Genomic DNA, 106,641 nt, shown 5'->3' with positions numbered 1-106,641 from the left:
CCTAATTCATAGCTTTCTTCTACCTTGATTTTTTGCTTTTTATCTCAAGGTTTATTTGTTATGCCCTTTTTTATTCATTCACTATATTACTTTCAAATTTAGTTGTTGACATATTACCAGATTGCTTTTTAAAACAAAGATTCTTTATGCCTTTATTTGATTATACGTAATTTTTTTGGAAAATGCTTCAAAAATATCAAAATTTAAAGAAAAAGAAAAAGTTTTAAAACAAAACTAGCCTTTTCACCAATGGTGAAAAGGCTAGTTTGATATCCTATTAATTGCAATGTTCCATGACGATTTGAGCTAATAATGCTGTTCCGTTTTTCAAAACATTTTCATTAATATTAAATTTCTCATGATGATGGGGGTAAGTAATTTCCTTACCTGTTTCCCTAGCTCCCAAGAAAATCAACGCTCCGGGTACTTTTTCTAAATAAATAGCAAAATCTTCCCCTCCCATTATCTTTGTCATAGGAACAATGCATTCTTCACCAAATAATTTGATAGCTGCTTCATGAGCTTTTTGAGAGCAAGCTTCACTATTAATGGTGGGTGGTGTTCCAAACTCATAGTGAAAATCTATTTTTGCCCTATAGGCCTTGGCTATATTGAAGGCTATTCTCTCGAGAATAATAGGCAATTGCTGTCTAATTTCTTTATTGAAGCATCGAGTAGTTCCCTCCATATAAGCTTCCTTGGCAATGACATTATATTTTTCCCCTGCATTTAGTTTCCCTATACTCACTACTACTGCTTCTAATGGATCAATCTCCCTGCTGACTAAGGATTGTAGATTAAGGAGTATGGAAGAGGCCACTAGGGCCGCATCAATTCCTTGATGGGGAGATGCTCCATGACCACCCTTTCCATGAACTTTTATTGAAAATTTATCCGCCGAAGCCATTCTAGGACCTGCTTCTAGAGAAATTCCTCCACTATCTAAATCGGCCCAAGAATGAAGCGCATAAATAAAATCTAGATCCTCTAGTTCTCCAGATTGTACTAATTGTTTTGCCCCCTCTATGATTTCCTCTGCAGGTTGAAAGATTAGTTTTATTCTCCCTTGTATTCTTCCCCTTACCTCTTTTAAAATTTTAGCCACTCCCAGTAGCATAGCCACATGGCTATCATGGCCACAGGCATGCATAACCCCAGTATTCTTAGAGCAATATTCTATTTCATTTTTTTCCACTATATTTAATGCATCCATATCTGCTCGCAGTCCTATTACTGGTCCCGGGTGATCTCCTTCTATTGTTGCGATCACTCCAGTCCCTGCCACTGAAACATAAGATATGTTCATTCTATCCAGCTCTTCTTTTATCTTTTGTGATGTTTTTTCTTCCTGCCAGCTGAGTTCAGGATAAGTGTGAAAATGACGTCTTAGATCAATGATATAATCCTCATACTTCTCTGCTAGCTCTTTAATTTCCATTAAAACAACTCCTTATCCTTTTTGTGTCACCAAGTCTTTAATTATCTTGCGATTAGGCATAGGTTCTAAAATAAGTTTATCATATTCATTCGCTACACATATACATGCCATCTTTACCCTGCCGTTCACCTTTAATGTGCATCTTCCACAAATTCCATGGTTGCATACACTGTGCTTATAATAACGAATGGAACTATCCATATTGAAAGAGATATAATCCAAAACATCCATGACGGTCCAATTTTCTTCTTGTGGTACTGGTACTTCAAATTCATCAAAATATCCTTCTTGATCTTTATTATAATCAAACCGATATATTTTAACTTTCATTTATCTTCACCCCCGAATATAGTAATAGGAAATGTTTAGCCTTTATACTGCAAGTCTTTGTCTAGGAAATATTCAATGACATTTTCTTTTTTCCCTGTTGGTAAGGGGATCTTTGTTACAATAGGCTTTCTCGTTTCCAATTCCATTTTTCCATTATTATTTTTAGAAATTATCCTATACATATAATGATCATGATTAATTTCTGGGTAATCGCTTCGAATATGGCATCCTCGACTTTCTTTTCTCATCAATGCCGCTTTAATCGCTGCTTCTGCACAGATGAGTAAGTTTTCTACTTGTAAATAATCTATCCATTCATAGTTATAGCTAGGAGACTTTTCTTTAAAATAAATATTCGGTAACCCCTCTTCTCTAATACGCTCTAGCTCTTTTAGGGCTTTTAACAATCCTGCTTCATTTCTTATCATACCAAAGCCTTCATCACATACTTTTTCAATGTCTTGATGAACATGAATGGAGCTAATCCCTTTCTCTGCTTTAAAAGGTCGAGTAATTCTTTCCAATACAGTATCTCTATAAGAAATATCAATACCCAAACCTTGGGTATCTTGAGCAAATTCAGCGGCACTGAGTCCAGCTCTATACCCTTGACAAAGCATCTCTGTTAGCCCATCTCGTACCCTATTGGCACCAAAGACACCGCTAGTTACCTCACCAGCAGCATATAACCCTAGAACATCGGTCTTCATCTTTTCATCCACAAGTATGCCACCCATACTATATTCATAGCCAAGGCCTACTTCTATTAACCCATCTTTCAACATTTTTTCCTTCACTATGGACATATCTTCCCCTTTATAATATCCATGTTTATGCCAAGCAGAAAAACGTTCAAAGAAATTTTCCAAAGATTGGATCAATATATCTTTGTCATTGTCCCTATAGTCTAAATATACACCATCATTTTTAGTCCCTCGCCCTTCTTGTATGGCCTTGCCCCAATAATACATACTGACAAGTTTACTTAATTTTTTCCCTCTGGATAATTTAATGATTTCCTCAGGGATATCTATTGCCTCTCCCTTTGCATCCCTTACATCATATTTTACATCCCTCATGTTAAATTCCATGACAAAGGGATATATGGAACCTTTCATTTCATTAGGGTACAATGCCGTTGCAAAGGCCAGCAAAAATTCCATATCTGCTAGCTTGACCCCTGCTCTATAGGCCATTCCTATTCCGTCCCCGGTCATATCCGTCACTGTATTTTTCAAGGTACATGGTTGAAAACCTCCCGTTCCCAAGACTACAGCTTTGGCTTCAAACTGAATAATTTCACCTGTATAAATATCTATTCCAATGGCGCCATTGGCTTGACCATCTTTAACCAATAATTCCACCACCATAACATCCTCTAAAACTTCAATTTCTGGATTTTCCTTTAATCCCTGTTTCAAGGCTTTGGTCCAAGAAATTCCAGCGGATATCCATGTAGAAGGGGGTGAAAACAGAAAGGATTGCCCCGCTTTTTCTCCCCACTGGAGTAATTCATGAACAATTTCAGGACTCTCTTCTACATATTGTTCCACCATATTTTGATCACTCATAAAGTAGGATTCTTTAACAATATTTTCAAATAAAATATCCTTAGTAAAGCTAGGATCGGCATTTTCTTTCCCGCATACATGGTACGCACTTTCTCCATCTACTGAAAAGCCACCGCCGGCCATAATAGCGTTACCACTATATCCTACCTTTCCTTTTGAAACTAATAACACCTTAGCACCAGATCTTTTTGCCCCAATAGCAGCTGTGACACCGGCGCCGGAACCTCCAACAACTAAAACATCGGTCTCTATTGTTCTATTTATTTCACCTATTTTCATTATTCAATTCATCCCTTCATCCATTTTAGGAGATTATTGGCTTGTATTTCTTTTCTCTATAATATTTTTATTTTTTAATCAGGAAAAGTATAAATATGTCCTCCACCACATATGGCCAACATATCCCCTGTAATATATGAGCTTCTTTGGGAAGCTAAGAAAAGAGCTCCCTCCGCAATATCTTCTGACTGACACATTCTTTTTAAGATATATCTAGAATTCATTCTTTCTCTAAATTCCTCTGGATTTTCTGCCTGTTCAAACCTTGCTTTGGTCATAGGTGTTTCTGTCAAAGCTGGCAATATCCCATTTACTCGAATATGAGGACCACATTCTATAGCTAGACACTTTGTAAACATAACCACAGCGGCTTTTGATGGGCAATAGGCGATTCTCTCGGGGATGGCTTTTACCCCAAGTTCAGAAGCAATATTAATAATCGCTGCCCCTTTTGACTTGTTAAGCTCTGGTACTGCCGCCTTACAAACATTATATACTGCGAAGACATTGACTTTGAATTGTCTTTCAAATTCCTCAGCATTGGTGTTCTCTATAGTTCCCACTCCAGTAATTCCAGCACAGTTTACCACAATATCTAATTGATCAAATCTTTTCATACACTCTTCAACTACGTTTTGTGCCTGGGAAAATAGAGTTAGATCCGCTTTCTTGTACTCATAGTTTTCATTTTTGATGGTAGAACTCTCTTCTAGTCCACAGCCAAATACCGACGCTCCTTGGCTTAAAAACTTTTTTGCTATCACTTCTCCTATCCCTGAACTAGATCCTGTTATCAAGGCTACCTTGCCATGCAATTCCATTGAAATCCCCCCGTTTTTAAAAGTATATATGAGTAAATTGTATAGTCAAACAGACTATACAATTTACTTTATTTAGCCTATAAACTTTGTTATATAGGTAATCACTGCATAGAGATTAAATAAAACAATAACTGCAGCTACTAAGGTTGTATACCATTTATTTTTATATTCTCCTGCATGTTTTTCACTACTTGTAAAATAGGTTAGTAATAGGATGATAACAAATCCCCCTATATTCAAAAACCCAAGGAAATTAATTAGCAATCCCATGGCATATTTTGCTGCAAACCCACCTAATATAGAAACTACAATTCCTACCCAAATAATTTTTTTAACTTTTGTGTTATTCAAACTATCCCCTTCAATATTGAAAAGAGTACTTATCCCTTGGGAAGCAAGACTTGACATGCCTCCAATGGTGGTGAAGAGGGCTCCGAAAAATCCTGCTGCAAAAATCCACTTTGCAGCTGAACCTACAATAGGCTCAAGGGCTATAGCTGCATCTAAAGAGTTGTTTACAGCTATGCCTGCAGGGTTTAACACAGCAGCTGCAGAGATATAAGCCCCCACACTAAAGATCGTAAAGAGAAGTGCAAAATAAACTTGGTCCCAAGCGATAAACTTTAAATTTTTAGGGCTTGTCCAGTTGTTATCCTTTACTCCATAGGAATACCATGCAGCAGATGTTCCAGGGGCTGATCCTCCAATGATTCCTGCTATAATACCTGCCTGGGCTAAAGGGGGAAGTTTAGGTACCATCCCTCCTACTATAGCGCTGGCTTCTGGTTTAATAATAATTAAATTAATTAAATACAAAATAGATGTAACCGTTACCATAATAGACGCAATTTTTAATGCACTGTTTTTCCCCTGGGTAAATACATACCCTGCTAAAAGTTCTATTAAAATAAAAGCAACAATAGATATTGGACCAGTAGATCCAATGGTAAATTGTACTAAATTTAACATGGCCGATCCTTGAGAAAAAATAACCATAAACCAAGTACATAAAACTACTCCCAACAATACTTTTGAAAAGGTAGGGTTTATTTTTTCCCCTAAGTATTCATACACATTTTTTCCTGATAAGCAGGCGACTTTTCCACCAATATAGGCAACCATTCCATTCATTACCCCACTTAATACCACTACCCATAAAAGCATATAACCATAGTTTGCACCTGCTGTTAAAACTGAAGATAATGTTCCTGGTCCCATTGCTGCAGACATCAGAATTGAGCCAGCCCCCACAAAAGACATAATATAAGACATTTTTTTAAAAACATTTGCCTTTGGCATATTAAATTCCCTTATCAATGGAGATGCATTATTTGCACTCATCCTATATTCCTCCCCGTTTTCATATAAATAACTATATACTTATTTTTATTTTATCTTCTGAATAAGAAGTGTACATTTTTCGTCCCCATCCAACATGTTGTTTGTATGAGTACATTGAATATCTGGATTATAACTGCTAAATTTTGCTTGATCCACATAGCAATAAAGTCTAGCTAGCTTTGGATCCATATCTTGTAACCATTGCTCTGCCAAAGGACAATAGGAAACATCCACTTTTAATTCCTTATCTTTTTCCACTGTCTCACTAATAAGATCCCATCCTAACTTTGGTAAATCTGGTATTTGAAAATAGTTTGTCAATGTACATTCCAGATTTTTTTCTTTTACTCCTTTTTGTACTCTTTCACCACAGGACTTACCAAAATCATGAATAGCTTCTAATATTAATTTTTCTGCCTCTTCCCTTCCAAATTTTTTCAAAAGAGTTTCTGCAAAAGATTGATATAACATTGCGGTCCTCTGAACTCCCAAAACTACTTGTTCTCTTGCCTCTTGTGTTGTAATATTTTGTGACATTTTTTCCCCTCCAATTTTGAACTCTTCATTTTTAATTATACATCGCTGATATCACACTCTTGTCTACATTGAACATTCCTTCTTGACTTATTTTACCTAGATTTTCTAAGGTCTTTTGTAAGCTGCTAGCCACTATTCCATTTCCTTCAGGTACCTTCACCCCCTCTTTTGCTAGAAGTGCACCTTGCCATGCCATACCAGCACTTGCACTTAATTTTAATGCACACCCTACCTTCCCACCATCACAAATCATTCCAGCTAATCCTGAAATAACGTTAATGATTGCTCTCTCTATATCTTCCATTCCCCCTTCCAAAAGATGAACAATTCCTGCCCCTGCACCAGCACCTGCAGATACCCCGCAACCACAGATGGGAGACAATCTTCCAATATATTCTTTGATATAGGTATTTACCATATGACTAATGGCCAGAGCTTGAACAACTTTTTCCTTCCCACTTTTTAAATGCTCTGCCACGATAGATATAGGGATGATGGAGATTATCCCATTATTGCCACTCCCTGAGCTACTCATTACCGGGAGTCTTACTCCTGCCATGCGGGCATCACATGCCGCAGAAGTATATAGGGTAATTTTGCTATTTAAATCCTTTCCCCAGAATCCTTTCTCTACAATCTTTTCCCATGACTTCCCTAGATTCATTCCTTTCTCCATTTTTAAGCCTGCCTCTGCCATGGTCATATTTAGGCTGATTCCTTCTAAAAGAAACTCTAAAGAAGAATAGGGGGCTTCCAAAATTTTACCTATTAATTCTTTTAATGGATATTTTGCTAAGGATTTGCTATTCTTCATATTTCTCTTTGTATTGCTTTTTCTATCTATAATGACTTGACTAGATCTTTCTAAAAACACTAAGTTGGTATGACGTTCTGCAATGATTGCCTTGCTATCCTCCCTATCCGTAGTGATTCCCACCTCTATATAGACACTGGGAGAATCATACAATATTTCCACCTCTATAGGGACTTCTCTTTGTAGGTTCATGGCCATCTCGATATCTTCATCGGTTAATGGAGATAAAATGGTAAGATCAAAAGCGGGCTCTTGAATACAAATACCTAGAGCTAAAGCGGTTTCTATTCCCGTATGATGGGTACCAGGTATCCCCACTGCTTTTGCATTTTTATATACATTTGAACTAAGACTTAGTTTTATTCTTTTTATTTTCCCCTCTAAAGAATGATGGGCATAGGCAGATGCTAAAGCAATAGCAACTGGTTCAGTACAACCTATAGCAGGAACCACTTCTTCTTTTAATAGATTGACGATTTCTTCCGTATTCATGCTATAATACCTCCTCCGAATATAGTGAAATTTTTAGGCATTCACTATAGAGATACTGCAATTCCCGTGCCAGTTTTTTAATTTTTCTCATCCTGCTTATTCAGGGGGTTTTGGAGTTCTTCATTTAAAACTAATGTTCTTGTTTTATCAAAAATGAGAAACCCATCTCAATATTGAGATAGTTTTCTATATAGTGTTGCTCTGCTTATTCCTAAATCCTTTGCAGCCTTTTCCTTTCCTTCATCTGACCATCCATAACGTTCTAAGTATTTCTCAATGGTTTCCCTTTCATATTCTTTTACCCTTTCCTTAAGAGATTTTGTTTGATTATAGGAAAAGGCCCTAAATCTATCCCGAATATCCCCTAATTGAATTAGCTCCCCTTCTGCAAAATTTATCCCATATTCTATAATGTTTTCTAATTCCCTCACATTACCCGGCCAAGAGTATTTCAATAGGAAATCCTTTGCTTCCTCAGTAAATCCCTTTATACTTTTCTTAAATCTTTTATTATAGAGTCTTAAAAAATATTCTGCCAAAACTAAAACATCTTCTGGTCTTTTGTCAAGGGAAGGTAAAGATAGTGGAATTACATTTAAACGATAATATAAATCTTCTCTAAACATTCTTTTTTCAATAAGCTCTTCCAAATTTTTATTTGTGGCAGCAATAATCCGGATGTCTAATTTTTGAGACTTTAGCCCCCCTATCTTGGTTACTCTTTTTTCTTGTAAAACTCTCAGTAATTTCGCTTGTAAAAATAAAGGCATATCTCCTATTTCATCTAGAAAGAAAGTCCCTTTGTTGGCCAATTCCATTTTTCCAATTTTTCCTTTTTTGTTAGCCCCAGTAAAGGCCCCAGGTTCATAGCCGAATAATTCACTTTCTAATAAAGACTCAGGTATTGCGCTGCAGTTAATACTGACAAAGGGGTATTCCGCCCTTGGGCTAGCATTATGGATAGCCCGTGCAAAAACTTCCTTACCTGTCCCGCTCTCTCCCACGATTAATACGGTGGAATCAAAATTTGCAACTTTTATTGCCCTGTTTTTTACTTGCATCAAGGCATCACTAACACCAATTAGAGTATTGAAAGTAAAGTCAGTATTTTTTTCCCTTAATCTAAAAGCTGATTTTTGAATATTATCTAAATCTGTAAAGGTACTGACAACTCCTGCAATATTGCCCTCCTTATAGATAATTTTTGCTGTCGTCAGAAAACCTTTTTTATATCCTTGTCTTTCATAATATTCTTCTTGATCAAAATAATCTGTTCTGTCCTCAATGGCTTTTAGAATAAGCGGATTATCCCAAATACTATTAATAGAGGTGTTTTTTATATCATGAATACAATGATTAAGATCTAATAAATCTATAGCTTTTTCATTGATATGAGTTATCCTTCCTTGAGCATCGATGCAGATAACCCCTTGATTTACATTTTGTATGACCGCATCTAATTCTCTATTTCGTGTTTCTATTTCTTCAAACAAAATGATTTCCCCTACCTTGCTTGCTAAAAGCTGGGACATCTTTCCTAAAAAATTTAAAAATTGTTCTTTTCTCTCCTGCAGATACCTTTTTTGCTCTTCATCAAAAGCACAGATCCCTATAACCCCCATTACTTCCCCATTCCATATAATTGGCGAACAGATTTCATAGGTTTCTATACAATGATTCCTCTCACTACAATCAAAGCAGGTTTGTTCTTCTCCTGGTTCTTCAATAACTATGGTTTTTTTATTCTGAAGAACTTTAATAAAGGCCGATCCTTCCGGGGTATAATCTTTTATTTTTTCCTGATAAGGTCCAGTCCCTGCTATTCGAACTAGATTAGAATCAATAATGGTAACGTTACAATTTGCTGTAGCAGCAATAGCCTCTGCTATTTTCTGAACAGACTTAGCCGCCCTTCGTAGCATAGAAAGTCACTCCCCCCCTATATTTATCAATGCTCCTATAATTAAATATGGATTTTCAACTGGTTACATAGTTCTACAAACTTCTCAAAATTCCTTCCTAAAGGTTAGCAATTCAATATTTCAACTAAAAAAGCATCCTATATTCTAAGGAGAGCCCTTAGAATATAGGATGCCTTTCTCTTATTTGGGTATTAAGATGGCTTATTCCGTTCATCTATCAAAGGTGTCTACTTATATCTTAAGCTTATTGTACATCATTCAAAGTCTTCATATAATCCACTAATTCCCGAATCACAGCCTCTTGTGCATTATCAATGGTAGTTATTAAATCAAACTTCCTGCAGCTTTTACAGAAATTTTTGTTGCGTTGCCTGGAATATAGGCTAAGGGTACATCTTCTATATGGACAATCTCAATGGCATCAGGATTAGCCCCTGCCTGGATAGCCTCCTCCACCGCCAATTTTTTGGCTAATTCTAGAGTTTGTTCTCTGCCTAACTCGTCTAGGGAGAATACCTTCTCAATCTGTCCACTGGCTTGGGCTATTGCCGCGCCTATAGCATTAGCTACTCCCCCATTTTCGTGTTTAATCACTTGAGCAGCTCCCTTTAATTGCCCAGGTAATAAAACACTTCCTCCTCCCACTAAAATGACGGGAACTGGTTCAGCGCTGGTTTTGATTTTATCTATTTCCACTTCTACCATTTCTACATAACTATTGTAGATCTTTTTCATTAGGTTTTTGTCTAGATGCTGTACTAATGCTTTATCCCCTACATCGGCTACTCCCACAGCCACAGCTACATCTGTTGCGGTAAGGACATCTCCTCCAAACACCAATGCCCTATGGCTGATTTCATAACCTACACTCTCAGGACCTATTTTATACTCCCCATTGTCTTGGTCTAGGTGGATGATGGTTCCTCCTCCCAATCCAACAGAGGTGATGTCAGGCATCCTAAAATTGGTACGCACCCCACCGATCTCTACTGCTAAACTAGATTCCCTAGGAAATCCTTTAAACAATATGCCTACATCTGTTGTAGTTCCTCCTACGTCAACAGTGATGGCATTTTGTCTTTCCCCTAAATAAGAAGCTCCCCGCAGACTATTGGTGGGACCGCAGGCAATGGTAAATATAGGATACTTCATAGTGTATTCAATGGACATTAAAGTCCCATCATTTTGACAGAAGAACACTTTAGCATCAATATTTTCCTCCTTTAGAGCGTTGACAAAGCCCTCTGCAGTGCTTTTGGCCACATTGATAACACAGGCATTTAATATGGTAGCATTTTCCCTTTCTAAAAGTCCAATACTTCCTATTTCATTGGATAAAGATACATGCACATCCTCTCCCAAAACTTCTTTCATGATTTCCTCTGACCTAATTTCATGTTCCTTAGAAACGGGAGAAAATACAGAGGTAATGGCTATAGAGTCCACTTTTCCCTTTAGTTGGTGGGCAATCCTATATAATTCTTTTTGATCCAATGCAACAATCTCATTGCCATCAAATTCATGACCACCCTCTACAAGATAGACATGTTCTCCCATCACTTGCTTTAAATCTTCCGGGATACCCGCCAAGGGTTTTATTGCTAGGGTTGCTGGTGCTCCTATTCTAATGATGGCTATTTTATTTAAACCCTTACGCTCTACAATGGCATTGGTACAATGGGTAGTGCCCAACATGGCATAGTCAATTTTCCCCTTATCTACATGGGTTTCTTTTAATAATCTATCAATAGCCTTATAAATTCCAGTGCTGACATCCTTCGTGGTAGGAGTTTTTAATGAATGAATGATCTTGGCATTTTGATCCAACAATACAGCATCAGTATTTGTGCCCCCTACATCAATTCCTATTCTATAGCTATTCACATTGCGCCCTCCTTTGCTTCTGCAGTTCTTCCACTGGGATATAATCTGTATCATATTTAAAATATCTTGGTCCAACTAGCTCAATACCTTTTTCGGTGCGCCACATAGGATCACAGGGAATACCTATAACCACACATCGGGCTCCATAACGTATCCCCTCAGTAGTGATAGGAATACCTGTTTCAGCATCCAATACAGTAATGAGGTCTGGAGTTACACATAATAATTCTCCTTGGGATTCTGCAATTAAATGCTCATTTTGGAATTTCAACTTACACTGCTTACCACTATACTCGTCTAAACCTTGGATGCTCGCTTCTCCCCGGGCAAACCCTCCTTGGGTCTTTCGTTCTATATCTACAACTTTCCCGCTAAATAGCTGATAGCCCCGTAACAACTCCAATAGTTCTGCAATAGGATTGATGTTGGTGGCTCTTCCCTTTGTAATAATTTCTCCTATTTTCTGTTCTAGGGAGAGAGAACCTCTTACGGCAGAAGTCTTTACCTGTAATCCATTCATGGGGTAAATAGCCAGCATAACCGATCCCCCCATGGTCACCGTAGCTGACCGAGCTATTTTTTCTGCCCACAATCCATCTATAGTTTCCAAGACAATGCTATTTCCCTTTTCATCGGATAATACCATGGGGGTAGATTGCACCCCATTGATATAAAAGGTAACCATTTGTAATTCGGGAAAAGCTCTCCCCATACCATCGACGTCCACTACTGGCAACCCACATTCTGCTGCAAGAGCTAATGGCAATAGAGAGTTAACTCCACCAGCTTCAATGGGCATGGTCGCTTTAATTTTTTTCCCCAATATTTTTTCTAGGGCTTTAAAGGAGGCCAAGGCCTCCTTCCCACTGGGAATCTTTTCTACCATGACCGTGGGTGCTCCCATCATTGCCGAAGGAACAATGATATCCTCATCATGGATTTCATCAATATCTAATAGCTGAATGGGGCCATATTCCTCTACAGCTTGTAGGGCCATAAGCTTTCCGATATAGGGGTCACCCCCTCCTCCTGTGCCTAATAGTGCAGCTCCAATGGCTATATTTTCTATTTCTTCCTTTCCTATCAAACGCATTATTTTTCCTCCTCTAGTATCGAATTCTTATGCCAAAATTTATTAATCCCTATTTGAATGACGAAGGCTACCACAAAAGAATCCAATCCCGATGCCCCTGTGATTGTAAAAATCCCCATTCCTGTGGGAGGTGCCGTCGTCAAAAATGCTACCGCTGAGGAAATTCCCCAGTTAATCAAACTGGGCCATCGAACTTCTTTAATCCTATCCATATTATCAAAGGTATAGTCTTTTTGATTCATAAAATAATCTGCTGCATATAGTCCTCCTACTGGAGGAATGAGTACACTTAAAAAGCTTAAAAAGGATATAAAATTATCATAAATTCCTGCAATAGCTAAGCCAGTACCGATAACTCCTGCTCCCAAAGTCAATACATATTTAGGAATCTTTTTAAACAAAATAGAAAAATTCAAAGATGCGGAATAAATATTGGTATTATTGGTAGTCCATTGGGCTAAAATGAGTACCACCATTGCCCCTGTTCCCCAACCAATTCCTATTAAAATAGAGATAATATCACTTTCACCAGTAGCTTTAGCCAGGATAGCAGAAATGCCTAATACCACTACAGTTCCTATGAAATATCCAAAGGTAGAAGATAAAATAGCATCCTTAGTGGTGCGGGCATACCGAGAATAGTCCGGTCCTATAATAACCCCAACCGCTAAAGAACCAATAACCATAGATATAGCAGACCCTAAAGGAATAGGTGTTCCTACCACAGGTGCATTCATTAATTGTGTGAATGTAAAATCCTTGAGAATGATATACAAAGAACCAAATAATAAGATAGCCAATAGAGGGACAGCAGCCACACTAAGTTTTTCTATAGCCTTGTAGCCAAACATAGCCGTTAAGGTCATAAGGACTCCCCCAAAAACAATCATTATGTCAGGGCTTACAGAAAGTCCCAAAACATTGTAAATTACCTGGGCTAAGGTATCTCCAAAGAGATCTAGCTGTACACCAAACCACCCGAATAAAGCAACGGATGTGACAATAGATACCCCCATGGCTCCTTTTTTCCCTAAAGAATAGGAGGACACTAAAGACATGGCTAATCCTGTTCGTGCCCCTACTATACAACAAATGCTACTGAGAATAGCCAAAATAAAGGATCCTATAAGGGTACTGATGATGGCTTGATTTAAGGACATCCCTCCTCCTAAGGCACCTCCTAGGGCTGTAGCTGATAAAGAGATAACTCCTCCTATCCATACCAAACCTAGAGTAAACCATCCCTGTCTTTCACCTTCAGGAACCGGTTGTCTTTCATAGTCCTTAATCATGGCCTTTTCTTCTATAAGTATTTTTTCTTCTATACAAACTTCTTCTTGAACACTTAATGGTTCCATCTCTTTCCCTCCATTCCGAATTTTCTGAATACTCCAAATATATTATTACTATAATAGATGAATCTACAACCCCTGTCAATAGGTTGATTAGCTATTTCTCCATGTAATCGATTGAAACTTTTCAGAATAGTTTAAATTATAACTCAACTCTGTTTTAATGCAGATTGTTTCTCCAAACACATCGGAAAAAATAAATCAATAAAACCCCATATCCTTAGTTATATTATTTCTAGGATATAGGGGTTCTCACAACTCTTAAAGCCTTATTTCATACTCTGTATTGGAGAAGAGGAGTAGTAATGCTTCTTGTACTAAGAAATCTTAGGTTGCATTTTTATTTTTACTTATAGATTTATCTGTTTTTATTGGGGTATTTAATATAATGATAAAAGAAGAAGAAAAACATGTTCTATCATTTCTTTCGTTCCTAAAATTTCTGTACACCAAATAAGTAAAGGGGGATTTGTCGTGAAAAATATTCTTATTCCTATTGATGGTTCAGATGGTTCTATGAGGGCTTTAGAGAAAGGGAAAGAAATTGCCCAGTCCTTTGATTCTAATGTTATCCTATTGCATGTTAGACCTGCATTATATGTATCTGATTATGAAATGAATATTTTGCACCAATATCAATTAGGTCAATATGAAAGTATCGCAAATACAATGATTCTAAGGGGACAGGAACTCACTAATCATGCCCAAGAAATACTAGATCGAGGGTTAGATGTTTTCTCAGAACTGGATGCAAACAAGGTTTCTACAGTAATTTTAGAGGGAAAACCTGCCTTTGCCATTATTGATTATTTAGAAAGCAAAAATGATGAAATAGATCTAGTCATTATGGGTTCTCAAGGCCTCACCGCTGGTAAAGTCCATCAACTCTTTATTGGTAGTGTCACCCATAAAGTATTAAATGGAGTGAAACAGCCTATATTGGTCATAAAATAATAAAGTAAACAAACCTTCTAGCCCAGTGCGGCATTTTTAACACCCCTCCTATGGGAGTATCGATATTTTTCCTGCTATAGGAAAGGGTGTTTTTTATGCTTGGTTTACTTTAGAGCTCTACTCCCCGGTCTTATTGCAGCTATACCTCTTTGACAAAGGGGACATTTCTCTGGTTCATAGGATTTAATCTCCTTGGAAAACACTCTATAGGTAGGTACTTTAAAATCTACTTTTCCCCCTGTACGATCAGCCAGTAATCCCACGGCTACCACCTGTCCACCACTTTTCTCTACCTGACGGATGACCTCCATGACAGAGCCCCCTGTAGTGACTACATCCTCCATCACCAGCACCCTAGCCCCTTGGGGAATTTCAAATCCCCTTCGCAAAACCATTTCTCCCTTTTCCCGCTCAGAAAAAATTGCATCCACTTCTAATTGTCTCGCCGCTTCATAGGCTAAAATGATTCCCCCGGTAGCCGGCCCAATAACTAAATCAATGTCAAGATACTCCATTTGCTTTAATAATTCACCAATCAATTGTGTGGTCGCTTTGGGGTCTTGCAATATTCTGGCACATTGAATATAGGTACGGGCATGTCGTCCCGAGGTCAATATAAAGTGCCCCTCCAATACTGCCTTTTTTTCTTTTAATAGGGCTAACTTTTCCTGTGACATTTTCATCCTTCCCTTCTATTTTAATTGTCCTATAATTTCTCTTAAGGATTGGTATCCGTTGGTTCTCATATAATCCTCAATTTCCTCTAGGATATTTAAAGGAGATAATGGATTGATAAAATTGGCTGTCCCAATGGCCACTGCTGATGCTCCTGCTAGCAAGAACTTAAGGGCATCCTCTCCCGACAGAATGCCCCCCATACCAATAAGGGGAATATCCACTTGTTGAGCCACTTGATACACCATGGCTAGGGCTATAGGTAAAATAGCAGGACCGGATAAACCACCTATTCTATTGCCTAACACCGCTCTTTGTCTATGAATATCAATATCCATGGCTACTACCGTGTTGATCAAAGATAAAGCATCTGCCTTTGCTTCTTGGGCTGCCAATGCAATTTCACCAATATTCGTCACATTAGGAGTTAGCTTGATGATCAAGGTTTTGTCCCAGTTTTCCCTTACGGTCTTGGTAATCTCATATACACTTTGGGGTTGAGTACCAAAATTCATTCCCCCTTGTTTTACGTTAGGACAGGAGACATTGACCTCTAATGCATCTATGTCATACTTTCCAAGCTTTTGGGCCAAAAGTGCATAATCCTCTATTTTATTGCCTGATATATTTATCATTACAGGAACTTTTAGCTTTTGTAGGTGAGGGATCTCCTCTCTTATAAATGCATTTATTCCTGGATTTTCTAACCCTACACTATTAATAATGCCCGCTGATGTTTCTACAATTCTAGGAGGAGGATTTCCTTCCCTTGGCTGTAGGGTAATTCCCTTGGTGGTCATGGCTCCTAGGCTATGGATGTCATAATATTGCCCATACTCTTTCCCAAAGCCGAAGGTACCCGAGGCCGTGATCAGTGGATTTTTTAATTCCAATTGACCAATTTTTACCCCTAAATCCAGATTATTCATCCCATATCACCTCCTCCCTCCAATACACTGGCCCCTCCTTGCATACTCTAGAATACAGGTTTTTTTGGTCTTTTTTCTTGGTTTTACAGCTGCACACTAGGCAGGCTCCAACGCCACATCCCATTCTTTCTTCCATGGACACCTGACAGGAAATATCCAGTTTCTCACAAATACTTGCTACCTCCTTCATCATTGACCTAGGTCCACAGCTATATACTATTTCTGGGGGTTTTTCCTTCCATTGTTCTGCCAATCCCGCTGTAACAAAACCCTTTTTCCCCAAATTTCCCTTTTCCACAGTGATAGAGATTTCTCCAGTATATTTTTTTATTTCCTCTATCTCTATAGGTTGTTCCCCGAACCCTAGATAGACCCTAGCTCTCCCGCCATAATATTTAATGATTTCCATCAAGGGGGCTATGCCCATTCCTCCTCCTACTACAGCTATATTTTTGTAGGTGGGATTAAGAAAAAAGCCCTGTCCTAGGGGACCTAGAGCATGGATTTTGTCTCCTTCTTCCATGCGGCAAAGACTTTGGGTGCCCTTCCCCTGTACCCTATAAATAATAGAAATTTCTTGTTTTTTCTTATCAATAGAAGATAAACTAAAGGGACGTCTTAAAAGAGCACCATATTCCTTTCCACAGAGTAGATGGATAAATTGGCCACTATGTGCCATTTGACTAATTTTTGAGGATTCCATCGCCATACAAAATATCTTATTTCCTATTTGCCTATGACTTTTCACCCTTAACCATTCTTCCATTATCTCACTTCCTTGATTTTTATATTGGTGAGTCCCAGTAAGTCAATAAACCTAATTTATACTAAATTTTTTGATGCTCCTCTTCTGTATAGACCTGATACTTGTTGTTTTCTTTCAGGGCCTGCAATAGTTCTTTTTTCATTTTTTCTGTAGCTGTGATGACAGACTGCTGAAATTCCTCCAAAGTAACCTCTTTTCCCTTGTGTTGCATATAAGCCCCCAATATTCCCCGGGAAGAATTTACTATTGCTCCTAATCCTCTATCATCAAAGGAATGAATAATGTCCTCTGCTCTACCACCTTGGGCTCCATAGCCTGGCACTAAAAAGAAGGTGTTGGGCATTTCCTCCCTCAGTTCTTTGGCCTCTTTAGGGTAAGTGGCCGCTACTACGGCTCCCACTGCACTATAGCCATATTTCCCTAAAGTATCTTGTCCCCATTTCTCCACCCTTTGGGCAAGATGTCTATAGATGGGTTTATGGTCAGCCACTAGATTCTGTATCTCCCCCGAAGAGGGATTAGAGGTTTTGACTAAAGCAAAGATTCCCTTCTCCTTACTTTTGCATAAGGACAGAAAAGGCTCTATAGAATCCCTTCCCATAAAGGGATTGACCGTAACAGCATGACATTCAAAGGGTCCCTTTAAATGGGCACTGGCATAAGCTTGGGCAGTAGAGAAAACATCTCCCCGTTTGATATCCCCAATGACCATTAACCCTTTTTCTTCTGCATAGCGGATGGTTTTTTGATAGGCTTTTAATCCTTCAATTCCCCATTGCTCATAGAACGCAATTTGCAATTTTACTGCAGGAACTCTTTGTCCTATGGCATCAATGACAGCCTTATTAAACTGCCAAAATATTTCCCCCATGGGCTCTTCTTCTTTGCTATATTGATCAATTATACATTGAGGAATGAGATAGGTTTGGGGATCTAGTCCCACCACTATGGGATTATTTTTCTCCATAATTTTTTCAATCAGTTTATCCATAAACATGATGTTATTCCCCCTTCTCTATCCACTCTAAATTTTTCACCACGATTCCATCTACTATGGTGTAAAGCACTTGTCCATATAAGGACTGCCCATGAAAGGGGGTGTTTCGGCCTTGGGAATAAAGTTGATTTTTATCTATTTTTTTCTCTGCCTGAGGATCAATAATGGTAATATCGGCCTCTTGACCCACTTGCAAAGTCCCTGCCGATAGATTTAAAATCCTGGCGGGATGTAAGCTCATTTTTTCCACCAGTTGGAGAGGGCTTAGAATATTTTTTCTTATGAGATGGGTGATGGCTAAAGGTAATGCCGTTTCCAATCCTACTATTCCAAAGGGAGCTAATTTGTACTCCTGTTTTTTCTCATCCCTATGGTGGGGGGCATGGTCCGTGGCAATAACATCAATGGTGCCATCTTGTAGCCCCTTCAGCACTGCCTCCACATCCTCTTGAGTTCTCAGGGGCGGATTGACCTTAGTGTCTGCATCATAGCCCTCCACGGCTCTATCGGTAAGACTAAAATGATGGGGGGTGGCCTCTGCTGTTATGGCTACTCCCTGCCTCTTTGCCCTTCTGATTAATTCTACCCCAGCTGCTGTGCTGACATGGGCAATATGCACCCTACAGCCGGTATATCTCGCTAGGGCAATATCCCGAGCTACCATAATTTCCTCTGCCGCCGATGGAATGCCCTGCATGCCTAGTATAGTAGACATCTCCCCCTCATTCATCAATCCCCCCTTGGAAAGACTTGGCTCTTCACAATGGGAAATGATGACAGCCTTCCACATCGAAGCATACTCTAAAGCTTTTTTCATTAGGCTACTGGATACTACAGGGTTACCGTCATCTGAAAAGGCCACAGCCCCTGCATCCATCATCTCTCCCATGGGGGCAAGTTCTTCTCCCTGCAAGCCCTTACTTATGGCTCCTATAGGCCTAACTTTGACAAATCCTTCCCTCTGGGCCTTTATTTGGATATATTCTACTAAGGAAGCTTGGTCGACTACGGGCTGGGTATTAGGCATACAAGCTATGGTGGTAAATCCCCCAGCTGCTGCACTTTTAGTCCCGCTTTTGATGGTTTCCTTATGCTCAAATCCAGGTTCTCTTAAATGAACATGCATATCGATAAGACCGGGCATAACCCATAGAGCTTGAGCCTCTATCCTAGGCACATCTTCTAGGGCAATATTCTCCTCTATGGCTTTTATTTTCCCCTCTTCAACTAAGATATCAAAAATACCATCTCTATTGGATTTGGGGTCTAGCACCCTTCCTCCTGTGATTAGTAATTTTTTCATTGCTTATCTCCTCCTCTAGTCATAAGATAAAGTAAGGCCATTCGGATAGCCACCCCATTGGTCACCTGTTCTTCAATTGTGGAATGAGGCCCCTCCATAATATCGCTGGTAATTTCTATCCCTCTGTTTACCGGCCCTGGGTGCATAAGTAGAACCTCTGGTTTTGCATAGCTTAGTACCCCTTCATCAATGCCAAAGTAATGCTGATATTCCCGTAGGGAGGGAAATAACCCACTTTCCTGCCTTTCTTTTTGCATTCTAAGAGCCATGACCACATCCGCATCCACCACTGCTTTTTTTATATCCTGAAATACTTCCACACCCATTTTTTCAATCTTTTTAGGGATTAAAGTGGAAGGCCCTGCCACTACTACTCTTGCTCCCATCTTGGTCAGCCCCCAAATATTGCTACGGGCTACTCTGCTGTGTAAGATATCCCCGGCAATAACGACTTTTAAGTCCTTAATTCTTCCCTTGTGTCTTTCAATGGTATATAGGTCTAATAAAGCCTGGGTAGGGTGTTCATTGATGCCATCTCCTGCATTGATAACCTTAGCCTCTATATGATCTGCCAGTAATTTAGGTGCTCCTGTCATGGGATGCCTCATGATGACAATATCCACCCCCATGGATTGAAGAGTCCTTACGGTATCAATCAGACTTTCCCCCTTATTGACACTACTGGTGGCTACCGAAACATTGGTAGTGGTTGCCCCTAAATATTTGGCTGCCAACTCAAAGGATACTCTTGTACGGGTGCTAGATTCATAAAAAAGAGTTAAAATATTTTTACCCATGAGATAGGTGATTTTTTTATTGGGACTTTCCATAACAGGTCTCATGAGATGGGCAGTAGTTAGTATTTCTTGTATTTCCTCAGCAGACAAATCCCTTAAACCTAAAAGATTTTTATAGTTCATCTTTCTTCCTCCTTAAAATTGAGTTAAATGGTATTTAAAGCACAGAAAAAAAGAGTAATAAGCCCTTTTGTACACCACATTAATGATGTCAAAATGGTTATTACTCTTTATCTTTTTTGTTTAAGGAAAAGGTCATATAATTTTTCAACACAAAAAATCTTGGTTGTGATTATCTTCATCTTTCTTCCTCCTTCTTAGCCTCTCTGGACTAAATTTAAAGGTGCTTTATTTATCAATCTTTGTTTCTCTGGATTTTGTATTTATTCCTCACAAATGATTACAGAATCCTCCCCATCTATTTCGGTTACATGTACCTCTATGATTTCTTTTTTAGACGTGGGTACATTTTTCCCTACATAATCCGCCCGGATAGGTAGCTCTCGATGACCCCGATCCACCAAAATCATAAGTTGTATGGCCTTTGGTCGTCCCAAATCCAATAAGGCATCTAGAGCTGCTCTTACCGTTCGACCAGTATAGAGTACATCATCTACTAAAACAATGGTTTTATCATTTATATCAAAGTCAATCTTTGTGCCATTTAATACTGGCAATTTGGCGATGGTACTTAGGTCATCCCGATACAGGGTAATGTCTAGTTCTCCAATGAGAGGCGCCTGTCCCTCAATACTTTCTATTTTCTCTGCCAGTCTATGGGCAAGAGGTACCCCTCTTCTGCGAATTCCTATCAAGGTCACCCCATCTATCCCTTTGTTGTTTTCTAAAATTTCATGAGAGGTACGGGTAATGGCCCTATTTAAGGCTTGTTGGTCCATAATGATAGCTTTTTTCTTCAAATTTCTCCCTCCTTCCTTTTTCTTAAAAGTAAAAAACTTCTTGCATCTGCAAGAAGTTAAACATTCTAAATAAAAGGATAGACGATATCATCCTATGTTTCTCCTTGCTGGCCTCTCTGGACACAATTTTAAAGGAAGTTATTTACTTTTTTATTAGTGTACCACAAGTCTGGAGTATTGTCTAATTATTTTTTGCACCTTATGAAATAGCGGCCTATTGTTCAAACATCGGCAATATTTCTTGCGTCAATACCTCCACCATTCCCAGATCAGACATTTTGGCATAGGGAATAACAGGTAATGCTAGGGTAGCAATGCGAAGTAAAGGATTAACTATTTCGGTTAAGCCCAGATCCCGTAAAGCCTTTTTCATTTGAGTAGCTTCTCCAGCCAGTTCTTCACAAGGTTTGGGGGATAATAGTCCAGCTATAGGCAAGGCCAAATGTTGCACTACTTGTCCCTCTACAGCACAACTGATCCCTCCTCCTAAGCTTATAAGATCCTTTGCCGCAGCATAACCGTTTCTTGCATGATCATAGACAATGGTCAAGTTATGACTATCATGGGATACCGTACTGGCCACAGCTCCTCTATGGGTACCAAAGTTCCGTACAATTCCATAGCCTTTGGTGTTTAGCTTTCCATGTCTATTGATGACCACTACAAATTTCAAAGTAGGATCCTGGGAGATATCCACATAGCCCTCTTTTACTGGCAAATCCTCTAGGACAAATTCAGTAGTAGCAGAATTTAATCCATCATATTGAATGATCCTAGTTTTTATATAACCCTCTTCTATAGGCGCTTTTATTTTAAAATCTTCCATAGAAAGATGATCTACAAATACCGTATTTTGTTTTTCCAAGGAGAATTCTTGCTCTCCTATCTCTACCTTTAACTGCCCCTGTTCTACGACGAGCTGACCCTGGGAGAATACTGCTGTAGGGCACAATTTTTCCAAGGAATCTACAATCATCATATCCGCTGCATAGCCCGGTGCTATAGCCCCTAAGTTTTTGATACCCACTTCTTGGGCAATGTTTAGGGTGGCACTGCGAATGGCATCTACAGGGTGCATGCCGCTTTCAATAGCCTTGCGTACTACCGCATTCATATGTCCCTCCTGTAAAATATCCTCAGGTTCTCTATCATCGGTGCAGAAAGTTAGATGGGTTAGATATCTAAAATCCTTAGCTCCTTTTACCAAAGCCTCTACATTTCTAGACATGGAACTTTCCCTAGCATCTACATACATACCATTACGAATTTTGTCCCGTACTTCTTGAGGTGTTCTACTTTCATGGTCGCTACTAGGTCCACCACAAAGATAGGCAGACAATTCTCTACCACTGACATAAGGGGCATGGCCTTGAATAAACAAATCTCGATCTTCGGTACATTTTAAGATGTCTACCATTCTTTGATCATTTCCTATAACCCCTAAATAATCCATAACCTCTGCCAAACCGATAACCCCTTCAAGATCCAATAAATCCTCTACTTCTTTAGAGGTAAACACTGCCCCCGCATTTTCCTTTCCAGGCACTGCCGGTACACAGGAGGGTACCAATAGATATTGACGTATGGGAAGATTCCGACTACTTTCCTGCATATATTTTACTCCCTCTATACCGCAGACATTGGCGATTTCATGAGGATCAGTAATTACTGTGGTGGTCCCATGGGGCAACACTGCCTTGGTGAAGTTTCTGGGCGTCATCATGGTGCTTTCAATGTGGATGTGGGCATCGATAAAACCTGGAAGAAGATACTGACCTTGGGCGTCATAATAGGCTTTTCCTTCCAAGGCCTTTTCTTGTCTTTCTAGTCCATCGGGGTCTCCCTGCACATGAACTATAAAGCCATCATAAATCCCCACATTGGCTTTATAGATTTCTCCAGTAAATACATTGACTACTTGGGCATTTTTTATCACCATATCACAGGAAATTTTCCCTAAAGCTGCCTCTATTAGGCCTTTCTTATCTTGAGATCGGATCTTCATTTTATTTCTCTCTCCTTTTTAAAAATATTTACAGTGTAATAAAGTATATCACCAAAGGAATACATAGCAAAAGAATTCCCCAGTGTAGTTCTTTCCATCTTCCTGCAACTATTTTCGTAAAAGCAAAGGAAATAATTCCGGCGCTGATTCCATTAGCAATACTTTCTGTATAGGCAGTAACAATAATGGTAACAAAGGCAGGAAATGAGTTGGTAAAATCTTCATAATCTAAATCCTTCATTCCTGATAACATCATTAATCCGATAATGATTAAGGCAGGCGCTGTAGCCACAGAAGGAATCATAATCACAAGGGGCGTAATAAACAAAGTCAATAGGAAACAAAGAGCTGTGGATACGCTAGTGAGTCCTGTTCTTCCCCCTTCTTCTACCCCTGCTGCCGATTCAATAAAGGTAGTAACGACGGTAGACCCCAACAAAGCTCCTACTACTGTAGCTATAGCATCCACTAAAAAGGGTTTTTCAATACCAGGAAGGTCTCCCTTTTCATCCAATAATCCCGCTTTAGCAGATACTCCTAAAACCGTACCTAAAGTAGAGAAAAAGTCTCCCACAAAGAAAGTAAAAATCAAAGGAATAAAGCTTAATTTTAAAACACTTAATATATTCAATTTAAAAGCAATAGGTGCAATAGAAGGAGGTAGAGACACCAAAGTCTTAGGTAAAGTAGTAATGCCCATAGGAATACCAATTAAGGTGGTACCGATCATTGCAATTAATAATCCACCCTTGACTTTATTGGCCATTAAAATAACGGTAAGGGCCAATCCAATAAGTCCCAACTGCGTGGTAGGATTAGCAAAATTTCCTATGGAGAGGCTTCCTTCAGTAATACTCATAAACTGAGCACTTTTAAAGCCAAGCATAGTAATATAAAAGCCTACTGCAGAACCAATGGCTATTTTTACATTTTTGGGAATGAATTTTACAATCATTTCTCGTAAACCCAAAAGGGTGAGTCCTAAAAAAATAATTCCTGATACAAAGACCATTCCTAGTCCTTCTTGCCAAGTCACCATGCCACCAGCCACTAAGGTATAGGCAAAAAATGCATTGCTTCCCATAGCTGGGGCCAAAGCAAAGGGCAAGTTGGCATACAATCCCATGATCAAAGTAAATACACCAGCCAGCAAAGCCGTGACCGTGGTTACCGCCCCACTATCCATCCCTGCATCAGCCATCATGTTGGATTGTACAATCAAAACATAGCCCATGGTCATAAAGGTAGTCACTCCTGCTGTCATCTCTGTACGAACATTGGTGTTATGCTTACTTAATTGAAATACCTTTTCCAAAAGGCTTCCTCTAGAACTCTTTTCTAATACTCCTTGCATTGTTCTCCTCCTTTAAAACTTTTTCTTTTTGTATTTGTATACATCATACCTTCCTTTTTAGAAAATGTCAACTATTTTATAATAATTTATATTATTGTTCGTGTTTTCAAAGCATTTTAACTGGTTTAGCAAAAATAAAGACCAGTTAATTAGATAAACACGAACATTATCTAAAACTGGTCTTTAGCATTTTTATCAATATTTAAAACTCTACCTTCTATAAGACAGAACTTCCAATATTTTGCTTCAGGTGCAGTAGAGCCCCCATCTGAAGTCTCAATGTTCAGCTTTTGCTGGACAAGTTCACTCCCATAAATCTTCCATGAGCCTTTTGATCTTCTTTTTTCTTCTTTGGGTTTCCTCTTGATCAATGTGAATATCTAATATATCCCCTTCTTTAGCCCCTTGGGGAATTAATTCCTTGGGCATATTCACAAGAACTTTATTTTCTAACTCTACCACTGCAAAGTTCCCTTCAAAACCATCTATGATTACTTTCATAGCACTCCCTCCTAAGGTATACATACAGAATGGGGTCTATAGCCTTGGTCCTTAGCCTGCTTTTTATCTTTAAAATAAACTCTATTTTCCTCTTGGGGAAGCTGGTTACACTCTTTACTATGAAAAACTTGAGAGTTTTTGTTTCCTATATACTCTCTTGAATCCTTGGCTGAACTTTGAGGATCCTCTTTAGAGAAATTGTTTATCTCAAAGGTAATGGTCTTACCATCTCCACTGGCTACAATGGTACCATGGGTATCTGTCCTATATGTCTTTATATTGTTTTTTTCTAGTTTTTCTATGATTTCTTTGTGGGGATGGCCGTAGCTATTGTCTGTAGCTAGAGAAATAATGGCGGTCTTGGGATTTACCCTTTCTAAAAAATCATCAGTGGTAGAACTAGCACTACCATGATGGCCTACCTTGAGAACCTCTGAGGCAAGAGAAATATCCCCCTTTAGGATTTCCTCCTCAGATTGTTTTTCGGCATCTCCAGTAAATAAAAAGGAGTTATTTTCATATTCTAATCTTATCACTACTGAATAGTCATTTAGATTGTCGTATTTTTCCCCATTAGGTGCTAAAACTGTCCACTTAGCTTCTCCTAGATCATAGCTATCTCCAACCACAGGACTGGTGATTTTTAGTCCCTTTTTCTCAATGGCTACCAATACATCTTCAAAGGTTTTGGTATTGTGGCTGACCTTAGGCATGATCACTTTTCCTATTTCAAAGCCATTAATAACATCATCCAATCCCCCTATATGATCCGAGTGGGGGTGGGTACCTATGACATAGTCTAGTTTAGTTACCCCATTTTTTTGTAAATAGTCGTAGACAGTCTTTCCATATTTATTTTCTCCGGCATCGATGAGCATATTCTGCCCATCCTTTTGAATGAGTAGAGCGTCCCCTTGCCCTACATCAATAAAATGTACTTTTAGATTTTTGTCTTCACTGGTGGTAGAAACATCTACACAGCCCCATAGTCCAAAACTTAAAATTATAATGATTATTATGGATAATAAACTTCTTCTTTTGCTAATATTCTTCTACCTTCTTTCTTTTTTTCATTTCTACCCTGGGGAAGATTCTAAAATTCTATAATTTGCCCAGCATTATTTTCTAAGGCCTTTTCATAAATTCTTCGGGAGGTGACTACGTCTAAAACTCCACTACCTACGGTTTTAAAGAAGGTGATTTCCTCATCATTGTCTCTAGACGGCACTTTTCCCATGATGATTTCTCCTAGTTCTCCTGTAATGCTCTCTTCTTTAAATTTATTTTTCTCCATAGGAATGATAAAATCCCCGCTCTCACTTAGTACTCCGTGTCTCGTATCGACATAGATTTTATCTGCATGAAGTAGAATATACTCATCAATTTCTTGCATATCCGGGGTGTAAGAACCTACTCCGTTGATATGAGCCCCTTTTTTGACTCCTTTGCCGTTAAAAACAGGTTTCTTTGCCGTGGTAACCGCTGTGATAATATCCGCATGCTCTATGGCTTCATCGGCATTGCTCACAGCCATGATCTTTACATTAAATTTCTTTGCATATTTTTCACCCATTCTCTGAACAAAATCCTCTGTCCTTTCTTTGCTGATATCAAAGACTCTAACTTCCTCTATATTTCTTACTGTTAAAACCGCTTCCAATTGGGATTCTGCCTGACCACCTGTGCCAAAGAGAGCAAAAACTTTAGCATCCTTTCTTGCCAGTATATCTGTGGCTGCCCCAGCCACTGCCCCTGTTCTTAATTGGGTTAAATAGGTTCCATCTAAAAGGGCGCCTACCTCTCCAGTCTCTGGATTGAGAAGAACCATAGTGGCCGGTACCGACGTTAATCCCTTTTCAATATTATTGGGATAAACCGATACAATTTTCACTCCTAAGGCCTTTGCACCACCTACATAGGCAGGCATATAAAGACTTTGACCTTTTTCCTCAGCAACATCAATGTTGGTTCTTAGGGGAACCGTACTTCCCCCTCTAGAGTAGAATTCCAAAGCATCTTTATCGGCCTGAATAGCCTCTTCCATGGTAAAGATCTTTTCAATATCCCCTCGACTTAATACTGCGATTTTCATCCTATCACTCTCCTCTACTATAGATTGTACCCCTATTTTATTCACTGCTATATCTTCATGACCTGTAGATAATAATTTGCAATGAATCATTATCCTTAGTTCCTATTATAATATATAACCGCTTTTTCTCAATGAGCATACCCTCATTGTTTAATGGATATTTCCACTCTATATTCCCCTAGGGCTTATTTTTTATCTTTTTCATAAATTTTTTCAAATTTAGTCTTTAACTTGGCTCTGTTGGTATATAATATTAGATAGAGAAATATTTTATCAAGAAAGCGGCGATCACCGCTCTAATGCAATAGGAAAGTTTGGTCCTCTAGGGGCAAGACCAAATTTCTACTGCAAAATAAATAGGTAGAATAAAATGATAAAACTTGAAGAAAGCTGGTGTTTTTATGGAAAACAACATAAAAAAATCCCCTCTAGATAAGATGTATACCCTCGGGGAGGAGATAGCCAACGGCATAACCCATGGATTAGGTGTACTCTTTGGTATTGCAGCACTATCTATTCTTTTGTTTTTTTCTATCAAGAAGGGAGATACCCTTTCCATTATTTCCTTTAGTATTTATGGTTCTTGCATTATTTTGATGTATTTGGCCTCTACTCTGTACCATAGCATTCCCCAACAAAAGGCCAAAAAGATTCTTAGGGTTTTTGACCATTCCTCTATTTATCTTTTTATTGCAGGTACCTACACTCCCATTGCTCTTTTAACCATGGAAGGCTATTTAAGAATCGCTATTCTCGCTGGCATATGGTCTATTGCCCTCTTTGGAGTGGTCTTTAAAATATCCACCTATAAAAAAATGGATAAGTTTAAAAAATTGTCCTTGAGTTTGTATCTGATCATGGGCTGGATAGCCGTGTTTACGGTAAAACCTATTATTAAAATGGCTTCTTTAGAATTTTTTCTATGGATTTTAATAGGAGGGTTACTGTATACTCTAGGTACCATTTTTTATAGTATGAAAAAATTACCCTATAGCCACGCTATTTGGCATGTATTTGTACTCGGTGCCAGTGTTGTTCAATTTTTAGGAATACTTTTCTATTTAGCTTAATGATTTTGTGAAGATAACCCCCTTACTTCGGTAATGGGGTTATTTTCTTTTTGTAACAACACCACTGATAGTAGCACCATAATAATCCCGACGATCTTCCAGCCTCCAATTTCTTGACCAAAGAGGAGATAGGATCCTAATACAGAAACCGGAACTTCCAAGGTAGCTATAATAGAAGCCTTAGAGGATTCTACTCCATAGGTTAGTCCTGTGGTAAATAGCAAATAACTCAAAGCCGTAGGCAATACCCCTAAGGCTATAATACATAGCCAGATGATAGGATCAAATTCCATCTTAAAGGGAACCAAGGGATTAGAAAAAGCAAGAGAAAATAAAGACCCAAAACCAAATGTATAAATAAGAATGGTTAACTGGCTATATTGGTTTAATAAACTTTTACTCAGAATATTCATTATGGCATAGAAAAATCCCGCCAATAGTCCTAGGGTTACCCCTGAAAGATTAAAACTTAGGGCCCTTAAGGAACCACCAGTTACGGTGAGAAAGACTCCTATGGTACAGATTATAAGAGCAATGATTTTTGGTGAGGTAATGATTTCCTTGAGAAAAATCCTAGACATGATCATGACAAACATAGGCGCAGTATATAGTAGAGATACTGCTGTAGATATAGAGGTTTTCTCCATAGAAAGAAAGGTAAATAGATTATAGACAGCATGACAGACCAAGCCCATAAACATAGTAAATACCAGTCCCCTTTTATCTATTTTTAATAATGTTCTATCCTTTATCCATGTATAGATAAACATAGCAAGAAACCCTATAAATAGTTTCCACACCACAAAATCTTGGGATACTAATCCCCTATCTAATAAATATTGGGCGTAGAAAAACATACTCCCCCATAAAAATCCAGACCCCGTGATCATCATATAGCCTTTTGTTTTCCTGGCTAATTTCATATTTTTATCTCCCCCATAAATATGTTTTATCCCCCAAAACCTATCCATTCTAAATATTTATATTCCACAGCACATAAGGGTTTTCCTGTTTTATCTTTCAAATATCTTAAAATATTAGAAAACATTTTCCAACAAAAAAAGACTTTCCATAATAGAAAGCCTTATACAATCCTATCTTTTTACCTTTTCATATGCCTTACTCTATCCTCTTTCCCATTTTTCACCGCTACTATTTGGGATAATATACTTAGGGCCACTTCCTCTGGAGTTTCCCCACCGATCTCCAAACCTATAGGGGCGTAGACTTTTTGTAGCTTCTCCTCTTCTATACCCGATTCTAGGATGTTTTTAAAGATATTGGCAACTTTTCTTTTGCTGCCTAGCATACCTACATATTGGCAGTCATATTGTATGACTCTTTTTAATATTTCCTCATCAGACTTATGCGTGCTGCTGACTACTACCACATAGGTGTTGGGTGTGATGAGTCTTTGATCTATGGCATCTAGAGTGTTTTCCCTGATGAGTTGTGCTGCATGGGGATATTTTGCATCGTCAAAAAATCCTTCCCGCTCATCCAATAAAATTACCGAAAAATGGGTTTGTACCGCCAAATTATATAGGCTGTAACCCACATGACCTGCACCAAAAATGACCAGTCTATCCTGGGGTAAATAAACTCTTAAAAAGACCGTTACCCGACTAATTACTTCTTGATTTTCATCATGATTTTTATAAGATAGGACTTCTTTTATGGTACTGGATTGGCCTTCTATACACTGTAGGGCCTCTTTAATTACGATATATTCTAGTTGGCCGCCCCCAATGGTTCCCTCAGTAGTTCCATCAGCCTTTATAATCATAGAGGTGCCTACTTCTCTGGGCGTAGTGCCTTCTACCTCCACTATAGTTGCCTCACAGATAACTTTTCCCGAAGCTATTTCTCTTTTTATGGTGTCAAAATAATAGTCTTGCATTTTTCATCCCCCTATAAGGCTACATAATTTGTACCATTTGTAGTCTCTATTTTTTCAAAGGGCATATCATAGATTTCTCTAAGATTTTTTCTATTGATTGATTCTACGGCTATGCCTTCTCCTATAATTTCTCCTTGTTTAAGCAAAATTGCCCTATCACAATATTTTCTAATTAGATTTGGATCATGTAAGGACATAATCATGGTTTTATTATATTTCCGGCTGACTTCCCTTATTTTATCCATAATATACCTTTGGTTTTTAAGGTCGAGATTGGATACAGGCTCATCCATGACGATAAAGTCTGTATTTTGTATAAGGGCTCTAGTGATTAGAACCATTTGGAGTTCTCCTCCACTGAGGGAATTTAAATTCTTTTCCCTTAAATGGGAGATTTGCACTTGTCTTAAATAGTCCTCTGCTATTTCTTCATGCTCCCTATTGGGCTTTTCAAATAGTTTCAAAAAAGGATTGAAGCCCATCATGAGAAAGTCCATGACAGAAATATCATAGGTAATGGTGATGCTTTGAGGGACATAGGCTATATTTTTTGATATCTCTTCTTCCCTATAGTCCTTTTTGGCCCTGCCCTCCAGGAAAATCATGCCCTGATCTTCCTTTAAAAGATTCAAAACCAATTTTAATAGGGTAGTTTTTCCCGAACCATTTAGACCCAATAGACCATAGATTTTTCCTTTTTCAAAATTCAAGTTTATATTCTTTAGTACTTGTTTCTTTCCATAGGAAAAATTTAAATTCTTGATTTCTATTCCCATAATCACATCTCCTAAAGGGTTTTTTTGACCATAATAAAATATCCTAAGGCAGGTGCTCCTACAAGGGCAGTGAGAATACCCACTGGTAATTCTGAGGTGGTTAAGCTCCTAGCTAGAGTATCCAATAGCATAAGGGAAGATGCCCCTATTAGTCCTGTATAAATGGTTAGCTTTTTATCATTTCTAAAAATCAGCCTAGAAATATGGGGGCAGATCAAAGCAATCCAGCCTATAGTGCCTGCTACGCTAACACATAGAGATACCATAAGAGCAGCCAATGTGAGAATGCCATTTCTAAATTTACCGATATTTATCCCCATAGTTTTGGCTAGATCGTCATCTATAGATAATATCCCTATTTTATAACTTAGTTTTTGAAAAACAAAGCCCAAGATAACTACCATGAAAAAACACAGGATAGCATTTGTCCAGTTGGCCTTATACAGTCCCCCCATAGTCCAAAATACAATGGAAGGTAACTGCTGATATGGATCAGCAATATACTTAATGAAAGATAAAAGAGCAGAGAAAAATGCCGATACAATTAATCCTGATAGGACCAAATACAGGATATTTTCATTTCGCGATACTTTTTTTAAGCTATACGTGATAAAAACAGCCATCAGCCCAAATATAAAACTGAGTACTTGGACTGAAGCTGGTATGTTTATAGCAATAACCATGGCCAGAGCTGCTCCGAAACTAGCTCCTGAGGATACCCCTAAGATATCAGGAGAGGCAATAGGATTTTTAAATATCTGCTGAAATATCAGACCTGCAACAGAGAGTCCCGCTCCTATAGCCATAGCCAAAATTATCCTAGGCAGCCTTACGCTAAATAATATCGTAAAGGCAGGATTGATAGGCTCTCCCGTTTTAAGAAAATAAAGCAGATTGGGAAAAAATTGTGTATAATCCTTTAGTTGTATGCCGAATCTTCCTGAGATCATGGCTAGAAAGAAGCTTAGGATAAATACTCCATATATTATTTTTTTATGGTTATTGCTGTTGCTCTCCTTCAATAATATTGCCTCCTAAATCTTCAAAGGATTTCCCATAAAATTTTTCATAAAACCCATTGGCTTCCTTCGTCAAATCAACATCTTCAAATGCTTCTGGATATAGAGTTTTTCCCATCCATAAAAAGCTCAAGACTGCTGAAGGTTTTGGTGTATCCCATGAATCAATCTTTGATGGGATTTCATACACTTGCCTTTCCTCTAGGGCTTTGATTGAACTTAAAGATTTATCTTGTAAAATACTCTCCCTATTGTCCGGACTATAATTTACCGTTACCATAACCTCTGGATTCCATTGGATCAATTGTTCGGCGGATATTTCGTTCCACCCCCCTACCAAATCCTTAGATAAATCCTCCCCGCCTGTTATGTCTATGATTTCATGTTGGAAAAAGTCCCCTGAATGGGTAGATAAAACACCTCTAGAACCCGCTAGGTATACTGTCTTTTTCTCATCAATATCCTTTACTCTATCCTTTACCATACTGATTTTTTCATTGATATAAGCGTTTAATTCTTCAGCCTCTTTTTCTTTGCCTATGGCTTCTCCTATGGTCATAATATCGCCTTGTAGAGACTCCAAAGTTTCGGGATTGATACTAATCACCTTTATCCCATTATCCTCTAATTGTTTTTTGGTATTATCAGATTCCTCCACAGGATATAAAATCACTAGATCAGGATCTAAACTAATGACTTGTTCTACATTGATTCCATTTTTTTTGCTTCCTACACCAAGGATTTCATTTTTAGGATCTATATTTTTTAACAGCTCACTTTTTGCACTTTTATCATCTACGCCTACTAAGTTATCCTTACCTCCTAAAGCTAATATAAAATCAGTAGCCGGTGTATAGGCAGTAATGATCTTCATTTCCCCTTGGCTTTCTTCTTGGGAGCCTTGGGGTGTTGATGAATTGTCTACATTGCTAGCACAACCTGCAAAGCTGAATAGTACTAGGACTAGAACTAAAAATAAAGCCATTTTATTCTTCATGTTTATCCCTCCATATTTTATTGATTCTCTTTGGTATTTCCTCTCTATTGTCTGAGGTGACCTCCATGATTATAACATCTTCCCTCTTTTTAATGCTTTCTAAAAAGGGATTGCTTTTCTTTTTGATCACACCTAAAACCTTTGTCTTCCCCTCTAATAGCTTGTAAACCTTTTGTTGGAACATGATAGCTTCCTTTTCAAAAAAGCCCAATTCATCCATGAGGACTAAATCACTTTGACAATATAGGGCATTGTTTAATATTTCCACCCCTCTTGTTTCAAAACCTTCAGTTATACCTTGGCATTGTTTATCCTTGGGGAAGAGCTTATTTATGCCCACTAGGGTATAGTCTTTTTGAGGAGACAATTGATCTTCAAGATAATAGCCCTTTAACCATCCATCCTCTAGGAATTCCTTTGTCTTAAATCCGGAAATTATCCTGAAACAATCCTTATTTTCTTTTATGTAGTTATTGATCAAGGTGCTCTTTCCTACGTGAATATCTCCTGTTAGAAATATGTTCTTAATGCACCATCACCTCCAAATCAAGCGCTATTCTTATATACATATAACGTTTACAATTCGATTATACCCCTTAATCTGTATTTTGTAAATACTGGACAGGCTTTGAATATTCTACAATTTCTTATTTATCCCTTATCTCCTGATAAAGTTGGTATAATTCTTCTTGATTTTTTTCTAATTTTTCAATAATTTTCGGGTCAAAATGACTGCCCTTGCCTTCTATCAATATTTTCATAGCCTGCTCAAAACTAAAGGCTTTTTTATAGGGTCTTTTCGACGTAAGGGCATCAAAGACATCTCCTATAGCCACTATACGGGCACTTAAAGGGATTTCTTTTCCCTTTCTTCCGTGGGGATACCCCGATCCATCCCATTTTTCATGGTGATTTTCCGCAATTTCTATACCCATGGCAAAGATGCTTTTCCCATTTTTATTGATATTTGATTCGGCAGTTTGCAATACCTGAGTTCCCAAGAGGGTATGCATTTTCATGAGCTCAAATTCTTCTTCTGTAAGCTTTCCAGACTTTAATAGGATATCATCTTTTATCCCTACTTTCCCTATGTCATGCAAGGGACTAAATCTTTCAATGTTTTCTATAAAATCTAAATCAATCTGTCCTAGATATTCTCCACTTTTGAATAATTGTTCTGCCACAAATCGAGAGTAATTTTTCATCCTATGAAGGTGATCGCCTGTTTCATTGTCCCTGGATTCGGCAAGCTTTGCCAGGGCCAATATGCTACTATAGACCAAATCATTCATGATTTTATTCTTTTCCAGGCTTAGAGCAATGCTATTGGCTAAAGTTTTTAAAAATTTGATATGGTCTTGGGTATATACGTTTTTCCCATGGGAGGAAAAAAAGATAAATCCTATGGGTCGCTCATTGATCATAAGAGGTAGGGTAATGGAAGCTTTTATGCCTGCTTTTAATAGTATTTCATTATAAGAGCTATTGGGCCTCTCCTTAACATAGTTTTCCAAGTCATTTATAATTCTTGCTTGACCGGTTTTTATAATTTTTCCAAGGGTGGTGTCCTCTATTTCTACCTTAAGTCCAAATAAATTTTCTGGGAGACCCCTTATGGTATGATTATCCGATACCCCATGGTAGGCCTTTACATATTTCCCCTCTTCTTCTATCAAGGCAATCCCTATATAGTGGTAGGGAATAAAATCAGAAAAGGAAGAGTAAATGTAATTTACTACTTCAGGAAAAGATTCATTACGATTGAGATTTTCAATAAGATTGATCAAATATTTTAATTTCAAAAATACTTCATTTATCCCAGAGGTAATAGGAATAAGATAATCCCCTTGTATTTCTATAACTTGGGGATCTAAACTAGCTATGGTTTCTACCTGGGCAATGCCTTGATAAAGTTCCTTCAGGGGAGAAAGTATTTGTCGATACATTTTGTAAAAAAGATGAATAAGCAGAGTAAGGGCTAAAATACCTATGATAAAACAAATCTTTAAAATATTTTTTTCTTTATTCCCCAAGGGGGGTATGTATGTAACCGCATAGAAGGCTATAAGGGATAGGAGAATTATCCCTATGAGCAGGATGATGGCCTTGGTTGTTTTTTCTATATTATGGGAAAAAGCCTGTCCTTCGCTTTTCATATACTATCTCTCCTTTTTATTTTGATGGAAGTATTCTCTCATAACTTTACAAACCAGTTTACAAACTCTATTTTATCATATCTTCCTTTATATTCCTGCTTTTTCTATTCCGCACGAGAATGGGGCTAGGCTGCTGTGGTGAAATACAAAAGTTTAGCCTCTTGCTCCCAAGGCCTGGTTTCCCGAGCCATAAAAAAAAGCCAATTCTTTTTAATTGGCCCACTTTGCTTTACGCGTTATTTTGTTTCTTCAATTGCTGATAAAGATATATGATGACTGTGATCAAGGCGGAAAGCATTTTAATGGATATATCTGTTATGGCATCCTTAAGTCCTCCCTTTACCATATGGGTTTTAAAAAAGTAATCTCCTGCATATTCAAAGACTTCCCAAACTGTACCCAAGGTAATGGAAATACAAAAAGCTATCATTGCGGTAAATAGAATAAAACGTCTCGAACTTATTCCTTCTTTTTTTGTTATTATATCCCCTGTAATAAATAGTGCTACAATGACTACATAACTACCAAAAATTCCATGGAGAAGTAAATCCCACCACCAAAATCTATGGTAAAATCCTAAAATCTCCCCCAGATATTGGGTTACAAAGATAAATATGACCGTGACCAATGGAAAGCTGGAGGGTAGTCTTATATCCTTTGCTTTGCAAATACCGGTGAGGATAAAAGGTACAGTAAGGATAATCAGAGCTAGTATATGTTTTCCTATAGAACTATCTTTTTTCATGATTATACTGTATAGAGCTGAAAAGATGATGATTATTCCAAAGAATAGAGCCACTCCCATACTTAGTTTGTTATTTTTGTTCTTCATCCCAAGATATTCCCTTCTCTTTCATTGTATTTATCCCTATTATTCTTCTTCTCTAAGGATTTCCTATACAATAATTTATGAAAAATCCTGAGGAACTTTATCCCTTTATAAAGGAAGCGGCTATAGCTTCCTAGTGAAATAGAGCCCCTATAGGCTCTATTCTCAACTTATTTTTAAACTTATCTTGGTCTTTCCCGTAAATTCTCGTTTATCCCCTGAGATTCCCTTCCTAAATTTTTAATGCCGTAATAAAACCATATCCCCGTTAATAGGGCCGAGAACATGTCTGCAAAGGGGGCTGCATGTAATAAACCGTGAATTCCCCAGAATCTAGAAAAGATAATGATGGCTGGGATAAGAAGAATAATTTGCCTTGTCAGGGTTAAAAACATTGCAGCTCTTGCCCTGCCTATGGCTTGGAAGAAGTTTGAAGAAACAATCTGAAAACCTACAACAGGTAAGAACAAAAACCATGATATTAGGGCATAACTTCCAAATTTTAATAATTCTGGTTCTCTGTTAAATAAAGCGATCATCTGTTCTGGAAATAATCTTGTAACGATATAACCTACAATGACAATGACGGTAGCCGCAATTATGGCCAGCTTTATAGCGGTTTTCACTCTTTCATATTTTTTTGCCCCAAAGTTAAAACTAATAATGGGCTGAACTCCTTGATTGATGCCAATAATAGGCATTAAAAGCAAAGTCTGGAGACTATTGATGATCCCCATACCTGACACCGCAATATCGCCCCCGTAGACGAGGAGGCTTTTATTTAATACCACGTTTAAAAGGCTATTGGCCAGCTGTAATAAAAAGTTGGGCATTCCCAGTGTAATGATTTTAGTGGTAAGTTGGGGCTTTAGTTTCATATATTTAGCCCTGAGCTTCTTTCGGCTGCGTTTCCCTAAAAAGTATGTTACTACCCAAGTAGCAGAAATTGCCTGGGATAGGATGGTGGCAAAAGCAGCTCCTTTCATTCCCATATTAAAAACATAGATAAATAAGGGATCCAGCAATGTATTGATTCCTGCACCTAAAAACATGGTCATCATAGCAATATTGGGATTGCCATCGGCCCGTATGAAATTGTTTAAGCCTATGCCCAGCACCTGAAAAACAGCGCCAAAGAAGATGACTCTCATATATTCCATAGAATAGGGTAAAACGGCTTCACTGGCACCAAATAGGGAGAGCAAAGGTCGTAGAAAGACCTGTCCTAAAATCATAAAGAGAAGTCCAGAGATTACCAGCAGCACAAAGGCATTGCCAAGAACATTTTCAGCCTCGTCTTCCTTTTTCTGCCCTAACCTTATAGAAAATAAGGTGGCCCCTCCTACCCCAAATAAAACACCTATGGCCAAAAGGATAATCATTATAGGGAAACCAATGGTTATACCTGCCAAGCCATTGGCACCTAGGTCACTACTATTGCCAATAAAAATTCTATCAACGATATTATATAAGGCGTTTACCATCATACCTACAATGGCAGGCACCGAAAACTTCACTAACAGTTTTGAAACTTTTTCCTCTCCTAAGGGATTTACATATTCCATATCCTTATACCTCCACTCCCTTCTCTCCTTCACTTGTTCCTTTTAATTGGGACTAAGCAAAGGATATTTTCATCTAAAAGCTATCAAAATTTAAAAATCCACTGATTTTATTATTCACCAATGGACTTTTTCTACTCTAGTCCCTAATGTTCCCTTGGAGAATTTTTTATATAGATTGCATTTTCTCCAAAATTCCATTATACATACAAAAGTCTGCTGCTAGTTTTTTCACGCCATGATTTTCAAAATCTATGGCCACTGTATTGTCTTGTATCCATTGAATTTTCCCCGGACCAAAGAGTTTATGCTGCACCTTATCTTGGACTTTAAAATAGGGATTGGCCTGGTTTTGGTGTATCTCATTTTTAATACAGGCTTGCACTTCTTCTACAAATTGGGAACAATTTCTATCCGTTGCCTTAGAAGGATAGAGGGATAATAGAGTGAGTTCTTTTTTTGCTCGGGTCATCCCTACATAAAAGAGTCTTCGCTCTTCTTCTAATAGGCCAATATCTCCCCTTTCCCATTGCTTTATACTAGCGTAGGTAGGGATTTGGTCTTCTACAAGATCTATCATATACACTCGATCAAATTCTAAGCCCTTTGCTCCATGAAGGGTAGATAATAGGATAGCTGACGAATTTTCTTTTTGTTTTGAGCATTGCTTCATCCAGTTTTCTATCTCTTCTATTCTACAGAGAAATTCTATGAGAGTAGAAGTATTTTCTGCAATGTTTTTTAGTCTGGTCAAGATAAATTCTCCTGTGGACACCATAGAGGGTCTGGTTTTTTTTCTCTGCTGTAGGAATTTTCCATAGTTTAGATGTTCTTCAATGTATTTTAAGGCCTTAATGGGTGTCAAGGTAGATAGAATAAAGAATTTTTCCTCTAATGCTGCCATTCTTTTCCTTTGAAAATCAGGTAATTCTTTACTATTTTTTAGAACATCAAAAACTGATTGATTGTTGGATTTTTTCTTTACCAAATCTACATTCTTCTTGCTAATGTATTGATTCATTTTATAGTAAATTCCCTCAAAACTTTTCCCATCTTCATGATCTAAAGCCAAATATAGGAAGTTTAAAATATCTCTGGTCAACCAGTGATGGAAGAAATATCTCTTTCCCTCTCTTAAATAAAAGGGGATATCATGGCTTAATAGCTGATCCACCAAGCCTACAGCAGAAAGATGATTTCTAAAGAGTATAGCTGTGCTGCATTGAGGGTCCTTGGATTTTAGTTCTTCTATAAGATAATCTATTTGTTCTTTGTACTCTCTGGATCTCTTAACAAGAATAGGACTGCCCATCTCTTTTTGGGTATGTAAATTTTTATGATATCTATTTTGATTGGTTTGTATAAATTGATTGGCTATCGCCACGATAGACTGGGTGGAACGAAAGTTTTCTTCCATGTAAAATACCTGACCCTGGGGATAGAGTTTTTTAAAATCCAATAATTCCTTGGGATCTGCCCCACGAAAGCCGTAAATGGATTGATCATCATCAGCGACAATAAATAGATTCTGTCGGGGATGGACCAACAATCTAAGGAGAGCGTATTGAATCGGGGAGGTATCTTGTCCTTCATCCACTTGAATATAGGTATACTTGAATCGATATTGCTGCAGTAGTTTTGTATTTTTCCTTAATATCCCATAGGCTAGGGTCAACATATCATCAAAATCTATATATCTTTTTTCCCTCTTCCACTTCTCATATTGTCCATATATTTCTGGAAAGCTTTTGATCTCAAAGTTCTCTTGTTTTATATCCTTAGGACTGATCATTCTATTTTTTACAAAGCTAATGGCATTGGCCAAGTCCTCTAGGGTTTCTTCTTTAATACCCTTTTTATTAATGTGAGAGTAAATTTGTTTGAGAAGTTCTAGCTTGTGGATAGGGGCATTCTTCCCCTCAATGAAATGATATTCTATGCCTTGGGTGCTTAGCTCTTTTTTTACCACTTGGTGGGCAAAGCTGTGGATGGTGGAAAAGTGAGGTGCTGATGTTGAATCTGTCCCGTTGATCTCAATAAATCTTTTTTTCATATCCCTGGCAGCCGCCCGACTAAAGGTTAGGGATAGGATTTCCTTTGGATTTATTCCTAAAACATTGATGAGGTAAGCCACCCGGCTAATCAGTACCGTGGTCTTGCCTGCCCCAGGTACCGCTAATACCAAAGCCGGTCCTTCCCTATGTAGTAGAGCCTTTTTTTGTTGATCGGTAAAATCTATATTTTTAGTTTCTTTTAACTTTTCGAAAAAATCCTTCATCATTCGGGTACTCCTTTAAAGCATGAATTTCTAAAGCCCTATTCTTTATGATATAACAAAGCCCTCTATATAATCAAATATAATCCTTCATAGACTAATAAGGAAATCCCCTAGAATACTCCAAGGGATATCCTCATTCTATCATAATCACTTAATTTGTTGTGTCCGCTCATTTATTTCCCTTACTTATTTGTTTTCCTCTAGAATGAGTTGAGTAAGGTTTTTCCTGGAAGATCCGCTTTTCATGCACCAGTGCCCTATAAACTTCACCCCTTGGTTTTCCCTAGGCAACTGTTGGAGCTTTTCCCAATAGGGATTGCCAGCCGTATCTAGAGTCTTTTTCTTTACTACTCCTATTTTTTCAAGAGAAGTGGAGGTTTTTCCACAAATATGCAGAAGAGCACCCTCTAAATTTTGCTCCGCCCCTTTTAGTATTCTATAGGTAGATGGGCCGCTCACTTCCTGATAAAATTTAGGACCTAGGATGTCCATAGTGCCCGTGGGGTCGGAGTAAGATAGGATATCTGCTCCCATTTTTATCCCTTGCTGCATATAGTGGATGATATTATTTTCTATTCTCTTTAGCAAGCTTTCTATGATTTCTGGATTCTTTCTATAGGTCCTATAAAACAATTTACTCTCCATGATCAAATTGCTTATGCTTATGGGCCCTAGAATATTTAAACAAACCTTCTCTCCCTGGGCACTTAACCTATTTACTCCCTCAAGAACTCTGGCTATTCTTCCCTGGGAAAAATCTATATCCCTCAAATGTTCTATGTCCCCTTGTGCATGAATGGGGTAGCTCTGCACCCTATTTCCTGCCTGGGCATCAAATTTAATCTCACATCCGAAGGCTTCTGCTTCTACGGTATTGCAAAAAGGGAGAGTACAAAAACCCCCTTTTATTAATTGAAGAGCTTTGGCTAGGGCAATCATTCCTTCACTATCCTCATTTGCCTCCCTATAGGTAAAGGATAAATCTTGAAATAGCTCTTGGGGGATTTTTTCTTCTTCATTTCCTATGCATTTAAAAATTTTCATATGATCATTCATATTCTCACCCTTTAAAATTTTAATTCCTTCACAAATACATCTTGGAAATCCTTGTTGGTAGATAATTCTAAGACCTTGATCTTTCTACTGATATCCTGTGCCTCCTCTAAAAACTCTTGGCTTAATAGAGATAGTCTGGCTCCTTCTAAGGAGGTATTTCCAACGAATACCATATTCCCCTTAAAGTCCTTGGGGATTAATCCGATGGCTTTTAGATTTTCTCCTTTCATATGAAATCCAAAGGAACCAGCAATGTATAAGGTGTCTATCTCATGGATAGTCCTTCCAATCTCTTTTAAGAGAAGTAAAACTCCTGCTGCGATGGCACCTTTTGCCAGTTGAATCTGTCTAATATCCTTCTGGGAAATATAAATTTCAGGGGTGATATAAAATCTTTTTTCTTTAAACCGATGTCCTATTCTGGCATCCATGTTTTTATTCCATCTTCCACTAGGCAATAATATATTTCTCTGTAAGAGAGATGCTGTGATATCCATTAGACCACTTCCACATATCCCTATGGGCTCCTGGTCACCTATGGTTTCAAAGGATAGATTGTAGTCTTCATCGATATAGAAGGATTCAATAGCCCCTCTTTGGGCTCTACAGCCCCATTCAATATTCATCCCCTCTAGTGCAGGCCCTGCTGCAGTGGAAGTGGCTACAATATTTTTATCAAATATAGCTGCTATTTCACCGTTGGTGCCAATATCTATAAATAGGCTATTGTCTTTTTGTGGAAATGCCAACGCCATAATTCCGGAAACGATATCTCCTCCTACATAGGAAGATGCACAAGGAATAAAAGTCAGTATCCCTTCTCTATTGCCCTCTATGCCTAATTCTTTTAATGGCCTATCTTGTAGGGATAAAAAGGCTGGTTTATAGGGTGCTCTGGCCAATGGCACAGGGTCTACTTGTAATAAAAGATGAAGCATGGTGGTGTTGGCCGATATACTCACATGATAGATATGATTATTTTCTTTGGTCAAGGTTCCAATGGCTTTATTGATTTCCCCGATTAAAACCTGGCTTAATACTCTTCCTCCCCCTTCTGTTTCCATACAATAGGTTATTCTGCTCAATACATCATGTCCATATTGAGTTTGAGGATTTAAGGAGGAACTTTTTCCTAAGATTTCTCCATTACGAAGATTTATTAAACAATAAGAAATACCCGTAGTGCCTATGTCAATAGCCAATCCCATAATGGGTTGATCTCTCTCAATGATATCTAAGACAACGTCTTGATAAACCACCCCATGATATTCACTTTTTCCTTCAATATAGGGAAGCTTTTCACATTGGGCTATACAAGATAGAGGATAGGGAAAATCCCGTCTATAGCTTTTTTTATCTCCAACTCCTATAAGCTCAATTTCCTTAATTGAACTATGGATGTCCACCCAAATACTATTCCCTTTATCAATACTCTTCAGTTCATTATCCCTTACAGGAATGCTGACTTCTACATCTCCTAATACCCCCGCTATACAGGATAGTCTTTGGTTTTTTTCCCTGTCTATAAAATTTAATTCCTCAGTAGTGGGTGGACTCAACTTTCCTGTCGCCACAACTTTGCATTTCCCACAAATACCTCTACCATTGCAGGGTGTTTCAAAGGGAATGATTTTTCTGATGCCTTCGATAAGTAGAGATCCCTGTTCTACTTGTACTTTTTTATTGCTCTCGACTATTTTTAATGTCCCCATACTTGTTGCTCCTTGGCAAATGCCGTCATACTTTTTAAATTCTCAATAGGGGTAGACATGTCTAAACCACAGGCTGGAGATAGAATATCCACGCCAGAGTTAAGGGCATTTTCAGTAAGCCTAAGGATTCTATCCTGGGGTCCATTTTGCAACAATTGGGTGCTGATATTGCCCATCAATTTTGTGTGGATTTTAGATTTTGCCAATCGCATATTAACTATGGAATCAAAGCTTAATGCCGCTACATCTAAGGTATCTAGACTCTCTAAAATGGTTGTTGCATTGCCGCAAATATGCAAAATCACTGGCGTGCCCCGTCTATTCATTTGGGAGATTAACTCTTTGTACATGGGTAATGCAAATTTTTCAAAATTGTTTTTCCCCAAGATTTCCCCCGTAGCCGTGGGATCTGAAACAGCGATGACATCTGCACCGGCTCTTTCCATCTCTATGGCATAGGCTATGATAAAGTCATTGACATAATGAATAAACTCATAGGCCAAATCCGATTGTTTTCTCAACATCTTCAATAGTCTAAGGGGATCCACTATGGATGTTGCTGTGCTTATAGGCCCAGTAATATTTCCGATCACAGGTACTTGATCATTTTTCAATCTCCTAATGGCTTCTAATACCACGGGCATTCGCCCATCCTTTTGGGGATTTATTTTGCTTTTCATAATCTCTCTTAGGGGTAAATCATTATATTCCATAATACGAGGTTCACAATACATATCCCCTTCATCAATAGACTTACTCAAAGGCTCTGCTTCACAAGTCATACAAAAGGGGACTCCATAATTTTCAAATCCTATTTCCTCCCGTATCTTTCTTGCCGTATTGACCATATCCATAACCTCTACATTATGGTTTACCAAAACTTGGTCTAGAATATCGGTAATCGCCGCATTCATCATTCCTCCTGGACAAATAACGGGTACCCTATCCACTTCTTCATTCTTGAATACTTTTAATAGTCTTTCTTTTTCATCCATGGGCTTTCCCTATTCCTCCCTAAATAATAGTTCTTCATCTATAGGATAACTACCATAAATTCTAGCTGCATCCATGATAGCCTCAATATTCTCCATGGGAGTATGCATGGGGATTTGACAACCTGTGCTTAGAATAAAACCTTTTGTAGAATCATAGGCTTTTTGAATACATTTTTTCCCTGCCCTTAGGATATCCTCCCTTGTCCCTTTGTGCACGACTTCTACTGGAGGGATGTTTCCAGTAATCACAACCCTATCCCCTATGCTTTCTTTTGCCTCTTCCAAATCCTCTATATTGTCAATGCTAAAATTTCCTATGCCCGTAGAGAGTACAGACTCCCATATACTCTTACTGGTCCCGCAGATATGAATAGATGGCCTACTTCCCGTTAGTTCTCTGATTTTATCTACATTTTTCTTTAAATAGGGCATAGAAAATTCATCAAATTGTTTAGGACTAATTAGGCTAGTGGAAGATACAGGGTCGGCGAAGCCTATTCCTAGACCCAATTCCGCTACTTTTTCAATATATCGATTATTTGACTCTGTAATGATTTCCATTAAGGTGTGAATGCTTTGAGGATATTTTATCATCCATCTCAGCAAATTTTCAGTGCCCACTAAGGAAGCTGCTACACTAAAGGGACCAGACATAGATGCCCCAACATCTGCTTCGTGACCTACAGTGTCCCTAATAATTCTTAGGGCTTTTAATAATAAGGGGAGTATTCCATCTGTTTCTGGATTTGCTGGTTTAAGATTTTCTATCTCCCCAGGAGTTTTCGCCGCGGGAGAAATCAGATAGGATATATTGTTTTTGGGATAACCGATTACAGAGCCCATAGCTCCTGCCACTCCCCTCAGGGTTGTAGATATGCCTATACTATCATGTCGCAATCTTTTAAACAGAGCAATCTCTAGGTCTGCCATTAATTCCGCCGAGTGATAGTACTCATAGGTAGTGGCCCCTATAAAAGGTGCCATAGTCACACCCATATCAGGTACACAAGGTATCCGATCTATTTCAAGTCCCTTAGAAAAAGCAGTCATTCTTTCTTTAGGAGTCATTTGATCTTTTTTCATTTTATCCCTCCTAAGCACTTGCTACAATTGATTTTATTCTTTTTACTGCTTCATTGGCATCTACTGTATATTCATCTGCCCCTATTTCATCGGCAAATTTTTGGGATATAGGTCCTCCACCGATCATTACTTTGTACTTGTTCCTTATATTCTTTTCCTTTAGCATGTCAATAACATTTTTCATGCCTATCATGGTAGTGGTCATCAAAGTGGACATACAAATAAAGTTTGCCTTTACTTCCTCTGCCTTGTCGACAAAATCATTTAAGGGCACGTCCCTACCCAGATCATAAACTTCAAATCCCGCCGCTTCCATCATAATTTTTACCAGATTTTTGCCGATATCATGGGTGTCTCCTTCTACAACACCAATGACAACTTTAACGGGATTATCTATCTTATCCGATGCCAAATGAGGCTTTAGGATATCCAACCCTATATTGAGCGTATCCGAGCAAGTAAGCACTTCCGGCAAAAAATATTCCTGTTCTTCAAAAAGTTGCCCCACCCTATCCATACCTTTTACTAAACCTTGGGCTATGGTTTTATATGCTGGAATATCCATTTCCAAGGATTGATAACATAATTCCTCTACCCCTTCATCATCCATGTCCACTATCCCATCACTTATCTTTTTAAAAAGTTGATCTTCCTTCATCCAGTTCTCCTCCTATTCTCAATAGCATTATAACCTAATCCGTTGTGCTAGTTAAATTCCGATTTTCTCATGTTCCAAGATCAAGAGTTTGTAATTTTGCCTTCAGCAGCATCAAAAACTCGCTACGCTCAAACACTTGATTTAAAACGCTTTCGGCTGCATTAACAAACTCTAAATCTCTGCACAAAGCAAACTCTCCATTTAGCTAGCACAACGAGTTAACCTAGTATAATTTTAACCTAGTACAATGGAAAACTCTAATAGGTTTCATCTATACTGTTTTTCTCTCTATTAAAATTTCAAATAGTCAGAAAAGCAATAAAACCAGCTACCCTATCTATGATTTCATAGGTAGAATAGCTGGTTTTATTGCTTTCCCATATTTTATAAGTTTTTCAAAGTCTTCACTGGTTATTGGTTTGCTAAACAAATACCCTTGAACATTGTCACAGCCCTGCTCTTTTATAAATTCTAATTGTTCCTCTGTCTCTACTCCCTCTGCAGTAGTAAGCAATCCAAGATTATGCCCCATGGAAATAATTGCCGATATAATGGCTTTATCGTTTCCTTCTTTTAAGATATCCTGTACAAAGGATTGATCTATTTTTAGGGAGCTAACGGGAAATTCTTTAAAATAACTTAAGGAGGAATACCCTGTGCCAAAGTCATCAATGGCAATTTTTACCCCCATATTCCTGAGCTCATGGAGCTTTTTTAATTGGTCTGCGGTATTTTGCATAGCTATTCCTTCAGTTATTTCTAATTGTAAGTATTTTGCCTTGAGTTTGGTCTCCTTTAACACTTCTTTTACTCGGTCTACAAAGTCTTCCCTCTCAAATTGTATGGGAGAGACATTTACAGAAATAACCATGGGCATAAGCCCCTCATCCTGCCACAATTTGTTCTGCCTACAGACTTCTCTTAATACCCACTCTCCTACACCTACAATCAACCCTGACTCTTCCAATAAGGGAATAAATGCTCCCGGTGAGATTACCCCTTTATGGGGACTGTTCCATCTTAGAAGTGCCTCGGCTCCGATAATCTGATTTTTTCTTACATCCACTAGAGGCTGATATACTATAAAGTATTCTTTGTTTTCTAAGGCGATATGTAGCATGATGGAGAGATTTACCCGTTCCTTTAGCCTTTCCCTCATATCCCTATGGTATATTTTATAGGTATTGCCTTCTGAATACTTTGCTGTAGATTTTGCTATGCTGGCATTTTCTATAAGGTTCTTTGCTTCCTGTCCATCTTCAGAGGAGAAGGCTATTCCAATGCTTACCGAAGCATAGATATGATGGCCTTCCTTTATAATGACCTTACTTAGGCTGTCCAGTATCTCTGTAGTTTTAGCCACAATACTTCTCCTATCCCTTCCGCTGGAGAAAAAGGCAATAAATTCATCCCCCAGCAGTCGAGATACCATATCCTGAGGACCTATATTCTTCCTCAATCTTTTGGCTATTTTAGCCAGTACATAGTCCCCGATATTATGTCCATAGGCCTCATTGATCTGTTTAAATTTATTTAAGGATATAATCATTACACTCAATGATTTTTGTTCCCTTTTATGCTTATATAATTCTTTATTAAGTCTATCCATGAAGGATTGTTTATTGGGTAATCCTGTAAGGGCATCATAATAGGTAAGCTCATTCATTCTATCCATCATCATATTGAAGCTTCTACCTGCCTTACCTATTTCGTCTTTATATTTTATATTGGCCCTTGCTTCTAAGTCTCCAGCCGTTGCCCGTTCAAATACCTCAGTTAATTCTACTATGGGCCCCGATTGCTTCTGTGCAAAAACAATTGCCAATACAGTTCCTACCAGTACCAATGCTAATCCTATGGCCCCTAAGGCAAGTCTAGTCTTTAAAATAGGTTGATATAAGGATTTTAAGGATATTTCAGTGACAATTCTCCAGCCCTCTGTATTAGGGATTTGTTGAAAGGCCACCATGCGCCTACCCTCATTGCTATTTATAACAAAGCTTCCCTCCTGTATAGACAAAATTTCTTCAGCTCTCTCCTGCATTTCTTGACTGACTTTTTCCGAGGACTGCCGAATATTCTCTTTCATGATATAGTTGGGATTGGTATGGGCGATAATCTCCCCTGCCTTGTCCACAATATATGTACTTTCATACTTTGTATCCACCTGCAATCTTTCCACAAAGGAATAAAAGGCATTTAGATCAATACTGCCGCCGAAAAGACCAACGATTTCGCCCTGTACATCCTTTATGGGAGCAGCCACTACGCAAATCTCTTTTCCCATACTTTGGGCGATAATAGGATTAGATAGAACTGATTGTCCCTTCATTACCTGGGAAAAGTATTCCCGGTCCAATATATTCCCTGCCTCTTTATATAAATTGGTTTGATAATTACCTTCTTCATCAGAAAAAAGGAGGGAGAGATATTTTTTATGATGTTTTTCCTGTTCCGTAATAAGAAATTCATGTATATCATTAACGTCCCTAGATTTTATCGTTGGATGGTTTGCATATATTTCGATTTCATTTATTCTTTCTTCCAACCAGTTTCCTATCATATTGGCATGGGACTTTAAAGAAATAGAACTATCCTGGGAAATCAAATCCTTTACGATATCTGTTGTCAGATATGAAGATGAAAACACATAGATAGCACTGAAAAGAAAAATACTTATTATGCCAATGAACATAAATCTTTTTCTAATGCTTTTAAACCCATCAAGCATTGAGTCACCCACCCCTATACATAGAAACATCTCTTTATATATTTCTGTTGCTTTTCTATTTAATAATTCTCTCTATTTGGACAAAATCCTTTGTTTTTTTCAATTATTTCTATAGATAAGCAATTGAAAACTTAATCATTGGAAAGTTTAGGCTATCTACTGCAAAGGCAGTCTCTTCGTATTTTTTATTCAGTTATGATGTTGCCTATCTATATGTAGCTCTTTTACAACTGCCCATTGGACATGATCTAGCTTTTTTGTTATGATGGGCTAGAAGCGAAATCTATTGAAGAAGGAGCGTTTATATGGAAAATAATAAGGTATTAGCCAAGGTGGGCACTCGAGAAATTACTCAAGAAAACTTGAATTTCTTTTTAAAAAGTCTTAATCCCCAGGTAGCAGCTCAGTTTTATTCAGAGGAAGGACAAAAGCAATTATTGGATGAAATGATCAATCAGGAATTGCTTTATCTTGATGCTCTAGATAAAGGATTGGAGAAACATGAGGCATACCAAGTAGAAGTAGAAAATTTAAAAGAAAATCTTTTAAAGCAATATGCTGTCAATCAATTATTAAAAGATATTCAAGTTTCTGATCAAGAAGTTGAGGGTTTCTATCAAGACAATAAAGATCAATTTGTTAGCCCTAAAAGCATAAAGGCTAGTCATATTCTTGTGGATGATAAAGATCATGCTGATCAAATCATAAAAGAGATAGAAGAAGGATTAAGCTTTGAAGAAGCTGCCCAAAAGTATTCTAATTGTCCTTCTAAGGAAAAGGGCGGAGATTTAGGTTTCTTTAGCAAGGGGCAAATGGTACCAGAATTTGAGGAAGCAGCTTTCAATATGGAACTAAATAAAGTAAGCCAGCCTATTAAAAGTGAATTTGGCTACCATATTATTAAAGTTAACGAAGAAAAAGAAGAAGGATCAAAATCCTTAGATGAAGTAAAATCCCAAATCCAAAATCAATTGACCTCTCAAAAACAACAGGCCGTTTATTTTGAAAAGGTAGAAGGATTAAAAGATAAATATAAAGTAGAAATGTAAGAAAAAAGGGGGTGTTGGCCCATGATCTGTGTCAACACCCCTTAAAATTTAACCAAAATGCATCTACTCCAATTCAATCCATTGCTCAAGAAGATGGTCAATATGTTGTTGAAGATCTTTTTTTTGATTGTAGATTTCACAAAGCTTATCATAATCCTCAGAATTTTCTTGGAGCTCACCCTCTATATTTTTTATCCTTTCTTCAAGCTTCTGGATTGTTTCTTCAAGATTTTTCTTTTTATTTTCCCTTTCCTTTTCCTCTGTTCTATTGTTGACCATTGCATTACTTTTTCTATTTTTATTGCCTTCTATCTTCTTTTTATGATTGACTTCCTTTGTATATGTTTCTAGTTTTTCCTCTTTTCTTTTTTCTACATAATCATCATAATTCCCCTTATATCCTATAAGTCTTCCATCCCTTAATTCCACTATTTGGCCAGCGATTTTATTGACAAAATATCTGTCATGGGAAACAAAGAGTAGGGTTCCCTCAAATTCCATAAGAGCCTGTTCTAAAACCTCTCTAGAATTAATATCCAGATGATTTGTGGGTTCATCTAATAGGAGTAAGTTTATATCCTGGTGCATTAACTGACAAAGTTTCAATCTACTTCTCTCTCCTCCGGAAAGATTGCCTACCTTTTTAAATACATCTTCATCATAGAATAAAAACCTTGCCAAGATACTTCTTCCTTGCCCCTCTAATACAGATACACCCTCTCTAAAGCTCTCCAGTACAGTATGTTCTTCATTTTTAAATGTGACATTTTGATCTAGATAGCCAATCTTTACATTGGCTCCTATCTTGATATTGCCTTCATCCTCCCTATACTGAGAAAAATCATTTGTAGGGTCTACTGAAATATTTTTTGAGCCCTCTGCATTCCTTATATATTTACCTAAAATCATCTTTAAAAGTGTAGATTTCCCACAGCCATTATTCCCGATTAATCCTATTCTATCTAGATATCTTAGATGCAAATCACTCTTTTGAATCAGCACCTTATTTTCAAAGGCTTTAGTGACCTCAGAAATAAGGATAACATCCTTACCACTTCTTTTGCTTTCATGGAAGGATAAGTCCATTTTATTTTTTTCTACTCTAGGTTTCTCTACTTTATCTATTCTCTCTATTCTTTTTTCCATATTTGCAATCTTCTTAAAAAACCTGGGATCTCCCGACCTAGTGCCCCAATCTCTAAATCTTTTTATGGCTTCTTCCATTGTCTTTATTTTTCTCATCTGTTGTTTATAGTCTTCCAATCTGTCTAAGATCCTTCTCTCCTTTTCATCCACATAATAGGAATAGTTCCCTAAATATAATTCACTCTTTCCCTCTTCAATTTCAATAATCTTAGTAACCACTCGGTCTAAAAAATATCTATCATGGGAAATGATGATTACCGTTCCCTTGTATTCATTAAGAAAATTTTCAAGCCACTCAATGGCTTCAAAATCTAAATGATTGGAAGGTTCATCTAATAAGATTATTTCTGGACTTTCCAACAAAATTTTCCCTAGCATTACTGTATTTTTTTCTCCTCCACTTAGCAGTGAAAGCTTTTTATTTAAAAATTCCTCATTGAAATGTAATCCTGCTGATATTCTACTAACTTTTTCTTCTATATCGTAGCCTCCCCTTGTTTCAAAATCCTGCTGAAGATGCCCATATCTATCCATTATCCTTTCTAGTTCTTCACTTTTAATGGTGGTCATTTCATATTCTAGTTTGTTCATCTCTCTTTTAAGATGGAATATTTCTTCAAAGGCCGTATGCAAAACATCTATGACGGTATACTCCTCTGGATATACAGGTATTTGTTCTAAGAATCCTAACACTGCGTCCTTTCTTATGGTCAAATTTCCACCATTATAATTCTCCTCACCTGCTATAATCTTAAATAGGGTTGTCTTTCCCGATCCATTTTGTCCAATTAGGCCTATTCTTTCTCCTGTTTTTACCTCAAAGGCAATATCTTCAAGGACTTTATTAGCACCATAGTATTTTTCTAAATTCTTTATGCCTATTTCAATCACATTAATTCCTCCTTATATTTTTCCATTTTACATTTCATCCTTCTTTTTAAGCGTAGATTTTAATAGGGAAACAAGTTAAAATCTTAATAAAAATTGCACCTTCCTTTTATTAAGAAACGAAGTTATTTCCCTAAAACAATAAAAAGCTCGAGCAATGGTTTTGCTCGAGCTTTTTAAAAGATAGATTTTCTTAGAAAATAGAAATTAAATTTTCTTTTGATTCTTAGATAGATTTAGATCCTAAGAATAAAAATGCAAAACTCGAGCAAATAAATCCACCCGAGTTTTTTATGCAAATAAAAAACCAGATAAGGAAGCCTCATCCGGTTACATTCTTCATTTATAGAGATGCTTAACAGATGGATTCATTAGCCTTGGTTAACATAATATTTAATTTTGGACACACTTCACCTGTAAACTGGTTATTTACATGGGTTATTCCAGATAATGCCATTGGAAGTCTATCCAAAATTCTGTTCACCAATTGCTCTTTTACCATCTTTACACCTCCTGTAATAAATTTTATAGTATTTACACTCTATATCTATCATATCTTATTTTTAAAACTGTTGCAATATGTTAAAATTCCTTTTCCCAGTTAGATAAAGACTCCAGAAATCTTCCAATTATCCAAAGCTTTATATGAATATTCATTAATTTGTAATATAATACAGATACTATGTTCTCGATTTCACATAGCAATTCTTTACTGTCTTTAACTTACCTATTACATCATGAAAGGATGATGATCTTGAATTGTTCACCATCTTCAAAGGGTTATTTTTTTGTTGCAATTTCTGGAGCTTTTTTTGGTCTCAGTGGCATATTTGTTGAATCCCTATCGGTTTATAATATCTCTACACCATTAATGGGATTTTTCCGTCCCTTCATTTCCTTTATTCTATTTTTACTATATCTTCTTTTTAAAAATAGAGAATACTTAAAGATAGATGGAAAAGGATTACTATTTATCGCTCTTTTAGGTTTTGTATCCCAGACCTTATTTAATCGTTTTTACTTTTCTACTATAGAAAAAACCACTATTACCACTGCTGTTGTCCTGCTCTATACAGCACCAATTTTTGTCATTGTGATGGCTAGGATTCTATATAAGGAATTGCTTACCCTGCCCAAAATCGTGGCCCTGATTGTTTCAGTATCGGGATGTTTTTTGACAGCAACGGGAGGATCTTTGGAGGTATTAAAGCTCAATAGCACAGGATTATTATTTGGATTAGGTGCTGGATTTGCCTTCGCCCTTCTGCCCATAATTAGTAAAAACCTTACTAAAAGATATCATTATTTAACTATTGCTTGTTATACCATGGGGTTCGGTGCGCTTTTTAGCCTTCTTTTCATTAATCCAAGGGAAATCTTACTAATAGACTATAATGCAAAAGTATTGGGGAATCTTATTGCTCTAGCGCTTTTCCCCAACGCCCTTGCCTATTTATTTTATACTATTGGCATGTCCTATGATATACAATCTTCCAAAGCCAGTATTATAAATACAGTAGAAGTTCCTGTGGCTGTATTCACATCCTATATATTTTTCCGGGAAGATATATTTGGAGTAAAATTATTAGGTATACTATTGGTTATTCTTTCAGTGGTTATGATTGAATATGGAGAACAATTTCTACTTTCCATGCAGAAAAGAGAAAAGTCCATTTTATAAAAAGGCAATAATATATGGAGAAAGATTCACAAATTTTTGTGGATCCGTCTCCATATGTGTATTCTCTTTCAGGGTATATTTATTTCATGTCTGAAAACAATATATATGCTCCTTGGAAGATTTCATTGAATTTTTCTTTATATTCTTCAGTTTGGGTGACTTTCATAACATCTTGCACCCATTTTGCATCTTCATTTCCTTTGTTAACCACCAAACTTGTTGGGTAGTTGACATGTTTTCCGTCTTCTGCAATATAGGAATATGCATCAATGCCCGCATTTCTCATAACACTGGTAAATGCAATGGAGCCATCTGCATCTTGAAAGGAGGAAGCTGTTGCAGTGGTTTCTACTTCTACCAATTGAATATTCTTTGGATTTTCTTCAATATCAAGAATTGTATAAAACTCACCTTTCTTTTCCCCTAGCTTAATAAAACCTAATTTTTGTAAAAATTCTAAGGATCTTTCCATATTACTTGGATCATTAGAAACAATAATGCTTGCATTATCAGGAATTTCTTCAATACTATCATGCTTAGCAGAATAAAAACCAAATAAAGAAGCATACATATAGGGTTCCACCATCACTAATTCAGAATTATTTTCATTATTGAACGTATTTAGCCATGGAAGATGATTTAATATAAGACTATCAATGTCTCCATCTTTTAGTGCAATCGCAGGTAGATTGTTGCCATCAAAAACCTTCACTTCTACATGATAGCCCATGGGTTCCATCAATGTAGCTATTTCTTGAACTGCCGGCTCATTTAAAGGCATACAACCGATGGTAAATTCTTTTTTGTTGGACGTTTCTGATTCTACCGGTGTTGAGCCTCCTGTATTGGAAGTACATCCTACAAATAGTACAGTGGTAAAAGCTACAACAAGTAGTAATATCACTATTTTATTTATTTTTCTCATTGTTAAATTCCTCCTAAAATGATATTCATAGGGCTGATAAATTGCTTTTATGAAAAAACACTTTGATTTCTGCTTTAATCTCTTTTTTCTACCCGTCCTCCTTTATAGGCATTATCATCATAATTATGGTTATATTTTATTTCTAGCTGGTTGGTAAACTCCTCTTGTAAAAGCTTTTCTGCAATTTGCTCTTTCTCTGCATTGCGTTCTAAGGGGTTCACTGTATTTTTCAATCCTTCGACTACCTCCAAATATAGCCGAAAGGGCATTCCAATAGCCATTTCGTCCTTCTTCCATCGGGCTAACATTCTTGTGCCCGAACACAAAAGGGACAGGTTAAGCTGGTTTTCTTCATAGGGTAAGGATGTACATTCTTGACATATGGCCGACATTCCTGAAAGTTTTATATTTGTGGCATGGCCATTTTTGTAAGAGTATCCTTGTACAATTCTCATTCCATTAAAGGGATTACAAACAATAATCACAACATCAGGCTCTGTATCAAAAGCTTCTAATGGCATCACGGCAACACCATAGGCCTTATGCTCGCAAAACACCATATTTTTAGATATATTCCTACATACACCTAAGTCTCGATAAGCTCCTTGGTAAAATCTTCTTCTTCCTGAAATAGCCTCTTGGATTGTTTCTTCTAGTCCTAAAGCCATAGCTCCACCCATGCATGCACTATGTCCCCTATGAATTTTCTGGGAAATCCCATCTCCAGCCCTTTTTACTACTGTACAATAAGACATGCGATTCTTATTTTCTGAGGCAGGAAATGCATCATAATCTTCTCTTGTAAGTAAAAATTTTATTCCTACAGGTTTTCTCTCTAATTGCAACAAAATATTCAACCACTTTGCACTCTCTTTAATGATCATCAATACACCTCCTTTTATAGAAACTTTTTATAAAACAAATCTCCTATAAATTGCGTGATATTCACCAATAAAAGTAAAATGAAAACTGACATATACAATACGGTATTATTAAAACTCTGAAATCCATAGGTAAGGGCCACGGCTCCTAACCCCCCGCCTCCAATAGCAGCCGCTATGGTTGTTGCAGAAATATAATTTACTGTTGCCAAGGTCATGATGGATATGATGGAAGGCACAGACTCCTTCATAATCACTCTAAAAATGATTTGAAGATTATTAGCACCAAAAGAACGTGCCGCTTCAATTAATTGCTTGTCCACCTCTAAAAAGCTATTTTCAAGTAGCCTAGCAATAAAGGCTGTAGCTGCTATGGATAAGGGAACCACAATGGCCTTTTCTCCAATAGTTGTTCCAATAATCATTCGTGTAATAGGTCCCATTGCCACAATGAGGATTAATATTGGAAAAGAACGTATAGTATTTACTAGAAAATTAAGTAGACTATAAATCCTTCCTTTGGGGTTTAATCCATTGGGCCCGTATAAGGTAAGAAATATAGCTAAAACAAAGCCAAAAGCAATTCCAATAATCATGGTACTCAAGACCATTCTTATGGTGATAAAAGTGGAGGGAATAATCAGTTTTTGTAAATAATATAGGATAGATTCTATAAGCTCTCCATTCATTATTGATCCACCTCCGCATCTTGGGGAAATAACTCCCGCCACATGATATCCTTATGTATCAAATATTTTTTTATATTTTCAGCATATTTTGAATCTACTTTAATAACAACAGAGTTAATGGAGTTTTCATCCAGACTCTCTATTTCACCACCAATAATGGAAAAATCTATCTCTAGTTCCCGGGCTAATTTCGTTAGGATTTGATCATTACCTCTTGAATAAAAGATTTCAATACTTCTTTCATTTTTAGACAAAACAATTTCTTTGTTGCCCAGTAGATTGATTAAAGCCTGAGGACGTTGAGTAAAAATTTTGTCCGTGGTTCCCATGGCCTCAATGGTTCCATTTTCTACGATAGCTACATGTTTACATATGCTTCTAAGTACGGACATTTCATGGGTTACTACAATGATTGTAATACCTAACTGTGCATTTATTTCCCGTAATAAATCCAAAATAGCCTTTGTACTTTTAGGGTCTAATGCAGAGGTTGCTTCATCACACAATAGTACTTGGGGATCCATTGTAAGTGCCCGAGCAATGGCAACTCTTTGCTTTTGCCCCCCTGATAACTCCCGTGCTTTACTATGAATTTTTTCAGGTATTCCAACTAACTCTAAAAGTTCCTTTATCTTTTTATCTATTGCTTTTTTCTCATATTTCCAACATTTCATAGGTAGTGCGATGTTTTCATATACACTTGCCCTACTTAGCAAAGAAAAGTTTTGAAAAATCATACCGGTGTTTTTTCTGAAAACTCTCATCTCTTCATGATTAAGAGAGCCTACATCTATGTCCCCTACTTTTATGGTCCCTAGATCAAAGGTTTCAATGCCATTAATACATCTTAATAAAGTGGATTTGCCTGCACCACTTCTTCCAGCAATACCAAAGATGGATCCATTTTCTATGGTAAGGTTTATTCCTTTTAACACCTCTATATTTTCATATGATTTTGTCAAAGCTTTTATCTCAATCATTTATATCCCCGCCTTGCATCATTTTACTCCCTTTAGTACAATACATCAGACTATATTTCGACAAAAAACACTGTGTATAATCTAACACAGGGATGAAAAGTAATCCAATTGTTTTTTTGAATTGATAAAATTTTCATATAATATTTTCTTATAACTCTTTATCTGCATCGGTTAGTTCACCTCTGGTTCACCGAGGATTCTCTATTCATTCATTAAAATCCTTATTAAAAATAAGGCATGGATAACCCATGCCCACTCAAGGTAAACCGAATCTAATTGGAACATCCTCCTCACAGGGCCAATCCGTGGATCAAAGTCTATGAGCTTCTTAAAACCTCAAGGAATTATACTGTCAGCTTGATGATATGTGATAAGGAAACAGAATTTGTGCATGCATAAATTTTTTGCACCTTTCATTCCACGGATAACAAAAACTCCCTAGAGAGCTCTCTAGGGAGTTTTTGCCTTCTTTATTGTTTTCAATAGCTTTTTTATCAAAATAATAATCCCCTTATAGAGGAGATATATACCAAATAACCATAAAAATCCCCATAAGCCTGCTACAACATCCCCAAATTCCATGTTGCCACTTCCAGTAATTTTTTGCTGAATTTCAATGGCAAATACAATGACAATAAGTACTGTAAATGTATAGGCAAAGGAAATGATAGAGATATTTAGACGAGCTAAGGCCTTAAAGGATAAATCAGTAAATAAAAATATAAGTATCCCTATAATACCAATAATCCAAAAATGCAATTGTTTATCTGTAAGATTCCATCCAAATTTCAGAATAATATCCGCTAATAGATCGTGGAATAAATCTACAATAGAGGATAGTGCTTTTAATGCTTCTACCATAATATGATCACCCTAAAACCCCTTATTTTTACCAAAGATAACAAGCACCCATGGCCTTAGGCCCTAAGTGGGCACCTATAACTGGCCCTAGAACCTCCAGCTCTACCTTTGCCTGGGGATGCCTTTCCTTTATCACGGCTTGTAGTTCTTTAGCTCCCTCTTCATTGAGTATATGGGGGATATAGACATATTTGACCTCTTGGGGAATATTGGCTATCAGCATATCCAAGGCTTTTTTCTTCCCTCTGGCCTTACCTACTGTCTGTAGTATTCCATCCTCCAGTTGAATAATGGGCTTGATATTTAGTAAAGATCCTACCACCGCTTGGGCTGTGGATAGTCTTCCCCCTCTTTTTAAATATTCTAAGGTATCCACAGTGAGATAAATACCCATTTTCCTTTTTTGTTCCTCTAAGTAGTGTAGAATTTCCTGTCTAGTTTTTCCTTCATTGGCCAGTTTTTGCGCCTGAATAACCATATGTTTTAATGAAGCTACAGAGGTTTGGGAGTCCACTACAGATATTTTTTCTGCATCGATCATCTCCGCTCCGATAATTGCACTATTGTATGTTCCACTTAATTTTGAGGAAATGGTGATAGCAATAACTTCCTTCCCCTGATCTATTGCCTCTTGAAAAACTGCGGCAAAGGCACCCGTGGGTGGTTGGGAAGTGGTGGGAAAGTCTTGGGATTCCTTTAATGCATTAAAAAACTTCTCAAACTCTCCTGGCAATCCTTCGTCATCTTCTTTTCCTTGGAAATTAACCATTAAGGATACTACTTTTATATTATAATTTTTAATTTCTTCCTTGGTTAGATAAGCAGTACTATCTGTTACAATCTGAATATTGCTCATAGAGCACCTCCTTAATCTATTAGTACTATACTATCAGGTACTATACTATCATGTAAATACTTATATCTGTTTTTTAGCTCATTTCCATTTTCACTTTAGTACCATTCATACCAGCTACCGCAGGAGATACCATGAGCCTTCTAGGGATACGTTGTTTTAATTCATCTACGTGGCTGATCAGGCCCACACTTAATTTTTCTGAATGAAGTCTTTCTAGGGAATCCATGACCACTTCCAATAGGGAACTATCTAAGGTTCCAAACCCTTCATCCAAGAAGAAAAATTCTAGAGGGGCCCTCCCCTTTAACTGTATATGGGAGGACAGGGCTAAGGCTAAGGATAGGGAAGTCAAGAAAGTTTCTCCTCCCGATAGGGTTCTCGTACTTCTTCTTACCCCACCATTAAAGTCATCCCTCATAATAAAGTTCCCTTGGTCATCTAGCTCTAAAGCATATCTTCCTCGTGTTATTCTTTTTAGTTCTCCAGAGGCTTCTTTGGCTATATATCTTAATTGCCGTAGGGAGATAAACTCTACAAATTTGTTGCCTTGAAATAGTCTATTGATTTCTTCAATTAATCCCTGTTTATGCTCTAAATCCTTTTGCTGTTTTTGTAGCTTTTGTAATTTCTTTAATTGTTCTGCCATAGTATCTGCTTGGGTTTTTCTTTCAACCAATAAAGCTTTACCTTCTTCTAGATTTTGATTGATCTGCTGTCTTTTTTCTAATAGATTTTCCCATTGCTCTTGGGTAATGGAGTTGCCCTCCATGTGCTTTTCTAGTCTTTCCATATTATCCTTAATTAAACCCAATTGATGCTGATGTTGCTCGATGATTTCTTGTAGTTTTTTTCGTTCTTCTATGGATTTAAAAGAGTTTATCACTTCTTCTACATCACTAAAATCATTGTCCACAAGGGCTTGCTGAAGATTCTCTTCTATGGATTCTTGAAACTCATGCAGTTGAGATAAGATATCTTGTAAACCTCTTTGATCCTTTTCCAATTCATTTTTATAGTTACTTTTTTCATTGTACTCCTGCTCTATTCTTGTAAAAAGTTTTTTCATTTGATCTATTTCTCTGGACACGTTGTCCATTTCCTTTTGGGGACTGTTTTTTCCACATACTTTTTCTATGTCCCTTTGCAAATCTTTGATGAGATTTTGTCTTTCAATTATGCTCTGTTGTATTCTGGTTAGCTGAGTATTTTCTGCATAAAGTTTTTCTTGCAGCTGTCTTTGCAAAATCTCCTGTTTTTCTTTGCTCTCCTGTAAGGTTTTTATTTCCCTTTGAAGTTTCTCATCTTGTTGTAGCTTTTTATGATATTCCTGCACCTTTATCTCTATGTTTTTTGTCTTGAATTTGTCCTTATATTGTTCATATTGTTTTTCTAGTCCATCTCGTTCTTCCTTGGCGGTCTGTGCTTCTCTTTCTTTTTCTTGGACTAATCTTTCTCTCCCGTAAATATCCTGAAGGATTTTTTGTTGTGTAAGAAGGATTTTTTCTTTTTGTTCTTTCAAGGTCTCTATACTTTTCTCTAGATTTTCCTTGTATTGCTCTAGTGTATTTATCTCTTGATTTTGGGGATAGTCGGCTTTTTGGGGGTGATGTAAAGAACCGCATACAGGACAGCTTTGGTTGTCTTCCAGGGATTTTGCCAATAAAGCCGCCATATTTTGATATTTTCTCTCTTCTATTTGGTGCTGTATACTGGTCTGCTGCCTCTCACTTTTTTGTATTTTTTCTTCTAATTCCTGTAAAGCTCCCTGTATTTTCTTCTCTTCTTTCCTTAAAGGATAAAGATATTTTTCCTGGCTGACTTGTATGTATTTTATTAAGTCTTCATGGTTTTTCAGTATTTTTTTATATTGTTTTTCTATATCATAGGCCTGGTAAAGTTTTTCTCCGTATTCTGGGGAATGACGCCCCTTTTCCCTTTGCTCCTGCCTTTCCACAACTTTTGTAGTTAACTGATCTAACTGCTCGATAAGATGTTCAATTTCATCTTCTCTCTGTTTTAAAATAAGGCTTAACTCTTCTTCCTGTTGGGTTAGTTTCTTCCATTCCCTCTCTAGGATGTTTTTCTTATGGCTTTGTTTTATAGCATTTTCCAGATTTATCTTTTTATTGACCAATAGAGGAAGATGATTTTCTTTTTTCTCTTTTTGTTGTTCCCATTTTTCTTTTAGGGTATCTAGAGATGTAACCAGTTGTTGATATTGCCTTTGGACTCTCTGTAGATCTTGCTCTCTATTTTTTATTTTATTTTGGGTTTCCTGATGGCTTTTTATATAGGGTTGTATGTTTTTGGCTCTTTGAGCCAATTCATATTGTTTTTTATAGTCCTCTATGGTGTCCTGGTTTTGATCTAATTTTTCTTTTTTTACCTGATAGCCTTTATATTCTTCTTGCAATTTCCATAGGGCATGGGAGGTTTCATACTTTTTTTCTATTTGCTTGGCTTGTTCTGCTAAATGGATTTTCTTCTCTTCCAGGTCCTTTATCTCCTGCTTTAGAGCCTGAAAAGCCCCTTGGGATATTCCATCAAAATGTTGTAACTGCCCTTGAATAACCATGAGCTCACTATCTACCTTATTTTTGTGGTCTCTTATCTTTTTTGTCAATCGGCCACCATATTCCTGTAAGGCAAATATTCTCTCCAGCATATCTCTTTTGTCTCTCCCACTTAGTTTCAAGAAATCACTAAAATTTCCCTGGGGCAGTACAACCGATCTGGTAAAATCATTACAAGTAAGGCCTAGTATTTCCCCTACTTTATTGTTTACTGCATTCACTTTTTCTCCTAATACAATAGGGTTATCTTGATCTGTGATATCACATAGTTTTACAATGTGGGTATTTACACTGCCATTTTTATCTTTTTTATAGCATCGCTGTACAAAGTAAGTTCTTTTATCTTTTTTGTTGCCGATCTGGAACTCATAGTAGATGTCCGCCTTGTCACTATGGCTGTTGACTACTCCTGACAAATCCCTTCCTGCCCGGGGAATCTCTCCATAAAGAGCTAGGGTGATGGCATCGAGGATAGTAGATTTTCCACTGCCTGTGGGACCAAATATCCCAAATAGTCCCACCTCGGTAAGCTCAGAAAAATCTATAGCCTGTTCCTCCATAAAACTATTTAGACCCTGAATCTTCAACTGCAATGGTTTCATCTTTCTCCCCCTCTTCCCCTATGATGTTGGAAAACATCTCCAAAACTTCCTCACTGACCTCTGTCTTTTTTTCATAAAGGTAAAAGCTCTTAAATAAATCCATAATGTTCAAATCAGTGATATCCTCTAATTCTTCTATCTCCCTTTCTTCTGTAGTAAGGAGGGGGCGTATTTCTACAATATCCCTTCGAATATCCTTCAAGGCCTTGAGCTCACTCCTCGTGAGAATTCTATCTGTCTTGATTTCTAAATACACCCAAATGTCTTTTTCCGCTTCTTTTTCACAACGTTCTAAGGCCTCTTCAATATTTGCACATTTCCAAACCTCGATGGGTTTATAGTTTTTTAAATAATAGGGTTGTACCAAAGGCTCTTGGCCTGGTTCTACATCCACTATATAAACACATTTACTATAGTTAATCTCACTTTTGCTATATTGTAGGGGGGAGCCACTGTAATAGGCGGAACTCACCGCCCCCCGTACCGGTTGAGGTCTATGTAGATGACCTAGGGCAGTGTATTGGGCAGGAGGAAGGGCAGAGCAGTCTACTGCAAAACTCCCCCCTAATTGTATTTGTCTTTCTGAATCGCACTCTTCTCCTCCTATCATATAGAGATGAGACATGGCTAAATTAATGGTATCTTTTCGATAATGCTGGGAAAGCTCCTCAAAGATCTGTTTTACTCTTTGAGAGTAAGATAGTCTCATTTCTTCTTCATCACTACTATAGGTTAAAATCTCATTAAGCCTTTTTTCGCTGGGATAAGGCAAAGTAATGGTGACAATTTCTTGGCCTTGAATAATGATCTTTACATACCCTTCCCCTGCCTCTGTAATGCTAAAATTTCCATAATCCCCCAGGGCAGCCACACTCTTGGGCGTACCTAAAAGAATAATGCCCTGCTCATAGGCCAGGGGGCTAGCAGCCGTTAAGCGGTCAGGACTATCGTGATTGCCTGCAATGACAATAATCGGGCGTTTCCCATAGTTGGATAGTTTTTTCATGCTTTGATAAAACAATTTCTCTGCTGCCGCAGGAGGGTTGGGCGTATCATAAATATCTCCTGCCAATAAAATCAATTCTATATTTTCCCTTTCCACAATCTCTATGAGTTCTTCTAAAAATAATTCCTGTTCCGGTAGACGGCTAAATCCCTCTAGGGTCTTCCCTAGATGCCAGTCCGAAGTGTGCAAAATTCTCATCGTGATACTGCCTCCTCTCCGTAGAATAAATAAAGGTAACATTCCTTCACTTTTTTTCCATGGATTTTTTCTAAGGCCTCTTTGTACAATTGTATTTGAGGGCTATAGTTTCTAATGATCTTCTCCTTAACCTGCTGATTAGGATAAAAATCTGTTTTATAATCAATAAGCACCAATTCATCCTCTTCTTGAAAATAACAATCTATTACCCCTTGGATCAATATTTCCTCCTGGCAAGTTTGTATTCCTTCTATATTTTCCAACACTTCTTTTGCGTCTTTTACTAGGTTGAAGGCTACTTCTCTCTCTACCCTCGAAGAGGCAAGCATTCTTCTTCCTAAAGAGGAATGGAAAAATCTGAGTAATTTATCTATATCCACCGCCTGAACTTCACTTTCTCTGATGAGTTCCCGAGACACCATGCTTTGTATTTGCAACTTTATTTGTTCTTTGCTTTCTACTGCATGTAGATCCAGATGTTGTAACACAAAGTGCATGGCAACACCCTTTTCCTGGCCTGTAAGAACCTTTGTCCCCTCCATAAAGGTTGGCCTAGCTGTCATCATGGGAATATTCACTCCCAAGGCTTCTGTCCTCTTACTTTCTCTACTGTTTTTTACATCGGTTACTGACAGTTTGGATGGAAGTTTACTTGCCATTTCATTTTGATAGCTCCAATCTAAACGTTGGAAAATATTTGATGGGTCAATATCCCCATCTCTTTCATCCAAGGAGAAGTTTTGCAATTGATTTAGCAATTGTTTTTTGTCCTGTTGTTTTTGTCGTTCTTCTGCCACAATATCTTGGGGATGGTAGCAATTGATCTCCCATTGGGAGGGGTCTTCAATATATTTTTCCTCTCCCCAGTGAATCCCTCCCATTTCTCTTAAGCTCTCTCCTTGGGCATGTCGCAAGACCACAGGGCCTATCCAATCCAGAAGATTTTTTGCTCTGGAAAAGCTCAAAGTGTCCATGGTCCTACCCCATTTAGCAATTCGATCAGGTAAATTCCTTAAAGAACCCACCATAATAAGTTTATCCTTGGGCCTAGTAAGAGCGACGTAGAGAATACGCATTTCCTCTGAAAGATTCTCCATTTTCATTCTGTTTTTCATGGCGATTTTGGCAATGCTTTCATGATAAATTCTACTTTCATAGTTGATATAATTAGGCCCCAATCCTAGATCTTTGTGAAATAAAATAGGCTTATTGGTGTCCTGAAGGTTAAAGTTTTTTCCCATGCCCGCTAAAATAACCACAGGAAATTCTAAGCCTTTACTCTTATGGATGCTCATCATACGCACTACATTGTCGTTTTCCCCTAGGATTTTGGCTGTACCCATATCTCCACTGGAAGACTTTAGTTGATCCACAAAGGAGATGAAATGAAAAAGTCCCTTCATAGAGGTTTTCTGAAATTGTTGAGCCCGATCCATAAGAACTCGGATATTGGCTTGTCTCTGCATCCCTCCAGGCATAGCACCTATATAGTAGTAATAGCCTGTATCGATAAGAATTTTCCATAGAAATTCCTCAATGGGAATATAACGGGCCTGTTCCTTCCACTGGGCAAGTTTATCCAATACCTTTATGAGTTTTTCCTGCAAGTTGTCCTGATTATTCTCTATATATTCCTCTATGGCTTCATAAAAGGTAACCTCTGTACTATTCCCACGGATTTTGATCAATTCATGGGCTGTAAAATTAAAAATAGGGGACCTGAGCACACTCAGTAATGGAATATCTTGTCTTTTATTATCAATAATTTTTAATAAGTTCATAAAAACATTTACTTCTAGGGTCTCAAAATAGCCCGAATGAACATCTGCATAAGCAGGTATTCCCTGGGCAATAAAGGTTTCCATAAAGATTTGTGCCCAATTTTTTGTTGTTCTCAACAGCACCACAATATCCCTATATTGGATCCTCCTATATCCCCCCTGTTTTGCATCATATATCTCTTTTTCTAAGAGTTTTTGAATACGTTTTGCTACCCAATGACCCTCTATTTCTATATGATTCATATTTTCTATATCTTCTTGGTCCTCTAAGTCCTCTGGCAACGCTCCCTCATTTCTTTCAATAAGGTTTAACTCTATTTGAGGCTCTTCTATATCCTCGAAATTGCTGCCAAGATATAGGGAAGCTCTATCATCATAATCAATCTCTCCTAGCTCTTTTGACATTAGATGTCTAAAGATAAAATTGACTCCCTCTATAATTTCTTTTCGACTCCTAAAATTTTTACTGAGATCAATTCTTCTATTTACCCCTTCCTCTGTATCTAGAAAGCTTTCATATTTCCCTATAAATATAGAAGGGTCTGCAAGACGGAAACGATAAATACTTTGTTTTACATCTCCTACCAAGAACACATTGTTCTCCCTCTTTATTTTGTTGACAATGGTTTCTTGGATAAGGTTACTATCCTGATATTCATCTACAAAGATATAGTTGAATTTTTCTCTATACTCTCTGGCTGCCTCTGGATTTTCTAAAATCTTTAAGGCATAGTGCTCTAAATCATTAAAATCTAGTATACCTTTTTCTTGTTTTTTGAGGGCATAGCCTTCTCCAAAGGAAAGGGTAAGCTGGCAAAGGGATTCTATGTGAGGGTGAAGTTCCATTAATTCATCCACAAATTCCTTTGGACTTTTCACCAATAACTTATCGGTAATACTTTTAATGATCTCTTTTCCTTCATTGCGGAGATTTTTACAAGTCTCCTTTAAATCCTCCTCTACATCCTTTACCCTACCCAATCTTTGATGTTTTACCGACAAAAGACCTCTGTATAAGCTGTCCAAATCTTCTTCTAACTTTTCCAACAAGTCTTCTACCAATAGGAGATCATTTTCTATCATGGGGCCATATCCTTCTGGTCCCCCTGGCCTTTGGGCAATATCTTTTGCTTCCAGAAATAGTTTTTGGGCACCGGATAATTCTATCTTTAGTTGTGCTAATAGGTTCTTATACCAGGGACTATGATAAAATCCCTCTTCTCCCTGGGAAAAATCTTGTATCTTTTCCCTTAACCATTCTTCTGGATAGGGTTTGCTTTGTATAAAGTTGTCCAGCCCCAGCACCAGTTCCTTTAGCCCTTGGTCATCTCTATTTCCCCCATACATCTCCACTAAAGCCAAAAAGTCAGGAGAAGCTTTTTCATATTCCGTCTCAAAAATCTCCTCTAATACTTCCATCTTCAATAATTTTGTCTCTACCTCATCTCCTATACGAAATATAGGGTCAATATCGATGAGATGAAAATTCTTTCTAACGATCTCTATGCAAAAGGAGTGCAGGGTACTAATGGAGGCTCTATCTAATAACTGGATTTGCCTTCTAAGATGACTTTCCTTACCCAATCCCTTTTCTATAGCTTCAAACAAAGCCTTATTTATTCTTTCTCGCATTTCTCCGGCGGCGGCATTGGTAAAGGTGACAATGAGAAAACCATCAATATTTACTTCATCTTTTACCAATAATTGTATAATTCGTTCTACCAAGACTGCTGTTTTGCCAGAACCCGCTGCTGCCGACACCAATAGGTTTTTATTCCTACTGTCTATGGCCAATTGTTGGCTATCTGTCCATTGTACCATTTGCTCTCCCCCCCTGTTTTTCTCTTATTTTTTGTAGTATCTCTTGACTTTCTAGTTTTTGAATATGGTGATATTCATTATCTTCAAAGAGGGGATCAAATTGGCACACCGATGAATAAGAACAATATTCACAGGCGGTTTTATTTCCCTGTTTTACTGGGTGTATCTTAATATTTCCCCTGAGCATTTCTTCGCTAATTTCTTTTATTAAGGTTCTACAATGATCTAATACTTCAAAAAAGCCTTCTTCCTCTAATACAGAGGAGTTTTTATAGAATTCATCCTTTTGGGATAAGGCAACGGGAATAATGTGGGAGTGCTTATTGATGTCCCTATCCATGTTTCGTACGATATTCACATCCTTGAGAACTAATCCCCTCATTTTTAATTGTCTAGTTATCTGCTGTTCTACCTTCTCAATGACTTTTTCCTGGGACTCTATCATGGGATCATCAATCTTAAAATAGAATATCCCAGCAGGTTTAAGGGGTTTATCCTTAGAGGCTTTTTTGTATTGTAAGACCGCATCTAAATACACTATTAATTGTAAGGCAAGACCGTGATAAACCTCTGAAAGGCTAAACTCTTTGTTGCCAGACTTATAATCAATGATTTTAATATAGTCCTCTTCTTCTCCTTCTAGAATGTCTACTCTATCAATTCTGCCTTCAATAAATATTCTTTCTCCATCTGAGAGCTCTATCTCTATAGCAGGGAAAGGTGCATTTTTGCCAAAGGTCATTTCATGACCCAATAGGTCAAACTCCCCTTGTTTTAGATGGGTGGTTAGGGTCCATATGGCTCTTTTGCTTACCCTCTTTAAACGTTGTACCAAATGCTTATATCTATAGGTGCTTTCAAATACGCCCTCTCCATATAGAGGAATCATCTCATCAATGACCTGATCCATCACTTCATTACTAATTTCCCGATCAATTTCTCGCCAATCTAGATTTTTCTTTTTAAGCTGTTGGGTAAATATGGACATAGAATCGTGGAATACCATGCCAATATCTGGGGCTTGTATCTTGTACTCCTGTCTTTCCCTAGGTTTTAATCCATATTTAATAAAATGGGCAAAGGGACAGTTGACAAAACCCTCCAATCTGGAAACACTCGTATAAATAGGATATTGATATAAGGCTTTTGCCCTTTGGGCACCAATATCTTCCACTTGATTGGTGTGAAATAAGCCTTGAAGGATATTTTCTCTGGTATGTGTCCAACCAGATTGTTGGTAGTACCAACCGTAAACCTGCCACCACAAATCCTCCACGGGACTGCCGTCGGCATACAATCTCAGATTTTCTATCAAATGTTTAAAAGTGCTTTGAGCGGTGGACACCAGTTGAGTGTTCCCTTTTAGGGAATTTATTCCATCATTCTTTTCTCTTAGCTTAGGAAATATTTTTTTCACCCGATCAATCAATGAAGAAGGGCGTAGGGCTTTGCCCTCACCATTGGCTAAGGGATAGCTGAGCCACAAATATTCCCTTGGTTTGGATAGAGCGGAGTAAATAGCATACCTCTCTTGGGTAGAGCGAGTATCATGATCGGTGGCTAAATCCAGCCCCTGCTGCTTTAGCATCAATTTTTCCTCATTGGATAATATATCCTGATCCTCGATGCCCGAGGGCAAGATCCCATCGTTTATCCCTAGGACAAATAAAGCCTTTAGGTCATTGCTCTTGGTCCGCTGTATCTGCCCTACCAATACCTGGTCAAGGGTAGTAGGGATAATGCCTATTTCAAAGGAAGAAAATCCTGATTGTAGCACCGAGTAATATTCCCTTAGGGTTACCTGCTGTTCCCCTAATATCTCCACCAATTGATCAAAGGTCTCCATAACAATATTCCAGATTTGGGTATTTTCATTGACATAGTCATAAAGTCCCTGTTGTCTTAATTGATCAATCCACTGCTCCAATTTTTCTTTTAATCTCACATCTTCTAAGTAATGGTAAAGAATCTTTGTGATCTCTCCAAAGCTATGCTTTCCCTTAAGTTTCTTTTCCATCTTCATAAATGGTGTAATCAGTTTTTCTCTACTCTTATTCAACTCTTCTAATTTTTCTTCATCTCCCCATTTAAAAGCTTCCTTCCATCTTCTTCCCTGTATACCATATCTCAATAGATAATTTTCCAGCACTTCCACCTCCTCCATCTTTAGAGGAGTAAATCCGGTTTTCAAAAGTCGGGAAACCTCTCCAAAGGGATACCCCTTGATGATGGCTTCTAAGCTGGATAGGATGAACTCAATCATGGGATTGTTCATAATATTTCTTTTTTGGTCGAGAAAATAAGGAATCTTATTTTCCTCTAGAGCTCTTTTGAGCACACTGCCATAGGTCTCAAGATCATTGCATACCACTGCAATATCTCGCCATCTATAATTTTTTTCCCTTACTAGCTCTATAATTTTTGCTGCCATATATTCTATTTCCATATAGATATTGCTGCCTTGGAAGATTTGAATATTGTCTACTTTTTCCCTGTATTGACAGTAGGGATAGGAATATAATTGTTCTTCTAGATGATGAATTCTTTCGTCTATGTAGGAATTTTCCTTCAAATTTAAGTCGAGAAGTTCTTCTTTTATCCCGTTTATCTCTGCTTTTTCTCTAATTTTCTTAAAGACTTGACGGGGAATATGAAAGACTTCTCTATCATAACAATCTGGACGAGTATCCAAGGGTAAGGACAGGGTCACTCTCTTGGCAATTGTCATTAGCTTGCCTATAACATCCAAGCTTTGAACTGAGAAACTACTAAAGCCGTCAATCCAGATATAGGTATTAGACAAGAAATTAGCCTGATCCATTTTTTCCATAAGGAGTTGCAAGGTATCCTCATTATCCATATAGCTTCCTTGGGTTTTTTCGATAAAATGGTTATAGATGGTAAGGATATCCTGTAATTTTTCCTTCATCATACCTTCATCTAAATTTTCCACACTCTCCTGTAATTGCTCTGGATAAATGTTGTTTTTCTTTAAGTCGCAGAGAAGCTCTGTGAATTTTTCAATAAAGCCCTGCTGTTTAGATGTCTTCTGATATATAGATAACTGATCATTGATCTCATTAACAACTTTTCTGAGCATCATGTTTTTTCCCTGGGAGTTAATAGGGATTCTCGTTATGCCACCGGCCTCATGAAAAACATTGTGGGCCAGGCGACTAAAACTTAAAACTTCCACCCTCATAATTCCTGGTACTTGAAGATGTTTTATTAAATCTCTTTCTGCCTGTAGGGTAAATTGTTCAGGCACAATGAGGATAAGTTTTTCTGTCTGGGTTTTACTTAAAGTTCTTTTTATTTCATCAAAAACCCTGTAGGTCTTCCCCCTACCAGCTCTTCCCAATATATATCTAACTAGCATAACTTCACCTCATTTATAGACATTTTGATTCTATAGAAAATTATATCATATGTTCTCAAATTGATTGCAGGGCTTTTACGAAAGATACAATCTTTCCAAGCTTTCCCATAAAATATTTCCCTTTCTCCTTTTTACTTTAATATCCAGTTCGCATTTTTTTAATAACCAGGAAATCTTTGTAGAATATACTGTACAATATAATTAGGTCATATCAGTAAATCCTTATAAAATGAAGCTTAAATCCTATGGATAAATAGATACTTTGTTATTTAATCGTAATGCAACTACAGGTTGACAAAAAAGCAAATGACAATTGGTAGTATGATCACTGAAATTTATATATGCTTTAAGAGAGGTGATATAAGTGAATTTTTCAGAAAGACTAAGATTATTAAGAAAAGAAAAAGGATTGTCCCAAGAAAAACTTGCCGAATTATTAAATGTATCTCGTCAGTCGGTTTCAAAATGGGAATCTGGCCAAAGCTATCCCGAAATAGATAAACTGATTACATTGAGTGACTTATTTAAAATAACATTAGATGATTTAATAAAGGGCAAAAAATCAGAGGATATTGCTGGTGTTGATGATGAAAAGGAGGAACCTTTACAGCAAATTATGGAAGAAAAAGAGGAAGAAATTTCACAGCAAATTATCCAAGATAATGATGAAGGTATTGATGAATATCTAATGTTGGGAGGATTTGTTATTGGTATAGCCATTGGGCTTATTACTGACAATATTATATTAGGTACAGTAGGGGGATTCTTAGGCTTTGGATTATCTTATATTCTTAAAGGAGTTAAAGGGATAATCAATAAACATGAAATCAAATAAAGGAAGACTTCAAGCCTGATACTGTTTATGGGAGTGCCAGCCGTAGCCTGTAAGCAATCGCCCTTCGCTATCCCTTGTGCTCTTGGGTAAGCATGACATGGGTGCTACTAGGGCTTACACATCGTTTTGCTCTTTGAAAGCAAAGTACCACTCCAAAGGACCTATATAGCAGACGCTATGAAGGCAATGGATGATTTCTCTATGATATAATAGGCTTATGGCATTTCGTTAAAGAAAGTAGGGGATGGATTTGAATAAAGGCTCTTTTGTTTCATGGAGTGGAGGAAAAGACTCTTGTCTTGCATTATATAAAGCTAAGAAGCAAGGATATACAATCAAAAAATTGCTTACCATGTTTAGCGAGGAAAATCAGATAAGCTCATCCCATAGATTAAGAGAAGATATCATCAGGGCTCAAGCCCGTGCAATCAGTATCGATTATACCATAGGAAGTTCTTCATTTCATAGCTATGAACAAGTCTTTGTAGCCAATGCCAAGAAATTTAAAGAACAGGGTATGGACTATGGCATTTTTGGAGATATCGATATAGAAGAACATAGACAATGGGAAGAGAGAGTTTGTCGGAATGTCTCTATGACAGCGGTACTTCCTCTATGGGAGAGGGAGAGAAAAGAATTAGTTGCGGAATTTTTGCAATTGGGATTTAAAGCTAAGATCGTAGTTGTCAATAGGAGTATGATACACACAGGATTTTTAGGAGAAGATTTGAGCTTTTCAATATTAAATGATATTGAGGAGTGCGGTGGCGACCCATGTGGCGAAAATGGTGAATACCATACTATAGTATATGATGGCCCTATTTTCAAACACCCCGTTGATCTAAAATTTGGAACAGATATCATTCAAGTTGGAGATACATATGCACATATTAAAGTAAATAGCTAATTCAGTCATCATAGGAAAATATGTAAAGGACAGAGAGCTCTTCTCTGTCCTTTATCTTTGCTTTATTAAATGAGCTGTTGTGCCAGCTAAATGGAAAATTTGCTTTGTGTTCATCAACTACCTCTATGGGGTAATAAGATGCTCTAGCTCCTGTTGCAGCCTTTCAATTGTTAAGACTTCCTGTTCTTCCAAGCGATAAAGCCTATCTATGACGTCTTGTACCTGTCTGCTTACGTTTAGTACACTTTTATGAGAGTTTTGAATTTTAGATTGCATAAACCAATCAGAAACTAGACCATCAAAGAAGAAGTCTGCAAATTTAGAAAAACCATCAATATGGATATTAATATCCTCGGTGATTTTCACATCTGTAAGTTCTGTCTTGAACTTACGTAATAATTCCTGGGTTTTTTCTACTTTATCCTTAGCATCATCTAGATGGGAGTGTTTGGCAAGATCGGTAAGCAATCCACCACCAAACATATCCCAAAGCCCCCAATTCTCTGCACTTTCAAGGCTTCCTGAAATATTCTCCAAATGGCTTATTACATCTTTCCCTACCCGTATGGCTTCCTCAATCTCCGTTAAATTATTTTCTGCATCATTGATTTTCTTTGTTAAATCTAATATTTTTTCTCCTTTGTCTAAATCAGTTTTTATTAACATATCTTTCTTTTGAGCATATAGAAGATCATATTTTGTGGGATAATCTATGTATTTCATTTTTTCAGAGGAAAGCTTAGAAATCTCATCTTTTATATTCTCTAAATCCTTTACAGCCTGATGGTATTTCAGCCTTGCTGCTAAGGCTTCACTTTTTTCCTTTTCTAATTGCTTTTCTAGATTTCCAAGAACTGAATGAAAAATTTGAGTAAGGCTTTTTCTTTCAAGCTTCTCCACATCTAAATCTTCCTTCTTCAAGATGGTTTCTAACGGATACATTCTCTGCTCAAGGGACTGTTTTTCCTCTTCAAGCTCTTTAAGCATAGATTTAATTTTTTCTAATCGGTAAATTCCTTCCTGTGCTTTTTTCAATCCTTCATTGATTTGATCATGCATAGATCATTCCCCCTAAAATAATAAATCTTTTTCAAGCCCCACCCTACTTCTCATAATATATGGAAACACTCTGTCTGTCGATAAATGTAATGGGTTTAAATTTAATTATAAGGGAGACTTGGCATTTTTGTAAAATATAAACTCAGCTTTTAAATCAAAATCCCACCTAAGGTGGGCTCGGTTTGCTCTATTTTGTTTTTCCGTTTTTCAAATCTAATTATACCCTTTCCTTATTTAATAATTGGTTCATATGAATCTTTATAAAATTAAATTTTAAACCATCACTGTCTTTGGGGAATACTAACTTTACTTGATAGGTATCCTCATAAATATTTTTCATGGTATCTTTATCTACTCTAAATCTTAAGGTTACATTTTCTTTCTTTTCTCCTAGATCTCTTTCCCCTCTTTGGACTTCAGCAAATTTCAGCTTATCTCCAGCGTATCCTAAGTTATCTTCAGCATATTCATCATACACTGTTACATAATTACCAATTATCCTCTCTTTTTTATCGCTTATATTCAATATAATGGATGTTGGATAATCTGTATAGAATAACTCTATATTGAATGGCCCTTTATGAAATCCTTCTGATGTTATCTCACCATGCTTGTATAAGTTTATAAAAAATTTTAAATCTGAACTGCCCTGGTCATCCACATTTTCTAAGATTTCAAATTGTTCTATTTCAAAGTTAATTCCGTTTATATTAAAAGTTGAAGCATAGTTAACCTCTGTGTACAATTCCTCTCCCCATAGATCTTTATTTAATTGTACAAATCTATAGGCACTTCCTAATATAAATAATACAGCAAAAATGATAATATAGTATTTCTTTTTTTTCATTTAACTTCTCCCTGTACAATTCTGCCATTTTCAATCTTAAAAATATAATCAGATATCTGCTCTAAGCTTGCTTTGTCATGGCTGGCTATTAATATGGTTTTCCCTTTTCTTTTTTGATTTTCTATAATTCCCAGTATCTTTTCTACACTTTCTTCATCTAGCGAATTTGTTGGTTCATCTAATAATATTAAATCTGGGTCTTCCATCAAAGCTTGGGCTATCCCCAATTTTTGTTTCATTCCTAAGGAGTATTGTTTATACTTTCTGCTATCCTTTGGATCTAGTCCAACCAACGTTATTATTTGATCGATATCTTCACTCGTGATGATATCTTTGATCTCTGCAAGCAGTTGTAAATTTTGTTTTCCTGAATAATTAGGCAGAAATCCAGGATTTTCTATAAGTACACCTATGCTTTCTGGAAAAGACATATCTTCATGTAACTTTTTATTGTCTATTATGATTTCCCCTTCAGTAGACATAATTAAGCCACATATTGCTCTAAAGAGCATGGTCTTACCAGAACCATTAATCCCTCGAAATCCATATATTTTCCCTTTATCTAGTTCTAGGTTTATATGATCTAAGACAACGTTGTTTTTTATTTTTTTTGATACATTTTTTATTTGAATATATCCTTTCATATTCCTCTCCTTTTTAATCAGTCTGTTTTTTGAGACACTAACATATCAAATTTTCTTATATAGATGCTACCTATTATCAATACTAATATAAATACTGCTAGGTTATAAACTATTGTATTTATAGGATTGATGGGATACATCCCATCAAAAATATTTTGTCTTAACAGCAAAGAGCCTTGAATAGGTAGCATAAATTGGTTTATATATAAAGAAATTACTAGCATGGAAATATTTATTAGATAAATATAAGCTGGCTTTACTATAAATGAAATCAGCATCTGTAGTATAGACGTGGTAATAGATGCTAGAATATATATGCATAGGGTTAATAAAACAAATTGTATGCCACTATAATTACTTTGTAGGGTAGCTAATATAGATTCCTTAGAGAAATTACTCCACTGAAAAGATAATTCAAACATAGTCGTAGAAAATATCAATAGGATGGCTAATAGAATGAGATAAAAAACCATTACTGTTGCTATCATCCATATCACCTTTGATATCCAAATCCCCCTTCTATGCCCCATTCTTACTATGGCATGGGCTGAATCCTCAGATAAATCATCATAGCAGTAACTTCCTATTAGATAAGTTACATAGATATGAATCAAAATCCAATTCACAGGGAGAGGCAATGCATTATAGTCAATTCCCTTAAATAGACTAAAAAATAAATCTGTAAAGTTTATATCCTTTGAACTCATTCCCAATTCAAATGCTGCACCCTGGATATTCGCTATATTGATCCATATTACAGCTATAAAGATGAAGGTTACCCCTATAAATTTATACTTATTGTTTTCAAACCCAAAGATCAAATCTCGTTTTATTAACTTAGTAAATTTCGTCTTCATCATTATTCCCACTCATCAATAATTTTTTTGTGTTATATACTTCCTCTTTTTTGTATAGCATTCTTCCCATTTCAAATATTAAAAGGGTAATACCCCCAAATTTTAAAATATTTAAAAGTGCAGGGATATAGCTTGCCAGATACTTTATACTAAAACTTATATTTGATAATATGACTGAGCCCTCTTGATTTAAAACTTCTGGAACCAGTATAGTCCATATTGCCATGTATGCAAGGACTTTATTTCCTGTTATCATCTTTATTATTAAAACTATTGAAGCAAATAGGGATAAACCTATAGTATACAGTAAAATCAAACTCATCAGCAGGATAAATGTACTTCCCCATTCCATATATCTCCCTTGAGTAAATAGTAAGCCTACTACATAGCTAAATATAACCAGATACATACTTATCATGAAATTAGTTATTACAATATGTCCTATCACTTGATTCCATATTTTTTCTTTTCTTTCCAATCTCATGATAATATATGTATTCTCTGTAAATTCCAACAGCTTCATTGTGATTATTGTGCAAACTGGAATATACAGAACGCCTTGTCGAAATAAACTTAAATTATTGTATGTTAACTGCAATTCGGAAATATTTAACTCTTTAGAACTCACAAATGAATCTAAAAATATGCTAAAAGTAAATATACAAAAGCAAAAAAGGATAAAAAATCTATTCTTATATAGATTCATTTTGTATAACTTCAATGATTTAAATCCCCTCATCTTTACTTACTCCTTTAGCATATATCATCAAACTGCCTATAAATAAAATGAAAAAAATAATACTAATAGATACTATGTTTATAGGATGCACCGGTTGGTCTGCAATTAAAAACTTAGCTGGCACTAAATGGGGTAGCCCTGCAAGTTCAAACATATGCATTGATATGTATACTAATACAGGTGTAGTAACGACCAACAGTCTATTCTTACAATAGGCTGACACAGCGAGTCCCATGGAGGCAAAGGTTCCGCCAAATATAAATGTCAAAAGGAGATATACACCCACATATAAATACGGATGAAAATAAAATAAGCTGGTAAACATATCTTTTGGCAAAAGACTTGCATCAAATATACTAGGATGAACGGCTGGTAATAGCATCATGAGTATATAAAAATTTAAAATAAGTGGTATGATTACAACAATTCCACCGATAATAAAATTTGTAATATACCTAGATATAAAATAATTCTTTTTCTTAGATCTCGTATATATACTTTTATTAAAGCCACTATGTTTATCTACCCAGTATGAATCAGAATAAGGCAGACTAGCCAATACTGGAAGTAACATAAAGAATAGTAATGTAAAATGGTTGAACCCATCATTACTAATCCATTTCACAAAAGGATTAAAATAGGATGCCCCATCTCCATAATATTTTACTCCAGGAATTACTTCTATATAAATTTGCATCAATGAAAGGAGTGCCCCTATAGCTATTACAATGAGAAATTGTCTATTATATATCGCTCTTTTAAAATCCATTTTCAATAATTTTATCATCTTATCCCACCATTTTTTAGAAAAGAGCTACTTATACTAAAATAAGTCGTTCTTTCCCCTCTAGTATTCTATATAAAAGCCTTATAAATTTATTTACCGTGCACACACGCATATATTAACATAGATTATGTAAAAAAATTGTCAAAACATATCCTCAAATTAAGAATGCTGTTGGAGGAGGCACCCCATCATGTTGAAGAAATCATAAGCTTTAGCAAGTTGATATCCATACGCTATTATGTCAAAAGCTTAAATCATCATTAATGATATCAAAAATAGATTGAGGAGATAGTGAATAATTCAAGCTTGACCCCATTTCTCATGACGATAAATCGAATTGCGGAAGTTCCTTAATTATGCTATATTGTACCTGTAGATGTTATTTTATTCACATAATATGACATGGATTGGGGACTAAAAAATGAAAGAGCGCTTTAACCTTGAATACCTAAACACATTTGTTATCGCGGCTGAGACAGGAAAATTTAATGTCACGGCAGAAATGGTATATCGCTCTCATTCTTCCGTCAGTATGCAAATCAAAAAATTGGAAGAGCAGATTAATATGCCACTTTTCATTCGAAGCAAAGACACTTTAACGCTTACTAAAGTCGGTGAAACTTTATATAGCTATGCACGGCAAATTCTTGATTTAAACGATTCTGCATTTAATTCACTAAACCACTCTGATTGGAAGGGCTCTCTTACCTTTGGGGTTCCAACGGATTATGCAGATTTTTTTATCCGCTTTGTATACCCCAAACTTCAGGAAGAATATCCGGATTTCAACCTTAAAACCATATGTTCCAGGAGTCGTGAACTGCGCAATGATATCAAAACCAATCATATAAATGCAGCTATGGTTGCAATGGAGCCCCAATATTCGGACGATATATTTCTATGGGAAGAAGAACTCTGTTGGGTAAGTTCCAAAGATTTTATATATGAAGCAGATTCCTATCTGCCCATTGCTCTTTTCTCTGATAATTGTATCATTAATAATCATTCTTTATATTGCCTAAAAAAAACCAATATTAATTTTAAAATCGTATTTACAAGTACAATGATGGATAATATTGCAAGCTGTGTTAAAACAGGAGCAGCCATTTCTCTCCTGCCTAAGTCTCTAATCACTGACGAATTTCGAATTCTTCCACTGGACTTTCTCCCTTGCCCATTTACTTTAAAGATAGGTTTAACCTGGGGAGAAAATGCTGATTTTGCCATGTTGGATTTCATAAAAAAAACCATTATTAATAGTTTATAAAATCTATCACAAAAGCCAGTACATATCCTTCTATATGCACTGGCTTTATATACTGCTAATTATCATATATTATTAGATACTACCAAATATCACCTACTGTGAATCCTTCCGGAAATGGATCTGTCTCCTCTAGTACATATTGACTGTAGCCATAAATCCACGCCTGTCCTCCAATGGTGGGAACAATTGCCTTACGTCCATGAATTTCTGTTTCTTCCACAGCGTGTCCTGTAAAGATAATTCCCAGAAGCCCTTCACGTCTGAATGGTTGATTCAATGCTAACTCTCCTTTGGCATGTTTTACTGCCATTAGTGCACAGGTTCCTGTTCCGCATGCACATCGATCCAAAGCACCTGTCCATGTCTCTGGTTTATCAAAATCAATCTCTCCTGTAAATACAGTATTTACACTTTTCCAGTCTGCGTTTGGATTATCCGATGGTCCATGTAATTCAGAAATAGTAATCCCAATTCCAGGATAATCCGGATGTTCTACTGAAAGTTGCTCCTGGGCAGCTTTCATACATAGGGCAGATACCTTTGCAATTTCTTTCCCCATCTCTGGAACCAATTTTAATCCTTCAAACTGTCTTACATCAATCAATACATAGAACATTCCGCCCCATGCAACATCTACTTTCACTTTACCAAGATGAGGTACGTCAATTTCTTTGTCTAAATATACAGGGAAAGCTGGTACATTTGAAAAAGTAACCTGTGTTACTTTACCGTCCTTACAGTCTGCTTTAATTCCAATAAGACCAGCCGGAGCTTCCAAATAAAATTCTGTAACCGGTTCTTCCATAGGAATCATTCCCGTCTCAAGAAGTGCAGTTGCCACAGAAATAGTATTTCCACCGCTCATCATTGGATATTCTGTCTGTTCCATGATAATATATCCAGCTTTTGCCCTAGGGTCCTTTGCTGGTACAATCAGGTTACAGCAAAGAGGCGGATATCCCCTTGGCTCTCTAAGCATAAGCTTTCTAAACTGGTCATCATTGTCCCGCAACCAATTAGATTGTTCATATACTGAATCTCCGGGAATTGTAGGTATTCCGCTAGTTACTACCCTCATTGGCTCACCACAATGGGTTTCTACTGCATTAAACATTCTTTTAAATGCCATGGTCCCATTTCTCCTTTTTATATTTATTATTTTTTAAGGTTTTAGAGAATAATATTTCAATAATTAATACAGCATGGGCTAAAATAGCCGGACATAAAATATTTTCTTATAAATATTGATATTTTCCCCATCCACATTCACTCCATTGTATTTCACAATTTATATTGTTTCTGATTTTTTCTTGCAAGGGATAAAATTCCAACTCCTGCACAAATGGCAACTGCAATCATTGCTGACATATACACAAAAACCATTTTATATGCCTGTTCAGCTGGATATCTATCCAACCATCCACCGACCTGTGAAAACATGAAGGCATCTGGACTAAACCCAATGGCGGATATAATTCCAATGGCCGTTCCTGACAGGGCCTTGGATATTCTTGCTTCATTCATCGTGGCATAATAAACGCCTCTGACTCCGCTTACAAAAAAACCAATGGCCATTACCAGCAAAATAATAATAAGCGGAGATCCTTTTGTGGGATATAAAAACATGGCCACTGAACATGTAATCAAAATAATCAGTCCAATAATGGACATTTTCGTAGAAGATTTTATTTTATCCGCCACCATTCCAAAAACAGGCATTGCCAAAAGTCCCAATCCATACTGTCGAAAAATTGCTACACTTCCCACCGTTGCACTGGATATTCCATATACCTCACTCATATAAGGGGTTGTATAGGACTGCAATGCAAAGACAGAATATGTACCAAATATCAGTATTGCTACCAGCCACAATCCCGGTGACTTTAGCAATTCTACATAATCTTGCTTGCGAATTACAGTCTTTTCTCCATATTCATCCTGTACATCAACAATTAACAGATATGCAAGAATACCTGCCACAAAATAACAGATTGCATAATATAACAATACCACTCTGTATCCTGTCCTTGCCACTGCAAGGTTCTCCATAATCGCCAAAGCTATAAAGGGTAAAATTACACCAAATAGCGACCTCATGCCTTCTGAAAATCCATAGTATTTTCCCTGTCCTTCTTTCCCGCCTAAGATACGAACAATTCGAATATAAGCGGCCCAGAATATGAGAGTGCCGTCTAAAGCCAGTGCAACATGGATAAATAAAAGAACATAAAACGGCGGATAAGTCATATACCAAAGGGTAAGCAATCCTCCAATGAAACATGACAAAGTGACCAATTTTTTCGAACTAATCCTGTCTGCAAGAAAACCGCCAAAAAAATATCCTACCATACTGGCAATTCCTACTGCACTTGACAACAATCCAAGCTGTGCATTATTAATTCCTAAAACTTGAAGTACCTGTTCATAAAATACTTCTCTTAAATATGTAACTTTATAGACGCATCCACCAAAGAACGTGAGCATAGCGATAATTGCGTACTTTCTTTTTGTTGATAAAACCGATAAACTCGTATTTACAGACATACATCTCATCCTATCTGTTCTTTTTATAAAGAATTAGATTCTGATACAAATATGCCAGAACCTAATTCTTTTATTCAGCTTTCATCACTATTTTGCAGTAACATCCAGCACGATCTTACCAACCAGCGTCTTAGACAGAAATGCTTTCTGCGCTTCAACAATATCTTTCAAAGCAAATTCTTTCGCTACAATAGGTCTAATTTTGCCCTGCTCAATGTAACTAATCAAATTTAAGAAAGACTCTCTGGATTGATAAGTACTTCCAAACAGACTAAGATCTTTTAGATAGAGATTACGTACATCTAACTCTACCATTGGTCCACCGATAGCGCCTACAACACCATATTTCCCACCTTTTTTCAGGATTTCCAAAAGTTCTGGCCACTGTTCTCCGGCAACCATATCCAATACAACATCAACTTTCATCTTACCGATTTTTTCCACATAGCTTTCGCCTCTGAGTACGATCTCATCAGCACCGTATCCTTTTACTCGCTCTACCTGATCCGATTCACAAACTGCAATAACCTTTGCCCCTCTGATTTTAACGAGCTGAACCAGTGCAGATCCAACTCCCCCTGATGCCCCTGTAACTAGAACTACATCCTCCTTCTTTACACCTACTCTATGGACAAGATTCTCAGCCGTTCCATAAGAACAGGAAAATGTAGCTAATTCTTTATCTGACAAATCCGAATGGATAACAAAGGCTTCTTCTGAAAGAGCTGTTGCATATTCAGCAAATGTTCCATCACATTCAGAACCAAATGTAATACATTCTATACCATTTTCACTGGATGGTGCTGGCTGTACACTGCGGATGATAACTCTTTCCCCAATTCTATCTTGGCTTACGCCTTGGCCAACTGCTACAATTGTGCCGCTTCCGTCTGCCCCTTGAATTCTTGGAAATGCCATTGCCTGCCCAAGCCATGAACCATCATCTTTTACATCCTCTTTAAATCCTATTGCTCCCCCTGCATTTGTTTCCTTTTTAACACTCTTAGAATACCAGCCAATACGTGTATTAACATCTGTATTATTTACTGCAGCAGCACCAATTTTCACCAATACTTCTCCTGGCTTTGGTGTAGGAACATCAATATCTGTACGATATTCCAACTTATCAAATCCACCATTTCCAGTTAAATATACGCCACACATTTTTTCAGGTATTGCGCTCATAAGAATATCCTCCTCAATAATTATAATGATTAATCTTTTAAATGAACTCACATTGATCTTTTGACTAAAATATCCAAAACTTTGCGCAAATTTTTGGGTTTTTATATGCTGTCAATGTTAATTCCATTATAAAATAACATTGTTAAAAATCAATCAAGTCAAATTGAATGTAACATTCAAAAACTTTGAACACTTAAACCATAAATATGTGGCATAGTTTTTTAATACTGCTTTCTTTTTATTGGTGATTTATGCCATCTTCTCTCTGTCTTCCCCCAGTCAACATCCTATTGTATGCCTTTGGACTTTTGATTGCATAAGCCATGGGTCATCTAGACCCTTAAGCATAAAATAGCAAAAATAATAGGGGGCAGGCTTGAATACTATACAAGCTTGCCCCCTAAAGGTTACATCTTTTGCAATTTAGGTGAGTTCATAAAAAATCCTTCTATTTTTCTATTGTTTTCATCCTTATTAAAGACTACAGTAACAATGACATTTTCCTTTTCATTAGTATATTGGGTATTATATATTACCCGAATCAAGTTTTTATCCACATCCTCTGTGGTTAACATCTCCTTGGAGCCTTCTTGGTAGTCTCCAATAATGTCCTTTAGGGCTACCATTTGAGTATCAAATATTTCCTCAGATAGCTCGCTTTGCATTTTATCGCTTAAATCTTTGACAAATTCTTGGTAATTCTCTTGATTAATAGCGATTAATATATTTTCTGCCATGGGATCCGCAAAGGCTTGAATATCTGTTGTGTCCTGCTCTTTCTTTTGACAACCTATAGAAACCAAAAGAATAAAGATCATAAGAAGTATTAGAAAACCCCTCTTCTTTCTTGTCAATTCTCCCTCTCCTCTCATATAAATAAATTCTCATCAAATTTCCCCTTAAAACTAAGGGTAGTGACCAGTAGGATTATTGTCCATAGGACTAAATATCCCCAAAGAAATAATGGGTTTCTTATCCATAGGATTGGGGCATCCACCAGGGTATGAGCCACGAGGGCATAAAGGAAATAGATGATTTTTTTCTTCTTTATCCCGTACAATACTAGAAAGGTAAGTCCCACATGTATGGTCATGGCAAGTAATCTCTCTACACCAGCTAAAAGAATATTCTTATAGGAAAGCATCTGTAGGGTACTGGTACCCGTAGTAAATTGAGTGATACATTCTTTTATATAAGGCACGCCTACTAAAAGTATAGCCTCTATCCCCCCATGGCCCACTCCAAAGGCAAATCCCTTAAACCAGGTGATTCTTTCCCTTAGGAGGGTTCTCATAGCTAGGAATCGTCCTCCCTCTTCAAACAAAGCAGCAGTAAATCCCAAAAACAATCCTAATATCCAGGTGTTGGATGCAATATGAACAATATACCAAGGTCTGAAATTTAGATAATTCAGGGCAGGAATTCTTATGAGAATTTGGGTTATGAAAAAGGTCAACCCACCTACTAAGGCCCATTTTAATGTTTTCCTATCCCTTCGATATAGCCGCCACACCACTATTATAGGTAAAACTATTGAGATAACAATGGTGATGAAGACTGAAATCATAACAAGTATACTCATAACTCCTTCCCCCTTTTATTTTCTTTAATGCTTTTTTAGCTTTTCCTTGATGCTCTTGGTAAAATCTCTTTTTTTCTCTGGTAAAACATTTAAGCGTAAATACTTAGCAAGTAAGTATTTCTGATAAAGAGTCTTTTTTCGGTCCACCCTCAAAATCAATGTTCTTTTGGAAAAAATCTTTTCTCCCCAATCAAAATCTTCAATCTCTTTCCATTCTAATACGCCATTTTCCCCGATGATTCCTCCCTGGGCAATGCCCTTTTTTAGAGAGCCATAGTAGATAAGATCCATAAGTGTAACTAAAGCTAAGAGAATTAAGGGAAGTAGTGTAGAAAGATTCATCTCAAAATTTGCAGGATATTTTTTTGCCAATAAATAAAATATTAAAGAAAAAAGAAGGAGGGACAAGAGATGATCTTCTTTGAAAAAAGAGGTTTCTGCTTCTAAAATAATCTCTCCGCATTTCTTTCTTTTTCTTATGCTATTGATGATCCCATAAGTGGTTCTACAAACTTGTATAATAACGATAATATGAATAATTAAAAAATATTCCTCCAATACATACACCCCTTGTCTTTTGTCAAATTATATCTTTCCTCTGCCTATTGTCCCCATTGAATTAGGATTTTAATTTTTGAAGTTTAATTCCAAGGACAGATTGATTATCTATTATTATATTACAAAATATTCTTTCTCCCCAAACAATATCATAAAATTACTTACTATATCATGGAATTTTAATTTTTTTCTTACGCTGTCTAGATTTTATGAAGAACTACTTGACATTACATAGTAGTAGGTATACCCTATTAGTAAGATCTATTATGCAATACAAAGTAGGTGAATAAGTGGCGAAAACTACACAGATGCTAAAGGGATTGTTGGAAGGATGCATATTGAGAATTGTTAGTCGATATGAAACCTATGGATATGAGATTGTAGAGAAGCTTATGGAATATGGTTTTCAAGAGATTTCTGAAGGAAGTGTCTATCCTATTCTCATCCGGCTAGAAAAAAGGAAACTACTTCGCTCAGAGATGAAAAAATCTCCCCTAGGTCCCATGCGAAAATATTATTACCTAACAGAAGATGGCCATAAGGAATTAAAAGAATTTATTAATTCTTGGAAACATATTAAAGAAAATGTTGATCATGTATTGGAGGAATAGGTAATGTTTTTAGAATGGAAATTAAAAACAATCCGGCTGCAAACCCAAAAGAAATTAAACAAGAGAAATCTGTCTTTATATAAGAGTATGATTTCTTATATGAAGAATAGTGATTTGAGAAATATCGAGAGAGAAGAAATCCTGCAGCAAATTATGGATATGTTATTACAAGCCCAACAAGAAGGAAAGCCTGCAGAAATGATTATTGGAGAAGATTATGAATTCTTTTGTCAATTCATCATTAATGAGGTTGAAGATAGCAAAAGTATACTTTATCGGGTGTTAAACTTTATCCAAAGATATTTTGTATGGATGTTAATTTTTCTAGGAGTATTCACCCTCATAAATTCTATAGACAGTGGTGTCATCAGCCTTCAAATTACAATGAATCAGCTCTATCTCTCTAACATTTTTTCATTAATCCTCATTCCTTTTACACGAAAGTCCAAACGGAATGCATTAAATGTTCCCTTGCATCCCAGATTACCTTTTGTTAGAATCAATATCCATAGAGACAGTACTGAATACCCCTTAGGAATTTTAATCCTTATCGCTATGTTTCTAATGTTTTTAATTCGAACTATTTTTGGTGAAGATGTTTTCCAATACTCCTTCTATCTGCATCAATATCTTCCTTACATCCTTGGAATGGTTGTTGCTATTATTGTGGTAGAAGTATATAAAAGAATTGTTGATTAAAACCCTAAAATTGTTATTGTATGGTCACAAAAAATAAAAAAGGAGAGGTTTTGTATTGAGCTCAATTGTAGAAGTGAGAGATTTATGGAAAAAATATGATGAGGACTGGGTGCTTAAAAATATTCATCTTGAAATAAACAAAGGAGAAATCCTAGGAATTATTGGAGAAAATGGCGCGGGGAAAAGTACTTTAATTCAGCATATACTAGGGCTGATAAAACCAACTAAGGGAGAGATTCTTATTCATGATGTGCCTATTGCTAAGGATGAGATTTCTGCTAAAAAATCCCTATCCTACATACCGGAGCTACCTCTTTTGTATAAGGATCTTACGGTGTGGGAACATCTGAAATTTGTAGCCATGGCCTTTGAAATGGAGGAAAATGAGTTTGTCCATAGAGGGACAAATCTATTGAAAAGGTTTGGAATATGGGAGAAGAAAAATATGATTCCCTCAAACTTCTCTAAGGGAATGAGACAAAAAGTAGCTGTTTGCTGCGCCCTCATCCATGATGCAGATATTTTATTGATTGATGAGCCTTTTACAGGCTTGGATGTCAGAGCCGTTCGGGATTTAAAAACAATTATTGCTGATTTACATCAAGAGGGAAAGACCATTATTATCGCTACGCATATTTTAGATGCCGCAGAAAAAATGTGTGAAAGATTTATGATTTTGCGAAAGGGAGAAATTCTAGCCAAGGGCAGTCTTCATGAGATAAAACGACAAACAAAGCTGGCTCAAAATAGTAGTCTGGAAGATATCTATTTTGCTCTATGGGAAGGAGGAGATCAAACCCATGAATAAAGCCTATATTTTTCTCCTTAAAAAGCGTTATAAGGGTAAGTGGAATAAATTTAGAGATAAACTAGACTATTATTTAGACTTTAGTCTCGTGTATTTGATATTCTTAGGCTTCTTCTTTATTCTGTTTTATAGAAGTATATGGAATAATCCACCAGTGATTTTACAGGGAGTGGCTACTCTATTCGGCAGCATCCCTCTAAACTTTGGATTGACGATCTCTATACTATTACTTCTTCAATTTGCCATTAAAGGGTTAACTACTCCTCCCATGCACTATAGTACTGGAGATACCTATTTTTTATTTTCTCTGCCTATTCCCCGGATACAGTATATATTTTTGGAATGGTTTTTACAGCATCTAAAAAATCTCTTTATTGTTCTAGCCCTTTCTATTATCATTGCCCCAATATTTCATATATTGTATCCCCATGAATGGCTTAAACAAACTATGGTGATTCTATCCCAAATAGGAATGCTAGGTATCTGTATGATCAATTTTCAGTGGCTTTCTTTTCATCTCCCCCCAAAAATAAAAAGATTAATTCTACTATTTTTAAAATATGTAAAAATATTTTCTTTTACTCTTTTGGGTATTGTCCTATTGTTCCAGATATGGATGGTTTATTTTGCTAAGAAATCATTGCTACCTATGGGAGAATTTGCCCCTAGGGAAGTTTTCTCTGTCCCCTTGGATTTTAATTATTTCCCTCTACTTTTGTTGGTCACTATAATTTCTATCATTTTTTCTATTGTCCTTATGAAAAGTACAGCGTTGGAATATCTCAAGGAGGCAAGTAAACATCAAAACCAGATTAAAACCTTAAATAGCTTAGGAATGACAGGAGAGGCAAAAAAGCTAGGTAAAAGGAAGGATAAGAAGGAAAAAAGATACTTTCTCTCCATACCAGGCTATTATAGAAATTCTAAAATATTTCTTTGGAGAAATCTATCCCAATTCATTAAACAACCTGGACAGTATTTATTTCCCTATGGAATATATTTGTTCTTAAGCATTGGCGTTATTTTTTCCACAAAGGGGAATCCCATGTCCCTTCTTCTTATTTTCTATTTCCTATATATTCTAGGACAAAGCATGTTGTTCCCCTTACAAGAACATTATGAAGCCAATTATTTTCTATCTTCCTTTCCTATAAGGTCAGTGAGTATGTTAAGGGGATATCTATTGTTGCCCTTTATTTTATCCACTCTCATGGGTCTTCTGATTCTAGGGGTAGGGGGATGGCTACTTAAGGATTTTAGGATTGTTCTAGTGTTGGCTATTGTCCTTCCTTTCTTCTCCTATTACACCCTATTGACCGCCATGAGGAATGTACTAGAGGAAATTTATGTCATTGTCCATGGAAACAAGACATTACACATGGAGGCTATCCTACTATTGCAAGGAATTGCTCCTATTGTTATCTCCTTTGTGTTGCTCAATAAGGGTATTCCCTTGATTGCCGTAATATTGGGAACGGCTATAGTGTATTTATTGATATCTAGGGAATTAGAAAAAAGCGTAATTTATCCTCTGCAAAAAGTATTTCATAAGTATTGTTAGTCAAGAACCAGAACAGACCTTTTCTTTCTTTATTGTGATCAAAAAGGCCTGCTCTGGTTCTTTATTAAAATATTCTATATCTTATTTTTTGATATTAATAAGTTTTATTTTTCTATACAATTGATTGATGATATTATACTAACTATAAGATATCATAATTCGCCTATATAAAAAATCTATACTACCCCTATACAAAAATATATCTTATATAGTTTTATATTAAATCAGATGTATATCATTAAAAAATAATTAATCACTACCTTAAAACAAACAACAGATAGTTATTGACATATGTCATCAATGGAGTATAATGGGAATTATAAATGACATATGTCACAAACTTTAGGAAGATGAGTGATATACCTAAAATGGAAAAGGAGGTATAATTTTTTGTAATCGTTTAACTCGTTAAGTAATTTACTAAAAGGGAGGAAAGTTATGTTAAGTACATTTGATTATTTCAAACCACATAGTTTTGAAGAAGCAATAGGATATCTAGAAAAAAATGATGATACTAAAATTTTAGCGGGTGGTACTGATTTAATGATACTACTACGTCGAAATATAGAAAATTGTCAACATATTCTAGATATTAAAGGTATTCCTGACACCAAAAAATTTGAATATATTCCTGGTGAAGGGTTGTCTATTGGGGCAGCAGTAACGGCAAACCAAGTTGCCAATTCTCAAATTATTCGTAAAAAGTATACAGCCCTTGCACAGGCAACTGATTCTTTGGCTTCCTATCAATTAAGAAATAGAGCAACTTTAGTAGGAAATATATGTAACGCTTCCCCCGGAGCAGATTTAGCGGCTCCACTTTTGATTTTTAACGCCAAAGTTCATATTATTGGTCCCCAAGGGAAACGCATAGTCCAAATGGATAAGTTTTTTACTGGCGTAAAGCAAACAATTCTAGAAAAAGATGAGATAGTTATGGAAATATTCATTCCTGAGATAGAAGAAGGAGATGTAAGTATATATCTAAAACAATCCCGTATCAAAGGTCATGATTTGGCAACCGTGGGCTCCGCTATACGATTAACAAAGGACAAAAAACCTTTTATTGCTTTATCAGCAGTAGCTCCTACACCTATACGCCTTACTGAACTTGAGGGGAAAATTATGTCTAAAGGTTTAACATTAGAACTGGCTAACTGGGTAGGAAAAGAAATTCCTAATCATATTCATCCAATTTCTGATGTCCGCTCATCTAAAGATTATCGCTTACATGCATCAAGTGTTTTAGTTAAAAGAGGCTTGATGGAACTTTTAGAAAGGGGGATTGAGTAATATGTGTGATAAACATAATCAAAATAACTGCTTTGAACATATTCCTTCGGGCTTACCACCTATTACAGTAAATTGCATTGTAAATGGGGAAAAAGTTCATGCTGTAGTAGATCCCACTATGACCCTGCTTAATTTTTTGCGTTTAGAGTTAAAACTCTTTGGCACCAAAGAAGGTTGTGGTGAAGGTGAGTGTGGAGCTTGTACTATTATTATGAATCGTGAACCTGTTAACTCATGCCTAATTTTGGCTGTAGAAGCTGAAGGGGCAAATATTCTAACTGTAGAAGGCCTAGCCAATGACAATGAAATCTCTATCCTTCAACAAGAATTCATTAAAAAAGATGCCCTACAATGCGGATTTTGTACTCCTGGTATGCTCATGTCAGCACGTGCTTTATTGGATAGACAGCCTGACCCTAGTATAGAGGAAGTGCAAGAAGCCCTTGCGGGGAATTTCTGTCGTTGTACAGGATATATTCCAATCATTGATGCGGTATTATCTGCAGCCAAAAGGGAAAGAGAGGAGTTGAAATAATGAATGAAAAACAATATAAGCATATTGGTAAATCTTATGATAGAAAAGAAGCGCAGGAAAAGGTAACAGGTCAAGCAATCTATGTTCATGATATGGAGCTACCTGGTATGCTTTATGCAAAGGTTCTACATTCTCCCTATGCCCATGCGGAAATAGTATCTATTGATACATCTGAAGCAGAGACACTCTCTGGCGTAAAGGCAATTGTTACAGGGACAGATGCACCTTACCTAGTTGGATTATATATGGTGGATAAAAACATCATAGCCAGAGATAAGGTAAGATACCAAGGTGAAATCGTTGCCGCTGTTATCGCAGAAAATGAAATTGTTGCAGAGCGTGCCATTTCTTTAATTAAGGTGGAATACAAGGAATTACCTATTGTTCATAATGTCGATGAGGCTCTAGAGGGAAAAGTCCTAGTTCATGAAAAACTTCATACTTATGAGCATATGGAAGGGGTATTCTTTCCTCAAGCTCATACCAATATAGCAAGTTGGAATAGAACCAAAAAAGGAGATACAGAACAGGGATTTGAGGAAGCAGATTATATATTTGAAGATGAATTTTCTGTTCCTGCCGTGGCCCATGTTCCAATGGAAACCCATGTGGCCATTGCTCAAGCAGATCCCTACTCTAATAAGGTTAAAATATGGTCATCTGCACAGTCCCCTTTTGCAGTACGTCAGCTTTTGGCCAAATCTTTAGGAATACCTAAAAGTGATGTTCATGTTATCGTTCCCTATATCGGCGGTGGATTTGGAGGAAAAGCAGGGGTTCATCTTGAACCACTGGTAACTATTCTTTCCCGAGCTGTCAAAGGACGTCCAGTGAAGTTAAAAGCCACTCGAGAAGAGGAATTTAATTTACTTCCTACCCGTGCAGGAATGAGAAGTAGATTTAAAACTGGAATCAAAAAAGATGGTACGATAACTTCTATGATTGTCTATCATGATTGGGATAGCGGTGCATATGCAGACTATGGGGTAAACGTTGGAAAAACAGCAGTTTATTCTGGTGCAGGCCCCTATGTAATCCCCAATATAGAATTACATTCTCGTACTATTTATACCAATAAGGTATTTAGTACAGCCTATCGTGGATTTGGTCATTTAGAAACCCATTGGGCAGTAGAAAGACATATGGATATTGTTGCACAGAAAATAGGAATAGATCCCTATGCGTTCAGACTGAAAAACTTACTGCGTCCAGGAACAACTACCATAAGTGGTGAATTAGTATATCCAACTACTGGAGATCCAAAGGCTTGTTTAGAAGCAGTAGCAAAGGAGATTGGTTGGACAGGACGTAAAACTGAAGAACAGCGCCAAGTGGAAATAAAATCTGGAAAAATACGTGGAAAAGGCTTTGCAATGTTACAAAAAGCACCAGCTATGCCTAGCTATACCTCTACTGCTGCCATCATGCAAATGGATGAAGATGGACATGTAAAGGTTATGATTGGAGCTGTAGATATGGGACAAGGTGCTAATACGATAATGGCCCAGGTAGCCGCTGAAGAATTACGTATACCCATAGAAAACATTGAAGTGGTGTGGAATGTTGATACCGACAAACATCCCTATGATTGGAATACCGTTGCATCTAAATATACATTCATGGGTGGTAATGCTGTACGAAAAGCTGCAAAAAATATGGTTAATCAAATGAAGGAAGTGGCAGCCCAAGTTTTGAGATGTCATCCAGACGAATTGACCCATGGAGATGGAGAAATTTACCACACCCATCATACCCATAGGCGCATTCCATATACCCAATTGGCAATGGGTTATGTTTATGAAAATGGTAATGGTATTGGCGGACCGGTAATCTCCCATGGAATTTATATGGCAAGTGGTTTAACAAACCCACATCCTGAAACAGGTCAAGGTAGGCCAGGTCTGGTATGGACATTTGGTGCCCATGGTGTAGATTTAGAGGTAGATATTGAAACAGGTGAAATACACATTTTCAAGATTGCATCTGCTTTTGATATTGGAAAGGTTATCAATAAAAAATTAGTTGATGGTCAAGTATTCGGAGGAATTATTCAGGGAGTAGGTTCAGCTATCGTCGAGGGATATAAATTTAATCAAGACGCAAGACTACTTAATCCTTCCTTTACCGATAATAAAATACCTACTGCTAAGGATATTCCAGATGAAATTGTTCCCATCTATATAGAAGATCCTGAAACAGCTCAAGTTGATGGTCCTTATGGGGCTCGCGGTATTGGTGAACATCCTATGATTTCAGTGCCCTCTGCAATAGGAAATGCTCTTTATGATGCACTGGGAATCAATTTTTATAAATTACCCTTATCTCCCGAAAACGTAGCTTTAATGATCGGAAATAACAAAAAATAAATCCTCAAACTACTAGTAAAACAAAGTAATATCATACAAGCTAGAGGCGTTGTCTTGTTCTAAGGAATCTTGGTTTCTATAAATATAAACTGGCAACGTCCCTAGTTATACTATCTTATTATTTTAGATGGGAGATCTTGAAAAATGCAAGGGTTTAATGAAAACAAAGTGAAAAAAAGTGATTTAGCAGCGATAATTGTTGCTGCAGGCTATTCTTCTAGAATGAAAAAATTTAAGCCCCTATTGCCCTTAGGTCATACCACCATTATTGAAACAGCCATTGATGGTTTCTTACAGGCAGGGATTGACCATATTATCGTGGTTATAGGCTTTAAAGCCCATGAGCTAAAACCTATTTTAGAACAAAAAGGAATAAAATGGGTATACAATGATCAATACCATGAAGGCATGTACTCATCTATTCTGGCAGGCATAAAATCTCTTTCTAAGCAATCAAAAGGCTTTTTTCTATTGCCTGCTGATATTCCCCTGTTCAAAAGCAAAACCATTGATCTCTTATATCAAGTTTATAGCCAAAATGATGATCATATTGTATACCCTGTACATCAGGGAAAAAAAGGTCATCCCCCATTAATTCCCTCCACATTATTCTCAGAGATTCTACAATATAATGGTGACGGCGGACTAAAAACTTTATTAAATCAACATAAGAATAAATCATTATATATGGAGGTACAAGATGAAGGAATACTATATGATGCAGATACACCTAAGGATTATCTCACCATTTTCAATAAACATTGTCCTTTGACTTCTCTAAGTGATAAATAAGATAGAAAAAAGGCCCTTGGGCCTTTTTTCTATCTTATTTATTGTTCTTCTACCAACATATTCGGTATAGAATAATACCCCTCTCTGCCAAATATAATATTATTTCGACTGATTCTGGTATATACTCCTGCAAATTTTTCGTTGTACATGATAACACCGATATTGAGTTTAAAATCTCTTACCTTTAGCTGGCCCTCTTCAAACTGTACGAAGGGTCTGGTATAGGGATCAATAAATTCTTGATATAAAAATCCCTTTTCCCAACAGTCACCTGCAAGTTTTTCCCAACCCTCTTGGTCAAAGTCTCGTCCGGTATTGACGCCTTGGGAGGCAAAGGAATCTATGGGCTTTAAGATATATTTATCCTTGTGCTGTAATACTTCTTTAAGGATTTTTACATCTCCCTCAAACTCTTTGGTGATGGGAATATGATTTTTGATTAGGTTTCTTTCTTCCTCTGTCAAAAATTCCAAAGTATCCTCCTCATGGAGGATTTTAAAGATAATTTTGTTGTGCATGATTTGAGAACGTAGGGAACCTATAACACAAACTGCTCCATCTTTATAGGCTGCAATTAGATCAAGAATTTGGTCACTTTTTTCTATAAACTCTGCGGTGACAATTCTTCTATAGATCATATGGATTTGTGTATCCTGATGATAGAGTTTGCCATTCACATATTTTAAATCTCTAGCCTCCACGACTTCTGCTTGATGGCCTCTTTTGATATAGGCCTTTTTAATCTCTTCAAATTCGGCAGTTATCCCCGTTTCCATAAAATCCACAATGGCAATATTGGGTTTCTCCACTTTTGTATGAAAATGGCTATAGGTCTTTAAGCTCTCCTCTACCCATTGGTCAACCAGTTCAAAATAGTCAATCTTGTATCTTTCCTGCATGATGTTCATGGCTTCTGATTCTAATAGGATATTGGAAAATATATTGTCTTCATTCATGCCCGATGTTCCATCGGTATTCACTTCAATGAATTTGAATTTGTCCCCTCCCCCATAGAAAAGATCATATCTTCCTATGGGCACATTGATATCATAGCCCGGGTCTACTAATATGAGTTCTTCTAAGAGTTTGGGATATTTAAATTTTTCTCTGTATTGAGGAGATTCTATATATTTTTGGGTAACTTTATTGGCTATAGAAAATAAAGTAGCTCCTATTTTATTGAACTTATCTACATCCTCTTGGGTAAAAAACATAGGCTGATACAAAAAGGGAATGGGTTTTCCCTTGTATTTTGCATTGGATTTTGCTACCTTTTCCATAGCTTTTTTATAATCTTCATGATATTTTTCTGGATTTTCTTTGATGATTTCAATATATTCTTCTGTTATGCTTTGTCCATTCACCTTATTCCACCTCAATTAATTTATTCAATGTACACCACTCTATAGCTTCCTTCTTGCCCAAGGATTGTTTTTCTTGGGTTATGGCATAGGGGTTTTTCTTCATTTTTAGCATATCCTCTAAAGGTTGGAGATATTTTCTTTCTTGTTCTGCCAAACCTGTTTTTGCTACCTCTAAAAGCCAATTTCCCCGATCATAAACTGTTTCACCCTTTAGCTTGCCATCTAATCCTTTTTCAATAATGTCTTGTTTTGCCCGTTGAATATCTTCTTCAGTAATGCCTTTTACATAATCATAAGCTTTTTCTACATTGTCTTCATTATATAGTACGCCTTTCCATAGAGCCAGTACAGAGAGATTTAAAGGGTAGGGAATAGAGTCCATCATTCGTATTTCCACATATTTTTTAGTTCTTACATCGGGAAAAACCATAGTTAAGATATGCTCTAATTCATCCTCAGTATAGTTTTCTGGGTCAAAAACTTCCTTTGCTAATTTATTTCCTGTAAAATGCAAGGTTTTACCATCGTCTACAAAAATAGGAGGATGATTTAGGATGTACTGTGCATATTTTTCATAACCAAATTCTGGATCAAAAGTTCCCTCTACTACCCCTGATCTATCATTGTCGCAGTTTTCCCAGATTAAAGTTCTTACATTATGCTTTGGCCATTTTTCCCCCTCAAAATAAAAGGCATTATCAAATAGGGCAAACATCACTGGTCCAAAGGCATTGGTAATCCTAAATTTCTTTACATAGTCTTCCTCTGACTTGTAATCCATGGCAATTTGTAGAGAAGCTGTACCCTTCATCATATTATGGGCATGACTCCCCTTGGTTTTAAAATAATTAAACATATAGTCATATCTTTGCTTGGGTAATATTTTAATATCCTCTATTTGGGTTTCAGGATGATAGCCCACGGCAATGAGGTATTGATTTTTTCTTTCTAAAATAGGTATAATTTGTCCCAAAAATTCAAAGTATACTTTTTCTATGCCCATAATATCTTTTTGGGGTTTCATGCTAAATTCAAATTGGCTGCCCGGTTCCAGGGTGATGAATTTATCGTCCTTGCTTAAACCTAATATATATTCTCCCTCATAATATCCTTCCCATCCTAGGGCCTCTAATTCTTTTAGGGTATCTCTTACACCATTTTCATCAAAATAATTGATGGTCTTTAAAGTCTCTTTGTCTATAATAAAGTGCTCAAACTCTATACCCATTTTAAAATCCTTTACGTCTTTTTCATTTTTTCTAAAATAAGTTGCAATCTCTTTTACTTGTTTACTATAATCCATCATTTCTTCTCTCCTTTATGGCACTTTATACCTTTACAATATTATTTGAATTATCTCCTACTACAATACCCTTTTATAGCGATTATAAAAGGGCTATTTAAGAATATTTTAATAGGCCAACAAAGCATTTTGATCTAGCTATTTTATATAGAGCTCAAAGGGCTTTTATACAATCTTCTATTTTCCAAAGTCCATACCCGTTCGGAAAACTCCCCATCTTCTGTAGCTGCAAGGGCGGTATTCATATCATATAAACGAGCATCAATGATGTCCAAGTAGTGCAGTAGCTCAGCCTCTGGAATCAAAGGTCTTTTCGGGCTGCCGTATTCTGGCTCATAGTGATGGGATAATATCATATGTTCTAAAAGTAGGATGACCTCAGGATCAACTTCTAGTTCTCTGCCTACCCTACTAATCTCCTTTATGCCTTGAATAATATGACCTAATAGTTTTCCTTCTAGGCTATAATCATTGACAATTCCTAACTCATTGGCTTCCATTTCCTCTATTTTCGCCATATCATGAAGGATAATCCCTCCAAAAAGTAAATCCTTGTTCAAATGAGTATAGATCTCTAACAACTTTTCCCCGCTCCTAAGCATGGTCAGGATATGATATAGCAGTCCCCCCCTTACAGCATGATGATTGGATTTGGCTGCTGGATAATAGAGCAGGGCCTGTTTTTTATCTTCTAAAATGGTCTGGGCAATTTTTGCAATATCCTGATGTTCTATTTTTTCTATGTAAGTGAATATTTGTTGATACATCCATTGGGAATCATGGGGTGCACATTGTACAAAGTCTTCTATAGACACCCCGTCTCCCTCTTCCGCCAAACGGATAAGCTCTATGTTAAATTGCAACTGACTTTGCCACTTATTCACCTTTCCCCTGACCTTGACTAACTTATTTTCTTTAAATGTATTTTCCTCTTCCTCTGTGCATTTCCATTTCTTTGCATTGATCTCTCCGGTATGGTCTCCCAGGGTTATATCTAAATATTTTTCATTATTTTTATTTAATTTTGTTTCTAGGGTTTTGATTATAAAAAAACTTTGTATTTTATCCCCCTCTGTAAAATCTCTAATCCTTTTTTCATCTATCATGGTTTTCACTCCTTATGGGTGTTGCTTTACTTATCTATTCTACTCTCTATCTTACATTAAAAAACACCCTCGAGTAAATGGGTGCTTGAAAAATCTAATAAATCTATTGATAAAATGCATATCTGTCCTCTAGTTTCCTAAAGATCATCACCACTAAGGTAGTAAATAACAAATAAAACAAAGCGGCTAATATAAAAGGTGTAATGGTAAACTCCCTAGCTACAATTTGTTTTGCGTTTCTAGTGACATCTGCCATGGCTATGGCCGCTACTAGGGCAGTATCCTTTACTAAGGTGATGGCTTCATTGGATAGGGGAGGTAAAACTCTTTTTATGGCCTGGGGAATTACAATATATTTCATGGTCTGACTATAGGACATTCCTAAACAATAGGAGGCCTCATATTGTCCCTGGTCAATGGATTGAATGCCTCCTCTAAAAATTTCTGTAAAATAAGCCCCATAATTCAATATAAAAGTCAAGGAGGCTGCTTGAAAGGCTGATAGCTTTAATCCCCAGACCCCTAATCCATAATAGGCGAAGAAAAGTTGTAGCATCAAAGGCGTTCCCCGAAGTAACCAGGTATATAAACCAATAAGACCTTGTAATATCTTAAATCTAGATAACTTTCCTAAGGCTACCACAACCCCTATGGGAATGGAAAATATCATGGTTATTGCATATAACAATAATGTATTTTTGCTACCTTCTAATATAAATTTAGACATTTCTAGTATATTTTCCATACTATTCTTCTCCTATCTTAATACAATGTCCTCTCCAAACCACTTCTTAGAGATTTCTCCTACTATTCCCTCTTGTACTAACTCATCTATGGCTTTGTCTATGGCTTCTTTTAGAGCCTTATCTTCTTTTCTAAAGCCTACAGCATAGAATTCCGCACCAAAGTTCTCTTCCAAGACTTTGTATTCTCCTGGCTTTTGAGCGATATAATATTTTCCTACAACTTCATCTACAATCACGGCATCGGTTCTACCGGATTTTAAATCTAAAAGCGCTTCTACATTATTTTCATATTCCTTTATTTCTTTTAGAGAATCTTTTACATCTGGCTCAGCGTTTAGAGCCGTGGCACTGGTGCTTTCCATTTGCAATCCCACTATCTTATCCTTTAAATCTTGTTTGTTTTTAATAGAAGAATCTGCCCCCACAGCAATAATTTGATCATTTTCTAAATAAGGTTCTGAAAATAAAACCTTTTCTTTACGTTTTTCACTGATACTAAAGCCATTCCAAATGACATCAATATCTCCACTGCTTAAGCTTAATTCTTTTGCTGCCCAATCAATAGGTTTTAATTCTAGCTCGATACCCAATTTCTTTGTGACTTCCTTGGCTAAATCAATATCAAAGCCTACAATCTCTCCTTTTTCATCCTTAAAGCCCATAGGAGGAAAACTGTCATCCAATCCCATAATCAGCTTTCCATTTTCTTTTATTTCTTCTAAAGATTGATCTCCCTGTTCTTGCGCTGTAGGTTGACTATTACAACCTAATAGAAATACAGAAAGTGTTATTAGTATAATAGCCCCTATTATCATTCTTTTTTTCATTATAAGATCCTCCTCATATTTTTACTCTTCTCTCTTCACATCCCCATAGCCTAATCGTTCTAAGATTAAAAGGTATCCATTAGCTCCATATTTCAAAGATCGATTTACCCGACTAATGGTCGCCGTACTTGCTTTAGTTTCCTCTTCTATCTGCGTATACTTTACATTTTCTTTAAGTAATTTTGCTACTTGCAACCTTTGGGCAATAGATTGAATTTCCTTTATGGTGCAAATATCCTCAAAAAAACGATAACACTCCTCTAGATTTTCTAGCTTTAAAATAGCTTGAAACAACTCATCTATAGTTCTATCTTTTATTTTAGAATGATGGTGGTCCATGTCATCCTCTCCCTTCCTTGCATTCAATAAAAAAATCTCTTGTTCCAACACCAATAAATGATTAACTTAATTGATATTATACTTTATCATGGTAAAGTTGTAAAGTAATAAATTGTTTTTGACCCTCTTTATTGTTCTAACATATTCTATACATGTCATAGTCTAATCTACTTTTGAATAGATATTTAAAGTATCCCGATGATTTTAATGGCTATTAAAACTATAGAATTCTATGAGAGAAAGGATGAACAAATCATGCTTATCCCCTATATTATCTTTTTTACCGGTTTTATCTTTATGCTCAAGGGTGGAGATCTTTTTGTTGATGCTGCTACCTGGCTGGCAAAAATTACAAGAATGCCAGAGGTTCTTATTGGTGCTACTATAGTGAGTCTAGCTACTACCCTTCCTGAAACTATGGTCTCCACGCTTTCATCTATTCACAATGAAACTTCTATGGCCATAGGAAATGCTATAGGCTCTATCATATGTAATACAGGTTTAGTTCTGGGAATATGTAATATCATCAAGCCCAGCAAAATCCGTTCAAGAATTTTTTACATAAAAGGGATCATGCTGCTTTTATACATTGTGGCTTTTTGGTTCCTTGCATCAAGTGGAGTGATCCAAGGAATTTCCATTACTATTCTTTTTATCATGCTTGCTATCTATATTGTTTTTAATTTACGAGTAGTTCAATATCAGAAAGACCATCAAAATCTTCATGAAAAAAAGAGCTCCTTTACTTTTAAAGAAGTTCTTTATCAATTCTTTGTTTTTATTGCTGGAGCAGCTTTTATTTTAATTGGTGCTAATTTATTGGTAGACTACGGAGTAATTATTGCTGAACATTGGGGGGTACCTTCAGGAATTATTGCCATTACTATTCTAGCCTTCGGCACTTCACTGCCGGAATTTATTACGTCCGTAACAGCTATTCGAAAGGGGCATGCTGGCTTATCTATGGGCAATATTATAGGCTCTAATATTTTAAATATTTCTTTAGTATTAGGGGCTTCGGCATCCTTTAACCCTTTACAATTCACTACTCAGAATCTGGCTTTAGACATTCCCGTTGCCTTTATTATTAATTTTCTTTTGATTGTTCCTGCTTTCTTTACCAAAAGAATTAGCCGTCTTCAAGCCTTCTTAATCTTTTTGGTGTATGTAGTGTATATGGGCTTTTTAATTCTTTACTATATATAAAGAGTTGCCTAAAATATTTTAGACAACTCTTAGAGGAATGGATTATCCTAAGAATACTTTCATATCTTCTTCTACTGTTCCCATTGGTGCAATACCAAAGTTTTCTACCAATACATTGGCTACATTTGGTGATAAGAATGCTGGTAGGCTTGGTCCTAAGTGGATATTTTTTACACCTAGGTGTAGTAAAGCCAGTAGGACAATAACAGCTTTTTGTTCGTACCATGCAATGTTATAGGATATTGGTAATTCGTTAATATCATTTAATTCAAATACTTCTTTTAGTTTTAACGCAATAACAGCTAAGGAATAGGAGTCGTTACATTGTCCTGCATCTAGGATTCTTGGAATACCACCGATATCTCCTAATTCTAATTTATTGTATTTGTATTTTGCACAACCTGCTGTCAAAATTACGGTATCTTTAGGTAATTGCTTTGCAAATTCTGTATAATAATCTCTGCTCTTCATTCTTCCGTCACAGCCTGCCATAACAAAGAATCTCTTAATGGCACCGGATTTTACAGCGTCTACTACTTTGTCTGCTAGACTTAGTACGGTATGGTGAGCAAATCCACCTACAATGCTTCCTTTTTCAATCTCTACGGGAGCCGCACATTTTTTAGCATGCTCTATGATTTGAGTAAAGTCTTTTTTGCCTTTTTCATCTTCCTCGATGTGAATTAATCCTTCAAAACCTACATTGCTTGTTGTATATACTCTATCTTTATAAGAAGCCTTTGGAGGTACTAGGCAGTTTGTTGTCATTAGAATAGGTCCGTTAAAGGAATCAAATTCCTTATCTTGTTTCCACCATGCATTTCCATAGTTCCCTACAAAATGATCATATTTTTTGAATGCTGGATAGTAGTTAGCAGGTAACATTTCACTATGAGTATAAACATCTACTCCAGTTCCTGCGGTTTGTTCTAATAATTGTTCCATATCCTTTAAATCATGACCACTGATTAAGATTCCAGGGTTCTTTCCTACACCGATATTTACTTCTGTGATTTCTGGATTTCCATAGGTGGAAGTGTTTGCTTCATCCAATAGGGCCATAACATCTACGCCATATTTTCCTGTTTCTAAGGTTAAAGCGACTAAATCATCTGCTGTTAGACCATCATTTAAAGTTTCGGCTAAAGCTCTTTCCATAAAGGCAAAGATTTCATCTTTTTTGTATCCTAGGTTATCTGCATGGGCTGCATAGGCTGCCATACCCTTTAATCCGTATATAATTAATTCCCTTAGGGATCGAACATCTTCATTTTCTGTGGCAAGAACACCTACTTGGGTTGCTTTCTTTTCAAAATCTTCTAGAGTTTCTCCTGTAAAGTATGCTGCATCATGGGTAACTGCTGCTGTATCGCCACCAGCTAAAGCTACTTGCTCTTTAAGTGTATCTCTTAATTTAAGACCTTTTCTTACTCTTGCTACAAAAACATTTTTATTGAAGTTTGCATTGGTAATGGTAGCAAATAATCCATTCATAATGAATTCATCTGCTTCCCCATTGACTACTCCGACTTTTCTTCCCTCTACTGCCCATAGGGAAATCCCTTTTATTGTGTAAATTAATAAGTCCTGTAGGTTTGCTACATCCTCTGGCTTTCCACATATTCCTCTAACTGTACATCCTGTGCCTTTAGATGCCTCTTGACATTGAAAACAAAACATGCTCATTAAAAATCCCTCCATTATCTTTATTAATTAATTTTATTTAATTTTCCTGTTGGTTGTTGTTTCTGTAGTAATCATATCAGTATTGTAGAATTAAAAACGTGATAAAGGTTACGGAAAGGAAAATTTATTAAAAACTGTACGCAAAAAAGATCTAATAACTTGAATTAGATCTTTTAAGAAGTTATAGGTGGCCCAAAATCGCCCCTATTTATGATAAGGTAAATTGTTTATCAAGGTAAAAGCCCGATAAATCTGCTCATACAGGGTAAGGAGCATAAGCTCACTATCCATCTCCATAGAGGTAAGAGCCAAATGCATATCCTCTTTTCCATCAAGTACTTCTTTATCCGCAATTAAAAATACAATATCACTTTTCCCCTGTACTCCCATTTTCTTTATATTGCTCCCTAGCCTTTCAGAGGACATCATCTCCCCCTTTGGATTGACTAAGATAATATAGGAATTATTTTTAATATTTTTATGGATATCTTCTATTTTTTTCAGCGTGATATGCTTTATTTTACAATATCTACTTAAGCGTTTATTATATTCCTGTATTCCCTTTTTTATAAAGGGCTTATTTATTTTCTCTATGGTTAATAGGGTTATGTTCATTATGCACCATCTTTTAGTCTATTTGTTTTATATTCATACATTCGTTTATCTGCTTTTTTAATTAAATTTTGTAATTCTGCATTATCTTCTGGGTAATTGGCAATACCATAGCTAAATTCTACCTTTACTATTTTTCCGTGGGCATATACAGGTGTTGTATCTAATAACCTTTTAATTTTGTGTATCCTATGCTTTACACTTTCCTCGTCTGCATTAAAGAATATGGCAATAAATTCATCCCCTCCATAGCGGGCAAGTAAATCTGATTCTCTTATATTTTTCTTTATGGTATTGACAAAGGATAAAATAGCTTTATCTCCTGCCTGATGACCAAAGGTATCATTAATATTTTTCAAATTATCTAAATCAAAGTATACTAATGAAAAGCTTCTATTACTTTCCTGTGTTTTCTCCATAAAGGACAAATACAATTCTTCAAAATATCTTCTATTATAAACATTGGTTAAACTATCATGTCTGGATAGATATAATACCTCATCGATCAACTTGTGGTTCTTTATGACGATACCTGCCTGATTGGAAAAGAACTCCATGGTGTCTATATCTTCATTATTAAAGGCGTTTATTTCAGAACTATCTATATTAATCATGCCATAGAGCATACCATCAATAACAATGGGACAGCTTAAAGTAGTTTTCACAGTCAATCCCTCTGCAGATTTTAATGCTTTATATTTCGATTGGTCTAATACAGCTTCATTAAAGGCACTTATATTTCTTATAATACAGGGTTTTGTTAACTGACCATTGGTTTTGATGTAGGCAAAGGTTTCCTCCAAATTCAATTTAATATTCTGAATTTTTTCCTTATCATATCCCACAACAGCCTTAAATTCCAACTCATTATCCATGTTTAGCACGATAAGGCTTCCCTTTTCAGCCTGTTTTATGATCTCTACCGCCTTTTTTAAGATGGTGTCAAAAAGGTCCTCTGTATTGGGTATTTTGATGATAATATCTGTTAGATGAAGAATTTCTTTTATGGTATTTGTATTATTTTCTAAGTTCTTTTCCGCCATTATATAGTTCCTATAGGAGCCCCTATAGGACAAAAATAACACAAGGGCAACAGTAATAAAGGTCAAATTAATTTGAATAGCTTGTACATTTTTTTGAAAAAAATACGGGGGCAATAAAATGCCAATTCCTATAGCAAATAAGAGAAATATGGCTATGATGATCAAGTTATCCATTGATTTTTTCATTTTCCTCACCTTTTACATGAAATTTTTGCCCACTGATAAAGTCAAAAAATATCCTTACCTATTTATATTTCTATCTTTATAGAAATATTCCTCTTTTCACTATAAGAAATATTTCCAAAGTCTTATATCATAATGGGAAGATTATCAGCCTATCTCTCACTTTTTTAAATCTTCTGAATCTTTTTATTCTATTATACTATATTCTAGAATAAAATCATCTTGTAAAAACAAAAAAGAAACTAGGATCTCTTTTTACTAACCATTTACCACTATACCCCCATTGACATGAATGGTCTGTCCAGTAACATAGGAAGCCTGTTGAGATGCCAAATATACATAAGCCCCTGCAACCTCCACAGGTTGCCCCGGTCTTGCCATGGGTGCAGTATTTCCAAACTGGGCCACCTCATCTCCAGTAAAAGATGCCGGTATCAGAGGAGTCCAAATGGGCCCTGGTGCTACGGCATTGACTCTTATATTCTGATTAGCCAAAGATATAGCTAAGGAGCGGGTGAGAGATACTACAGCCCCTTTGGTAGCAGCATAATCTATTAGGGTTTCATGACCCTTATAGGCGGTAATGGAAGCGGTGTTGATAATATTGCTTCCTGGCTGTAAGTGAGGCATTGCTGCCCTTATCAAATAGAACATGGAAAATATATTGGTATGAAAGGTCTTTTCCAATTGTTGGTTGGTAAGCTCTTCTATGCTGTTTACCGTATGCTGTTCGGCGGCATTATTGACTAGAATATCAATTTTTCCGAATTCCCCTATGGTTTTATTCACCACTTCTATACAAAATTGATCCTGTCCCACATCTCCTGCCATGAGCATACACTTTCTTCCTAGACCATCAATGATTTCCTTTGTGCCCTGGGCATCTTCGTGTTCATCTAAATAGACGATAATAATATCTGCCCCTTCCTTTGCAAAGGCAATAGCTACAGCCTTACCGATTCCACTATCCCCTCCAGTAATGATAGCGGTTTTATTTTGAAGCTGGTTAGATGCCATATATTCAGGATTTTCAGTAATGGGTACGGGATTCATTAAGGTTTCTAATCCCGGTTGTTTCTCTTGTGTTTGTGCTGGTACTGTTTTGGGGTAATTAATCCAAGGTTGCTGATTAGTCATTTTTATTTCTCCTTCTATAAATTTATTTTCTTTTCTTATTGACAATATCTTTTCCTTTAAGGGTTTTCTTGTCCAAGTCCGCTGGCTCCATTTCATTATTGGACAAACCCAATTCGTTGGCAATTTCAAACTGTCCTTGTTCCATCATTTTTCTTTGTTTTTCTTTTTTCATTTTTGGATCTACATTTTTCATTTAGCTCAACCTCTCCTTCCTTTCTTTTTTGTCTTATATACTATTTTTCTTCATATGTTTTTTAAAATACAGGGAATATTAGGTACATCCCTTAAAAATGACAGATATAGAAAAATGCTATCTTTTTAGATAGCATTTTAAAAAATCATTACTAAGATTCCCTTTTCTTTTGAATTCTCTTGGCAACTTTTAGGGCTTCTTCCCGCTGCTTATAGTTATTCCCTCCGGTAAGATAGAGTTGATCTTCTAATCCTGCCCAATCCTCACCTATCTCCACATCCTGCTGCCAGCTAGTATAAGTTTTTTTCTTCTCTCCATTATCCATAAAATTCCCCCATTCTTTTTATTTCATTCCTTATTATTTTTTATTCCTATGAATTTTTCATACTAGGGAATTTATGGAGTGGTCGTCTTTATATAGATTATAGAAAAATTAGTATGAATAATAAGTCAAATTTAGTTCTGTAGATATTTACAAAAATATACAATAATAAGGGGAATATTGGTATACTATAGTTGTAATTTATTGAATATTTGTGAAAAAAGCATGACATAAAGACTAAAAAACTATAAGGGGGAATCACATGAACAACAAAGATAAGTTTACTTTTATCACCTTTCTAATCATTTTTATTATTTATAATATCATTGGATATATCTTCGATGTAGATGTATTAAAAGTTTTAACCATTCATAAAAATGGTTTTGGAATAAGTTTTATTAGTGTGATTGCACCAGTCATAACAGCATATTTGATCTATTATATATTAAGACGCCTAGAAATCAGCATCAACAAATAATATTTATATTTTGTGGCGTAGTAGGAGAAAAATACGTCGTAGACTGCCCTTCTTTTCATGATAGGAACAGCTGGATTAGTTAAATTCCGACTTGCTACGTTTGGGGTAAGAGTTTGTAAAATTTGCTTTCAGCAGCGTCAAAAACTCGCTTTGCTCAAACACTTGACTTAAAACGCTTCCAGCTACATTAACAAACTCTAAACCCTTACACTACGTCAAGTCTCCATTTAACTAATCCAGCTGACCTGCAAACAGTGCGTTATAAAAAGGCTTGTCATCCTGAACGTTAACGAAGGATCTTAGACCCAAAAGACAAACATAAGATGCTTTGTTTCCTTCAGCATGACAGTCACTTTTTACGACGCACTATTTATGTGTCAGCTGGGGGAGTTAAATGGAGATTTTGCTTTGTGAAGAGACTTAGAGTTTGTTAATGAAGCTATATAGGGGCTTTAAGTCAAGTGTCTGAGCGTAGCGAGTTTTTGACGCTACCTATATAGCGAATTTACAAACTCTTGGGCTCAAACATGAGCAAATCGGAATTTAACTCCCCCAGCGGCTGAGATTAATGGATAGGGGCATGCTTACGACGTATTTTTCTTATTATACGAACAAAAATTCCATAAAGAAAGGATGTATTATAGATCTATAATACATCCTTTCTTGTGTTTATTAACATTTTTTAAATTAGGCATCAAAAACAAGTATGTACCTGTTTCTTCTAAGGATATCTGACCAGTCTATTCCCTATCGGATCATTTATTGCTTTTTCTCCAAATTTTCATTTTTTCAGCTTCTTTAATTAATTCCTCTCTAAAATCAGGATGGGCAATGGAAATGATGGCTTCACATTTTTGCCATGTAGATAATCCCTTTAAATTTACTTTACCGTATTCTGTAACCAAATAGTGAATGTTTGCTCTAGTATCCGTGATAATAGATCCTGGTGCTAGAGTTGGCACAAGTCTAGACTTTACTGTGCCATCCTTTGTGGTAAAGCTTGATGAACAGCAGATAAAGCTCTTGCCCCCCTTAGATAGATAAGCACCCAAGACAAAATCCAATTGTCCTCCTGCACCACTGATATGCTTTATCCCTACGGATTCTGAATTGACTTGACCAAATAAATCCACCTCCACTGCATTGTTAATGGAAATAAACTGATCAATAGAGGAAATCACTCTTACATCATTGGTGTAATCTACTGGAGCACTCATGGCTTCTGGATTATTATCGATATAATCATATAGTTTTTTTGTCCCTGCCCCAAAGGCATAGGTTTGACGGAATCGGTCAATAGACTTTTGGGATCCATTGATTTTCCCTTCCTTTGCAATGTCCACAAAGGCATCTACATACATTTCAGTATGCACTCCTAAATCCTTTAAATCCGATTGGGCAATAAGAGAGCCTACTGCATTGGGCATACCTCCAATCCCCAATTGTAAACATGCTCCATTGGGGATATCTTCCACAATGAGCTGAGCTACTTGTTTGTCTATTTCAGTAGCTTTTGCCCCTCCTAATTCACCAATGGAAGGATGGTCTCCTTCTACAATGTACTCTACCTTGGAAATATGAATGCTATTTTCAAAACCCCCAAGACAACGGGGCATATTTTTATTGACTTCCACAATGATCTTTTTGGAAGTTTCGCAAACCGCCATCATATGGGAGGCATTAGGTCCAAAATTAAAATATCCATGCTTATCCATAGGAGCTACTTGAAACATAGCTACATTATTGGGACAAGAGGACTCCCTATAGTATCTAGGCAATTCTGAATATCTGATAGGACTATAATAGGCAAAGCCCTGATCTATTGCCTTTCTTTCTATACCTGACATATGCCAGGAGTTCCAGGTAAAATGCTGTGCCACATCTTTAACTTTAAATACCTCAGGAACCCTTAGTAGAATTCCTCCCCGTAGCTTTACGTCAGTAAGTTCTTCTGACCGATCAGCTAAGGCCTTGTCCAACGCTACAGGAGTTCCTGTAGTCCAACCATAATCTACCCAATCTCCAGATTGAATGATCCTTACTGCTTCCTTTGCTGTCACTAATTTGTCTTGATATTCCCTCTGAAAATCCATTTTCTATCCCCCTAAAAATAAAGTAATCACTTTTTATAGATAAATTGAAGAAGGGGATAAGGTACCTACCTATCCCCTTGTCCCTTTGTGGTTAATTTTTAGCATCCATTTCTACTTTAATCTTTTCCGTAAGTATGGGAAGGATTTTCGTTGCATCCCCCACAATTCCATAATCTGCTACTTCAAATATGGGGGCTGAATCATCCTTGTTGATGGCAATGA

The 106,641-nt window shown here is 36.7% G+C and carries 93 protein-coding genes and 1 pseudogene; 17 read left to right on the top strand and 77 right to left on the bottom strand.

Annotated elements, in window-relative coordinates:
- Window positions 1-277: 277 nt before the first annotated feature.
- The 11 genes from NSA47_RS12255 to NSA47_RS12205 form a co-directional block, all read right to left on the bottom strand.
- A complete protein-coding gene (locus tag NSA47_RS12255; protein ID WP_257532409.1) occupies window positions 278-1,438 on the bottom strand; it encodes an amidohydrolase in 1,161 nt (386 codons plus the stop codon).
- A gap of 12 nt (window positions 1,439-1,450) precedes the next feature.
- On the bottom strand, window positions 1,451-1,768 hold the full coding sequence (locus tag NSA47_RS12250; protein WP_257532407.1) for a 2Fe-2S iron-sulfur cluster-binding protein: 318 nt from the start codon (window positions 1,766-1,768) through the stop codon (window positions 1,451-1,453).
- A 35-nt stretch (window positions 1,769-1,803) separates the two neighbouring features.
- A complete protein-coding gene (locus tag NSA47_RS12245) occupies window positions 1,804-3,618 on the bottom strand; it encodes an FAD-binding protein (protein ID WP_257532405.1) in 1,815 nt (604 codons plus the stop codon).
- Window positions 3,619-3,692: 74 nt separating this feature from the next.
- Window positions 3,693-4,439, bottom strand: a complete 747-nt coding sequence (locus NSA47_RS12240; protein ID WP_257532403.1) for an SDR family NAD(P)-dependent oxidoreductase — start codon at window positions 4,437-4,439, stop codon at window positions 3,693-3,695.
- Between the two features lie 72 nt (window positions 4,440-4,511).
- The gene (locus NSA47_RS12235; RefSeq protein WP_257532401.1) at window positions 4,512-5,780 is read right to left on the bottom strand and encodes an NRAMP family divalent metal transporter; all 1,269 of its coding nucleotides are present in this window, start codon (window positions 5,778-5,780) and stop codon (window positions 4,512-4,514) included.
- 45 nt (window positions 5,781-5,825) lie between these two features.
- Window positions 5,826-6,317, bottom strand: coding sequence for an L-2-amino-thiazoline-4-carboxylic acid hydrolase (locus NSA47_RS12230; protein ID WP_257532399.1), 492 nt, complete (start codon window positions 6,315-6,317; stop codon window positions 5,826-5,828).
- A 31-nt stretch (window positions 6,318-6,348) separates the two neighbouring features.
- A complete protein-coding gene (locus NSA47_RS12225; protein WP_257532397.1) occupies window positions 6,349-7,623 on the bottom strand; it encodes an L-cysteine desulfidase family protein in 1,275 nt (424 codons plus the stop codon).
- A 167-nt stretch (window positions 7,624-7,790) separates the two neighbouring features.
- Window positions 7,791-9,545, bottom strand: a complete 1,755-nt coding sequence (locus NSA47_RS12220) for a sigma 54-interacting transcriptional regulator (RefSeq protein ID WP_257532394.1) — start codon at window positions 9,543-9,545, stop codon at window positions 7,791-7,793.
- A 324-nt stretch (window positions 9,546-9,869) separates the two neighbouring features.
- Window positions 9,870-11,429, bottom strand: a complete 1,560-nt coding sequence (locus tag NSA47_RS12215; RefSeq protein WP_257532392.1) for a hydantoinase/oxoprolinase N-terminal domain-containing protein — start codon at window positions 11,427-11,429, stop codon at window positions 9,870-9,872.
- Window positions 11,422-12,522: an S-methyl thiohydantoin desulfurase family protein gene (locus NSA47_RS12210; protein ID WP_257532390.1), complete on the bottom strand. Its 1,101-nt coding sequence runs from the start codon at window positions 12,520-12,522 to the stop codon at window positions 11,422-11,424. The genes NSA47_RS12215 and NSA47_RS12210 overlap by 8 nt, the downstream gene beginning before the upstream one ends.
- On the bottom strand, window positions 12,522-13,880 hold the full coding sequence (locus NSA47_RS12205) for a purine-cytosine permease family protein (protein WP_257532388.1): 1,359 nt from the start codon (window positions 13,878-13,880) through the stop codon (window positions 12,522-12,524). Before NSA47_RS12205 ends, NSA47_RS12210 begins: the two co-directional genes overlap by 1 nt.
- Window positions 13,881-14,348: 468 nt before the next feature.
- Between NSA47_RS12205 and NSA47_RS12200 the strand changes: the two genes are divergently transcribed.
- Entirely contained in the window at window positions 14,349-14,828 is a 480-nt protein-coding gene (locus NSA47_RS12200; protein ID WP_257532386.1) for a universal stress protein, read from the top strand.
- A 104-nt stretch (window positions 14,829-14,932) separates the two neighbouring features.
- On the opposite strand, the gene pyrE is transcribed toward NSA47_RS12200, so the two are convergent.
- The 12 genes from pyrE to NSA47_RS12140 form a co-directional block, all read right to left on the bottom strand.
- Window positions 14,933-15,505, bottom strand: a complete 573-nt coding sequence (gene pyrE, locus NSA47_RS12195; RefSeq protein ID WP_306811168.1) for an orotate phosphoribosyltransferase — start codon at window positions 15,503-15,505, stop codon at window positions 14,933-14,935.
- Between the two features lie 15 nt (window positions 15,506-15,520).
- Entirely contained in the window at window positions 15,521-16,432 is a 912-nt protein-coding gene (locus NSA47_RS12190; protein WP_257532382.1) for a dihydroorotate dehydrogenase, read from the bottom strand.
- The gene (locus tag NSA47_RS12185) at window positions 16,425-17,198 is read right to left on the bottom strand and encodes a dihydroorotate dehydrogenase electron transfer subunit (protein ID WP_257532380.1); all 774 of its coding nucleotides are present in this window, start codon (window positions 17,196-17,198) and stop codon (window positions 16,425-16,427) included. Before NSA47_RS12185 ends, NSA47_RS12190 begins: the two co-directional genes overlap by 8 nt.
- A gap of 61 nt (window positions 17,199-17,259) precedes the next feature.
- Window positions 17,260-18,195, bottom strand: a complete 936-nt coding sequence (gene pyrF / locus NSA47_RS12180) for an orotidine-5'-phosphate decarboxylase (protein WP_257532378.1) — start codon at window positions 18,193-18,195, stop codon at window positions 17,260-17,262.
- A 4-nt stretch (window positions 18,196-18,199) separates the two neighbouring features.
- Window positions 18,200-19,498 (bottom strand): dihydroorotase, encoded by a 1,299-nt coding sequence (locus NSA47_RS12175; protein WP_257532376.1) that lies wholly within the window; start codon window positions 19,496-19,498, stop codon window positions 18,200-18,202.
- Window positions 19,495-20,418 carry an aspartate carbamoyltransferase catalytic subunit gene (locus NSA47_RS12170; protein ID WP_257532374.1) on the bottom strand — a complete coding sequence of 308 codons (924 nt, stop codon included), beginning with the start codon at window positions 20,416-20,418 and terminating at the stop codon, window positions 19,495-19,497. The genes NSA47_RS12175 and NSA47_RS12170 overlap by 4 nt, the downstream gene beginning before the upstream one ends.
- A gap of 260 nt (window positions 20,419-20,678) precedes the next feature.
- Window positions 20,679-21,215 (bottom strand): bifunctional pyr operon transcriptional regulator/uracil phosphoribosyltransferase PyrR, encoded by a 537-nt coding sequence (gene pyrR, locus NSA47_RS12165; protein ID WP_257532372.1) that lies wholly within the window; start codon window positions 21,213-21,215, stop codon window positions 20,679-20,681.
- A 214-nt stretch (window positions 21,216-21,429) separates the two neighbouring features.
- The gene (ade, locus tag NSA47_RS12160) at window positions 21,430-23,220 is read right to left on the bottom strand and encodes an adenine deaminase (RefSeq protein WP_257532370.1); all 1,791 of its coding nucleotides are present in this window, start codon (window positions 23,218-23,220) and stop codon (window positions 21,430-21,432) included.
- A gap of 28 nt (window positions 23,221-23,248) precedes the next feature.
- A complete protein-coding gene (locus NSA47_RS12155) occupies window positions 23,249-24,574 on the bottom strand; it encodes an NCS2 family permease (RefSeq protein ID WP_257532368.1) in 1,326 nt (441 codons plus the stop codon).
- Between the two features lie 303 nt (window positions 24,575-24,877).
- On the bottom strand, window positions 24,878-25,075 hold the full coding sequence (locus tag NSA47_RS12150) for a DUF3006 domain-containing protein (RefSeq protein WP_257532366.1): 198 nt from the start codon (window positions 25,073-25,075) through the stop codon (window positions 24,878-24,880).
- A gap of 11 nt (window positions 25,076-25,086) precedes the next feature.
- Entirely contained in the window at window positions 25,087-26,004 is a 918-nt protein-coding gene (locus NSA47_RS12145) for a ComEC/Rec2 family competence protein (protein WP_257532415.1), read from the bottom strand.
- Between the two features lie 164 nt (window positions 26,005-26,168).
- Entirely contained in the window at window positions 26,169-27,257 is a 1,089-nt protein-coding gene (locus tag NSA47_RS12140; RefSeq protein WP_373370326.1) for an ornithine cyclodeaminase family protein, read from the bottom strand.
- A 311-nt stretch (window positions 27,258-27,568) separates the two neighbouring features.
- Here NSA47_RS12140 and trhA point away from each other — a divergent pair, with 311 nt between their 5' ends.
- On the top strand, window positions 27,569-28,237 hold the full coding sequence (gene trhA, locus NSA47_RS12135) for a PAQR family membrane homeostasis protein TrhA (protein ID WP_257532364.1): 669 nt from the start codon (window positions 27,569-27,571) through the stop codon (window positions 28,235-28,237).
- Here trhA and NSA47_RS12130 read toward each other — a convergent pair.
- The 16 genes from NSA47_RS12130 to NSA47_RS12055 all read right to left on the bottom strand — a co-directional run bounded on the left by NSA47_RS12130 (window position 28,234) and on the right by NSA47_RS12055 (window position 47,989).
- Window positions 28,234-29,160 (bottom strand): DMT family transporter, encoded by a 927-nt coding sequence (locus NSA47_RS12130; RefSeq protein ID WP_257532362.1) that lies wholly within the window; start codon window positions 29,158-29,160, stop codon window positions 28,234-28,236. The genes trhA and NSA47_RS12130 overlap by 4 nt on opposite strands.
- 179 nt (window positions 29,161-29,339) lie before the next feature.
- Window positions 29,340-30,137 carry an XdhC family protein gene (locus NSA47_RS12125; protein WP_257532360.1) on the bottom strand — a complete coding sequence of 266 codons (798 nt, stop codon included), beginning with the start codon at window positions 30,135-30,137 and terminating at the stop codon, window positions 29,340-29,342.
- Window positions 30,138-30,148: 11 nt separating this feature from the next.
- Window positions 30,149-30,913 (bottom strand): ABC transporter ATP-binding protein, encoded by a 765-nt coding sequence (locus NSA47_RS12120; RefSeq protein WP_257532358.1) that lies wholly within the window; start codon window positions 30,911-30,913, stop codon window positions 30,149-30,151.
- An 11-nt stretch (window positions 30,914-30,924) separates the two neighbouring features.
- The gene (locus NSA47_RS12115; protein WP_257532356.1) at window positions 30,925-31,935 is read right to left on the bottom strand and encodes a FecCD family ABC transporter permease; all 1,011 of its coding nucleotides are present in this window, start codon (window positions 31,933-31,935) and stop codon (window positions 30,925-30,927) included.
- Entirely contained in the window at window positions 31,913-32,929 is a 1,017-nt protein-coding gene (locus NSA47_RS12110; RefSeq protein WP_257532354.1) for an ABC transporter substrate-binding protein, read from the bottom strand. Before NSA47_RS12110 ends, NSA47_RS12115 begins: the two co-directional genes overlap by 23 nt.
- Complete coding sequence (locus tag NSA47_RS12105) at window positions 32,919-33,449, bottom strand: nucleoside-triphosphatase (RefSeq protein WP_257532413.1); 531 nt, start codon at window positions 33,447-33,449, stop codon at window positions 32,919-32,921. Before NSA47_RS12105 ends, NSA47_RS12110 begins: the two co-directional genes overlap by 11 nt.
- Before the next feature lie 127 nt (window positions 33,450-33,576).
- Window positions 33,577-35,085, bottom strand: coding sequence for an HD-GYP domain-containing protein (locus NSA47_RS12100; protein WP_257532353.1), 1,509 nt, complete (start codon window positions 35,083-35,085; stop codon window positions 33,577-33,579).
- A gap of 229 nt (window positions 35,086-35,314) precedes the next feature.
- Complete coding sequence (locus tag NSA47_RS12095) at window positions 35,315-35,917, bottom strand: DUF2238 domain-containing protein (protein WP_257532351.1); 603 nt, start codon at window positions 35,915-35,917, stop codon at window positions 35,315-35,317.
- 179 nt (window positions 35,918-36,096) lie between these two features.
- Window positions 36,097-37,479, bottom strand: coding sequence for an MATE family efflux transporter (locus NSA47_RS12090; RefSeq protein ID WP_257532349.1), 1,383 nt, complete (start codon window positions 37,477-37,479; stop codon window positions 36,097-36,099).
- 166 nt (window positions 37,480-37,645) lie between these two features.
- A complete protein-coding gene (locus NSA47_RS12085) occupies window positions 37,646-39,757 on the bottom strand; it encodes an ATP-dependent helicase (protein WP_257532347.1) in 2,112 nt (703 codons plus the stop codon).
- 183 nt (window positions 39,758-39,940) lie between these two features.
- The gene (locus NSA47_RS12080) at window positions 39,941-40,798 is read right to left on the bottom strand and encodes a uroporphyrinogen decarboxylase family protein (protein ID WP_257532346.1); all 858 of its coding nucleotides are present in this window, start codon (window positions 40,796-40,798) and stop codon (window positions 39,941-39,943) included.
- A 23-nt stretch (window positions 40,799-40,821) separates the two neighbouring features.
- Window positions 40,822-42,522 (bottom strand): ASKHA domain-containing protein, encoded by a 1,701-nt coding sequence (locus NSA47_RS12075; protein ID WP_257532344.1) that lies wholly within the window; start codon window positions 42,520-42,522, stop codon window positions 40,822-40,824.
- A complete protein-coding gene (locus tag NSA47_RS12070; protein WP_257532342.1) occupies window positions 42,510-43,517 on the bottom strand; it encodes a uroporphyrinogen decarboxylase family protein in 1,008 nt (335 codons plus the stop codon). The genes NSA47_RS12075 and NSA47_RS12070 overlap by 13 nt, the downstream gene beginning before the upstream one ends.
- Before the next feature lie 9 nt (window positions 43,518-43,526).
- Complete coding sequence (locus NSA47_RS12065; RefSeq protein WP_257532340.1) at window positions 43,527-44,600, bottom strand: uroporphyrinogen decarboxylase family protein; 1,074 nt, start codon at window positions 44,598-44,600, stop codon at window positions 43,527-43,529.
- Between the two features lie 10 nt (window positions 44,601-44,610).
- Complete coding sequence (locus tag NSA47_RS12060; protein WP_257532338.1) at window positions 44,611-45,258, bottom strand: cobalamin B12-binding domain-containing protein; 648 nt, start codon at window positions 45,256-45,258, stop codon at window positions 44,611-44,613.
- Window positions 45,259-45,595: 337 nt separating this feature from the next.
- Entirely contained in the window at window positions 45,596-47,989 is a 2,394-nt protein-coding gene (locus NSA47_RS12055) for a bifunctional diguanylate cyclase/phosphodiesterase (RefSeq protein WP_257532336.1), read from the bottom strand.
- A 305-nt stretch (window positions 47,990-48,294) separates the two neighbouring features.
- Between NSA47_RS12055 and NSA47_RS12050 the strand changes: the two genes are divergently transcribed.
- Window positions 48,295-49,038 carry a peptidylprolyl isomerase gene (locus tag NSA47_RS12050; RefSeq protein ID WP_257532334.1) on the top strand — a complete coding sequence of 248 codons (744 nt, stop codon included), beginning with the start codon at window positions 48,295-48,297 and terminating at the stop codon, window positions 49,036-49,038.
- A gap of 63 nt (window positions 49,039-49,101) precedes the next feature.
- Here NSA47_RS12050 and abc-f read toward each other — a convergent pair whose 3' ends face one another.
- Both abc-f and NSA47_RS12040 read right to left on the bottom strand, forming a co-directional pair.
- On the bottom strand, window positions 49,102-51,075 hold the full coding sequence (abc-f, locus tag NSA47_RS15465; RefSeq protein WP_257532332.1) for a ribosomal protection-like ABC-F family protein: 1,974 nt from the start codon (window positions 51,073-51,075) through the stop codon (window positions 49,102-49,104).
- Window positions 51,076-51,427: 352 nt separating this feature from the next.
- The gene (locus tag NSA47_RS12040) at window positions 51,428-51,574 is read right to left on the bottom strand and encodes a hypothetical protein (RefSeq protein WP_257532330.1); all 147 of its coding nucleotides are present in this window, start codon (window positions 51,572-51,574) and stop codon (window positions 51,428-51,430) included.
- A 252-nt stretch (window positions 51,575-51,826) separates the two neighbouring features.
- On the opposite strand from NSA47_RS12040, the gene NSA47_RS12035 reads away from it, so the two are divergent.
- Entirely contained in the window at window positions 51,827-52,753 is a 927-nt protein-coding gene (locus NSA47_RS12035; RefSeq protein ID WP_257532328.1) for a DMT family transporter, read from the top strand.
- 79 nt (window positions 52,754-52,832) lie between these two features.
- Here the strand turns inward: NSA47_RS12035 and NSA47_RS12030 are convergent, their stop codons facing one another.
- The 10 genes from NSA47_RS12030 to addB all read right to left on the bottom strand — a co-directional run bounded on the left by NSA47_RS12030 (window position 52,833) and on the right by addB (window position 69,305).
- Window positions 52,833-53,678, bottom strand: a complete 846-nt coding sequence (locus tag NSA47_RS12030) for a MetQ/NlpA family ABC transporter substrate-binding protein (protein ID WP_257532326.1) — start codon at window positions 53,676-53,678, stop codon at window positions 52,833-52,835.
- A gap of 74 nt (window positions 53,679-53,752) precedes the next feature.
- Window positions 53,753-54,562, bottom strand: a complete 810-nt coding sequence (locus NSA47_RS12025) for a DUF169 domain-containing protein (RefSeq protein ID WP_257532324.1) — start codon at window positions 54,560-54,562, stop codon at window positions 53,753-53,755.
- 14 nt (window positions 54,563-54,576) lie between these two features.
- The gene (locus NSA47_RS12020) at window positions 54,577-55,248 is read right to left on the bottom strand and encodes a methionine ABC transporter permease (RefSeq protein ID WP_257532322.1); all 672 of its coding nucleotides are present in this window, start codon (window positions 55,246-55,248) and stop codon (window positions 54,577-54,579) included.
- Window positions 55,248-56,228, bottom strand: a complete 981-nt coding sequence (locus NSA47_RS12015; RefSeq protein ID WP_257532320.1) for a methionine ABC transporter ATP-binding protein — start codon at window positions 56,226-56,228, stop codon at window positions 55,248-55,250. Before NSA47_RS12015 ends, NSA47_RS12020 begins: the two co-directional genes overlap by 1 nt.
- A gap of 450 nt (window positions 56,229-56,678) precedes the next feature.
- Entirely contained in the window at window positions 56,679-57,089 is a 411-nt protein-coding gene (locus NSA47_RS12010) for a hypothetical protein (protein WP_257532318.1), read from the bottom strand.
- A gap of 28 nt (window positions 57,090-57,117) precedes the next feature.
- Entirely contained in the window at window positions 57,118-57,945 is an 828-nt protein-coding gene (gene fakB / locus NSA47_RS12005) for a DegV family protein (RefSeq protein WP_257532316.1), read from the bottom strand.
- A gap of 73 nt (window positions 57,946-58,018) precedes the next feature.
- The gene (locus tag NSA47_RS12000) at window positions 58,019-61,120 is read right to left on the bottom strand and encodes an SbcC/MukB-like Walker B domain-containing protein (RefSeq protein ID WP_257532314.1); all 3,102 of its coding nucleotides are present in this window, start codon (window positions 61,118-61,120) and stop codon (window positions 58,019-58,021) included.
- A complete protein-coding gene (locus NSA47_RS11995) occupies window positions 61,083-62,324 on the bottom strand; it encodes an exonuclease SbcCD subunit D (protein ID WP_257532312.1) in 1,242 nt (413 codons plus the stop codon). The genes NSA47_RS12000 and NSA47_RS11995 overlap by 38 nt, the downstream gene beginning before the upstream one ends.
- A complete protein-coding gene (gene addA / locus NSA47_RS11990) occupies window positions 62,321-65,926 on the bottom strand; it encodes a helicase-exonuclease AddAB subunit AddA (RefSeq protein ID WP_257532310.1) in 3,606 nt (1,201 codons plus the stop codon). Before addA ends, NSA47_RS11995 begins: the two co-directional genes overlap by 4 nt.
- On the bottom strand, window positions 65,907-69,305 hold the full coding sequence (gene addB / locus NSA47_RS11985) for a helicase-exonuclease AddAB subunit AddB (protein ID WP_257532308.1): 3,399 nt from the start codon (window positions 69,303-69,305) through the stop codon (window positions 65,907-65,909). Before addB ends, addA begins: the two co-directional genes overlap by 20 nt.
- 364 nt (window positions 69,306-69,669) lie before the next feature.
- Here addB and NSA47_RS11980 point away from each other — a divergent pair, with 364 nt between their 5' ends.
- On the top strand, window positions 69,670-70,140 hold the full coding sequence (locus tag NSA47_RS11980) for a helix-turn-helix domain-containing protein (protein ID WP_257532306.1): 471 nt from the start codon (window positions 69,670-69,672) through the stop codon (window positions 70,138-70,140).
- A 250-nt stretch (window positions 70,141-70,390) separates the two neighbouring features.
- Window positions 70,391-71,047 (top strand): Dph6-related ATP pyrophosphatase, encoded by a 657-nt coding sequence (locus tag NSA47_RS11975; protein ID WP_257532304.1) that lies wholly within the window; start codon window positions 70,391-70,393, stop codon window positions 71,045-71,047.
- Between the two features lie 123 nt (window positions 71,048-71,170).
- Here NSA47_RS11975 and NSA47_RS11970 read toward each other — a convergent pair whose 3' ends face one another.
- The 6 genes from NSA47_RS11970 to NSA47_RS11945 all read right to left on the bottom strand — a co-directional run bounded on the left by NSA47_RS11970 (window position 71,171) and on the right by NSA47_RS11945 (window position 75,980).
- Complete coding sequence (locus NSA47_RS11970) at window positions 71,171-72,106, bottom strand: hypothetical protein (RefSeq protein ID WP_257532302.1); 936 nt, start codon at window positions 72,104-72,106, stop codon at window positions 71,171-71,173.
- A gap of 217 nt (window positions 72,107-72,323) precedes the next feature.
- Complete coding sequence (locus NSA47_RS11965; RefSeq protein ID WP_257532300.1) at window positions 72,324-72,953, bottom strand: hypothetical protein; 630 nt, start codon at window positions 72,951-72,953, stop codon at window positions 72,324-72,326.
- Entirely contained in the window at window positions 72,950-73,597 is a 648-nt protein-coding gene (locus NSA47_RS11960; protein WP_257532298.1) for an ABC transporter ATP-binding protein, read from the bottom strand. Before NSA47_RS11960 ends, NSA47_RS11965 begins: the two co-directional genes overlap by 4 nt.
- A 17-nt stretch (window positions 73,598-73,614) precedes the next feature.
- The gene (locus NSA47_RS11955; protein ID WP_257532296.1) at window positions 73,615-74,454 is read right to left on the bottom strand and encodes a hypothetical protein; all 840 of its coding nucleotides are present in this window, start codon (window positions 74,452-74,454) and stop codon (window positions 73,615-73,617) included.
- Entirely contained in the window at window positions 74,435-74,938 is a 504-nt protein-coding gene (locus NSA47_RS11950; protein ID WP_257532294.1) for a hypothetical protein, read from the bottom strand. Before NSA47_RS11950 ends, NSA47_RS11955 begins: the two co-directional genes overlap by 20 nt.
- 241 nt (window positions 74,939-75,179) lie before the next feature.
- Complete coding sequence (locus NSA47_RS11945) at window positions 75,180-75,980, bottom strand: hypothetical protein (protein WP_257532292.1); 801 nt, start codon at window positions 75,978-75,980, stop codon at window positions 75,180-75,182.
- A gap of 421 nt (window positions 75,981-76,401) precedes the next feature.
- Here NSA47_RS11945 and NSA47_RS11940 point away from each other — a divergent pair, with 421 nt between their 5' ends.
- A complete protein-coding gene (locus NSA47_RS11940; protein ID WP_257532290.1) occupies window positions 76,402-77,247 on the top strand; it encodes a LysR family transcriptional regulator in 846 nt (281 codons plus the stop codon).
- A gap of 79 nt (window positions 77,248-77,326) precedes the next feature.
- Here NSA47_RS11940 and NSA47_RS11935 read toward each other — a convergent pair whose 3' ends face one another.
- The 6 genes from NSA47_RS11935 to NSA47_RS11910 all read right to left on the bottom strand — a co-directional run bounded on the left by NSA47_RS11935 (window position 77,327) and on the right by NSA47_RS11910 (window position 83,116).
- A complete protein-coding gene (locus tag NSA47_RS11935) occupies window positions 77,327-78,376 on the bottom strand; it encodes a proline racemase family protein (protein ID WP_257532288.1) in 1,050 nt (349 codons plus the stop codon).
- Window positions 78,377-78,528: 152 nt separating this feature from the next.
- Window positions 78,529-79,791 carry an MFS transporter gene (locus NSA47_RS11930; protein WP_257532286.1) on the bottom strand — a complete coding sequence of 421 codons (1,263 nt, stop codon included), beginning with the start codon at window positions 79,789-79,791 and terminating at the stop codon, window positions 78,529-78,531.
- An 87-nt stretch (window positions 79,792-79,878) separates the two neighbouring features.
- Window positions 79,879-80,976: an alcohol dehydrogenase family protein gene (locus NSA47_RS11925; protein ID WP_257532284.1), complete on the bottom strand. Its 1,098-nt coding sequence runs from the start codon at window positions 80,974-80,976 to the stop codon at window positions 79,879-79,881.
- 407 nt (window positions 80,977-81,383) lie between these two features.
- Window positions 81,384-81,830: a DUF3887 domain-containing protein gene (locus tag NSA47_RS11920; RefSeq protein WP_257532281.1), complete on the bottom strand. Its 447-nt coding sequence runs from the start codon at window positions 81,828-81,830 to the stop codon at window positions 81,384-81,386.
- A gap of 14 nt (window positions 81,831-81,844) precedes the next feature.
- Window positions 81,845-82,558 (bottom strand): YhfC family glutamic-type intramembrane protease, encoded by a 714-nt coding sequence (locus NSA47_RS11915; protein ID WP_257532280.1) that lies wholly within the window; start codon window positions 82,556-82,558, stop codon window positions 81,845-81,847.
- Between the two features lie 24 nt (window positions 82,559-82,582).
- Window positions 82,583-83,116, bottom strand: a complete 534-nt coding sequence (locus NSA47_RS11910; protein ID WP_257532278.1) for a hypothetical protein — start codon at window positions 83,114-83,116, stop codon at window positions 82,583-82,585.
- Between the two features lie 290 nt (window positions 83,117-83,406).
- Here NSA47_RS11910 and NSA47_RS11905 point away from each other — a divergent pair, with 290 nt between their 5' ends.
- The 8 genes from NSA47_RS11905 to NSA47_RS11870 all read left to right on the top strand — a co-directional run bounded on the left by NSA47_RS11905 (window position 83,407) and on the right by NSA47_RS11870 (window position 91,781).
- A complete protein-coding gene (locus tag NSA47_RS11905; protein ID WP_257532276.1) occupies window positions 83,407-83,727 on the top strand; it encodes a PadR family transcriptional regulator in 321 nt (106 codons plus the stop codon).
- A gap of 3 nt (window positions 83,728-83,730) precedes the next feature.
- Window positions 83,731-84,426 (top strand): DUF1129 domain-containing protein, encoded by a 696-nt coding sequence (locus tag NSA47_RS11900; protein ID WP_257532274.1) that lies wholly within the window; start codon window positions 83,731-83,733, stop codon window positions 84,424-84,426.
- 55 nt (window positions 84,427-84,481) lie between these two features.
- Entirely contained in the window at window positions 84,482-85,234 is a 753-nt protein-coding gene (locus NSA47_RS11895; RefSeq protein ID WP_257532272.1) for an ABC transporter ATP-binding protein, read from the top strand.
- Complete coding sequence (locus tag NSA47_RS11890) at window positions 85,227-86,795, top strand: ABC transporter permease (protein ID WP_257532270.1); 1,569 nt, start codon at window positions 85,227-85,229, stop codon at window positions 86,793-86,795. Before NSA47_RS11895 ends, NSA47_RS11890 begins: the two co-directional genes overlap by 8 nt.
- A gap of 438 nt (window positions 86,796-87,233) precedes the next feature.
- Entirely contained in the window at window positions 87,234-88,088 is an 855-nt protein-coding gene (locus NSA47_RS11885; RefSeq protein ID WP_257532268.1) for an FAD binding domain-containing protein, read from the top strand.
- A 1-nt stretch (window position 88,089) separates the two neighbouring features.
- Entirely contained in the window at window positions 88,090-88,623 is a 534-nt protein-coding gene (locus tag NSA47_RS11880) for a (2Fe-2S)-binding protein (protein ID WP_257532266.1), read from the top strand.
- The gene (locus NSA47_RS11875) at window positions 88,623-90,989 is read left to right on the top strand and encodes a xanthine dehydrogenase family protein molybdopterin-binding subunit (protein ID WP_257532264.1); all 2,367 of its coding nucleotides are present in this window, start codon (window positions 88,623-88,625) and stop codon (window positions 90,987-90,989) included. The genes NSA47_RS11880 and NSA47_RS11875 overlap by 1 nt, the downstream gene beginning before the upstream one ends.
- A gap of 144 nt (window positions 90,990-91,133) precedes the next feature.
- Window positions 91,134-91,781: a nucleotidyltransferase family protein gene (locus NSA47_RS11870; protein WP_257532262.1), complete on the top strand. Its 648-nt coding sequence runs from the start codon at window positions 91,134-91,136 to the stop codon at window positions 91,779-91,781.
- A 38-nt stretch (window positions 91,782-91,819) separates the two neighbouring features.
- Here NSA47_RS11870 and NSA47_RS11865 read toward each other — a convergent pair whose 3' ends face one another.
- The 6 genes from NSA47_RS11865 to NSA47_RS11840 form a co-directional block, all read right to left on the bottom strand.
- Complete coding sequence (locus tag NSA47_RS11865) at window positions 91,820-93,145, bottom strand: circularly permuted type 2 ATP-grasp protein (RefSeq protein ID WP_257532260.1); 1,326 nt, start codon at window positions 93,143-93,145, stop codon at window positions 91,820-91,822.
- A 1-nt stretch (window position 93,146) separates the two neighbouring features.
- On the bottom strand, window positions 93,147-94,451 hold the full coding sequence (locus NSA47_RS11860; protein WP_257532258.1) for a glutamate--cysteine ligase: 1,305 nt from the start codon (window positions 94,449-94,451) through the stop codon (window positions 93,147-93,149).
- A 140-nt stretch (window positions 94,452-94,591) separates the two neighbouring features.
- Window positions 94,592-95,554 carry a 3'-5' exoribonuclease YhaM family protein gene (locus tag NSA47_RS11855; RefSeq protein WP_257532257.1) on the bottom strand — a complete coding sequence of 321 codons (963 nt, stop codon included), beginning with the start codon at window positions 95,552-95,554 and terminating at the stop codon, window positions 94,592-94,594.
- Between the two features lie 103 nt (window positions 95,555-95,657).
- Window positions 95,658-96,299 (bottom strand): amino acid ABC transporter permease, encoded by a 642-nt coding sequence (locus tag NSA47_RS11850; RefSeq protein WP_257532255.1) that lies wholly within the window; start codon window positions 96,297-96,299, stop codon window positions 95,658-95,660.
- A 12-nt stretch (window positions 96,300-96,311) separates the two neighbouring features.
- Window positions 96,312-97,127, bottom strand: a complete 816-nt coding sequence (locus NSA47_RS11845; RefSeq protein ID WP_257532254.1) for an amino acid ABC transporter substrate-binding protein — start codon at window positions 97,125-97,127, stop codon at window positions 96,312-96,314.
- Between the two features lie 21 nt (window positions 97,128-97,148).
- Window positions 97,149-97,466 (bottom strand): YerC/YecD family TrpR-related protein, encoded by a 318-nt coding sequence (locus NSA47_RS11840; RefSeq protein ID WP_257532411.1) that lies wholly within the window; start codon window positions 97,464-97,466, stop codon window positions 97,149-97,151.
- A gap of 207 nt (window positions 97,467-97,673) precedes the next feature.
- Here NSA47_RS11840 and NSA47_RS11835 point away from each other — a divergent pair, with 207 nt between their 5' ends.
- The gene (locus NSA47_RS11835) at window positions 97,674-98,672 is read left to right on the top strand and encodes a calcium/sodium antiporter (protein ID WP_257532252.1); all 999 of its coding nucleotides are present in this window, start codon (window positions 97,674-97,676) and stop codon (window positions 98,670-98,672) included.
- A 42-nt stretch (window positions 98,673-98,714) separates the two neighbouring features.
- Here NSA47_RS11835 and hcp read toward each other — a convergent pair whose 3' ends face one another.
- From hcp to NSA47_RS11805, 6 genes are all read right to left on the bottom strand, one after another.
- Window positions 98,715-100,358 carry a hydroxylamine reductase gene (gene hcp / locus NSA47_RS11830; RefSeq protein WP_257532250.1) on the bottom strand — a complete coding sequence of 548 codons (1,644 nt, stop codon included), beginning with the start codon at window positions 100,356-100,358 and terminating at the stop codon, window positions 98,715-98,717.
- 204 nt (window positions 100,359-100,562) lie between these two features.
- On the bottom strand, window positions 100,563-100,973 hold the full coding sequence (locus tag NSA47_RS11825; RefSeq protein ID WP_257532248.1) for a 23S rRNA (pseudouridine(1915)-N(3))-methyltransferase RlmH: 411 nt from the start codon (window positions 100,971-100,973) through the stop codon (window positions 100,563-100,565).
- Window positions 100,973-102,199, bottom strand: a complete 1,227-nt coding sequence (locus NSA47_RS11820; RefSeq protein ID WP_257532246.1) for a sensor domain-containing diguanylate cyclase — start codon at window positions 102,197-102,199, stop codon at window positions 100,973-100,975. Before NSA47_RS11820 ends, NSA47_RS11825 begins: the two co-directional genes overlap by 1 nt.
- Window positions 102,200-102,454: 255 nt before the next feature.
- Window positions 102,455-103,333: an SDR family oxidoreductase gene (locus NSA47_RS11815; protein WP_257532243.1), complete on the bottom strand. Its 879-nt coding sequence runs from the start codon at window positions 103,331-103,333 to the stop codon at window positions 102,455-102,457.
- A 22-nt stretch (window positions 103,334-103,355) separates the two neighbouring features.
- Window positions 103,356-103,526 carry a hypothetical protein gene (locus tag NSA47_RS11810; protein WP_257532241.1) on the bottom strand — a complete coding sequence of 57 codons (171 nt, stop codon included), beginning with the start codon at window positions 103,524-103,526 and terminating at the stop codon, window positions 103,356-103,358.
- Between the two features lie 151 nt (window positions 103,527-103,677).
- Window positions 103,678-103,851: a hypothetical protein gene (locus NSA47_RS11805; RefSeq protein ID WP_257532239.1), complete on the bottom strand. Its 174-nt coding sequence runs from the start codon at window positions 103,849-103,851 to the stop codon at window positions 103,678-103,680.
- 259 nt (window positions 103,852-104,110) lie between these two features.
- Here NSA47_RS11805 and NSA47_RS11800 point away from each other — a divergent pair, with 259 nt between their 5' ends.
- The gene (locus NSA47_RS11800) at window positions 104,111-104,326 is read left to right on the top strand and encodes a hypothetical protein (protein WP_257532237.1); all 216 of its coding nucleotides are present in this window, start codon (window positions 104,111-104,113) and stop codon (window positions 104,324-104,326) included.
- A gap of 755 nt (window positions 104,327-105,081) precedes the next feature.
- Here the strand turns inward: NSA47_RS11800 and NSA47_RS11795 are convergent.
- Complete coding sequence (locus tag NSA47_RS11795; protein WP_257532235.1) at window positions 105,082-106,419, bottom strand: butyryl-CoA:acetate CoA-transferase; 1,338 nt, start codon at window positions 106,417-106,419, stop codon at window positions 105,082-105,084.
- A 91-nt stretch (window positions 106,420-106,510) separates the two neighbouring features.
- Window positions 106,511-106,641: pseudogene (locus NSA47_RS11790) on the bottom strand (electron transfer flavoprotein subunit alpha/FixB family protein); the annotation flags it as partial.

This window comes from Irregularibacter muris (assembly GCF_024622505.1).
GTDB classification, from domain to species: Bacteria; Bacillota; Clostridia; order Eubacteriales; family Garciellaceae; genus Irregularibacter; species Irregularibacter muris.
The sequence above is the reverse complement of the archived record's forward strand: the minus strand, read 5'-3'. Positions and strand labels throughout refer to the sequence as shown.

Excerpts from the sequence above, each read along its gene's own strand:
- NSA47_RS12255 (WP_257532409.1), bottom strand. The coding sequence starts at position 1,438 with ATGGAAATTAAAGAGCTAGCAGAGAAGTATGAGGATTATATCATTGAT.
- NSA47_RS12250 (WP_257532407.1), bottom strand. The coding sequence starts at position 1,768 with ATGAAAGTTAAAATATATCGGTTTGATTATAATAAAGATCAAGAAGGA.
- NSA47_RS12245 (WP_257532405.1), bottom strand. The coding sequence starts at position 3,618 with ATGAAAATAGGTGAAATAAATAGAACAATAGAGACCGATGTTTTAGTT.
- NSA47_RS12240 (WP_257532403.1), bottom strand. The coding sequence starts at position 4,439 with ATGGAATTGCATGGCAAGGTAGCCTTGATAACAGGATCTAGTTCAGGG.
- NSA47_RS12235 (WP_257532401.1), bottom strand. The coding sequence starts at position 5,780 with ATGAGTGCAAATAATGCATCTCCATTGATAAGGGAATTTAATATGCCA.
- NSA47_RS12230 (WP_257532399.1), bottom strand. The coding sequence starts at position 6,317 with ATGTCACAAAATATTACAACACAAGAGGCAAGAGAACAAGTAGTTTTG.
- NSA47_RS12225 (WP_257532397.1), bottom strand. The coding sequence starts at position 7,623 with ATGAATACGGAAGAAATCGTCAATCTATTAAAAGAAGAAGTGGTTCCT.
- NSA47_RS12220 (WP_257532394.1), bottom strand. The coding sequence starts at position 9,545 with ATGCTACGAAGGGCGGCTAAGTCTGTTCAGAAAATAGCAGAGGCTATT.
- NSA47_RS12210 (WP_257532390.1), bottom strand. The coding sequence starts at position 12,522 with ATGCGTTTGATAGGAAAGGAAGAAATAGAAAATATAGCCATTGGAGCT.
- NSA47_RS12205 (WP_257532388.1), bottom strand. The coding sequence starts at position 13,880 with ATGGAACCATTAAGTGTTCAAGAAGAAGTTTGTATAGAAGAAAAAATA.
- pyrE (WP_306811168.1), bottom strand. The coding sequence starts at position 15,505 with ATGTCACAGGAAAAGTTAGCCCTATTAAAAGAAAAAAAGGCAGTATTG.
- NSA47_RS12190 (WP_257532382.1), bottom strand. The coding sequence starts at position 16,432 with ATGAATAATCTGGATTTAGGGGTAAAAATTGGTCAATTGGAATTAAAA.
- NSA47_RS12185 (WP_257532380.1), bottom strand. The coding sequence starts at position 17,198 with ATGGAAGAATGGTTAAGGGTGAAAAGTCATAGGCAAATAGGAAATAAG.
- pyrF (WP_257532378.1), bottom strand. The coding sequence starts at position 18,195 with ATGTTTATGGATAAACTGATTGAAAAAATTATGGAGAAAAATAATCCC.
- NSA47_RS12175 (WP_257532376.1), bottom strand. The coding sequence starts at position 19,498 with ATGAAAAAATTACTAATCACAGGAGGAAGGGTGCTAGACCCCAAATCC.
- NSA47_RS12170 (WP_257532374.1), bottom strand. The coding sequence starts at position 20,418 with ATGAACTATAAAAATCTTTTAGGTTTAAGGGATTTGTCTGCTGAGGAA.
- ade (WP_257532370.1), bottom strand. The coding sequence starts at position 23,220 with ATGAAGATCCGATCTCAAGATAAGAAAGGCCTAATAGAGGCAGCTTTA.
- NSA47_RS12155 (WP_257532368.1), bottom strand. The coding sequence starts at position 24,574 with ATGCAAGGAGTATTAGAAAAGAGTTCTAGAGGAAGCCTTTTGGAAAAG.
- NSA47_RS12150 (WP_257532366.1), bottom strand. The coding sequence starts at position 25,075 with ATGAAAGTAATCATAGATGGTTTTGAAGGGAACTTTGCAGTGGTAGAG.
- NSA47_RS12140 (WP_373370326.1), bottom strand. The coding sequence starts at position 27,257 with ATGATTCATTGCAAATTATTATCTACAGGTCATGAAGATATAGCAGTG.
- trhA (WP_257532364.1), top strand. The coding sequence starts at position 27,569 with ATGGAAAACAACATAAAAAAATCCCCTCTAGATAAGATGTATACCCTC.
- NSA47_RS12130 (WP_257532362.1), bottom strand. The coding sequence starts at position 29,160 with ATGAAATTAGCCAGGAAAACAAAAGGCTATATGATGATCACGGGGTCT.
- NSA47_RS12125 (WP_257532360.1), bottom strand. The coding sequence starts at position 30,137 with ATGCAAGACTATTATTTTGACACCATAAAAAGAGAAATAGCTTCGGGA.
- NSA47_RS12120 (WP_257532358.1), bottom strand. The coding sequence starts at position 30,913 with ATGGGAATAGAAATCAAGAATTTAAATTTTTCCTATGGAAAGAAACAA.
- NSA47_RS12110 (WP_257532354.1), bottom strand. The coding sequence starts at position 32,929 with ATGAAGAATAAAATGGCTTTATTTTTAGTTCTAGTCCTAGTACTATTC.
- NSA47_RS12100 (WP_257532353.1), bottom strand. The coding sequence starts at position 35,085 with ATGAAAAGCGAAGGACAGGCTTTTTCCCATAATATAGAAAAAACAACC.
- NSA47_RS12095 (WP_257532351.1), bottom strand. The coding sequence starts at position 35,917 with ATGAAGAACAAAAATAACAAACTAAGTATGGGAGTGGCTCTATTCTTT.
- NSA47_RS12090 (WP_257532349.1), bottom strand. The coding sequence starts at position 37,479 with ATGGAATATGTAAATCCCTTAGGAGAGGAAAAAGTTTCAAAACTGTTA.
- NSA47_RS12085 (WP_257532347.1), bottom strand. The coding sequence starts at position 39,757 with ATGATGAAGGATTTTTTCGAAAAGTTAAAAGAAACTAAAAATATAGAT.
- NSA47_RS12080 (WP_257532346.1), bottom strand. The coding sequence starts at position 40,798 with ATGAAAATTTTTAAATGCATAGGAAATGAAGAAGAAAAAATCCCCCAA.
- NSA47_RS12075 (WP_257532344.1), bottom strand. The coding sequence starts at position 42,522 with ATGGGGACATTAAAAATAGTCGAGAGCAATAAAAAAGTACAAGTAGAA.
- NSA47_RS12070 (WP_257532342.1), bottom strand. The coding sequence starts at position 43,517 with ATGGATGAAAAAGAAAGACTATTAAAAGTATTCAAGAATGAAGAAGTG.
- NSA47_RS12065 (WP_257532340.1), bottom strand. The coding sequence starts at position 44,600 with ATGAAAAAAGATCAAATGACTCCTAAAGAAAGAATGACTGCTTTTTCT.
- NSA47_RS12060 (WP_257532338.1), bottom strand. The coding sequence starts at position 45,258 with ATGAAGGAAGATCAACTTTTTAAAAAGATAAGTGATGGGATAGTGGAC.
- NSA47_RS12055 (WP_257532336.1), bottom strand. The coding sequence starts at position 47,989 with ATGCTTGATGGGTTTAAAAGCATTAGAAAAAGATTTATGTTCATTGGC.
- NSA47_RS12050 (WP_257532334.1), top strand. The coding sequence starts at position 48,295 with ATGGAAAATAATAAGGTATTAGCCAAGGTGGGCACTCGAGAAATTACT.
- NSA47_RS12040 (WP_257532330.1), bottom strand. The coding sequence starts at position 51,574 with ATGGTAAAAGAGCAATTGGTGAACAGAATTTTGGATAGACTTCCAATG.
- NSA47_RS12030 (WP_257532326.1), bottom strand. The coding sequence starts at position 53,678 with ATGAGAAAAATAAATAAAATAGTGATATTACTACTTGTTGTAGCTTTT.
- NSA47_RS12025 (WP_257532324.1), bottom strand. The coding sequence starts at position 54,562 with ATGATCATTAAAGAGAGTGCAAAGTGGTTGAATATTTTGTTGCAATTA.
- NSA47_RS12020 (WP_257532322.1), bottom strand. The coding sequence starts at position 55,248 with ATGAATGGAGAGCTTATAGAATCTATCCTATATTATTTACAAAAACTG.
- NSA47_RS12015 (WP_257532320.1), bottom strand. The coding sequence starts at position 56,228 with ATGATTGAGATAAAAGCTTTGACAAAATCATATGAAAATATAGAGGTG.
- NSA47_RS12010 (WP_257532318.1), bottom strand. The coding sequence starts at position 57,089 with ATGGTAGAAGCATTAAAAGCACTATCCTCTATTGTAGATTTATTCCAC.
- fakB (WP_257532316.1), bottom strand. The coding sequence starts at position 57,945 with ATGAGCAATATTCAGATTGTAACAGATAGTACTGCTTATCTAACCAAG.
- NSA47_RS12000 (WP_257532314.1), bottom strand. The coding sequence starts at position 61,120 with ATGAAACCATTGCAGTTGAAGATTCAGGGTCTAAATAGTTTTATGGAG.
- NSA47_RS11995 (WP_257532312.1), bottom strand. The coding sequence starts at position 62,324 with ATGAGAATTTTGCACACTTCGGACTGGCATCTAGGGAAGACCCTAGAG.
- addA (WP_257532310.1), bottom strand. The coding sequence starts at position 65,926 with ATGGTACAATGGACAGATAGCCAACAATTGGCCATAGACAGTAGGAAT.
- addB (WP_257532308.1), bottom strand. The coding sequence starts at position 69,305 with ATGCTAGTTAGATATATATTGGGAAGAGCTGGTAGGGGGAAGACCTAC.
- NSA47_RS11970 (WP_257532302.1), bottom strand. The coding sequence starts at position 72,106 with ATGCATGATCAAATCAATGAAGGATTGAAAAAAGCACAGGAAGGAATT.
- NSA47_RS11965 (WP_257532300.1), bottom strand. The coding sequence starts at position 72,953 with ATGAAAAAAAAGAAATACTATATTATCATTTTTGCTGTATTATTTATA.
- NSA47_RS11960 (WP_257532298.1), bottom strand. The coding sequence starts at position 73,597 with ATGAAAGGATATATTCAAATAAAAAATGTATCAAAAAAAATAAAAAAC.
- NSA47_RS11955 (WP_257532296.1), bottom strand. The coding sequence starts at position 74,454 with ATGAAGACGAAATTTACTAAGTTAATAAAACGAGATTTGATCTTTGGG.
- NSA47_RS11950 (WP_257532294.1), bottom strand. The coding sequence starts at position 74,938 with ATGAGATTGGAAAGAAAAGAAAAAATATGGAATCAAGTGATAGGACAT.
- NSA47_RS11945 (WP_257532292.1), bottom strand. The coding sequence starts at position 75,980 with ATGATAAAATTATTGAAAATGGATTTTAAAAGAGCGATATATAATAGA.
- NSA47_RS11940 (WP_257532290.1), top strand. The coding sequence starts at position 76,402 with ATGAAAGAGCGCTTTAACCTTGAATACCTAAACACATTTGTTATCGCG.
- NSA47_RS11935 (WP_257532288.1), bottom strand. The coding sequence starts at position 78,376 with ATGGCATTTAAAAGAATGTTTAATGCAGTAGAAACCCATTGTGGTGAG.
- NSA47_RS11930 (WP_257532286.1), bottom strand. The coding sequence starts at position 79,791 with ATGTCTGTAAATACGAGTTTATCGGTTTTATCAACAAAAAGAAAGTAC.
- NSA47_RS11925 (WP_257532284.1), bottom strand. The coding sequence starts at position 80,976 with ATGAGCGCAATACCTGAAAAAATGTGTGGCGTATATTTAACTGGAAAT.
- NSA47_RS11915 (WP_257532280.1), bottom strand. The coding sequence starts at position 82,558 with ATGAGTATACTTGTTATGATTTCAGTCTTCATCACCATTGTTATCTCA.
- NSA47_RS11900 (WP_257532274.1), top strand. The coding sequence starts at position 83,731 with ATGTTTTTAGAATGGAAATTAAAAACAATCCGGCTGCAAACCCAAAAG.
- NSA47_RS11890 (WP_257532270.1), top strand. The coding sequence starts at position 85,227 with ATGAATAAAGCCTATATTTTTCTCCTTAAAAAGCGTTATAAGGGTAAG.
- NSA47_RS11885 (WP_257532268.1), top strand. The coding sequence starts at position 87,234 with ATGTTAAGTACATTTGATTATTTCAAACCACATAGTTTTGAAGAAGCA.
- NSA47_RS11880 (WP_257532266.1), top strand. The coding sequence starts at position 88,090 with ATGTGTGATAAACATAATCAAAATAACTGCTTTGAACATATTCCTTCG.
- NSA47_RS11875 (WP_257532264.1), top strand. The coding sequence starts at position 88,623 with ATGAATGAAAAACAATATAAGCATATTGGTAAATCTTATGATAGAAAA.
- NSA47_RS11870 (WP_257532262.1), top strand. The coding sequence starts at position 91,134 with ATGCAAGGGTTTAATGAAAACAAAGTGAAAAAAAGTGATTTAGCAGCG.
- NSA47_RS11860 (WP_257532258.1), bottom strand. The coding sequence starts at position 94,451 with ATGATGGATTATAGTAAACAAGTAAAAGAGATTGCAACTTATTTTAGA.
- NSA47_RS11855 (WP_257532257.1), bottom strand. The coding sequence starts at position 95,554 with ATGATAGATGAAAAAAGGATTAGAGATTTTACAGAGGGGGATAAAATA.
- NSA47_RS11850 (WP_257532255.1), bottom strand. The coding sequence starts at position 96,299 with ATGGAAAATATACTAGAAATGTCTAAATTTATATTAGAAGGTAGCAAA.
- NSA47_RS11845 (WP_257532254.1), bottom strand. The coding sequence starts at position 97,127 with ATGAAAAAAAGAATGATAATAGGGGCTATTATACTAATAACACTTTCT.
- NSA47_RS11840 (WP_257532411.1), bottom strand. The coding sequence starts at position 97,466 with ATGGACCACCATCATTCTAAAATAAAAGATAGAACTATAGATGAGTTG.
- NSA47_RS11835 (WP_257532252.1), top strand. The coding sequence starts at position 97,674 with ATGGCTATTAAAACTATAGAATTCTATGAGAGAAAGGATGAACAAATC.
- hcp (WP_257532250.1), bottom strand. The coding sequence starts at position 100,358 with ATGAGCATGTTTTGTTTTCAATGTCAAGAGGCATCTAAAGGCACAGGA.
- NSA47_RS11825 (WP_257532248.1), bottom strand. The coding sequence starts at position 100,973 with ATGAACATAACCCTATTAACCATAGAGAAAATAAATAAGCCCTTTATA.
- NSA47_RS11820 (WP_257532246.1), bottom strand. The coding sequence starts at position 102,199 with ATGAAAAAATCAATGGATAACTTGATCATCATAGCCATATTTCTCTTA.
- NSA47_RS11815 (WP_257532243.1), bottom strand. The coding sequence starts at position 103,333 with ATGACTAATCAGCAACCTTGGATTAATTACCCCAAAACAGTACCAGCA.
- NSA47_RS11810 (WP_257532241.1), bottom strand. The coding sequence starts at position 103,526 with ATGAAAAATGTAGATCCAAAAATGAAAAAAGAAAAACAAAGAAAAATG.
- NSA47_RS11805 (WP_257532239.1), bottom strand. The coding sequence starts at position 103,851 with ATGGATAATGGAGAGAAGAAAAAAACTTATACTAGCTGGCAGCAGGAT.
- NSA47_RS11800 (WP_257532237.1), top strand. The coding sequence starts at position 104,111 with ATGAACAACAAAGATAAGTTTACTTTTATCACCTTTCTAATCATTTTT.
- NSA47_RS11795 (WP_257532235.1), bottom strand. The coding sequence starts at position 106,419 with ATGGATTTTCAGAGGGAATATCAAGACAAATTAGTGACAGCAAAGGAA.